A 115343-nucleotide genomic window follows, 5' to 3' on the forward strand; every position below is an offset into this window, starting at 1 on the left:
TGAAAGCGGCCGCGAAGCTTGCCGTCGCATTGGTCGCCAGAACCGTCTCGTCCACCGTCAGCGACACGCCCGTGCCGCTCGGCACGATCGAGGGTGCGTCGTCCGTGATATTGATCGTGATGGTCGACGTGGACGTATTGCCAAGACCATCGGTCACCGTGAACGTGAACACATCCTGCCCGAGTTGCACATTGGCGCCGTCGTCACCCGCCGGGACATTCGCCTCCGGCGACGTCAGCGTATAGGTGTAGGTGCCATCCGCGTTGATATGCAGGATGCCGTACGTGCCATTGATGTTCGTGCCGACATTGCCGCTTACATCGCTGCCGATATCGCCGGCCTGTACACCGGTCACGGTCGGGCCGTCGGGATCCGAGAAGGTCAGCTTGCCTGTGGTCGTCTCCGAGCCGTCGCCCGCATGCGAGCCGTCCACCGTCCCGGGGCCAAGGTCGCCGGCCGGCGGCGTCGTGTCGATGCCCGCCTCGTTCACCGCCGCAATCTCCGCCACCACACGCGGTTGGCTGCCGGTTACGTCGATTGTCAGCGTCGCCGGCGAAGTGTCGCCGTCGCCGTCAGTGATCGTGTAGTTGAAGACGTCAGTGCCGGTCGGCGTGTTCGGGGCGACCTGGTAGCTGTAATCGCCATTGGCGAAGACCGTCAGCACGCCATGCGCGCCCGTCACCGTCGTCACGCCGTTGTTCGTCATCGAACCGATCCAGGCGATCGATGCGATCCCGTCCGCTCCGGCCGTATCCGCCGCGCCGGTACCATGGGTGCTCGCGCCGGTCTCGACATTGCCCGTCACCTTCTCGCCGGACTGCGCTGCGTCCGTGTCGTCATGCGCCGTCGGCACATCGTTGACGATGTCGATGGTCAGCGTGGTAGAGGCAGGGTCGCCGTCGGAATCGACCACCTTCACGGCGAAGTCGTCGTGCGTGCCGTTACCCGTGGTGCTGTCCAGCAGCGTGTAGGAATAGCTGTAGCCGGTCGCCGGCGTGCCGGTGATGGTCAGGTCGCCATACTGGCCGTGCACCAGAATGCCGCCGGCCGCGTTGGTCACCTCGATCTGGCTGTTGTCCTTGTCGGTCACGTAGAGGTGGCCGATCGCATCATTGCCGGTGGTGATCGCCAGCGCGCCCGTGGTGGTTTCGCTGGTGTCGCTGTTGTTGTTGGGGTTGTCGTCCGCGGTTTCGCCCGAGCCCGCCGGCAGGCCGTCATGCGGCGGAAGGCCGGCTTCGCTGGCCGCGCTGTGCCCGGACGCATCGGGATTCTCAGGCGTCACACCGATGGTCGGGATGGAATCCGGCTTCAGGTTGATCGTCACCGTCGCCACCGACGCGTCGCCGTCGCCGTCCACGATCTGGTACTGGAAGCCCACGGTTCCTTCTTCGCCAGCGGTAGGCGTGTAGGTGAAGGTGCCGTCATTGTTGTAGACAACCGTGCCGGTGCCGCCGTTGAGCGAGTTCACCACATAGCTGACCTTCGACGGATCGGCGACGTTGACGCCATCCGCGCCGGGCACGTCGTTGGCGATCACGTTCACCGTTACCGGTGCGTTCTCGGTCGCCTGCGTGGCAACGTCGTCATGCGCGGTCGGCACGTCGTCCACAATCTTGACGGACAGCGTGCCGGGAGCCGAGGTGTCGCCATCGGTGTCGGTCACCGTCACCGTCATGTTGTCGAAAACGAAATCGGTCCCCGGGTCAGGGTGAACAGCACTATGGGCGAGCGTGTAGCTGTAGCTCACCTGGCCGGTGGCGGCGTCGTAGCCGCTGATGGTCAGCGTGCCAAGCGTGGTGGTGATCTCGATCGGCGTCGATCCGCTGTTAGCAAGCGCAGCGCCCGAAATAACCTGGCCGGCGATGGTCAGCGAGCCGACACCGTCGGGAGAGGTGATGGTGAACGTGCCGGTGTTGTGTTCGGAGATGTCGCCGTCAACGCCTGGCGCCGACGCCTCGCCCGAGCCTTCCGGCCCAGGGCTTTCCGGCAGGCCCTTTTCATTGACGATGGTGTCGCCGCCCTCGACGGAAGGCGTCAGGTCGATGATCGACGGTGTGGAATCCGGCCGCAGGCTCGGAAACAGCTCGCGATGATCCGGCTGGCCGAACGCCAGATCCGTGGGCGGCAACAGCGCCGAAAGGCCGAACCCGTCGCCGATGCCACCTGGGGGAACCGAGAAGTCTGCGCCCGCGCTTGGGTTCGAACCGCCCGGGCCGGCCGATATGGAACCATCGGCACCGAAGGCGACATCGACATGGCTTGCTTCAAGCGCCGCCAGCAAGGCAACGCGCGGCACTTCGACGTCGCCGATGATGAAGGTCGGCACGTTGAGCGCGCCATCCTTGATGACGATCACCGAGCCATCAGCCTGTTCGAGCACGAGGTTGTGGCCGTCGACCTTGATGCTGTCGATCGAGACGTCGGCCGGAAGTTTCACCACGTTGCTGGCGTCGGCCACGTATTCGTGAGGCGCAGCTGTCGCCGGGGCCTTCGCCTCCGCAGGTGCATCTTGCTTGACGGGCGCGCCGCTGCCGACATCGACCGGCACGGGCTCGGCAGGCGCCGCCTGAGCTACCTGCGTCCCTGCCTGCGACGGCGAGCCGCCATGTTCATCGGGAGAATGCTGGTCCCAAGAATTTGAGACGGTGTCCAATTCGTTACTGTTCGCCATAACCAAACCCCTTCGGTATTTCCCGGAAAGAGACAGTGACGGCCTCTGCTTTGCAACTATCCCGCAACTGTTTTCATATATTCGGGTATGCCTGTCTCAGCATTTTTTAGACGTAGTAAATCCAAAACATATATCCTGATATACATTGGTCTCGCCGTGGTCGGTTTGATGTCAGCCAGTGGGATGGATTGGTAAACATAAGTATAAATTTAGATAAGATTTTATGCAAAACAGATGTCCATGTTTGCCGAAAACTTATCCACCTTCATTTCCAGTAATTTGAGACAAGATTGGTAGCGTCCGCAGTCAAAAGGTGGGCGTTATGAAAAAAGAAAAATCTGCCTCGGGGATAACCGGGCTCAAGCTGCTCCTGCTGGCAATGGGCATTGCAAGCCTGCCGCAGCCATCCTCCGCAAGCGCCGTTGCCGTGGATCACCGCGCTGTCGCTGCAATGCAGGCGACGGTCGAAACCCCGTCCAGTCTCGGCGGCGTTTCCCTGGCTCGGCCGCAACCCTGGCAGCCCGTTTCAGCCTACAGGGTCGGCATGGTTTTCGGCAGCTATGGTCCTGTTGCCGTTGATGAAAAGCGTGGTTCTTCGATCGCGCCGCCCGCCGCCGGGATCGACCCGATCCAGACGGCGGCGATCATTCCCGGCGTGTTCGGTTCTGTTGCCCTGTCGATGCGCAATTTCCCGGTTTCGGCGCGCTGGGCGCCGGTCTACAAGGCAATTGTCGACTGTACCGCGAGCAGCGCGTGCGAACGCAAGAACAGCGCCTTTGCCGAGATCGTCAAGGCAGCCGGGAACAAGCGCTTCATCGATAAGTTGTCCTTCGTCAACTCAAGTATAAATCGCGCCATCGCCTACAAGAAGGACAGCGTGGTTTACGGCAAGCTCGACTACTGGGCCAAGCCCCGGGAAATCCTTGAGCGGCGGGCAGGGGACTGCGAGGATTTCGCCATCCTCAAGATGGCCGCGCTGCTGCATGCAGGCATCCCGGCGCAGAGCATGTCGCTGGTCGTCTTGCAGGATCGCAAGCGCGGTTTCTTTCATGCCGTGCTGTCGGTCAGCACCGGCAGCGGCGTCTTCATTCTCGACAGTTTGAGCAATGTAGTTTCCCGCGACACAGACCTGCCGACCTACGTGCCGCTGTATTCGTTCAGCACCGATCGCGCGTGGATCCATGGCGCGAAGACCGGTTCTGCTCAAATAGCCGATATCAAGGGCGGCCTTTCGACGGTCGCGCCTGGTGAAGGTGTGCAGCCGTAAGCTCCCATCAGAGAGTCTTGAGCGCTCTATCTCTTGTTTGACGCAATTTTCCACGGAAACCGCTCACACTTTTCCCGGAATTGCTCTAGCCGCCGAAGACGAACGCCATCAGCAGTTCCGGCTCGACCACCGGCGCCCGCACCGCGCTCAGTTGACCGCGGTAGCGGCGGTCGCCGGCGCCTATGACGAAACCGGTCGCGACCGGCGTCTCGCCATTGGCGTCGAGCCTGGCGAATATGTCGGCGACATTGAGGTCCAGCGCCAGCTTGAGATCCTGGCGCGCGTCCTCGTTCGGCGTCACCGGCAATTGCCGCCGCACCAGCTGCTGGAACGGCGCATTGAAGGTCAGGATCTTCTTCGACGATGCCAGGGCAAAGGCCGGCGAGGGACAGGCGACGAGAATGGCGTTGATGGTCTTGATCGACGCGAGCCTCTGCAAGGTGACGTTCTGGTCGGCCAGTCCACGCATGCAGGCTACGCGGATTGCCGATGTCAGGTTTCCGGCGTTGGCGTGGCTCTCTGCAATTTCCTCGATCAGTGTGCCGATCGTGCATTTGCGGCTTTCCGCCATCTGCTTCAGCGAAGTCCAGAACGCCCTCTCCAGACGAATGCCGCGGCGCGTGCCGCCACGCGCCACAACCCGGAACTCGAGACCGAAATCCTCACTCGCCAGCGGTGGCAGCAGCCGGTCGCGATCGACCGGGCGGGAGATCGCACTATCGCTCACTCATTGCCTCCTCCCGCGCCTTGTTGATCGGCTTCATAAGGTAGGTGAGAATCGTTTTGCGTCCGGTCTTGATGTCGACCGAACAGATCATGCCGGGGATGATCGAATAGGTCTTGCCGTCGCGTGTCAGCGTCGATTTGTCGGTGGCGACACGGACCTGATAATAGGGTTCGCCGGTCTTCTGGTCGACCAGGCTGTCGGCAGTGATGTTCGAGACCTTGCCTTCGATGCCGCCGAAAATCGAGAAGTCATAGGCGGTCACCTTGATCAGGGCATCCTGGCCCGGCCGGATGAAGGCGACGTCCCGCGGTGAGACCCGGGCTTCGACCAGCAGGGTCTCGGACGTCGGCACGATACCCGCGACGACCGCGCCGGGCTGGACGAAGGCGCCGACCGTGTTGATGTCAAGCGTGTTGACGATACCATCGACAGGCGAACGGATATCGGTACGCGCCACCTTGTCGGTGGCACCGCGTATCGTCTCGTCCACCACCGAGAGATCGGCCAGCGCCTGCGTCAGATCGCTGAGCGCTTCCTGTTGCAGCTGGAGGCCAAGTTCGTCGACCTGAAGCTTGGCTTCCGTGATGGCAGACCTGGCTTTCTTGATGGTCTCTCCGGCAAGCGTCAGCTGACCATTGAGCTCGGTCTGCTCGCGCTCGACGCGGAGCTGCTCGGTTCGCGCCATCAGGCCCTTCTTGACCATCGCTTCGACCAGCTTCGCCTCCTGGTCGCTGACGGCCAGGTTCTTGGTGAGGCGATCGGCATTGGCGTTGGCTTCGTCGAGTTCCTTCTCACGCTGATCGAGGCGCGACTTGAGAACCGACAGTTTGACTTCGAAGTTGTCGCGCCGCGCGATTAGCAGCTTCTGCTCGTTGTCGCAGATTTCCGGCGCCACCTTCTGAATCTCGGGCGGGCAGGGAAACGCGCCCTCTAGACTTCCGGTCTGTTCGAATTTGAGCCGTGCAATGCGCGTCTGCAATGCCCGCGCCTTGGCCTGCTGCTCGCCAAGGCTGGAAGTGTTGAAGGTGTTGTCGAGACGAATGATGAGGTCATTCTTCTTGACGACCTGACCGATCGTCACGGCGATTTCCTGAACCACGCCCGGCTCGCTGGCCTGGATGATCTGGGTCTTCGACGCCGGTATGATCTTGCCGTCGCCGCGTGCGATTTCATCGACCTCGGCGAAGGATGCCCAGGCTACCGAACTCGCAAAAAGCGCTCCGATAATGAATATCGAAGCCGACGCAAAAAGCGGCGGACGGTCTTCCCTGGCTAGCATTTCCAACGCCCCAAAGTGTTGAATTAACTCAGTAATTCTGTTCGGTCAGGCGCTTGTTTTCTGCAGCGCCTGTATCACCTGGTCTTTCGGTCCATCGGCAACGATCTTGCCCTGCTCGATGACAATGAGGCGGTCGGCCAGCTCGAGCATGCTGAAGCGGTGCGTCGAAACGATCAGCGTCGTGTTGCGATCGAAAGCCACTTTGAGCTGCTTGATCAGCTGGCGCTCGGAAGCCAGATCCATCGAGCCGGACGGCTCGTCCAGGAACACGATTTTCGGTTTGGTCAGCAGCAGGCGGGCAATTGCCATTGTCTGCCTCTGACCGCCCGAGAGATTGGTGCCGCGCTCGCCGACATTCATGTCGTAACCTCGCGGATGGCGGGAGACGAAGTCGTCGACGCCGGCAGCCTTGGCCGCGTCGACGATCTGCTCATCGGTCGCCTCCGGGCACGCCATCAGGAGATTTTCCTTGATGGTGCCGGAAAACAGATCGTTGGCTTGCGCGACGATCCCGACCGCGGCGCGAACCTCCGACGGGTGGTATTGACGGATGTCGATCCCGTCCAGCAGCAACTCGCCGGAGGTCGGCAGGAAAAGCCTGCCGATCAGCCGCCCCATGGTCGTCTTTCCCGAGCCTATGCGGCCGATGATGCCGATCCGCTCACCGGGCTTCACCGAGAAATTCAGGCCGGTCAGCACTTCGTTTTCGGAACCCGGGTAGACAAAGCCGACATTCCTGAATGCCATTGCACCGTTGCGAATGGGGCGGTTGACGAAACCAACCGTGTCCGGCCGATCCTCAGGCTGCGCCATGATCGAATTCACCATTCGCAGGGACAGCATCGCCTGGCGAAGTCTGGACAAGGTGATCGCAATCTGCCCAAGCGGGGCCACCGCCCGGCCTGCCAGCATGACGGTGCCGATGATGGCGCCGGTCGAGACATGCCCTTCCGAAAAGGCATAGGCGCCGGCCACGATCAAAGCGACGGTGACCATCTGCTGGATGGCTTGGGTTATGTTGCCGGCGGCAGCCGAAAGCTGTTTGATCTTCTCGGACGTGTTGGATGCGTTCTTGGAATGCTCCGCCCATTTTCGCAGAAGGTACGCCTCTGCGCGTAGCGATTTGATCGTTTCCAGCGTGGAGATGGATTCCACCAGCAGGGCCTGGCGCTGCGAAGCCTCGTTCATGGAAGCGGCAACGCGTTTGCCGATGCGCCGTTGCGTGATCAGCCCGACGATCACCGAGGCGACAAAAGCAATGGCCGGTATGACGACCAGCCAACCGCCTATCGCATAGATGACAAGAAGAAAGACGAAGACGAATGCTGTGTCGATGAAGACGCTGATGGTGTTCGACGTGAAAAACTCGCGCACGAACTCGTACTGGGTCACCCGATTTGCATATTCGCCGGTTGAGCCGGGCCTTGCCGACAAGGACGAGTTCAGCACCTTCTCGAATAGCATATAGGAGATGCGAAGATCGGCCTTGCGCCCGGCATAGTCGATCAGTGACGCTCTGGCGGTCTTCAAGAGCAGGTCGAACAGAATGACCGCGCCGATCCCGATCGACAGCACCCAGAGCGTCGATATCGCCTTGTTCGGCAAGATCCTGTCGTAGACGTTCATGGTGAAGATCGGTGAGGCAAGAGCCAGCAGATTGATGAATACCGCCGACAGGATGACCTTCGAATAGGTGCGCCAGAACGGCCCCATCGTGCCGGTCAGCCAATGTCGCCGCTCGATCTTGGCCGCCGAACCGACGCTCATCGCCTCTACTGCGTTGGCATAGGTTATCGAGAACGAAACGCCGCCACTAATATAACTTCCGGAAAACTCGGATTTGCTGATTGTCGTGCGGCCGTCTTCCTGGGGAGCGGTCGTAAATCCACCGTCCTCGGTCTGGGCAAGCAGCGCTACAGGCAACTGGCTGACGCGAAACAGAATGGCGGGAAGGTCGATGCGTCCGCGAAGAAAGTCGCGATGGCTGAATTCCGTGATTTCAAGACCGATGCGTTCGGCAAGATGCCGGATGGCGTCGATATCGATGCGGGTGTCTGACAGCGGCACGCCGGCAAACAGCACGGTCTCGGAACTCGGCCTGCCGAGGTACCCGGCAACAGCGGAGAAGCAGGCCTTGAACGCCTCTTTTGGGGAGAGGATTTTGGGTTGTGGGTTCACGATCGGCCCGCAGGACTATCGTTCGTCCTTGACCTTCCTACTTCTTTCTTACCGGTGCGAGGATGTCGAAAGGCAGATCGTTCGTCTGCTCCGACGGCGTGCGCGCATAGGTTTCGGTGTCGGCCGTTTCAGGCGCATTGAACTCGGCCTTGGCATAGGCGGTGGCCTGTTTTGCCGGCTGAAGATTCATGGTCTTCAGCAACTGCCCGGTTGCCGCCAGCAGCCGGTACTGCGCGAAAAGCGACGCGTAGGATGCGGTGTCGGCAAGCGTAGCTGTGTTGAACCGCGTGTTCTGCGCGTCGAGCACGTCGAGCAGCGAGCGCTGTCCGACCTTGAACTGCTCGCGATAGGACGCCACCAGCCTTTCGTTGGCGGCAGCCTGAAGCTTCAATGTCTTTGCCAGATCGGCCTGCCGGAAGCGGCGATCCCATGACGTACGGACGGCTTCCTCGATCTCGCGCAGAACCTGGTGCAGCACAAGGCGCTGCTCGCTGGTGCGGCGGACCTGCTCTTGCTCGTTGGCTTTGTCGATGCCGCCGCGATAGAGGTTCCAGCGCAGCACCAGCCGCGCCTGCAGGTCGCTAGCGTCGCCATCGTCGCCGTCGATGTCATAGCCGCCGCGGGCGCGGCCTTCGGCGATGACGGAGGGCCCGAATTTCGCCCGCGCCGCATCCACCAGGGAGGCGGCGGCGTCGATATCGCTGTTGGCCATGTGGACGCGCGGATTGTTCTGTCGCGCCAGCCCTAGCGCGTCGTCGAGCGACCTTGGCAGCGCGCTCGAGACATCGCCTGGCCTTGACGCGTTGGTCAGCGGCTTACCGACCGTCTTGAAGAACCGTATCTTGGAAGCCTCCAGTTCTTCGGTCGCCTCCTGCATACGTGCCTTGGCAGCGAACAGCCGCTCCTCGGCCTGCTGGCGATCAGCCTCGTTCAACGCGCCGCCTGCAATACCTTGCCGGATGTCGCCGAGGATTGCCTGGTGAAAGCCCAGATTCTTCTTCGCTTCCGAAACGATCGAAGCCTGCAGCATGTATTCGAGATAGTCCTGGACGACAGACAGTCCAATGAATTCAGACCGTTCCAGCACCCGGAACGATGCGCCGTCGACCCGCGACGCCTGACGGTTCAGTTCCGCCCGCCTTGCGCCGCTGTCATAAAGCGTCTGCGTGACAACGACATCGGCTTCCGACGGATAGAGCGCGTCATCCTCTATGGACAGCGAACGCCGGGAGGAATTGTCGAGACGACGAACCCCCGCCGACGCCTCGACATCGACGCTGGGAAGATAAAGTCCCTTCGCTTGGCGTAGCTCGAATTCGATTGCTTCGCGGTTTTCGATCGCTTGGCCAATTTCGGGGTTGGACTCCACCGCAACCGCCATCGCCTCCTGGAGAGTGAGCGCGTGAGCATTCCCACAACTCAATATGGCGACCGTCGTCAGCAGGCCGAGGCGCTTGCCTATCGCCGACATAGATGTCGTATTCATTTCACCCCACCCCAACGTTCCCCTGCGCCATTATTGCCAGGCGTTACAACTCAACCGTGATTGTTCACAAATTTGCAAAATATGGGAGCACTTATTGATTTAGTGACCGCTAAAACGCTAAATTCAAGCAAAATTCTATAGAATGTCGCAAAAATGGCACATAAAATACCCACTGCGGTTTTTGAGTAACAGCCGTCCGAGTTTGAACAGGCAAGCGAAACCGCTCCGGGAAGGAGGACCGCAAGGCCACCTTATGACCTATTTGCTCCTGATGGCTTGACTATTTCTGGGTGTACTTTTTCAGCGAGGTGACCGACAACATCTTGGTTGGCAGCTACAATCGGCAGGATAATCTTAGCCCGCTTGCCAAGAGCCTGGAACGGACACCCCTGCCTTTCTTCGACCTGAAGCGTGGCATAAATCCCTGAGCCGACCAACAAACGCCGACGACTGCTTCACTGGCCAGCGTGCCAGCATAGGGCTCGTATGACGGCCGATCAACGACTGGGTCAACCGAAGAGGTGACGGTACTTTTTGAGGCGGTTCTGTAGGCCATCGAATGCCGCAAGGTCCAAAAATCGCTCCATTGAACCCGATAGCTGGTGAAACCTCAAAATATTTCTTGCGGCGATTTTCCGTTAAAATCAAAAGTGCAATTTTTTTGACGGTTAGTGTCCGCCTTTTCGCAGTTCAGAAAAAAATCTGACTGGAATTGAGTCATACGCTGTTTAAACAATGCGGAACGAAGTGGTCGGTTGCGCCACCACTTTGCGGGACGACATACGAGAGTTGCAGGACGAGCGGTCAAACATCGAGGGCCGCCGGCTCGTTAGATACCACTACTCGTTCCTCCGCGCCATTCCAACAGGCTGAACTTCGAGGCAAGTGAGCCCGTCCTGGTCCGGCGCCTCGACTCATAAATCCATTCCACCGATCACAACTGCCTGCAAGCTGCCGCTTGTTTGTTACTTCCCAAGTCCCGTCGGCCATATCGAGGCGCTAGACCGTCAGCTGGTCGCGCGCTGTTGCCACAGCTGCCGATCTGCAACCGCCCCCATTTCCGCCGTTCTGGACCCTGTCTCCCAACGTTTGCAAAACGAGGTCAGCTATGGTCGGCAGTTTGGGGTCGCGGGAGCATACGGAATGATACGGGAACCTTTCAGATTTTGGCCCACCAAAAATTCAGCAACATCAACGATTTCCGTTCGCCCTCCGGGCCCACCAATAACTCACGGCTTACGCCGAACTCTTTGTTTTGTGATCGCATCCGCGAAAAAGCACTCTACCGTCAAAGCTTTTCCCCACCTCTCGATAATTTCGCAAGCTGCCGCTGGCTATCGGCGGATCGTTGATGCGCAACTGTGACGGCGGTCGTTACCGTGGCTCGAGTGTCAGCAGATGTGGTAAGGCTGATTGTCGACGAGTAGCAGAGGGGTCCAGCAACAATGACTTTGAGACGAACCAGAGCTTACGGCGGATCCGGCTTGGTTCTGGCGGTTTGCACTGTATTGGCTTGGCAAAACGCCACCGCCGCTCAGGATTGCTACGCAGCCGCGACGCCTGGCGTCAATTGGCAGGAGTGTGACAAAAAGCTTCTCATCCTGGAAGGACAGGACCTGAGCGGGGCAAACCTGTTCGGTGTTGATTTCACTTCGACCGACCTCAGGAACAGCAATCTCCTTGCGGCAAATTTTGAGAAGGCAACGCTTGTGCGCGCTTCCCTGGCCGGCTCGACCGCCAAAGGCGCCCGGTTCGACAAAATCGAGGCGTACAGGACCGACTTCAGCCAGATGGACGCGCAGGGCGCTGTGTTTACGGGCGCGGAAGTGCAGCGCTCGAATTTCCAGAACGCCAATCTGGTCAATGTTGATTTCACAAAGGCGGAATTGGGGCGTGCACAGTTCCATGACGCCGATATCAGCGGCAGCCACTTTTCGTTTGCCAATCTCGCGCGGGCGGATTTCCGAGGAGCGAAGTTCACCGCACCGATAGACTTTGACGGCGCTTTTTTCTTTCTGACCCGTATCGAGGGCCTCGATCTATCCAATTCGGCGGGTCTGTCCCAGTGGCAGCTCAACATGGCTTGTGGAGACGCCCGGACCGAGTTGCCTTCTGGCATGACGAGGCCAGAAGATTGGCCCTGTCAATTCCAGCAGGAATAGCCCGCCCGTCCGCTTCCCGCCCAAAGGCTGCCGGGCGGCAAAGCGCCTCAATTCAGTCCTCGGCCGCGGGTCAAAGCACGACACTGCGGGACATTTCCGGCAATCTCATTTACCGGCGAACGACAACGACCAAATGGAGGACGGATGCCCAAGGTCAAAGGTGATACCGCTCTGGACAAGGAGCGCGCCAAAACAGAGAAGCTCCTCAAAAAGGTTGGATACACAGCCTTGAAGGAGGCCGGTGTGGTATCCAAGCGACCCGACCTCCCAAATCTAAAGATTGAAAAGCGAGGGAAGTAGCGCGGACACTCCCATGCTGACCTGACCGAAGGCACGCCCAAAATGTAGACGTCTGCTTTGCCTTCTCAAGCTAGGAGTGTGCAGGCGGCGCTTGCGACAACCACAAGGCGGACTGCTGGGGCCGGAAGAAGCTGTCGTATTTCCGCCCCGGTGCGATCCGATACTTCACAACTTTTTCACTTTCCAATTGGGGGGCCATAGCAAATGAACGAAGAGACCGGCGTTCAGAAGTTGGTGCGCACGCTGCGTGCTCGAGCACCTGATGACGCAGCTGAATTGCTCGCTAGAGAGTCTCCCGAGTTCATCCGCGACACACTAAAGCTGTTGCCGGACGGGCACGCCCGTAAGGTGGCCGAGCATTTGCCACTGCATATGCGGCCCATCAGCTCTCATGACGGTGAGATGGGTTTCGCGATCCCCGAGTCGCTCGTCGACGTGATGGACCCGATCCCCGCCAGCGTTCCTGTCGGGACGACGGTTGCTGCCGCGGTGGAAGCTGTCAGAGGCGCCCAGGTGCCGACCGAGCTCACTTATCTCTACGTCACGGACGAGGGCAATAGACTGGTTGGCCTAGCGGTCCTGCGCGATCTGATGCTGAGCGAACCCGACGCGATTGTCGATCACATCATGCTGCCCAGGCCGTTCGCTCTTGATGTCGGTCTCTCTTTGAGTAACGCATGCAAGGCGGCGGTACGGCGTCACTATCCTGTCTATCCGGTGGTGGATGCGGAGAACCGGCTGCTCGGGCAGGTTCGCGGCTGGCGATTGTTCGAGCAGCAAATCATCGAGATTTCCGCCCAGTCTGGCCAGATGGTAGGCCTCCAGAAGGAGGAGCGCTCTTTTACGCCGCTGTTTTCAGCCTTCCTGAAGCGTCATCCGTGGCTGCAGTTGAATCTCCTGACGGCCTTCATGGCCGCATTCGTGGTCAGTTCGTTCACAGGCACGATCGAGAAGATCGTCGCTCTGGCGGCGTTCCTCCCGGTCTTGGCCGGGCAGAGCGGAAACACCGGCTGCCAGGCACTGGCTATGACGCTGCGTGGCCTTGCCCTGGGGGATGTGGACAAACGACCGAAGCTGCACTTGGTGATGAGAGAGGGCGCGCTCGCGGCCGCCAACGGCGTGCTCGTCGGCGTTGTTGCGGCTGCGGCGATGTGGTTCTATGCCTCGAGGCAACCGGCGTCGGCGGCGCAGGCGCCGATGCTGGCACTTGTGATCCTGCTTGCCATGTCCGGATCGTGCCTCATGTCCGGCATCTCCGGCGTGCTGATCCCGTTGGGCCTGCGCCGGGTAGGCGCCGATCCGGCGGTCGCCTCGGCGATCTTCCTCACCACCGTGACCGATATTGTAGGCATGGGCCTGATGCTGGGGCTGGCCACCATGCTCGTGCTGTAGCAAGCTGCGTGCGGTGACGCGTCCCTGCGCGTTGAGGCAATGAGCTGACCTCGCGTTCAAAGAAATTGCAAGACCCGGGCCGAATCGCACACGCCTCGTGAGAAGCACCTCCGGCAGCTCTCCGTCCCTTGCGAAACGCGACGGAAGGCCTTTGGAGAAGCCGTGGGTGACCTTGAAGCCTGGTGACCAGATACGCAGGATCGCCCACCCAATATTAATCTTGTCGGCTGTGCGATCCACTACTGATGAGATTTGATTTTGTTAAGCCTTGGGCCAAATACTTCAATCACATGCAGCAATGTTGAGAAGAGTTTTTGACAATCAGCGCAGCCGAAATAGGAATAAACCCGATATCTTGTTGCGCAGCTGCAACAGCTGCTGAGGACTCGCATAAGTCCGGCGACCGTTCAGTCGCCTTTTTCTTGCAGTCGTGCTAAATCCCTCGCACTAGTCGGGTTTGGGGTGGGTTCTCGGCATGCAATCTTCGTTTCGAACGATCTTCGGCTTCGCCGCAGCGCTGCTTTGTGCCGGCGTGTTGCCGGCCGGCGCACAAGGTCTTTTTGGGGCCTATGACGATGCGTTTGCGGCCCGCATCGCCAGTCCGGCCGACAATGGAACGCTCGCCCAATTCGTCACGGTTGCGGTCAACGCTGGGCAATACGATCAGGCGATCTCCTCGATCGAGCAGTATCTGATCCAGTACCCCCGCGATGCGCGCGCCCGGCTTGCGGCCAGCCGGTTGTATTACCATGTCGGGTCCTATGAATTGGCCCGGCGGCAGGTGCAGTACGGCATCGAAGTCGGGGGTCTGACCGCAAGTGAGCAACAGGAAGCTGTTCGCCTGCTCGCCCGCATCGAGCGCGCGTTGCGTGGCGTCACCTGGGAACTCGCCCTGACCGGCGGCGTATTCAGCGCATTCACCGATTTTGAGCCAGGCGGGGCGCAGGACGACGACAGCTTCGTCTCGCCTTACGGGCAGGCGGAAGGTTTTGTGCGGTGGGACCTCGGCACGCCAAGTGCCGACGCGCTCGTTCTTTCGGGGTCGTTGACCGCGACTGAGCGTCTTTTCACGGAAGACCTGTCGGTTCCGGGTGGCGAGAAGACTTTTATCCACGGCAACGCAGCGATAACCTGGGACAAGGGACTGCCCAACAGCGGGATCGATTCGCTGCGCCTGCTGCTTTCCGCGTTCACCGTTACGGATCGTTTCGACAGCGACATTTACGAAACCGGTATCGGCCTCAGTGGACGTTTCGTCGTTCGCCCGACGGTCGAGACGACGCTCTTCGCCGGTGGCGGCTACATCGATCTAAGCGCCTCGCAAGGCATTTTCGCGGATAGCAGGGTCTTCTACGAGGCAGGCGGCAGCTACCGCTTCCGCAATGGCCAGGCGCTCGGCTTGCGCTTTGTCGGCTCGAATGACTTCGCTTCCGGATCGGGCGAAATCAGCCGCAGCTATACGGGCGAGGTCCGCTATGGCGGCCTGTTGATGAACGTACCGGATTTTTTCGCATGGTCGCACCAGATCGCCTTATCGGCCGGCCACAGCGACACTCCCGATCTGTCCGTCGGCATCGGCACAAATATCAAGAGCGACTTCTGGCGCATTGCCTCGGAAAGCGATTTTCAGCTGACGGAAGCGCAGAAGATCAGCGTCGATCTCGCCTACCGCAAAACCAACTTCGCCCTCGCCAACCGCGACCGAAAATCGTTCGAAATGCTCATGAGCTATACGTTGACGCTCAATTGAAAGAGGCCGCGATGAGGTATCATCAGATCGTCATTTTTATCGCCTGCCTCGCCTTCGCGGCACCATCCGCTGCTGAGACGGTCGGGTCGATGACGGCCTATCAGACCATCATCGTCCGCAATAACGGCGGGACGATGAACGTTGGCGCCGGCGTCGAACTCGGCGACCAGTTGCGCAGCAATCCCACCGGTCTCGGAATGCTGGTGTTCCGGGATGAATCGAGCGCCAAAATTGGTCCAAACACCAGCCTGACGATCGATGAGTTCGTCTACAATCCGGGCTCCGGGTCGGGAAAGATCGACATCGGGATGAACAGCGGCCTGGCACGTTTTTATGGCGGCCAGGTTTCGAAAGGGGGCGTCATGCAGGTTGCGACGCCGCACATGGTGCTCGGAGCGAGAGGCGGCATCATCGAAGTGCTGGTGGCAGCCGGCCAGACCGTCGGCATATTGCGCGCCGGCCGCATGACCTGCACGATCAATGGCAAACGGCTGGTCATCACGAACCCGGGCTACGCCTGCACGTCGGACGATGGCAAGCTTCTGGCCGGCTACGGCGGCATCGACGCCTTCCCGATCTTGGACAGTATCGACCGGATAGCGGGAACCGGCCTGCCGGGCGCACCGGGTCCTGGGTTGGACGTAAGCGCAATTTGTACGTCGGCTCTAGGCTCCTCGCTCAAAGTCTGCGGGTCCAGGGACGGCGCACTGCCAGGAGTGGTCATGGAATTCCCTGACAGCCCAACGCCACCTGCGGGCAGCGGGGGGCGGCGGGGCGAGTGTGAGGGTGAGGGTTGCTGCTACTACTACAACTGCGATTAGGCCTGGCTGCACGAGATGAGCCACTCGGTTGGTAGGCGCTGGGCTGATTGGCGGCAAGCCGGCAGGCGCAAAATATCCGGCCTTGTGGTCGTGCTCCTGCTGCTCGCTTGCCATTTGGCTTTTGACGGGCCGTTGTCGCGCCTGCGTGAGCGGACGTACGACTTTTATCAGTTTCTCGCCCCACGCCAGGCGACGAGCAATCCTGTCGTGATCGTCTCGATAGACGACGACAGCCTCAAGGCACATGGGCGATGGCCCTGGAACCGTGGCCTCCTGGCCGATCTGGTCGATGGCATCACGCAATCCGGCGCGGCGGTGGTCGGGCTTGCGCTGGTACTCCCCGAGGCTGACACCTCGCCTGAGGGCATCGCCGGAGACAAGCGCCTGGCAGCGGCGCTGTCCAAAAATCGAACGGCGCTTGCCGTCAGCCTGGGCAATGAAGCGACGGTTTCAGAAGCAGAACCCAAAGCCGGCTGGTCGATCGTCGGGCAAGTACCCGATACACTTCCCGGCTTCACCGGTCTTACCGGCTCGCTTGCCGAATTCTCGAACGCCGCCGCAGGCCTCGGCGTGATTCGCACCTTGCCCGATCCCGACGGCGTACTGCGCCATGTGCCGCTGCTCTGGCTTCGCAATACCCCTCAACGCGCGCAGCTGTGGCCGTCTTTCGCACTCGAGCTCCTGCGCCTTTACGCTGGACAGGACGGTTACACAGCCCGGATGAATGCAGCCGGGTTCGACGCACTCAGGATGGCAGGCGCCATTGTGCCGCTCGAGCCGGAGGGGAGCATCCGCCTCTGGGAAACCGCCACGGACACGCCTCGCCTGTCTGCCAGCACTATCCTTTCGGGCCATGGCGATCCGCGGCTGCGGGACGCCATCGCCATTGTCGACTTGTCGGCTGTGGGCCTGACGCAGTACCTGCCCACGCCGACGAGTCCAGCGCGACCAGGAGCGGAGATCCACGCCGATGCGATCGGCCAGATGCTTGCCGGGCGCTTCCTGGCAGAGCCAGCGCACGCGCGTATGCTCGAGCGGCTCTGGTTTCTCCTCAGTGCCGTCGTTTTCATCGGGCTTTCTGGAGTGCTCGCCGGGCGTGTCGTGCTTGGCGCCATCTCCCTGGCGCTGCTGGCCCTCACGCCGTTCGTGTTCGGCGCTCTCGAGTACAGCCTGCAGGGTGCACTCTATGACCCGCTGCAGCCGGCGCTTGCAACCATCATGGTTGCGGGCTTCGAAGGCTATGTCCTCTACAGGCGCAGCGAGCAGCGCCGGTCCACCCTGACGCGACAGTTCTCCCAATATCTGTCGCCCTCCGTGGTGCAGCGCCTCGCAAGCTCGGACACCGAGGCAATCCTGTCCGGCGAGAAGCGCGAGATCACAATTTTGATCAGCGACATACGTGGCTTCACGACCATGAGCGAACAGCTCGACACCCAAGAGATCGCCAAGGTGGTCAACCATTTCCTCGGCATTGCGACCGATGAGATCCTCAAGCGCGACGGCACCATCGACAAGTTCATGGGCGATGCGGTGCTGGCCTTCTGGAACGCACCGCTAGATCAACCCGATCATCGTGAGCGTGCGCTCGACGCGGGCCTGGCCCTTATCGAGCGGGTGAGGCGCGAAGACGCCGCCTTCACCGCGGATGGCCATCGCTCCATCGAAATCGGCGTCGCCATCGAGACCGGCATCTGCTCGGTAGGCAATTTCGGCTCCGAACGGCGCTTCGATTACACCGCGATCGGCTCCCCCGTGAACCGCGCGGCACGGCTCGAATCGACGACCAAGAAGCTGGGCATCCCCCTGGTGCTTGGACCCGGCTTTGCGGCAGCAGCATCGATGCCGGTCGTCCAGGCGGGCGCCTTTGAGCTCCAGGGTTTCAAGGGCGAGGTGCCGGTTTTCACCGTTCCGGAGATGCAAGCTGCTCAACAAGGTATGAGCCGCGAAGTAGAGAGCCAACGTGGTGAGAAATCTGGCGCCCCCGCCATGGTGGTTGGTTCGCCGCCATCCGTGCAAATGGCGCCGCTTGACCTGACACCCCGAACCCGGAGCATCCGCTGATCGGATCCAGCGGATCGCAAGATGCAATTGTCACGGGCACAGACGGACATCTTGTTTCGGCGACCATCGAGGGATGCGACGGCTTGCGTCACTCGTCCTTGAAAGTCACCTTCATATGTTTTTGGACCATCGAGGCGAGGTCCTCGGCATCCCAGTTCGTGAGCCTGATGCAGCCGTGAGAGAAGGTCTTCCCGATCTTGCCGGGTTCGGGCGTGCCGTGAATGCCGTAGCTTTCGATGGAGAGGTCGATCCAGATTGATCCCACGGGATTGTTAGGGCCGGCAGCAATGGTGAAGGGCCGCTTGGTTTTGACTCCCTTGAATGCAAAATCGGGATCGTAGTGATAGGTCGGGTTGTGCACCACCCTTTGGATCTCTGCCTGCCCACTTGGTGCCGGCTTCTCGTCGCTCCCGATCGAGGCAGGGTAGACGGCAAGCGCTTTATTGGAGGGGTCGAGCACGCGCACCTGATGAGCGCCTTTGTCGACTTCCACGCCGGCAATGGTGGCGGGAGGTTCACCCCGGCCAACATCTGGTACCAGCAGCGTGGTTCCAGCTTTCCTGAATCCGGTGCCTGGGTTTAGCCTCCTGAGCAATGGTTCGCTCACATGGAAGCGCTCCGCCAGCTTCTCGATCGAGTCGTGATAGCCAAGCCTTCTCAGGCGAGCCATCCTCTCCATGCGCCCCGGAATGCGTTTGGTGAAGGGGCCGCGTACATCTTTGCGGGTCAGTTCATAGGTGACCAGAGCTGGGCTGGTGGAGGTTGCCATCAGCTTGTCCCAAGTCGCCTGGGTGAGCTTGCCATCTGGCGCCAGTCCGTTCGACGCCTGGAAGGCCTTGACCGCCTTGGCGAAGTTCTCTCCAAGGCGGCCGTCGATGAGCCCCGGTGAGAAGCGCGCACGATCCAAAAAAATTTGCGCCTTCAGCACGGCAGGATCGAGCCCTTTCGGACCGCCGGCGGAGAATTGCGCCTGATTTACCGCGGCTAGATCCAGCTTGGCCGCCTCCGTCCCGCCGCATGCGAAGGCGAGTGCAATGGCGAGGAGGAGAAGGAGCCTGATCATCGATGTCACTCCTTACGTTAAATCGCACCTGATCTGTCTCTATGACGCGCTGTGGCAGATCTGGTTCCATTCGCCGGTAGGAGGATCATAGGCAACCAGCCTTACGCCGCCGACCGGTCCGCGACGTTCGATGCCCATGCCTTGCCCCTCACGAGAGGCGTTGCTGGCCGCGCAGATCGGCAGTGTAAAAATGGTCTGGCCATCTTGACGTGAGCTTCTACCTTCAAAACTGCCCAATTACCTGGACCGGCAGTCAAATGGTCTCAGGGCAGCAATGAGGAGATGCGCTGAGAACCCGGCTCGTCGGGCGGGTATTCTATTGATCTTCGGTATCGACAGATCCATGTTCCGTCGTCACTGTGATCGCGTTGTCGCCCGCGATTGCCCTAGCGTATTCGAAGCGCTCCAACTTCTGTTCTGCCGACAGGCCTTTGAACATCGCGGTGGCCGAGTTCGTGATTTTGAAGTCGCCGCAACTCGGACAGCGAAACTCCCGGATGTCGCCAACTGTCTCCGAATTAACGAGTGCCTGCTCATCTGTGATAGGGCAAATTGCGGCCATCCAAGCCATCGTGGTCCTCCGTCCTAAGGCCGTCCTCGATTACCCAAAAGGCATCGTCGAGTGCAAAATCCATTTCTGCCGACGCTCACCCCACCTGGAGTACTCCACTGAGTAGATTGCGCTCTCCACTCTCCAACCCGGAATGTGGATTAAAGCCAGTTCCTCGGCGAGCGATTTGCTGGTGAGCGGTAGGCGCTCTCGCTCTGGAGCCTCTCCCAAACGATCGGAGATGTTCATGTAGCGTCGGGCAGGACCGAAGGGCCGGAACGTGGCGTTTTCATCTCTTCGGCAATCACCAGTAGCGCCTCCAGAGCGACGGCGATCCCCGACATCACCGTACTTATGTCTGCGCTGCCGCCGAGCGTCGAAAGTTCGGCCGCTCGCGTTTGCATGCTTTGGCTCAGCTCTTGTAACTTCAGGCGCAGCTCGTCATCCATGTATGTTCTCCAAGCTTGACGCTGGAGGAACGCGCCTGCTTACAACCCGTTCCGCCGGTGGCCGCAGAGAACCAGAGACACCGCAGATGCTACAACTCGCGCTGTGGCGGCGCTTAGGATGGGCGGTGGATTGAGCCTCAGCGACTGACCGTCGGCAAATAGCGGATGCTTCAGTCTCGAAAAGGTGCTGGACGGCTCGATATGCACCGCCCCTTGGCCCTGGGTGCTGGTCCCATGCACAGTAAGGCCGTGCAAGTGCGCGCGGCCTCTGGGCTCAACATTCCAGTCGTCATGGTCCAAAGTTGTCCCAAGGCGGGTTCTCACCAAAGTGGGCGGCGAGAAGCGTTACGAAGCTTTGAACTTTGGCGGAAAGATGCCTTCTTGACGGGTACATCGCGTATATCGACCGGCTTACCGGCTTGAACTGGGGCATCACTGTCTCCAGCTGGCCCGAACGAATGGCTTCTCCAACAAGGAAAGTGGGGCAAAGTACTATGCCTGCTCCACCCAGCGCCGCATCGCGCAGGAGCTGCCCGTTCGTTGCCGTCATCCGTGCGTGATTTTTACCGCCACTTCCCCCTTTGGTCCGTCGAACCGCCATTTTCCGCGGCTGGCGCGCAACGCGTAGTCCAGACAATCATGGTCGTGGAGATCCGACGGCTTTGTGGGACGCCCGCGTCTGTCCAGATAGTCGCGCGAAGCGCAGACCACCTCGCGTGAGGGCGCGATTCGGCGAGCAACCAGATTGGAAACCGTGAGTGGAGCGATGCGTACCGCGACATCCAAGCCCTCTTCCACGATATCAACCACACGGTCGTCCAACACCAACTCAACCGACACCTCCGGATAGACCGCGAGATATTCTGCAACGACTCTCCCAAGGTGCATCGCGCCGAAGGAGATCGGCGCGCTGACACGCAGTGAGCCGGTCGGACGTGTCTTGCTCTCGGCCGCGCTCGTACGAACTTCCTCGACATCCTCGATTATGCGCAGACTGCGCTCGTAGACGGAGGCGCCGACCTCTGTCAGGCTGATGCGCCGGGTCGTCCGGTTGAGAAGGCGTGCGCCAAGCCACTCTTCCAGCATTTGGACATGCTTGCTCACGGCCGCTGGCGATAGTCGCATCCGCTTGGCCGCTCCAGCGAAGCTGCCTTCACCGACGACGTTGGCAAACACGGTCATGCTGGTCAGCCGGTCCAACTGCAATCACCTCTTTCATTCACGTTTCGTGAATTCACCATCCATATTTCCCTCCATTATCAATCCACGGTGGACAGATTATCTGAAGCCAGGCCGGGATCAATTGCCCGATCCGTCTCTCTAACATTTGCCCGAAACGTCGGCGTCGAGTGCCTTCTTGCGGGCTGGAGGTGATCATGTCTCTGACCAAAGCAGCCCTTCAGGAGAAACAGGGAGCCACTGTTCGCATGTGGCTCTCCGTGCTCACCGTATCGCTGGGTATTTTTTCGATGATCACTGCGGAGCAACTCCCTGTGGGGCTGATTCCGGCAATTTCTTCCGAGTTGAATGTCTCTATTGGGAGTGGCGGTCTCACGGTGACGATACCCGGCGTAATTGCGGCGTTCGCTTCTATCGGTTTGCCGTTGGCAGTGGGGAGGCTCGACCGGCGTATTCTGATGGCGGGCCTGCTCGCGGCAATGGCTGCGGCGAGCGTGATTTCAGCGCTTGCAACGAACTTTCCCGTTCTGCTCGCGTCCAGGCTGCTCGTCGGGATCACCATCGGTGGCTTTTGGGCGATAGCCGGGAGCATCGCAGTACGCCTTGTTCCTGGACCGTCCGTGCCGCGCGCCATGACTATTGTCTTCGGCGGTGTAAGTGCCGCTGCGGTGCTGGGCGTGCCGGCCGGCACGATCATCGGTGATCTAGTCGGCTGGCGCGGCGCGTTCTGGTCTCTCGCCGGTCTGAGCTTTGCCATACTGCTCGCCGCCCTGCTTGTGCTTCCGAAGCTGGAGGCGGCGCAGCCTGTGGAGGTGAAAGCCCTGCGTGCGCAATTGCGCAATCCCGCCCTTCTGGCGGGCGTGGTTGCGACCGCACTGCTGGTGGCTGCTCACTACGGTGCCTACACCTTCGTGAGCCCGGTGTTGCTGGAGGTCTCGGGCGTCACTGCAGGGAGCATAGGCTGGCTACTGTTGGGGTATGGCATTCTCGGAATGATTGGCAACGCCGTCGCAGGCGTCTGGGCCGCCAAATCCGTCGGTCGCACATTGGCCTGCATCGTCATTGGGCTCGGCGCCACGCTGGCTCTCTTCCCTTTGCTCGGGGTCACGCCGCTCACAGGAACCATCCTGCTGCTGGTGTGGGGCTTCGCGTATGGCGCGGCGCCCATCACGCTGCAGACGTGGGTGCTGAGTGCAGCACCAGAAAGCGCGGAGACCGCGACGGCCATCTACTGCTTCACTTTCAATCTTGCCATCTCCGTGGGTACCCTAGCGACCAGTCAGATCGTCGACACGATGGGCGTGAACAGGGTCCTCTGGGTCGACTCCGCCATCATCCTGCTGGTGCTGCTGCCGGTGTGCCGCGCACCCATGCTTAACCGGAACATCGGAAACTCGTAGACAGCAAGCCATCCTGTGCCGCCATCTGTCTATGATGCTGTGTAGGTTGAAGTAGACCTTCGTTCCTCTGTCTTGAAAGTCACGCGCGTCACATCAAACGCGGTTCCGCCGCACCGTGCGGGTGCCGATGCTTTGCGCCCCCGGAGGACAACTGGCTACTTGAAAAAGGACTTGATCCCCTCGTCGATATGTGTGCTGATATGAGATCGATCTCATGCCGCGCTCTCAATTGCTGTTTCTCTACGGGAGCGCGCTCTGGGAAGCATATGTCTGAATGACGATGAAGAGGGAGGTTCAAGTGAGGAAATTGATCGCGTGGCTGGCCTTGGCCACTACCACGCTCGCGTTCGCGTCTGCGGCGTCGGCGGGTGAAACCATCGACCGGGTTACCTCGAAGAAGGCAATGGTGGTCGCCACAAACAGCGGTTGGCCGCCGCAGAGTTTCCTCGACGACAGTAATCAGTTGGTCGGCTTCGATATCGACGTCTCGAAGGAGATCGCAAGGCGCCTCGGTGTGGAGGTCAGTTTCGACACGCCGGACTGGGCGACGATGACGGGCGGCCATTGGCAGGGACGCTACGATCTGGGTGTCGGCTCGGTGACGCCGACCAAAGCGCGGGCCAAGGTGATCGATTTCGAAGGCATCTATTATTATAGCCCCTACGTTTACGTGGTTCACAAGGACAGCCCGGCCAAATCGGTCGCCGACCTGAACGGTAAGATCATCGGCGTCGAGACCGCCACCACGTCGGAGGATTTCATCCGCAGACAACTCGAGATCGATGCTCCCGGCCTGCCGCCCATCGAATACAAGCTGGAGCCAGGTGAGATCAGGACTTTCGCCGACTCAATGCTGCCGTTCGACGATTTGAGGCTTGGCGACGGCGTGCGCCTCAACGCGGTCATCGCACCAGAACAGACGGCTCAGAACGCGATAAAGAACGGCTACCCGTTGCGTGTCCTGGAAGGCGGCTATGCCTTCCGTGAGCCGCTGGTGGTGATCGCGGAAAAAGGTGATGCCGAGTGGAATGCCAAGATCGGCGGCATTCTCGACGAGATGAAGAAGGACGGTACCCTCGCGAAACTGACCACCAAGTGGTACGGCAAGGATTACAGCGCCGACTGAGGAGCGTCGTGGATAAAGCTTGAGCGGGATGCATTCAATTGAACATCCCGCTCCATCTGTTTTGTTTCAGCCGCATTTCCACGACACCGGGCGGCTCCGCCTGCCTGCAAAATGCTCTAGTGCCGCCACCTCATCATATTGATCATGACATGTCCTGACACCTATTACCGACGCACGCTTGCCGACAACACCATCAGACCGCCGCTGAGCGGCGTTTCCGAGTGCGAGACAGTCGTTGTCGGCGGCGGACTGGCCGGCCTGACAACGGCGTTGCAGCTGGCTCGCGCCGGCCAGCAGGTCGTCGTGCTTGAGGCGCAGCGGATAGGATTCGGCGCTTCCGGTCGCAATGGCGGCTTCGTCAATCCCGGTTTCGCCACCGGCACCGACAACATCGCCGCGATGGCCGGCGTCGACGCGGCACAAAAACTGCACCGCCTGTCCATCGAAGGCGTCGACTTCGTGCGGCAGACGATCCGCGATCTCGACATCAAGGCGGCAGAGCCGCGCTCCGGTATATTGAGCGTGCTTCGCCACGATGGTGGCGCCGCGCTCAAGGCATATGCCGAGCAACTGGCGCGGGATTTCGACTATCGGCTCGACTATCTCGATCGCGACCAGGTGCGAGCGGTGCTGCATTCGGATCGCTACCACCAAGGCCTGCGCGATCCCAGCGCCTTCCACATGCATCCGCTTAACTATCTGCGCGCCGTTGCTGGCGAGATCGAGCGGCTGGGCGGCAGGATATACGAGAGAACGGCTGCCGTTGAAGCCAACCTTGACGGCGCCGAAAAGATCTTGCGTACCGACAGCGGCGAAGTGCGCGCCCGCCAGGCCGTAGTTGCCACCGGCGGATATACGGGGCCACTGGTCGGTCGGCTGCAGCGGGCATTCCTGCCGATCGCCACTTACGTTATGGTGAGCGAGGAGGCGCCTGACCTCATCGCCAAGTCGATTACGACGACCGACGCCGTCGGCGATAACCGTCGCGCAGGCGATTATTACCGTGTTGTCGAAGACGGCAGGCGGCTGCTCTGGGGAGGGCGCATCACCACCCGGGCAGCCTCATCGGGCGTGTTGGCGAGGCAATTGCGCCGTGAGATGGTCACCACTTATCCGCAGCTCGAACACCTCAAGACCGAACTCGCCTGGTCCGGGCTCATGTCTTATGCCCGGCACATGATGCCCCAGATAGGCCCGTTGCAGCCGGGCGTCTGGTACCTCACGGCTTTTGGTGGCCATGGCATCAACACCACGGCGATCGCCGGCAAGTTGATCGCCGAAGCCATACTGGGACAATCGGACCGCTACCGGCTGTTCACACCCTTCGGCCTTGCCTGGGCGGGCGGCCCGGCTGGACTTGCGGTTGCGCAACTCACCTACTGGAAGCTGCAGGCGCAGGATTGGTGGCGCGAGCGGGCCCGCTGACCGCAGGGAGATCGAAGACGTGATCGGCCGACTATTGCTCAACCACCCGGACGCGGCGCGCCGCGTTGGCGTGTTCTTCGTGCTCGCCGCCATCGCCGCCGGCCTGTATGGGCTCGGCATCAAAGCCAGTTGGCTCGGCAAGCTCGTTCCGTGGTCCGTCGAGTGGCTCGCCGCCAACCCGGACGTCGGGCGGGCGGTCTCGGCGGTGCTGATCGCATTGATCTTGGTGGCGAACTGGAACGCGCTGCGGTATCTCAGCCGCAAACAGCAGATTGTGGCAGTCTGGATAGAGCTGTTCGTGTTGCTAATGTTGTTTTTCTATTCCTTCGACTTGTCCTTCGCGTTCATCGCCAAGAAGATCGGCTTCCTCGTCTCGAAGGGTGTGGTGACGACCCTCTACATTTCGGCCATTTCGATCGCCATTGCCACCCTCATCGCCTTCGTTGGCGCCATCGCCAAACTTTCCCGCAACGGCGTGGTCTATGGCTTGGCGACCTTCTATACCTCTCTGTTTCGTGGCTTGCCGTTGCTGATGCAGATCTACATCATCTATCTCGGCCTGCCGCAGATTGGCTATGTGATCGGCGCCGTGCCGGCCGGTATCATGGCGCTGTCGCTCTGCTACGGCGCGTACATGACCGAGATCTTCCGGGCCGGCATCGAAAGCATCTCGCGCGGCCAGACCGAGGGTGCTACGGCACTCGGCCTTAGCGCTAACCAGACGATGTTCCTGGTGATCCTGCCGCAGGCGATGCGGGTCATCGTGCCGCCAACCGGCAACCAGTTCATTGCGATGCTGAAGGATTCTTCGCTGGTCTCGGTGGTCGGGGTCTGGGAGATCATGTATCTCGCACGCACGCAGGGCCAGACCGAGTTCCGCCACATCGAGATGCTCATCACCGCCTCGATGATCTATTGGCTGCTCTCGATGGGGCTCGAGTTCCTGCAGTCGCGGATCGAGGACCGGTTCGGGCGCTCACTCAAGCGCTGATCGTCATCCGTGATTTTCGCCAAAGCGAGTTGCACAGCACCGCAACAGCCAGCTTCGGAGAGCAGCTGCAGATTGTACGCCACAGCACGCCGTTCGGCGACGCCGTCAAGGGTGAATCAACCCGGTATTTCATCGGCTTAGCCCGATCGGAGGGCAGAATAGAGCAAGTGCTGGACGAGCATGGTCGTTGGCCGACTGCCCGGCAACTTCGACCGATTGCTGGATTTCACCCGCGCCGACAAATCGATAAAATCAACGACTTTAACATGTCCTCCGGGCCAACCATTATCGCTATGTATCGATGGTAGCCGAGTTCGCCACGTGGTTCGCCAATAGGTTTGTCAGGCAGTGGTTTGCGCGTTACCAGCCGCACGACTCGGTCCATGCCCTGCACAGCCAAACGCACCGGCGAGGTTCCCGGGAATGAAGCTCGGCATGGTGTTTCGTTCCTTTGAAGTGGGCGTGTTTGGGGGAAGACCGTAGTCGGCGTGTTCGCGCCCGGTGGAATTTTCGAAGAGTTGTTTCCAACGGCGGGAACGAACCAAACTTCCATGCATTTAGCTCTGGCTTCGTTCATTCACTCTTTCTTCTGGGAGCTGGACCATTGTCATCCGGAGGCTATCTCTTGGCCGACCAACAAACCAATGACGTTTCCATCGTTGATCTGATACCTGCCCTGCGGGCTTTCGCGCGCACCTTCTGCCGCGTTCCAGACGATGCCGACGATCTGGTGCAGGAAACGTTGACCAAAGGGCTCGCCAACATCGACAAGTTCGAACCCGGTACACGCATGAAGTCGTGGCTCTTCACCATCATGCGCAACACCTACTACACGCGGATCAAGATCGCTGCACGGGAAGCGCCAGGCCTTCTCGACTGCGCGTCTTCGAGACCGATTTCGGAAGCTACCCAGGAATGGACCGTTCAGAGCAAGGAAGTTCACGGCGCCATCCAAAAGCTGCCCGAACATCAGCGCGAGGTGCTGATGCTGATCGGCGTTTTAGGAGTGGGCTACGAGGAAACCGCCGAAATCTGCGGCTGCGCGGTAGGGACGGTCAAGAGCCGGCTGAACCGTGCCCGCGCCAACATCCTTGAGCTACTCGGGGAGAGCTCGTTGCAGACATTGATAGAAAGGCGAAATCAGCTGTCGGATGGTCAGCTCGATATAGAGGTCGACAGCCGCAGATAATCAGCTCTTCACGTCTCGCCGATGCTTCCCGACGAGAGCATTTTGCAATTCGATCGCCAGCTTGGATAGGCGGTCTGGTATCTTTTCCTGCTCTATGGCGGCCAGCAGGGAAGCAATCTCCCGATCCACTGCCATCTCGACAAGCAGATCCGTGGTATCGTCGCTCGAATGAGACATCACGTTCTCTTGATAGCATCCCTAGATCCAAGTCTGGTGGATGAGCGCTCGGCACTACAAGGCGTTGTCGGCCGCTGAGAGGCTCACCGGCGGCCCTTGCACAGTTTTTCCTCCGTGCCGCGGCAAGACGCGGCGCGGTGGCGTCAGTCCTTCAGCAACCGGTTTGCGGCGTGATCCTGAAATTGATCGGACTTGGTTCGATTGCCGTCCAGCCCGCGCTCTCGGCCATGCTGCTTCCTGTCGCGGTTGGACAAAACCGCGTTTTCCTCGATCTTGTCCTTGTCCAAGGTGGTCATTGCGCCGGCGCCGGCACCTTTGCCTTGGCTGCCTTGGCCGAAATGCTTTTTGCCGCCGGATGCCATGATCTCCTCCTTCGAATCCAGGACACCGATCGGTGCCGACGCCCGAACCGGCATCGCGCTGTAATGTTCCGTCTCACCCAGCAAGCAGGAAGGCGTCGCCATCCCATGACCGAAACGGCTTCTCGCCGTCGATGACGACCCGCAATTGGTGAGCTTGCGCAAGACGGCCGATGTCGGCCCGGTCCAAAGAAAGCGATCCGCGATAAGAATAGTTCAGCAATGCGAGCCGGCCCGGCCGTTTGAGAACGCGCGCAATTTCATCGAAAAGCCGCTCAGCCATGCCGGCCAGGACCAGGTAGGGAAAGCTGTCGACCGCCAACACGCAATCGAAACTGTCGTCGTCGAAGTCGGCCAGATCGAGACCGGAGGTTTGGCGCAGTTCGACATTGCCGAGCGTTGCGCATTGCTCGGAGGCGATAGAGATCATCCGCGACGATATGTCGATGCCGACCATCCGCTTGAAGGAATTGAACAGCGCGCGCTCGAAACGTCCGATGCCGCAACCGATGTCGAGAATGTCTCGTTCAATTCCGGTGAATTCTCGCGCCTCGAGCCATTCAACGATTTCGTCGGTCATGGCTGTCAGCCGCTCGTCATCGCCAAGGGATCCTAACTGGACACTTGCGGCTGTCGAAATTGCTGCCGCGGCATCAAAACTCGAGGCCAGCCGCGTGACGACGGCGATATCCGTCTCGCCGTTACCGCGTTCATGCCGAACGGCGCCGCCTGTCGCTCGCAAAGTGGCAAGGACGCCCGGTTTGTGGCGCAGCAGTCCAGCGACCTTTCGCAGTCTTTCAGCATCGCCGGTATCCGCCGGACGGACTTTCAGCACGACCTCCGCCAATTCCGCCGCTTCAATTGTGGGCGGCAGGTGAAGCGCCAGCCTGACGAGAACAGCTTCGGCGCAGGCACCATCGGCCATGCAATCTTCGACCGCCCGTCTGACCGATGTCCGGCGCTGCGCGTGCACACTCATGACATCAACTCCGCGTCCAGATCCTCCGCATCGTCCACCTGTCAACGGCGCCCCAGCCGTATTTGTAGGGCTCCTGGCCGCGCAGGAAGTCGAACTCGCGCGCATCCTCGCGGATCGACTCCGCGATCGCGTGGCCGATCAGGATCGCCCCTGGGCTCTCCTCGGCATAAGCAGGATCGAGGCCGCCGAGATAGGCATAGGCGCGGCCGCGGTGGTGAAATCCGTAATAGGCGGCGACAGTCGTGCCATCGATCGCGAGCAACCAGCATCGGACCAGACCGTGAGCATCGAGCAAGGGAAGTGAAAGCTCATGGAAGTGCTGCACGGCGGGGTCGGCCAATACACCACCTCCATGTCCAACCCAGCGTGCATGGTGCAGGCGGATCAATTGATTCAGGAAGTTCTGGTGATCACCCCGAGCTGACGCCAACGCGAGCCGGCCGCGTCTGGACGCCGCTTGGCGCGCCCGGCGCAACTGGCGCCTGCGCCGAGCGGGAACGCAGCCGGCCAACGTTTCGTCGCCGGCAACAGCAAGCACGGGGCAGGCTGCATGAATTACCGGCCTCTCGACCGTTAAACCGGGATGCGCGATCGTAAGACCGGCACTGTTTTGCGGCAGATCAGACAAGATCCATTGTGACCACCCGACCGAGCAGATCGTTTCGGCAATTGTGGACACGACCGCCGCCTCGATATCCTGGACAGCCAGGATGTCCAGATAATCGCTGAGCGAAATGCCGACCGGAAGCAGCTTCGAACCGGCCGTTCCATGCTCGAGATAGAGTGGCGCCAGCCCGACCAGATCGCCGCCACGCCAGACCGCGACTGTCGCCAGTTCACCGGGTGCGAATGCGCGCCACCATGGCACCAGCCAGGCGGGGGATTGGAACGGCGTCGCAGAGGAACTCTGCTCCCACAGTTTCCACCAGTGCGGCGTCAAGGCATCGAATTTTACGGGGTCATCGATGATTTCGCTGCGCAACACTGCTTTTCTCACGGTGCCGCAGCGAAGCGCCGGCAATCTGTGCCAAGTTGTGCCAGCGCCTGATAGGCAGCCATATACGACGAGATCATCCGTTCCAGCGAAAACCGCCGTCGCGCCTCCACCCGGCACGCCTCGGCGTCCAGGCTGGGCGCCGCAAGAATGGCTTGGGCCATCTCGTCGACTGTGTTGACGAGAAAGCCCGTCCTGCCGTGCTCGATGACATCCGCAAGCGCACCATTCGGGAATGCGACCACCGGGGTACCGCAGGCGAGGGCCTCCATGGCGACAAGCGAGCTTGTCTCGGCGGCGAGGCTTGGAATGACCAGACAGCGGGCTGCGTTGAGAAAGCGCCTCTTGGCGTTAAAACCGAGCGGGCCCAGGAAGCGGCGGCGAGCATCAAGACGGGATTGGACCTCGTCGCGAAAGTAGCGCGTATGTGTTTCGTAGGGATAGACCTTGCCGCCGATGACCAGGGGCACGCGCGCCTGTTTGGCCGCGTCCAGGGCCAGGTGAATGCCCTTTTCCGGGCAGACCCGGCTGAGAACCAGGGCAAAGTCTCGCTTCGGCTGCACCAGGCTCAGTGCTTCGATGTCAACGCCGTTGGGAATCGGCGCCACCAGTCTGGCCCCTGGTGGCGCCGTTTGCTGCTGGGTGGGCGAGACCGCATGGAGCCACAGGTCGTCGCGCGTCGGTCGCAGAGCCTCGGCCGGATACCAGTCCAAGGGCAGGTGGAGGCTCACCAGGGTCGGACCATCGTCGGGCAGATAGGCATGAAAATCGATGCCGTGCAGATGAACCACATCGATCGGCCATCGGGCGCGGGCAGCGGCGATCGCTTTGCGATGAGCCTGCTGCGCGCGGCTCTTCGCCGCCTCGTCGAGCACGCCGTTTTCAGCCGGTATTTCCACAAGGGTACCGCTCGCGCTGGAGCCGCGGCAGCCAATGACGATAGAGCGGTGGCCGGCGCGAACCAGCTCCCGATCGAGCATCGACAGAACCTGTTCGGCACCGCCGACAGCATCGGGTCCGACGGGTGCGAGAGGGTAGGCGACATTGAGGACAGTGAGCGCCGCGGCTGGTTGCGCCTCGGTCCCGTATGCCGCACCACCTGCCGATGATGCCGCTAATTCGTCCAATGTGTCAGGCGTCTGATGCATTGGCAGCATGACACTTTCACGCTGCCGAGGCCCGCCGCGTCGGGAGCGAAGCGGACGTCATGCCGGGCGCATAGCGGCGGATCATGGTTGCGCAGAATTCCGCGAACTCCTCCGGCGCCAGTGGCGGGCTGGTGTGGTGGGGCATCATTCCGCGATGCTGCGGTGTAAAGCAAAAGGTGACCGTCACGTCGAAATCGGCGAGTGCCTCCATCTGCCGGTCGAACCAGTCCAGCGCGTTCGGCCGGAAGCTGTCTGCCCAGGAAAGCCCCGTGCGCATATTGGTGACGCCCAGCCGCTTCATCCAGGCGACGGCATCGTCCAGCCGGGGGTCCTCGAAATGAAACCACTGCACCAGCCCCATTGCGGGCGTGTAGCGCAGGAACTCCTCCAGCGCAGGTTTTGGCGTACCGTCCTGGCGCAGCAGCCCCATGTGGAAATGTCGATAGTAAGAAGAGCCCTCCGCCTCGCGATGCCGCGTCGTTGCTTCCCATTCGCGCGGAAGATCGTAGAGGCTGTACCACTGGATGCGTGGTGCGTTGCCAATCAGCAACTCGGCGGTGCGCTTGAGCCCCCAAACCTGGATTTCTTCCGCGCCGAAGGTCGATACGCCGACTTCGCTGACCCAGATGGGAAGGTTGGTGACGGTCGCGATCTCGCCGATCTTCTGTGGCCATTCGTGGATCTGCCACAGGTTCCAGTCGAGCGGAAAGCCGTGCACGGCGACGGCATCGACATGGTCCAGCACGCTGAATTCCTTCATGCGGGTGATAAAGCCCGGATCTATCGGCGAGATGCCACCGAGTACTTTCGTCAAAGACGGGTTCTCCGACGCGATTGCGTCAGCCGACAAGATCGCCATCCTGGCAAAGCGGCTCCAATCGGGATCGAGCTCTGGGTCCCAATGCGATTTGTTGTTGGGCTCGTTCCAGATCATGGCGGCTTCAATCATGGAGCTGTCCTTTCGAGGGGTAGATGGCGCCGCCGCCGGCCGGGTCCCCGGCTGCGCGGCAGAAATAGACCTCCTGCTCGGGGTGCAGAACGATCTCGAAACCGGCGCTGCGCAGCATCGCTTCGGTGCAGGCGCGGTTTGGAATCCACCAGTTGGTGGGATCGTCGGCATAGCGGTGCTCGATAAAATGCAGCTTGGGAAACTGCGGCTGGTCGAACAGGTCATGCGTCCAGAAATGATAGTTTTCTTCCAACTCGGGCAGATCCGCGCTGCCGCGCTGCATGGACTGGAAGATCATCAGGTCACGGGCGACATGTTCGCGGATCAGGTCGAGCGCGAGCAAGGGGTGGCGCAAATGGTAAAGCACCCCCATGAACAGCACGACATCGAACGTCTCGCGCAGCGAACCGACGTCGTAGACCGAAAGCTTCTGGAATTCGATCTCGCAATCGGCAACCTCGGCCGCAAAGCGAGCTTGGGCCAGATAGGCGTCATCGAAATCGATGCCGAGGACACGGTCAGCACCTCGCCGTTTCATCTCGATGGAGTAAAATCCTGCATTGCAGCCGATATCGAGTACCGCCTTGCCCGTCAGATCAGCGGGAATGGCATTGGCAAATTTGCGCCATTTGATCAGCGGGTAGTTGCCCAGAAAATGGTTGGGAGCGGTTTCGACGCCGGCAAGTTCCATGTTGTGGAACCATGGGCCGAGCGCATCGATGCGGCGGCGGATTTCGGCATGGGAATGCAGCATGGCTCAGGCTCCTTCGCCAGGAACGACGGGTACATGCGACTGCGCGCCGGGCATGATCATGGTGGGCCGGCGGTGCGCGGATGGGGCGTCGTTTTCAAGCAACCGCAGAGCTGTTCGATAGCCGTTGAAAGTGCCGACATCGACATAGTCCGACCCAGCCCTGACACCAAAAGCTGTACCGCCGGCCGCAATATAGGCGTTGACCAAAGTGCCGATATATTCGTCACTGCGCTCGCGCTCACGCCAGAGTGCCGCAAGCTGATGCAGGATATGGCCCGGCATCTTGAACGCACCCCAAACCCAGTTCGTGGCGGCATCCTGTCGTTTGACCTGGATTTCGATCACGCGCTCGTGGACGTCGGTGACGACGGCGTCGAAGAATTCCGGCTGATCCACCGGGAAAAGCAGAAATGAGAGCTGATCGTCGGGCAAATGGCGGAAACCGTCCTCGGGAAACCAGATCGTATCGGGAAGGCCGACCAGGACGACCTCGTCGGGCGCGACGAGGGGCGCCGCCCGGAAGATCGCATCGCACAGACCGACGGGGTTCGGCTGCACCACGAAGAGAGCCGCCGCGTCACCGTAGCCGGCGGCGTAGTATTCAAGGATGTCGGATTTGCCCGATCCGATGATGAAGCAAATCTTGTCGACGCCGGCCTGCACCATGCGCCGTACCAGATACTCGCTCACGGCGCAGGGACGCTCGGTCTGTCCATCGATCCGGCTACCGACCGGCAGCAGCTCTTTCGAGAAGCCGAGCGGCTGAATGCGGCTGCCGCGCCCGGCAGCGGGTACGATGCCCAACATCAGACCGCTTCCCTCATCGGTTCGCCGGGAGATCTTTGAAAGGCATCGTTCAGGATGCGATCCAGTTCCGCCGCGCGCCGTGCGGAAGTGTGTTCGCCCAAGACCCGGTCGCGGGCACGCCTTCGAATGCCGTCGAGCTCGCGCTCCGGCAATCGCAATGCGGCGACCACATCATCGGTGTCATGCGCCAACAAGATTTCGCGGCCGGGTTCGAAAAATTCGGCCAGGCCCGGCCATGCATCGGTGACGATGGCAGCCCCACACGCGGCCGCTTCGAAGAGCCGTCCCGACGGGCACCAGCCCTTTTGCGCCATCGCCTCCCGGGTGACGTTCAATGTAAGGCGAGATGATGAGAAGAAAGCCGGATGATCGGCGGGCGGAAGATGCCTGACAAAGAAGATATTGTCGCTCCATGGGAATTCCTGCGGATATTGCGCGCCGCCAATGATGAAGCGGTGGTCAGGCAGGCGCGCGGCCGGGCGGACCAGCAGCTTTTCGACGCCGGCCTGGCGATCCGCCGCGTAGGTTCCGAGATAGGACAGATCACCGGCGAATTCCGCCCGCTTCTCTGCCGGCCGGTGTTGGTCGGGATCGACATGCCCATAGAGCGGCACCACGTGACGCGCGCCCAAAACCGACTTAAGCGCCTCGATCGCAGAGCCGCCGGTGTAACTCAAAACGAGGTCGAAATCGGCGAGACCCTCAGGTCCGAAATAGGGCGGACGCTCGCCTTGCTCGATGCGGGCAAGCGTGACCGGAGTGTCGAGATCGTAGAAGACACGCAATCCGCGACCTGTCTGCTGCGCCAGCCGCGAGGCCTCCACGGCGTCGGCACAGTAGGAGGTGACGACGACGACATCCGCTTGCTTCATTGCCCGCTCCGCAACGCGACGGATGTCCTCCCAGTCCGGATAAATGACGACGTTGCCGCCATCGAGCCGATCGAGATCACGCGTCCCGGCATAGTAGGGGGTATCGCGTTCGAAGAAGGTGATGGACCATCCCAGCCGACCCAGGGCGCGGATCAGTCCCCGCCAGAGCGTGGCATGGCCGTTGCCCCATGATGATGTAACGGTGAGACCGAAAATGACCATCTGCATCCGGAAAGTCCTCGTCAGGCAGCTTCGTTCATTCGCAGGAGCTTGGAGCCCCAGTCACCCGACACGATCGTCGTAATCGAGGCTGGATCGATGTCGAAGCGGAAGCAGTCGCCGACCGGCAAGCCAAGCACCTTGCAGACGGCGGCTTTGATCACGTCGGCGTGGCTGACCAGGGCGACACACTGATTCGGATGCCGCTCGCGCACTGCGTACATCAGTGCGACGATCCGCTCCTGGACATCCAGCATGGTCTCGCCGCTCGGTGTCCTGGCCTCCTGCCGCTGGTCGTTCCACGCCCGCCAACCGGCATCGCCATTCAACTCGTCGAAGGTCTTTCCCGACCAATCGCCGAAATCGATCTCGTCGAGTTCGGCGCAGATCGCGATTTCACCGACGCCGCAGGCAAGCGCGATCGGCACGGCCGTCTCTTGCGTACGCTCACGCGGGCTGCACAAGATGGCTTCAATCGGCTCCCGGGCCATGCGGCCACCAAGATGCGCGGCCTGCGCCTTCCCAGCCTCGCCAAGGCAAACGCCATCCATCCGTCCTGCAAGATAGGAGCCGACATTGTCGTGCGCTGCATGACGGATCAAAAAGAACGTTGTCGTCATTCCGCGGCATCCAGCAAAGGCTCGTCCTTGCCGGCGATGAAAGCGAGCGTGCGCTGCCGCGCTTCGGCGTCGGTGAACTGTTCGGGAGGCGACTTCATGAAATAGCTGCAGGGACCGGTCAGTGCTCCCGCTATGCCGCGATCGAGCGCAAGCTTGGCGCAGCGTATCGCATCGATCACCACGCCGGCTGAATTTGGAGAATCCCAGACTTCCAGCTTGAGCTCGGCGTTGAGCGGCAAGCCGCCGAAGGTCGTCCCTTCCACTCGGATATAGGCCCATTTGCGATCAGTCAGCCACGGTACGTGGTCGCTGGGTCCGACATGAATATTGCCCGGCTCCAGGGGAACATCGAACTGGCTGGCCACGGACTGGGTCTTGGAAATTTTCTTTGATTCCAGCCGCTCGCGTTCCAGCATGTTGAGGAAGTCGGTGTTGCCGCCGAAATTCAGCTGATAAGTGCGATCGATGCGCACGCCGCGCTCGCGGAAGAGATTGGCCAGCAGGCGGTGAACGATGGTCGCCCCGACCTGGCTCTTGATATCATCGCCGACCAGCGGCAGCCCTCGCTGCTCGAAGCGCCGGCGCCATTCCGGACGTGAGGCGATGAAAACGGGTATGCAGTTGACGAAGGCGCAGCCGGCCTCAAGCGCGCATTCGGCGTAGAAGCGCGTCGCCTCCTCGGAGCCCACCGGCAGGTAAGAGACCAGCACGTCGGCGCCGCTGTTGCGCAGGATTTCGCTGACGTCGGCAACCGGCTCCGGCGCCTCCTCGATTTCGTCGCGCAAGTATTTTCCGATGCCGTCAAGTGTCGGTCCGCGCTCGACGCGAACGCCGTTTGCCGCCGCATCGGCAAAGCGGAACGTGTTGTTCGGGGCGGCGTAGATTGCTTCAGCGACGTCGAGGCCAACCTTGCTCCTGGCGACGTCGAATGCGCAGACAATCTCGATGTCGTCGACATGGTAACCGCCGAGGTCGGCATGCATCAGCCCTGGGATTGGTTCGTTGCTTTTTGCGTGACGATAATAGGAGAGGCCCTGCACCAGGGAGGATGCGCAATTGCCGACCCCGACGATACCGACACGAACCTTTTTCGATCCCACGAAACTGCCGCCCTATGCTGTTCAAAGGTAAGTTCCTGCCGCCGAACCACCAGCGTGCCGGAATGTTCCTTGGCCTGCCGAAAAATTGCGCAAGACAGCATGGATCGAAGCAGCGCTCGCTGCGTTGCCGCAAGGCAAAGCATTGGAAAACCGATCGATGATCGTTTACGGCGACCAGAAGCGGAGGCAGAGCGCAGAACGGCTTCGCGATGCTGCGAGCGAAATTGCTCAAAGTCTGGACCGCATGGCTCATGGCGTCCGACGCCATGCCGCGTTGGTCGGCCTATTCATCAGCGTATCGGAACTGGTTCGCGCGCTTGCCGATGTCGATTTCGAGAACAGGGGCATCGACATCTTTTCGCCGCGGCAACAGCAAGGCGCCAGATTGCTGGTTGGTCTTGCGGCAGAGGTGGCGAAGTCGTGGCGAAGCGGTTTCGCCGTGGGCGGTGGCATCGAGCCGGGACTTCTCCAACTGCTGGACGGGTTGGATTGCGAGGCTGAGGTTCTGACCGGTTCTGCCGAGGGTTACGCGCATTACGCGCTTTATCCCGAAAGCTATTTGGGAGCGGCGCAGGAGTCAGGTCTCGATGCGAACACATGCGTGATCGGCATCCGCAGCATCGGCCTGGGGCTTGCCGCCATAGTGGCTGCCGCGATTGGCGCGCCGGCGCCGTTCAGCGTTCGTCCGGTCGGCCATCCTTTCCGCAGGCACATCAATGCCGATCCGCGCTCGATCGCTTCCTGGAAGAACAATCCATCGGCACGCTTCGCCGTTGTAGACGAAGGTCCCGGTCTGTCCGGCAGTTCGATGCACGCCGTCGTCGCGTGGCTGCGGGAACTGGGTATTGGTATGGACCGCATTCACCTGTTTCCCAGCCATCCTGGCAACCCGGGCACCGAAGCGTCACGGGAGGCCAGGGAGACATGGTCGCGCTGTCCGAAACATGTGGCGACGGCGCTCGAATGCACCTTCACCGAAAGCTCGAACATTCCCACGCTTAGCGAATGGGTGGCCGAGGCGGTCGGCAGCCCCGAATTACGCCTGACCGAACTGTCTGGTGGCGAATGGAGGAGCGTCCACTACGTCGACGAAAAGCATTGGCCGCCGAGCCCGCGCGGCATCGAGCGGCGTAAATTCCTGGCGTCCGCGGGGTGTGGTCGCTGGCTCGTCAAATTCGCCGGCCTCGGCGAAACCGGACGGCGTAAGAGACGAGCCGCGGAAATGTTGGGGAAAGCCGGGTTCGGATCGCAAGTGGTCGGGCTTTGCCACGGCTTTCTGGTCGAACGGTGGATTGACGGCACCACGATGGACCAGGCGCCGCTGCCAAGAGGAAGGCTGGTCGCGGAGTTGGCGCGCTATCTAACCTGGCGGGCGCTCAATCTCCGAACCTGCGAACCGGGTGCATCATTGCTCGCACTCGCGGAAATGGCTGTTTCCAATACATCTGAAGCCCTGGGCGAGAACCGAGCGGCGACGTTGCGCGGCTGGCTCTCGAAAAAAACCCCTGCGCATGTTCTGCAGCCGGTGGAAATCGACGGAAAGCTTCACGCGTGGGAGTTTCTCGTTTGTGCCGACGGCTCGGTGGTCAAGACAGATGCCGTCGACCATTGCCGGGCACACGATTTGATTGGCTGCCAGCCGATAGAGTGGGACATTGCCGGCGCCCGTGTCGAATATGGACTGTCCGACAGCGATGTGACGACATTGGTCGAGGGGATGGGGCTCGATATTGACAATGGCCACATCGATTTTTTCGAACCCTGCTATTTGGCGTTCCAAATCGGGCTCTGGAGCACGGCTGCGCAATCCGAAAATGGCCAGGAAAAAGCAAGGCTGGCCGCGACCGCAGACCGATACAGGGCGGGGCTGATACGATTCCTGGACGAATCTCAGGTGTAGCGTTTCGATCAATCCAGCCTTCGTAGCATGTCTGCTTCCTGCTCGAGAATAGCGGCCACTTCCTCGCGCTGCAGATGCGTCATCATCAGGCTGACGCAGCACTCGAGATAGGTGATCGAGGAGCGCCGCAGATAGGCAGCCGCCTCGCGTTCGGCAATCTTGTCGACATCCTTCGCGGGTCGCTTGGGTTGCATGAGGATGATCCTCCGTATCGGGTCCCTCCCGCCAAACTACAAGGTTGGATGGATGTTCCGCACGATCTCCGGGCAGGTCCGGCCGCGGCTCACGTCATGCAGGAAGGTTCTGCAGCCCGCCTGCGGGTCTCCTTTTGGCAAGGCCTGTCATCTGATCGCCGATGCCGGTGCCTTCGAGCGCCGCGAAATAATCGATCGTCAGCTTGAGCCCTTCGTTGAGCGGCACTCTCGGCGACCAGCCGAGCAGCGTTTTCGCACGCGAAATATCAGGCTGCCTGCGCCGAGGATCGTCTTGCGGCAGGGGCAGAAATTTCAGATCCGACTTGGTGCCGGTCATCGCCTTCACCAATGCCGCCAGTCGCACGATGGTGAATTCTCCGGGATTGCCCAGATTGACCGGCTTGCCCGGATTGGGGTCGATGTTCATCAGGCGCATCAATCCATCAATCAAGTCGGAGACATAGCAGAAGGATCGCGTTTGCTGGCCGTCGCCGAATATCGTCAGCGGACGCTTCTCGAGCGCCTGCATGATCAAATTCGAGACGATGCGACCGTCGGCCGGATCCATTCTCGGACCGTAGGTGTTGAAGATGCGCGCGACGCGGACGTCGGCCTTGCCGGCCCTTAGATAGTCGAAGCAAAGCGTTTCGGCGGTGCGCTTGCCCTCGTCGTAGCAGGCGCGTGGGCCGGTGCAGTTCACATGACCGACGTAATCCTCCCTTTGCGGGTGTTGTTCCGGATCGCCATACACTTCGCTCGTCGAGGCCTGCAGCAGTCGCGCGTCATTGCGGACAGCGAGTTCGAGCAGGTTGAGGGTTCCGATCACGCAGGTACGCGTGGTGTGTATCGGGTCGGCCTGATAACGCGGCGGTGAGGCGGCGCAGGCCAGGTTGAAGATGTGATCCACGGGCTCGCCGAGATCCAGTGGCCGGCAGATGTCCTGCTCGATCAACCGGAAACCCGGCCGGTCCATGATCGAGATGATGTTTTCCATGCGCCCGGTCAGAAAATTGTCGACGCAGATCACGCGCCAGCCGTTGCGGAGCAATACTTCGCAAAGATGCGAACCGAGGAAACCCGCGCCGCCGGCAACAAGCACCGTCTTTGCCCTGTGCGCCTTTCTTGTCTGTCGCATCGCTGTTTTCTCCTGTCTGCCGTTCATGCTGCACTTCCAATGTCGAGATCGAGGGCCGTCGCCCTTGGTTGGGTCAGCGCCGCCACGAATTCGCGAGCCCTGGCCGCACCGGTGTGGGAAGCGAGGACGAGTTTGCGAGCCCGGCCGGCCATGGCCAGGCGTGCGCGCTCGGACTCGCCAACGAGGATATCTATGACATCGTCCGTCTCCGCGGCGGTGTGGATCGCCGACGCGGGAAAGAAGCTGTCGAGCCCTGGCCAGCGGTCGCTGACGATGGGCGTGCCGCAAGCCGCCGCTTCGAACAGGCGCACGCTGGGCGACCATCCTGCGGTGATCATGGAACTGCGTGTGACATTCAGCGTGTAGCGCTGACGGCTATAGAACGCGGCGTGATCGGCTGGCGGCAAATGTTCGATGCGTTCGACATTGTCCGGCCAGATGATGTCGGATGGATATTGGGAGCCGGCCACGACGAAACGGAGGTTCGGCATATGCCGTGCGGGCTCGAGCAGCAGAGCGTTCAGCGTTGTCTGCCGGTCCATGCTGTAGGTGCCGAGATAGCCGAGATCCCAGCGGATCGGATCTCCTGTCGGGTGATGCCGTTCTGGATCGACCGAACAATAGAGAGGTTCGGCATGGCGCGCGCCGAAGTCTTGCGCCAGATGGTTGAGCGTTGGTCCGCCAGTGAAGGAGAAATAGACATCGAAATACGGAATTTGCCGCGAACTCAGATAATCGCAATCGTCGGCTGAAAGCTTGGCCAGGGTCACCGGGGTGTCGATGTCGTAAAAGCAGAGCTGCCCCTTGCAAAGCGAGGCGACGATGTCGATGACCTGGCGTCCTTCTGGAACAAAGGATCCGATGACGATGATGTCGGCCTGCTCCAGGCACTGTGCGTAGTCGCGTTGCAGCTCCGCAGTGGTTTCGTAGTAGCGCAAGGCGCAGAACTCCGGATCGCGCAGATCGCGGTGATTGGCGTACCAGGGCACGTTGCGCTCCAGAAAGGTCACCCGGTGACCGAGTCCGTGCAAGCCTTTCAAAAGACCCCGGAAAGTCGTGGCGTGGCCGTTTCCCCAGGATGAGGACAGCGACAGGCCGAGAAAGACGATGTCCAGTTTCTTGGTCATTCCGCTGCCTCCACGGCCCCGTGCTCGAAATGACGTTTGAAGACGGCATCCGCCACATCCGCCCGAAGCGCGTAGGTATGGTCCGCCAGCACGCGGTGAAGTGCGGCTTGGCCGATTGCCTTGGCCCGCCCGGGGGTCAGCGAGCGCATTATTTCGGCGACATCGCCGCCGTCACGCGCGACCAGGATCTCCTCGCCTGGTTTCAGGAACAGTTCCACGCCCAGCCATGCATCCGTGATGAGACAGGCGCCCGCGCCGGCCGCCTCGAACACTCGCGTGGCCGGTGAAAAACCGTTGGCGGCCATGCTATCGCGGCTGATGTTCAACACGGCTTTTGGAGTGACATTGAAGGCGTTGTGATCGCGGGTGCCGACATGGCCGAGCCAGCCTACATTGGTGGGGAGCGGCTTGTCGCCCCAACCCGAGCCTCCGAGCAGGAAACGCTGTTTCGGCAGCTGGCTGGCGGGATCGAGGAAAAACGATTCGACACGCGCTTCACGGTCCGGCAGCCGGTTTCCGAGGAACGCCAGGTCGCAGGCAAAACGCGCTTTGCTGGCGACCGGATGGTGCGTTTCGGGATCGAGCGCATTGTAGATGGGCACGCACTCCTTGGCGCCCATGGCACGGTAGGCCCAGACAACGGGATCGCCGCCACCATAGGTCAGCACGAGGTCGATCTCCTGCAGTGCACGATGGAGCGGGTGGTCCGGCTCGTCGCGCAACTGGGCAAGCGTGGCTGGCGCATCCACGTCCCAGAATACGACAAGCGCGTCGCTGCGGGCGTGGTCGAGAACGGCGCGAAGCAGCGCCTCGTCTTCGAAACCGACGCCACTCGCCTTGACGACGATGTCGGCGCCGGCGGCACGTGCCGCGACCTGCATCAGCGCATGCTGGGTCGCCTCGTAAACGACGACAGTGCACCAGTCGGGAGCTTCGATGTCGCGGTTCTTCTGCCGGTCGTAGACATCGGGTTCGTAGAACGTGATCTCGTAACCCAATTGCGAAAGTGCCTTGAGCAAACCGCGATAGTACGTCGCGGCACCGTTCCAGTAGGACGACAAAAGGCTCGATCCATAGAATGCGATCTTCATGCGACGGCTTCCTTTGCGGCTGTCGGGACGGCGGTGTGTCTGCTCGCGCATTGCGTGAGCACGCCGAGCAACTCGTCGACGCGGTGGCGGCAGGTGTGCCGCGAGCGGATGGTCTCGAGACCCGAGGTCACCAGGGAGGCCGCAAAGTCCTCGTCGGACAACACCGTCCGAAGCTGTTGCCGCATTTGCGAGCCATTCTCGGCAAACAGGAAGTCGACACCGGGCCTGAAAAGCTGCTCGACATCGGACCATGGCGCTGAAATCAGCGGAATGCCGCAGGCGAGTGCCTCGAACATGCGGATCGTCGGGATTCCGGGCAACCTCTCGCGATAGGGGCGCCGTGGGATGTGAAGTGTGACACGATGCGCGGCGAAGGCCTTCGGCACGTCGGCATTGGCGATCCACCCCTCATAGCGCAGTCCTGCGGTGGCCAGATCCGCAAGTGCGGTCTTGGGGTAGCGTACGCCGTGAACAGCGGCATCAAGGCCGAGATCGTGCACCGGCTCGATCAGAAACTCCTTGAGTTCGGCGGTCCGCTCATCATCGCCCCAGTTGCCGATCCAGACCAGATCGGAGGTGGGGTGGATCTCCGGGTGCGGCTTGAACAGGCGATCGTCCGCCGCTTCATGCCAAGTGAAGACGCGCTTGCCCCAGCCGGCGCGCAGATAGCTCTCGCGCAAGGTTTCGCCAAAGGCGAGAACGCCGTCATAGTGCTCCAGCCGGAGCGCCGAGAGTGCCTCGGTCGCAGACACGGCCCGGTGGTGGGTGTCGTGAAAAAAAAGGATGAAATTGCCGCCGGCGGCCCGGGCACGGCCAATACGTGCGACAAGCTCCGGATCCGTCCACTCATGAACGATCACAACGTCGGCCTCGGCAATCCAGGCTTCGTGATCAAATCCGGCATCGTAGGTCACCGGCATCAGTTCGGGAAAATCCTTGCGGAAGCGTTCGATGGCGAACGACCCCTTCTCAGCCAGCAGATTCGACCGGCTCCAGCCATTCGCCGGCTCCAGCGCAATCGCCTGATGCCGGCGCTGGACCAGCTCTCGCATGACGCCGCGCAGGAAATGGGCATTGCCATGGTTCCAGTCGGAAACGACCGAGTGGGTGTAGAACACAAAGCGCATGATCAGCGCTCCGCCATCGCTAAGACCGCTTTGTCGTAGACGCCGCGCATAGCCGCTGTCTGCTTTGTCAGCCTAAACCTGCGGCTGCGTCGGATGGCTGCCTGGCCAAGCTCTCGCCGGAGCTCGGCATCGCTGGAGAGACGGTTGAGGCAGGCAGCGAGATCGTGCGGATCGCGCGCGTCAAAGAATATCGCGGCCCCGTCCCATAGTTCGCGATAGGTGGCGATATCGGAAAGCACCAGGGGCGTAGCCGACATGGCGGCTTCCAGCGCGGCCAGGCCGAATGGCTCGTAGAGCGATGGCGATACGAAAATACCCGCGCGAGCCATCAACGAACGCACCTCATCGGACGGCACTGCTCCCAGAGGAACAGCATGGCTGAAGCTGACATGCTCGCCGTTTGGACCGTTCGTCGACCCGGCGGCAAACAGAGGCCATCGCGTCAGGGACGCCGCCTGATCGACCACCGCCGCATTTTTGCCCTCGTCCCACCAGCGGGCAGCGGCGAAGACGAGCGGTTGGCGCTTTTCGGTCTTCGGCAGAGGACGGGCACCATTTCTGACCACACTCAAGCGCGCGATCGGGCCGTAGCAGGTCTCAAGCATGTCGGCATGGCTGCGGCTCGGCGCGATGACCGCGTCGGCCCGATCCATGCCGCGTCTGTTACGCTCCTTCTGCCAGGCCCATGCGCCATCCGCCGCCTGTCCTCTGACCGCATGGAACCAGGTCGTCACGCAGGAATGGGAGACCACCACGACCGGGCATGGCGCGTCGAATCCCGCCGCCTGCGAAGGCGCGTTGAAATGGACAAGGTCGATGGCGTGGTCGCGCATGGGCGCATGCAACTCCCGCGGCAGCGCGTCGAGATCACCGCCGTTGCGGGTCATCCAATCCGGCGGCGTGTTCAGCCAGATCAGCTTCGCGAAAGCCTCCGCCTCGTCGGCCTGCTGCCTGGACGGTGGCGGACCGAGACCGGCAAGCACTACGCTATCGCCGCCGTTGACAAGTTCCCTGGCCAGGTCGAGCGCATAGCGCCACACGCCGCCCACGGCATCGACCGTCATCAGGATGCGCCGCGAGCGCGGCGTCAGTGTCCGCAACATGTCGCCTCCAGTTCCGCCAGCGGACGCGGGCGCCTTTCCTGGATGTCGCTGAACTTCTGGAATGATGCGAGATAGTGATCATGGGCGCGCTCCCAGGCGAGGTCGTCGGGTTCGCCCCAAAGCTCGCGATAGCTTGGCGAACTCGGATATGGATAAAGCGGTACGGGTTCATTGGCCCACACGCCGTTGTCGATGAGGTGCGTTCGCCAGTAGTCGACAAGGGCAGGGTCATCCTCGACGACGCCGATCAGATTGGCCTGTACGAACGGAACGTGACGCCTGGCATTGACGAGCAGCGCGGCGAGTTCCTCGGTACCCAGCCGGCAGCGCTTTGCCAGCATCGCACGACCTTCCACGGTCAGGCTTTCGAGACCGGCCTCGATGGAGACGCAGCCGGCCGCACCAAGCAGTTCCAGCAGCTCGGGTTTCCAAAGGTCGATGCGGGTCTGCACACCGAACTTCACGTCGCGATCGATCAACGCTTCCAACAGCGCTTTTTGCGGCAGGAAGATTTCATCGATGAAATAAATGTAGCCGACGCCCTGGGCAATCAGCCCATCGATTTCCGCTATGACCGCCTCGTGGTTTCGACGGCGATAGGAATCGCGGAAATCGATCTTGGCGCAGAAGCTGCAATTGTAGGGACAGCCGCGCGATGCTTCGACCTCCGCGCCGAACCCAACCTGCTTGTCATCGAACCTGTGATGGTGGTGCGAATGGGCTGCAATCCAGTCTGATGGCCATTGGAGTGGCGGATGATCGACAAACGAGCTGGCGTGGACGCCGCCGTTCAAAACCACCTTGGCGTCGCGCAGGTAAGCGGTCGAGGGGACCGCGCTCCAGTCGTCGCGCCGGGCAAGTTCCGCGACGATCTCCTCGCATTCGCCGCGCACAACAATGTCGACGCCAAGCTTGCGCAAGGTTGGCGCGGGCGTAGCCGAGCCATGCGGCCCGACCGCGACTGTGCGTCCACCGCGCCCGGCGAGACGGTTGAGGAAATCGGCCGGCACGCGCAACTCGGGTGGTGCGCAGCGCCAGAACAGATAAGTCGGGGCGGTACTGACGACCGTCATTGCCGGCGCGAAATCAGCCACACGCTCGGAGAGGTCCGAGTTTTCGAGCTCCTGCAATTGCCCATCCAGCATCAGCACCTCATGGCCGGCTGTTTCGAGCAGGGATTTCGAATAGCCGAGTTCCAGCGGGAGATGTGGTTGGCGGCAGCCGAAATAAATGCTGTCGTCATAGGTCCAGAACGGGTTTACCAGGGCGATTTTCATGCGACGTACCTCACGACTTCGGGGCGAGGCTGGAGCCGGTGTTTTTGCAGCCAGTCTGCGAGATCGCGAATGCCTTCGCGCCATGAAACACGAGCTTTCCAGCCAAGCATCGCTTTGATCTTGCGGGTGTCGGCGACGAAGAAGGGCTGATCGCCGGTGCGTTCGCCATCATGGCGGATCGAAAGCTCATGGCCGGTCAAGCTACGGATCTCGCTCAACAGCATGCGCAGGCTGATCGCATTATCGGGGCCGCCGCCAAGATTGAATGCCTGGCCTTTGGTCGTCTCGATACGATCGAGCGTGGCCCTGTAGGCGGCGACCGCATCGGAGACATGCAGTATATCGCGCACTTGTCTGCCGTCGCCGTAAATGGTGATTGGACGTCCCGTCAGCGCACTTAGCAGGAAGTGCGCGACCCAGCCTTGATCCTCGGTTCCGAACTGGCGCGGCCCGTAAATGCAGCTCATCCGCAGCACCGCCGTCGGCATGCCGTAGGATTTGGCATAGTCGAGCACATATTGGTCCGCCGCGCCTTTGGAACAACCATAGGGCGTGCAGAAATCCAGGCCGTGGGTCTCGTCGATGCCATTCGCTTGGATGATGCCGTCGCAAGGCAGGTAACGATCGCCGTCCTCGCGCACCGCGACGTCGGGCAGACTGCCATAGACCTTGTTGGTGCTGGCGAAGACCACCGGAACAAACTCACTGCTCAGCCGCGCCGCTTCGAGGACATTGAACGTTCCTCGAAGGTTGATGTCGAAATCCTCGTCCGGTTGGACCAGGCTCGTTGTGACGGCGGTTTGGGCGGCCAGATGGAAGATCGCCTTGGAACTCTTCAGAACGGGCGCAAGCGCATAGGCGTCGCGCACGTCAATGGTTTCGACCGCGAGGCGGCTGCCGTGCTTTTGCGCCAGCCATTCAAGGTTCTGTTCGACGCCGGGGCGGCTGAGATTGTCGATCACCAGCACCGGCTCGCCATCCGACAACAGGCTGTCGGCCAGGTTCGATCCTATGAAGCCGCTGCCGCCGACAATGGCGACGGGCGCGTCGCGTCGATTGCGCGTATTCATGACACCAGCCCACGTTCTTCAAGCTCGCGTTTCATGTCGGCGCCGCGGTCGATGGCGGACGAGTTGCGCACCCAGGAAACGAAATCGGCGAGCGAATTCTCCAGTTGTTGCCTCGGCTCGAAACCGAGCAGCTCACGGGCCTTGGAAATATCGGCGAAGCAGTTGCGGATATCCCCGGAGCGCGCCTTGCCGAGCAACTCTGGCGAGCGGTCCGGCGTTCCCATGGCCTCGGCAAGTACCCGCGCGACGTCGCTGATAGCATAGGCTCGGCCGCTGCCGATGTTGATGACGTGACCCCTTGCCTGGCGTTGCTGCAGCGCAAGACGAAAGGCGCGGGCGACGTCATCCACATGGACGAAATCGCGTTTCTGTTCGCCATCCTCGAAGATCATTGGACGTTGGCCGTTGGCGAGACGCGAAGCAAAATTGGCCAACACGCCGGTATAGGGGTTCGATAACGCCTGGCCGGCGCCGAAGACGTTGAACAGGCGCAGCGCGACCGCATCGATGCCATAGGCTTCGCCGAAGATCAGCACGGCGCGTTCCTGGGCGTATTTCGTCAGCGCATAGATAGAGGCGAGGTCGACCGGCTTTTCCTCGTCCGTCGGCAGGGGGGAGAGGGGCTCGCCTTCCGGCGACAGCGGATTCCACTGCCCGTTTTTGATGTCGCTCGCCTTGCGCCGGGCATTGTCGATGCGCCGGCCGTCCGATGTAGCATAGAGGCCCTCGCCATAGACACTCATCGATGAGGCGACGACAATGCGCTCGACCGGGTGTTTGATCAGCGCCTCAAGCAGCGTCGCGGTGCCGAGATCGTTTGTGCCGACATAGCGCGCGATCTCGTACATCGACTGTCCGACGCCGACTTCCGCGGCCAGATGAATGACCGCGTCAACGCCTTCCAGCGCCTTGGCGACCGCCTCCCGGTCCCGAATGTCGCCCTTGATCAGCTCGGCCCCGGCGGGAAGGGCGACTGTTTCGCCTGCGTGCACCTGCTCCAGCAGCACATCCAAAATGCGAACCGAATAATCCTGCTCGATGAGTTCCTGGGCGACATGCCGGCCAATGAAGCCGCAGCCCCCTGTAACCAATATCCGTTCCACGACCACTCCTCAGACAGGTAATCTTGGCGACCCGAACTTTTCGGCAAAAGGTTTGTTCCCTTGGCTTCAACAAAGTTCCTTTGGCCGGCTTCGTTCGGAAGCAGCCACATCGCGCTCGCCGCGCCGTGCCGGAACATTGCCGCCCTTGTGCTGTTAGGACGCCGGCAGCCCCGACGATGCCCGATGTTGGCAACGCCGATGATCAAAGGAGATTTCAATGTCCCAGTCGCAAACGACCACCAATCACGACGAAATCCGCAAATGGGCCGAGGAGCGGGATGGACGGCCGGCAGTGGTTCGCACCAAAGGCGCGGGCGGCATCCTGCGGATCGACTTCGGCAAACCCGAGGAAGCATTCGAGCCGGTCGAATGGGACGAGTTCTTCCGCATATTCGACGAGAACGATCTGGCCTTTCTTTACCAGTCCAAGACTGGTGACGGACAAACCAGCCGTTTCAACAAGTTCGTCGAGCGCAACCAGAAAGGCGAATGACGCACTTCGAGCCGGCCGATTTGCCTGACCTGGTTCTCGGGCAAATTTTTCTGGATCAGTGGAACAATAGAGGGCTCCGATCCTTCGGTCGCTGAACCACAGGCGCAGCAAGGATCGAAGGCCTGGGCCTGAGCGCAGGAGGCGGCGGGGCTGGATAGGCGTCAAAAGCTGGAAACCCGCTACTCGTCCTGCCGTGAAACCAAAACGCCGCTCATCAGTCGTCCTGCTGCTTGCGGTGGCGGTGTTTCTCGATTTCCTCGGGCTCTTCATCGTCGATCCGTGTGATGTTCGAAGCATTGTGGTCTGATCGCAGGATCTCATCCAGTTTGGCGTGAATGGCCTGAGTGTCGCGGTGCTCGGCACGCTGGATGAACAGCGTCATGGCCCACGTAAACAAGGTAGCCGCTCCATGCCAGTCCAGGGTCTGACGCTCGAAGATCATCCAAAGGATTGCGTAGACCAACAGGATCAGGAATGCCGCGGGGCGGGAGGTTAATGTGCCGATTGAGGTAAGCACGCCGGTGACGGGATGATTGGCCATGCGAAAGAACTCGCGGCAGTGACCGTGGTTCCCGACCGCAGTGCATCGCGCCGGCACGAGCCAGCTAGGCGCGACGGATGAATTCACGGCGCAGTGCTTGCCGATCGCAGCTACAACGATGACCACTCGATTGCCGGGCGCGCAATCATCAGCCAGAAAATGGCGAGCACGGCGCCGAAAGCTGGGAAACCGAAGACAAACCAGCGTCTGAACAGCTGATGGTAGCGCTCGGGAGGAGGTTGGTTGGAGAGTGCGGCCTGTGTGGCTAGATTTCGCATCTCGATCTGCATCCACACGACAGGCAGCCAGAACAGGCCCGTTAAGATGTAGAGCAGGATCGAGAGAACGATCCATCCTTCGGACAGCGAATACCCCGCAACCCTAGCGAGGCCCAGTCCGGTCAAAGGTTGTGCGACAACGGCCGTAGCCGTGAACAGGAAATCAGCCAGCACGACAATGCGGGCGACGGCTGCGATCGTCGCGGCATTCCCGGTCCGGTGTGCCAAAAGCATGAAAAAAGCAATGCCGGCACCAGTTCCGAGCAGCACAGCAGCGCCGATCACGTGCAGGTATTTAAGCACGAAGTAAATCATCAGCGTTCCTCCAGAATGGCCAGCGCTGCAAAATGCAGAACGAGGATCGGGAGGATTTTGATCAACGGCCCGAGTGGCTCAAGCCAAAGATCCGGCCGCAGAATGCTCCCAGCGATCGCATAGAAAAGCGATACCGCGATTGCGCCGAAAAGACCAAGCCGGCTGGTTGGGCGCCAGGCGATAAGCGCCCCGACTGCGATGTCAGCCAGCGCGCCGGCGACTACCGCCGGTTCGGCCAAGGGGCCGGCGGCAGTGCCAATCAGCAAGTCAACTCCGCTGCGCCAGCCGGCGGTGAGGGAAATGATGCCGGTCATGATCCAGAAGAGCGGCAAGATGACAAAGAGCGCCGGCTTGACAAAGTAAAGACCGGCGAACCATCGCTCCTGCACCGTCGCAGGATTTAAACGCAGTGCAGATGTAAGACTTGATGGTTGAATGCCGGTCGCCGTCATCCACGGCTGGGGATCGCCGACAGCGCCACGGGCAATCTCTTTTGCTGCATTGCTGCGCATCGGCGGGCGCCAGCCCAGCTGAGCCGCGGCATCCCCGAACCTGTACAAGATAGCTGCGGCCCAATTGGGCAAGATGAACTCCCGAGCACTGCTCCATCCGAACCAGCGGCGATAGCGACCCACGACCTCGCTCATCGGAAGTGCCTCTGGCCCAGCGAGGTCCAGCGTGAGGTGCGATGGGCTACCGGGTTTGAGGAAGAACAGGACGGTGGAGATGACGTCATCGAGTTGGACGACTTGGAGACGGCCCGTGTCGGGCATCAACGGCAAGAGCGGCAACGCCGCGAGGCCGCGAAAAAGTGCACTTGCGCCGAAGGCCGGCCTTCCCAGCACTACGGAGGGGCGCAGGATGACCCAGTCAAGGCTACGTGCCATCAGTGCTTCATCGCCGGCGACCTTGCTGGCGGAAAAGGCGGACGGCTGCTGGCGATCGACCCCGATGGCAGAAAAGTGGATCACCTTATTCACACCTGCGTGCTCACACGCGGTGAAGAGAGCCGAGGCGCCGGTAGAATGGACATGCCGGGTGTTTTCCCGGGCACTATCCTGCAGGACGCCGGCACAGTTTACGACGGCGTCCACACCGGCGAGATAGGGGGTCCAGTCCTGAGGTCGCAAGGCCCGCGCCATATCCAGGGAAACGGTTTGGATCTCCGGGTGGACGCCAGTGTCTGCGTGGTGAAGCACGCGAACCACTTCATGACTCTCGCCGGCCAGGCGCGCGCAAAGCGCGGCTCCAATCAGACCTGACGCGCCGGTGACGAGAATTTTCATTCCTTCCTCCAGCCGTTCGCCAGCGCGTGCCCGTCCATCAACCCAGCGGCTGCGCCTGGGAGAACTCTAGCAAAGCCGAAGCCGGTAGTCTCACGCCGGGTGGAACAGGTTCCGGGCATCAACGCAGCCAAAGGTGAGCCGGTACGGTGCGTTCGCATCTGCAGGTCAACTTCGCCGGAAGTTCGTCGCCGGCTCGGCGCAATCGCGGAGGTCGTTATGAATGTGAGTTGCAGCCTTGGCGGCGTCTCCGAACGCAACAGCAATTTGATTGAGCCCCTCGGCCACGTCGCCAATGGCATAGAGTCCTGGCGTTGAAGTCTCAAGGTGTCGGTTGACCAGGACATAGCCTTCTGCGTCACAGTTAGCCCCCAGAGCAACCGCGAGTTCGGAGCGTACGTCGCTGCCCATTGAAGGGTACACCACATCGATGTTGCGCATCGGGGCGCCCTCGGCCATGACGACATCGAACCCGGTTCGTCGAGGGATCAGGTCATCGACAGCGTCCCAGATTTCAACTCCGCCTGCCAAGGCGGCGCCGCGGGCAGCTTCGGAAACATCATCCTGGTTATTGGCGAGCAAGGCGACCTGACTGCCATATCCCTTCAGGAACAGAGCCTCCCTGACGGCGAGATGCTCCGGACCAACAACGCCGATGCGGCTACCCCGGGCCTCATATGCATCGCAAACCGGGCACAGTCTGACAATGCCGGTTGCGATCGCCTCCTCCAGTCTTTCGATGGGAGGTGCCTTGTCCACAATGCCCGTTGCCAGAATCACGCGCCTTGCTTGGACAATCCCGCAGGTGGTCGTCAGAACAAAAAACCCCTCGCGTTTTTCGGCGTGGCCTACGCAACCATGGACAAGGCTCGCGCCGTATAGCTGTGCCTGGGCTCGTAGGCGGCCGAGCAGTTCTTCCCCGCTGATGCCGTCGGGGAAGCCGGGACAGTTACGGGATTTTGGGATGAGCTTGGCACGCGCATGCCCCGCGTCGAGCAAGATCACCGAACGCAGAAACCTGGCTAAATACATGGCTGCAGCGAGCCCCGCGGGGCCGCCGCCGACGATGGCAACGTCAAAAACTTGTGCGCCCGAAAAGCTTGGTTCGCCCGAAAAGCTTGGCATCGGGCCTAACTTCAACTCAACGAGCTTGTTCCACAGGGTCGAAATGGACGCAATCAGGATGCACACTGCGCAATAAGAGTGAACTCCAACCAGTCGTGAAGAGAAAGGCCACTGCCTCATCAAGCCTGCAAAAACCTCGTGGCTCCCAACGCTGCGAGTACAGCGCCACTGGGAAAGTGAACGCATCATGGAACTTCGGCTCACCGTCGCGCTTAGTTTGGCGAAAGGGTGGTCTGAGATGAGCGCGACCAGAGAGTTTTTTCAAAACTGGCTACAGGAGAATGTCGGCACACTTCCTGGTCGAGAGGAAGTCAGCGTCGCGGTGCTCGCTCAGCAATTCGAGCAAGATGCCGAGGTGGCTGGTTATGGGCGTGAAGTAAGGGAGGACGAACTCGGAAACATCGAAGATGCTATCGTGCAAGCGATCAAGAACGCCGGGTCCGGGGTGCAGAGCCCGAGCTCCGAAAAGAGCGATCGGGCACCTGTAATGGACGCGTTGGAGGTCGATGATGCCAAGAGCGGACCGTAGCCCCTGACACCTTCTTCTGTTCGCCTGAACAAGACCCCGGACTGCCATACGAGCTGAAAAACGGACCTTAGGTGCTTTCCCGTTGGTTCCATGCACCATCGAGGAACATTCCTGCCGCCACGGCGTTAGGAAAGTTCCTTCACACCCGGTGCGCCCGTGCTGACTGCTACCCTTCCAGGCGAATGGCTGACCCGGCATGATCAGGGTCACATCTCACGGCGGGCCGCTCTTGCGGGTATTTGTTGCTGGCTATTGGGTGCTCCCGCAGAAGCCGCGCCACAGCCATCGCCGCTCGTGCGATTTGGCGTGCTGGGATTTGGCACCGCCGCGTGGGAAGTTGACGTCATGCGGCGACATGCGTTGGACACCGTGCACGGCGTATCAATCGAGGCTCAGCGGCTTGCCGGTACCGAAGCCGGTAAGACCGCATTGCTGGCGGGCAGCGTCGACGTCATCGTTTCGGATTGGGTTTGGGTCATGCGCCAGCGCAGCGAAGGCGCCGATCTGGTCTTCTATCCCTATTCTCGTGCCGTCGGCGCGCTGGAACTGCCGCAAGGCTCGCCCATTCGAACTCTTGCGGACCTCAAGGGCAAAAGGCTGGGGATCGCAGGTGGTCCGCTGGACAAAAGCTGGATCCTGTTGCGCGCGCTCGGCCTCCGTCAGGTGAAGCGCGATCTTGCTGAAGAGGTGGAGCCAGTGTTCGGCGCGCCGCCCTTGTTGGAGCAGGAATTTCTGGCGGGGCGACTGGATGCACTGCTGACGTTCTGGAATTTCGCCGCCCGTCTCGAGTCAGAGGGGGCAAGGCCTCTGCTCAGTGTCGCTCAAATCCTGCAGGGGCTTGGCGTTTCCGTGGACTTGCCGATGCTCGGCTACGTCTTCCATGAAAGCTGGGCGCGGGCCAACCCGATCGCCCTCGAGCGATTCACGAGCGCCACTGCGGCAGCGAAGTCGCTGCTCGAGTCTTCGGACGACGAATGGCGGGTGCTCGCGCCTCAATTGGGCACGGACGATCCTCACCTCCAGGCGGCGCTACGCGCCGCCTATCGTGCCGGAATCCCTCGTCGGTTCGGCAAAGACGAACGTGATGGCGCGGCCCGGTTGTTTGCAATCCTGGCCGAATTGGGCGGCGAGGATCTGGTCGGCAAGGCGACGAGCCTCGATCCTGGTGTCTTCCGGGCCATACCGGCTTGAGCTCGCGCCAATGACCGATGTCCCAGCGTTCCCCATCACAATGCAGCGTTGGCAATCGACTGCGGCATTGCTGACCATGGTGCTCGTCTGGCAGATTGCATCATCGATCGCCGCCGATCGCCTGTTTCCTGGTCCGGTCCAGGTTGTTTCGGTTCTCCTGCACGAAGTGGTTCGGGGCGAGCTGCCATACCATTTGGGCATCTCGCTTGCGCGCGTCGTGGCAAGCCTCGGGTCGGCAATCGTCATCGGCGCGGCCCTTGGCTACGCGGCAGGCCGCTCGCACAGAGCCGACATATGGATGAGGCCTTGGATCGTGTTACTCCTCAACATGCCGGCGCTGATCACGGTCATTGTAATTTATATCTGGCTTGGTCTTGCCGAGACTGCGCTTGTCCTTGCGGTCGCGCTCAACAAGATCCCCAATGTCGTGGTGACTATTCGTGAAGGCGCCAGCCGGCTGGACAAGGACTTTGCCGAAATGGCTGAGCTCTATCGCTTCGGGCGTGCTGCAAAGCTGCGGCATGTCGTGCTGCCGCAATTGGCGCCGTTCTTTCTCGTCACCCTGCGCAGCGGGCTGGCATTGACGTGGAAGATCGTGTTGCTCGCCGAACTGCTCGGCCGCTCCAACGGCGTCGGGTTCCAGCTACAGGTCTATTTTCAGAACTTCGACGTCACCCACATCCTTGCCTATGCGATCAGCTTCGGCGTTGTGATGCTTGCCATAGAGTATGGACTGCTTGTGCCGTTGGAACGTCGTCTGTTCGCCTGGCGACGCTGATGCTGAGGATCAGGATCGAGGACAAGACTTTCCCCGGTGACGACGGACAGCGCCGGACGATCTTTCGCGCGCTGTCGCTTGATATAGCCGACGGACAGGTCTGCGTCCTGACCGGCCCTTCCGGTGTCGGCAAGTCGACGCTGCTGTCGATCGTTTCGGGCGTCGACCGCGAATTTCGCGGCAGCGTGAGCGGACGACCGCTTCCGATAGGCATGCTGTTCCAGACACCGAGGCTGCTGCCCTGGCTCACCGCCTTGCGCAATGTAGAGATGGCCATCCCGGATCGCGCGCCCGATGCGGCCCGGTGGCTTGCCGCTGTCGGCCTGAAAGGCAATGAGAAGAGCTATCCGCAGCGACTCTCGGGCGGCATGGCGCGGCGCGTAGCGCTTGCCCGGGCGCTCGCCGTAGAGCCTGCGCTCCTGCTCCTCGACGAGCCATTCGCTTCACTCGACGAGGCGACCGCGCAAGCCATGCGCCGCCTGCTGCAGGATTGTTTCGCCAGTCGGCGGACTACCACGCTGCTGGTTACGCATGATCTCGCCTATGCCTCGTCGCTGGGTGATCGGGTTATTGTTCTGGAGGGACCGCCGGCGCGCATCGTGCGCGATGTCGCAATCTCTGGTGGCCATGAAGCGGGATCGTCGCGCTTTGGGCTGGGGGCGACACAATGAGACTGTTGCTTGGCCTTCTCTTTCTTTTGCTGATCACCGGCCCTGGCGCCACCGAGCAACAGACGATGGTGATCGGGTATATCGGCCAGGAGCGCAAAACGGCTCTGCCCCTGGGACCCCTTGATGAAACCGTCACTGACGGCGGCCTGCAAGGCGCTCGGCTGGGCATTGCCGACGACGAAAGCACCGGCCGGTTTCTTGGGCAGAAATTTCGGCTGGAGGAAAGAATATTGAAACCAACCGAAACGCCGGACGACGCGGTAAGACAATTCGCCGATGCCGGCATCGCCTTTGTCGTCGCCGATCTCGACGCCAGTCAGCTTCTACAGGCCAGTGCGGCGCCCGGTGCCGAGCAGATGACGTTGCTCAACAGCCGGGCGCCGGACGACGTGCTTCGCCAACAGGACTGCCGTCGGAACGTCCTGCACACGATCCCGAGCCGCGCCATGCTCGCCGACGGGCTGGCGCAATATCTCGCCTGGAAGCGCTGGCAGCGTTGGTTCCTGCTTGTGGGGCCGCATTCGCAGGATCAGGCGATGGCTGCGGCCTTTCGACGGGCGGCGGCTCGCTTCGGAGCCGAGATCACGATCGACCAGCCGTGGACATTCAGGCCCGCCAACGGACGTGCCGATACAGGGCATGTCACGCTGCAGACCGAAATACCGGCGGTCACGCAGGTCAGCGACTATGATGTGCTCGTGGTCGCCGACGAGGCGGATGAATTCGGCGCCTATCTGGAGGGCCGCACTGCGCTGCCGAGAATCGTCGCCGGCACGCAAGGGCTTGTCGCCATAGGCTGGAGCGCTGTCAGCGAGGAATGGGGCGCCACGCAACTGCAGGACCGTTTCCACAGGCAGGCAGGGCGCTGGATGTTGCCCAGCGACTACGCGGCCTGGCTCGCTGTGCGCAGTATCGGCGAAGCGGCGACGCGCCTGCACAGTCTCGATCCCGCGGCAATCGGCAGATATATACGCGGCGACGCGTTTCTTCTCGCTGGCTTCAAGGGGCAGGGGCTTAGTTTCCGTCCCTGGGACGGACAGATGCGCCAGCCCATTTTGATCGCCGGGCCTCGCCTCTTGATTTCCAGCTCACCGCAACCGGGTTTCCTGCATCAGCGCACGCCGCTCGACACGCTGGGCATCGACCTGGAGGAGAGCACATGCAAGTTCGGATGACGCTGTTGTTGGCGGCGTTCGCTCTTGCTGCTCCCGCCGCCGCCGAGACCATCTACGTTTCCAATGAGCAGGATAATACGGTCGCGGTCGTCGACGGCGTGACGATGACTTTGCTGGCGACGATCGATGTCGGCCGCCGCCCGCGCGGGCTGGCGCTGTCGACCGACAACAAGATGCTTTTCGTCGCGGAAGGCGACGACAACCGCATCGACGTGGTCGACGTCGCGAAGCGGCGGGTCGTCGGCGAATTGCCTTCGGGAGCCGATCCGGAATTCTTCGCAGTCCATCCCGATGGCAAGCGGCTGTTCGTCGCCAACGAGAATGACAATCTGGTGTCGGTGGTGGACATCGCCGCGGCCAAGGTCATCGGCACCGTGGATGTCGGCGTCGAACCGGAAGGAATGGCGGCCAGCGCCGACGGCCGCTATGTCGCCTGCACTTCGGAGACCACCAGCATGGTGCATCTGATCGACGCAGGCACGCTTGAACTCGTCGACAATCTGCTGGTCGATACCCGGCCGCGCGCGGCTTTATTCTCGCCGGACGGTAAGCAATTCTGGGTGTCCTCGGAGATCCGGGGCACTGTCACCGTCTTCGACACGGCAACGCGCGCGCAGACCGGCAAAGTCGAGTTCGAGGTGCCGGGTATACGACGCGAGGGTGTGCAGGCGGTCGGCATGGCGACGTCTCGCGATGGCACGACCGTCTATGTGGCGCTCGGCCCCGCCAACAGGATTGCGGAAGTCGATGTGAAAACGCTGGCGGTCCGTCGGCTCTACCTTGTTGGTCAACGACCCTGGCACGTTGCGCTCTCCGGCGACGAGAAGCGCCTGGTCAGCGCAAACGGGAATTCCGGCGATATTTCGCTTATCGATCTGGAAAACCAGGAGGTGGTGAAATCGCTGCCGGTAGGGCGGGGGCCGTGGGGCGTCGTGATCGGGCCATGAACGCCTTATCGGTCGAGAATCTGGGCCATAGTTTCGGAAGCCGGCGGGTTCTCGACGGCGTCTCCTTCTCTGTGGCCCAAGGCAGGATGTGCATCTTGCTAGGCCGCAACGGCGCCGGCAAGACGACGCTGTTCTCGCTGATCACCGGTCTTTATCACGCCCGCTCCGGCTCGGTGCATGTCTTCGACCAGGCGATGGATGTCAACCCGTCCGCCGCGTTGGCGCAGATGGGCGTCGTCTTCCAGTTGCCGACCCTCGACCTCGATCTGACGGCCGGCGAGAACCTGCGTTACCACGCGGCCTTGCATGGGCTTAGCCAGGCCTTGAGCAAGGAGCGCTCCATCCACGAACTCGGCCGGCTGGACGTGCTGGACAGGATCGACGATCCTGCCCGAGCGCTTTCCGGGGGGCAGCGTCGCCGTGTCGAGATCGCACGTGCTCTGATGCATAGCCCACGCCTTTTGCTGCTGGATGAGCCGACCACCGGGCTCGACGTGCCGGGCCGCCGCGCGCTCGAGCGGCACGTGCGGGAGCTTTGCCGCCAGCGCGGCATTGCCGTTCTGTGGGCAACACATTTTCTGGAAGAACTAACGGCGGATGACGATGTGGTGGTGCTGCATCGAGGCACAATGCGGTGGGCCGGCCGCGCCGATCGCCTGGCTACCGATCTCGGTGTAGCGAGCACGGGCGAGGCCTTCGCGTCGCTGACGGAGTCCGAATGAAAACGTCTCACGCGGTGCGCGCGCTCAACGGCATCCTGCGCAGGGAGATGCTGCGCACGTTGCGGCAACGCGGCCGGCTGCTCTCGGCGATGGTACGGCCGCTGGTCTGGCTGGCAATCTTTGCCGCTGGCTTCCGCTCCGTTCTCGGTCTGTCGATAACGCCACCCTACCAGACCTATGTTCTCTATGACGTATATGTGGTGCCTGGGCTAGCGGCCATGATGCTGCTCTTCCATGCCATGGCGAGTTCGCTGGCCATGGTCTACGATCGCGAGATGGGCAGCATGCGCCTGTTGCTGACCGCACCATTGCCGCGCTGGTACCTGCTTGCGGCGCGCCTGCTGGCCAGCGTGATCGTTGGCGTGCCGCTGGTCTACTTGTTTCTGTTGATCGCGCGTTTCTGGGATGTGCGGCCGCCCGTTCTCGGCTACGTCGCGGTATTTCCGGCGCTCGTGCTGGCGGGCCTCATGCTTGGCGCGTTCGGACTGCTTGTCTCCTCGGTTTCGACACAGATGGAGAACTTTGCCGGTGTCATGAATTTCGTCATCTTTCCGGTGTTCTTTGCCTCGACGGCGCTCTATCCGCTGTGGCGGCTTGCCGAGGCGGGACCGGTGCTGGCAACAATCGCCGCCTGGAACCCGTTCAGCTCGGCGGTCGAGCTGATACGCTTCGCGCTCTATCTGCGGTTCGATCCTGTCGCGGCGATTGTGGTCCTTGGCTGCCTCATCGCCTTCTTCCTCGCGGCGGTCATCGGCTATGACCCCGGCCGGGGCTTGTGGTCCCGGCGCGGCGGCGAGGGCTGATTTACCTCAAAGCATAGAGATAAGCGGCGATGTCCCGCGCCTGTTGCTCGGTGATCCTCGTCGACGGCATGGCCGTGTGCGGATTGACTTCCCTCGCCGAGCGTATCCAGCGGATCATGTTCTCCGGATTGTTTGCCAGCAGGCCACCGATAAAGACCCTGTCGGCAAGGCCACCGTCCAGGCGGGGTCCGACCTGGCCTTGCGCACCCGGTACGCCGGGTATCGTATGGCAGCCGGAGCAGCCATTCGCCGTCATGATCGGAATGGCGCGAGCGCCTACGCCCCCGGTCGCCGCATCCGACTCGTGCCGGACACGGTCGCGCCGGTCGGACCACAAGGTCGCCGCTGCTACAGCCGCGGTCAGCAGCAGGATTGCGGCAAGGGCGCCCCCGATCAGCCTACCCAGGTCGGAGCGCATGTGTTGCCTCCCTGGTTGCGCTGCTGCTTATCCACAGGCCGGCGAGCAGCAGGGCGGCGCCGCCATAGATCAAGCCGGCCGGAACCCACATTACCAATCCGGCAAGTTGCTGGTCCTCGATCGCGGTCAGGCCCCACAACGCGGCGCCGGCGCCATTCTCCGGATACCAGAGTTTGGGCGACATCAGCAGCAGGACACCGAGCAGGCCGGTATGAAGCGAGGTGAAGAAAAGATGCATGACGGAGCTGCCATAGGTCTGCTGTCGACCGGGGCGCGGAAGGAGCGCCCACCAGAACAGCAAGGCTGTGCCGAGGAAGCTCGCATGCTGGGCATAATGAAGAAAGCCCTGCTGGAGCGCTGCCTGGAACAACGCCGGAATGTGCCAGATCCAGATGGCGACGCCGTGAATGATCGTCGCGTTGAGGGGGCGGATCACCAGGGCCCAAACCGATTGCAGCGTCTTTGCGCGCGTGAGCTTGCCCGTTCCGCGGCGAAGTGAGGCCGGCAAGGACCAGAGCAGGACTGCGCCTGGGCACGCGGCGACAAGGAGGGGCGCCGTCACCGCCATCAGCAGTTCATGCTCGATCATATGGGCGGCAAACACCCGCTCGCCGAGCGCGTGGATGGGGCTGACCAGTGCTGCCGTCAGCACGCCCCAACCGGCGGCGAAAAACAACGCCTGCCGCATCCGCTCGGGACGGCCTCGGCTGCTGCGGCGCCACAACCGAGTCGCTCCGATGGAATAAAGGAAGGCAATCGCGGCCAGCGGAAACGTGATGGGAAATGCGAGCGTCCATCCGGCCTCGGGCGCGCCGGCGCCGTAGCAGATCGAGGTCGAGAAGAACGCGTCGAAGCTCATCGCAGGCACTCGTCGAGAATGAGAGCCGCGCTGCCTTGCATGATGATGACGAGGGCAAACAGCAATGCCGCAAGCATGCCGAGATCGGCGACGAACTGCTCGGTGCTGCGCGTGCGCTCAGGCTTGAAGGCGGCGCCGCCCTGCCGCTTCGCCCGCCATGACAAGGCACCGCCGAGCAGCGAAAGCACGGCGAGCACCAGTGCCACGGGAAGCACCACCGGCACCTGGCGGTTGCACTGCCATGGTACGAGTGCGTAGTTCAGCTGCGTCGAGATTGCCCAAGCCATCGGCCCCGACAGAAGACCAGCCCAGGACGTTCCCATTTTCAACGCACGCATCAGCCTAGCCTCGGCATCCAGTAGATGAGCAGATAGATCGGGATCCAGGTCAGCACCACGAAATCCCAATAGAAGACATTGTCGCCGACATCGCCGAAGCGCCGGCCGCTATAGCCATGGCGTGTGAACATCAGCACCGTCAAAACGATGGTGTCGCCGACATCGGTGATCAGGTGTGTGGTGTGCAGCCCGAGCAGCACCCAGAGCATCGAGCCATAGGCGTTCGTGTCCCAGTAGATGTTCAGCGCCGGGAATTCGAACCAGCGCACGACAAGCGGGGCCAGACCGAGCAGCGACATCACCACCAGCCCGATCCGCACCGGCACGATCGCGCATTGCTTGGCGTAGCCGTGGAGGATGTGGTTCGGCACCACGCTGATGATAAACAGGATGGTGACGATCGTCCCGGGCCAATGGTTGGGTTCCGGGGCGCTTAGACGCCAATTGGGCCACAAGGTCGCGAGATAGAGATAAGCGCCGGCGGCCAACGCAAAGCCCATGCCTTCCAGCGCCATGAAGCCGAGCGTTCCCCACCAGGTCGGGCTGCGCGGACCATGTCCAAAGGTTGGGAGGTCCGAAAGATCCAAGCTGGGACGCTCACTCATCCCTCATCCTCCGGGTCGTCCTTGGGCCAGAACCAGCCGATCAAGGTGATGGTGATCGGCGCGGCGCCCCAGACGATCGCCCAGGGCGTGAAGATCGAATAGACAAACGTACCGCCGACAGCGATTGCCGCCAGCAGCGGCCAGATCGACGGTGTCGCCGATTTCTCGCGAATGTCGGGGTGGGCTTCCGCCACGGTTGAGATCAACAGCTCACGGACATCGACGCGGAGTCCGGTCGCCACAGGCGGCGCCTCCCGTTCGGCCCAGAGCGGCTCGACGTGTGTGACAATCGGTATCCGCGCGAAATTATAGCTTGGCGGCGGCGAAGACGTCGCCCATTCGAGCGTACCGGCATCCCAGGGATTGTTTCCGGCCAGTGCGCCCTTCAACGCGCCGTGTACAAGATTGAACGTGAACAGTACGAAGCTGAGGAAAAAGAGCACCGCGCCGGCGCTGATGAACAGGTTGATGTTGCCCCAGCCAAGCTCGGCCGGATAGGTGTAGACCCTTCGTGGCATGCCCCAGAGCCCGACGAGATGCATTGGGAAAAAAGCCGCGTTGAAGCCGATGAAAGCCAGCCAGAAATGCCAGCGCCCGAGACGCTCGCTCATCATGCGGCCGCTGATCTTGGGGAACCAGAAATAGGCGGCGCCCAGCAGCGGGAAGACCGAACCGCCGATCAGCACGTAATGGAAATGGGCGACGACGAAATAGGTGTCGTGCACCTGGAGGTCCAGCGGCACCGAAGCGAGCATGACGCCGGTGAGGCCGCCGATGACGAAGATGAAAAAGAAGCCGAACACGAACAGCAGCGGCGTGCGGATCACCGGCCTGCCGTCCCACAAGGTTGCCAGCCAGCAGAAGATCTGAACGCCATTGGGGATGGCGATCAGCATGCTCGACGCGGTGAAGAAGCTGGCGCCGAGCTTGGGTAGCCCCGTCGCGAACATGTGATGGACCCAGAGGCCGAACGAAAGGAAACCGACGGCAATCAGCGACAAGACCAGCCCGAGATGCCCGAACACGGGACGCCGGGCGAAGACCGGGATGATCGCGGAGACCATGCCCGTCGCCGGCAGGAAGATGATGTAGACCTCGGGATGGCCAAAGAACCAGAACAGATGCTGGAAGAGCAGTGCGTCGCCGCCCTCGGCGGGGTTGAAGATATGTGTGCCGACCAGCCGGTCGAGGATCAGGAAGGTCGAGGTGATCATCACCGCGGGCATGGCGAAGACGACGACGAAGGAGGTAACCAGCATTGCCCAGACGTAGAGCGGAATCCTGTCCAGCGACATGCCGGGGGCTCGCTGCTTGAACACGGTGACGATGGTTGCCACCGCGACGGCCAGTGAGGATACTTCTGTATAAGTGATCATCTGGGCCCAGACGTCGGCCCGCTTGCCCGGCGCGAATTCGGGGCCTGACAGCGGCACATAAGCAAACCAGCCGACGTCGGGCGCCATGTTGAGCGCGAAAGACACCCAGGCGAATATGCCGCCCGAAACATAGATCCAGTAGCTGAACGCGTTCAGGCGGGGAAAGGCGATGTTGCGGCTGCCGACCATCAGCGGGACGAGATAGATGCCTGTCGCCTGCACGATGGGCACGGCGAACAGGAACATCATGGTCACACCATGCATCGTGAACAGCTGGTTGTAGAGGTCCGGGCCGATCAGACCGCGCTGCGGCCCTGAGAGCTGGATGCGCATGGCGACAGCGTTGAGCCCGCCCAGGCACAGAAACACGAAGGCGGTGATCAGATAGCGCCGTGCGACGACCTTGTGGTCGACGCTCGACAGCGCGCCGATGATGCCGGGGGGCGTGCGCCATGTCCGCGCCAGCCAGCGATCCAGGCTGGCATCGTCCATGCCGGTGTCGCGCGGTCCGTCATGCTCGGGTGCGACGTCGCCCTCGGTAGAGGTTTCACGCGCCGGCGGCAGGTCGCGTTCGCTTGTGAGGTCCGCGCTGCTCATTTAAGCGCCTCGAGGTAGGCGACCATGGCGTTGAGTTCGTCGCCGCTGAGCTCCACCACCGGCATGTGGGATCCGGGCTTGATGCCCTGTGGGTCGGCTATCCAGGCGGCGAGATTGCCGCGGCTCATTGTCAATGTCCCGGCGGCAAGCGTCTGCCGGCTGGCTATATGGGTGAGGTCAGGGGCGACCGTTCCTCCGGCAGGCGTGCCGCCTATTCTGTGACACATCACGCAAGGGCGCTTCAGAAACAGATCCTGGCCGGCCTTGGCCTCGTCCCCCGTCGGAGTAGCGGCCGGCTGCAACTGGTCGTTCCACCAGGCGTCGAACTTCGCACGCGGCTCGGCGATGATGAAGGTGCCCATGTTTGCGTGCTGCGCCCCGCAGAACTCGGCGCATTGACCTCGGTAAACACCAGGCTTGTCTGCCTTGAGGTCGAGCACGTTCATGTGGCCGGGAATGAGGTCGAGCTTGCCCGAAAGGCTCGGGATCCAGAAGGAATGGATGACGTCGGTCGAGGTCAGAAGAAGCCGCACCGGCTCCCCGGCTGGGATATGGATCTCGTTCGCCGTGGTCAGGATGCGGCTTGGCGTGGCATCCTCATAGCGCACCTCCCACCACCATTGATGGCCGGTGACCCGAATGGTCAGTGCGGCATCCGAGCCGATCGCGGCGAGCGTCCTGTTGGCGAAGAAGCTCAGCAAGGTCAGTCCGATCAGGACAATGGCGGTCAACCCGACGGCGGTCACCACCGCGCGCAGCTTCCGGTCGTCGGCGCCGGCCTCGATCGCGAGCGGCTCCGCCTGCGCGCGCGACCGCATCATCAAGGGCACGACGAGGGCGATCATCACCAGCACCCACACCACGGCGCAGAGCGCGGTGAAGAACCAGATCAGCCACGCCAGTTCGCTCGCCGCGGGACCTTTCGGGTCGAGGGCGGATTGCCAGCCCGCGCTTCCCTGCAGCAACAGCGCCCCGGCGGTGGCGAACGCCATCGAGACGAGACGTTTCACGGCGACTTCCCCAGCGTGGCCGCGTCGGGCATGCGGTTTTCCGAAGGATGCGCCATCATGTCGTCATTGCGTTGCGGCGCGGCGGAAGACGGCGCGTTGCCGCTCAGCGAGCGCACGAAAGCCGCAAGCTCCCAGATCTGGTCGTCGGGAATCTTGTCGCGGAAGCTCGGCATGCCGTTTGGCCGACCGTCGCGGATCGTGGCATGGATGCTTTCGATCGAGCTGCCATAGAGCCACTTCTGGTCCATCAGGGCCGGCCCCATGCCGCCGCCGCCATTGGCGTGGCATCCCGAACAGTTGAACCAGCCGAAAAGCCGTTTCCCTTCGCTCATGTGGAAGGCGTTGGCCTCGAAGCTCGCCGCCTTGTTGTCGCTGGCGGGGGGCCGCTGTCCGCCGGGCTCCAGCGTGGTCACAGGCGTCAGCTGCTCGCCCGATCCGAGCGCCGATTGCGGGCGCGTGTCACGTTCCTCGCGCTGGCAGGCAGCGAGCGCCAGGACTGGAAACAGGAGCATGGCCACAACGGCTCTCATCGCACCGGGCTCCCCGAGGCATCGAGGCGCGGCACGCCATACTGTGACAGCAAGGCATCTATCTCGACCTTGTGCCTGGACAGGGCGCCATTGACATCGCCGCGCAGCGCATCGTCTTCGCGGCGGACGCCCATCGAGATGTCGTAGATCATCGGCAGTTGCGGTCCGTCGATGCGGGGCACAACCGGCGTGATGCGGAGCGGCACCTTCTGCCTGGCGGCGAAGTAGCCGGCGAGGGGGCCCCAGACCACGGCAAGGTCGATCTCGCCACTCGCCACCGCTTCGACGATGCGCGCCGGCGGGTTGGGGGCGGAATAATCGCCATACACCGGATAGCCGACGAGGTGCCCGACGATACCGCGGCGGCCAAGCGCCTGGACCGGAGGCGAATTGGCGCCATCGTCGCCGATGAGCTGAACACCGATCCGCATGTCGCGCAGCCGCGGATCATTGAACGATGCTACGTCGGGGCCGTCCCTGCGGGTGACGAAGACATAGGACGATCGGTAGTAGGGCGTGGTGGTGCGCAGCATTTCGAGGTTGCTCGGCGTGCCCGGCACGAGATCGCATAGACCGGCCTTCAGCGTGTTTCGGATGAAGCCGCGGCGCTGCGCCCACCAGGTATAGGTCAGCTTCGCGCCGAGATCGGACGCAACGATTTCGGCGATCCTGTTCTCGAAGCCCTGACCGGCCGCGTTGGAGAACGGCATGTTGTTCGGATCGGCGCAGACCCTCAGCTCACGTGCGTCGGCTGTGGCCGTCAAGAACACGAAGGCGATGGCGGCCATGCCGATCGCCAGTCGTTGACACGCCTTTCGCGCCGGACCTACGGTCAAGTACAATTCATCAAGGCAGCCGGAACACATAAAGCGTGCCTCCCGAGGTTGTCGCGTTCTTCAGATCCTTCATGGCATTGACGAAACCGAGCGCGGCGGTGGCGTCACGCGGATCAAGATCGCCCGATACAATTGCGCCGGCCCAGCCGCCGACGCCTGAGAGGATGGCGACATATTGGTGCCCGTCGGGACCGCGATAGGTGATAGGCTGGCCGATGATCCCGGACGAGGTCTTGAACTGCCAAAGCAGGTCTCCGGTCTTGGCGCTGACCGCCTTGAACCAGCCTTCCATCGTGCCATAGAAGACAACGTCGCCGGCGGTCACCACCGCGCCGCTCCACACCGGGAAATTCTCCTTGAGGCTCCAGGCGGGTTTCTCCGCGGCGATGTCCCAGGCGGTGAAGGCGCCGCGATTACCGCCGGGCCCTGGTATCATGCGGACGTTCATGCCCACATAGGGCGTGCCGGCGATGTAGTTCACCTCGACGCCTTCTTCATCCATGCACAGATTGTTGTGCGGGATGTAGAGCAGGCCGGTCTTCGGCGAGAACGCGGAAGGCTGCCAGTCCTTGAGGCCCGACGCCGTCGGACAGATATCGCGAACGACCTTGCCGGTGCCGGTCTTCTTGTCCGGGTTTACGATCAGCCGACCGGTTTTCAGATCCACACCTTTGCTGGAGTTGACCGGACCAAACGGTTTTGCCGACAGCACCTCGCCGGTTGTCCGGTCGAGGATGTAGAGATAGCCGTTGCGCTCCGGCCGGATCAGCACCTTGCGCGGCTTGCCCTGCCAGGTCATGTCGAGCAGGATCTGCTCGTTGATGCCGTCATAATCGTGGAGGTCATGCGGGCTCCACTGATAGAACCATTTCGCCGCGCCGGTGTCGGGATCGCGCGCGAAAATGCCAGACGTCCACTTGTTGTCGCCAGGCCGCAAATCCGGATTCCATGGTCCGGGATTGCCGGTGCCGTGGAAGATCAGGTTCAGATCGGGATCATAGGAAATCCAGCCCCACATGTTGCCGCCGCCGATCTTCCAGGCTTCCGGCGGCCACGTCGTGACGCCAAGATCCTTGCCTTTGTCCATGTCGTAGTGCGGCTTGAAGTCCGGTCCGATCAGCACGTCCTTGTCCGGCCCGGTGCTATAGGCGATCCAGACGACATGACCGTCGCCGGCGTCGAGCGCCTTTACCCAGCCGCGAACGCCCATCTCGCCGCCGGAATTGCCGACCAGCACTTTGCCCTTCACCACAAGCGGCGCCATGGTGATGGTCTCGCCGATGTTGATGTTGCCGACATGAGTGTTCCAGATCGGCTTGCCCGTGTTCGCATCAAGGGCAATCGTGTGGCCGTCCAGCGTATTGAAAAAGATGCGCCCGTCGGCGAATGCCACCCCTCGGTTGACGACGTCGCAGCAGGCCACCCCCTGTGCCGCCGGCTCGGGATTGGGTTCGTACTTCCACTTCATCGGGGCGCCGGGCTTGGAGAGATCGAGCGCATAGACGAAGTTGGGAAAGGGCGTCACGATATACATGGTGTTGCCGACGACCAGCGGCGCTGCTTCCTGGCCCTTGTTCACGCCTGTCGAGAACGTGAACGCGACCTGCAGGTTCTTGACGTTGCCTTCATTGATCTCGGAGAGTTCGCTGAAGCGCGTCGACGCGTAGTTCTTGGCCGGCATCGTCCATTGGCCGTCATCGGGTGGCGAAGCTGCGGCTGGCGGTACGATCGCTGGTGTTTTAGGAGGCTCGGACGCAGCGCCCAGAAGCAGCAGGCAGGCGAGCAGCGTCACCAGAAGGATAGCGCCAAAGGAATTCCCGGCTGCCAATTTGCGGGTACGTCGTTCTACGTCAACGCGCGTTAATGCCAATTGCGGCATAGCTTTCATTTATTGATCGAGCCTCCCACGCCGGCGCCGAGTTCGGCGGCGATGTCGGCCTCCGTTCCGGCACAAAGCGGATGGCCCCAGCCCGAAGCGCTTTTGCCGCCGGGGTCCAGATCGTAGACAATGGCATCCTTGCGATTTGGATTGACGCCTGCCGGGACCTTGTCGAAGCCGAGCGCCGCGCGGATACGCCAGGCGACATTGTGATCGGCGCATGAGGAGTCGCCTGAAACGCCGAGGCCGCCGACAATGCTCTTGCCGTCGTAGAGGGCAAGCCCGCCGCCAAACACCACGACGCCTCCGATCGGCTTGCCGACGAGCGGGTCGCCGGCGCTTCCGAACGTTTTGGGATCGCCCGTATAGGCCGCGGCCTGGTTGACGGGATTGGTCTCCTGCAGGCCAAATAGCGGCCCGCCCGGCTGCACCCCCGCATAGAGATTGGCCGTAGAGAGGGCCATCTGAGCCAGGCTGAGACCGTTGGCCGTGTTGGCTTTCTCCGCTGCTATGAGCCGACTTCCCGGCCATTGCGAGTCGGGGGTGGGGCCGCTGAACGCAATCGCGCAGACAGTGCCGTCACGGGCAACGATGGCTGCCCATTCGTTGGTTTCAAAGCCGCCATTGGCTGGTCCGCCGCTTGCCTTCACGTTGGCTTTGAGGGCTGCAAGCAGCTTATCGTGATCGGCCGGACAGGGCTCCTGCGCCATGGCATCGTGCCCGTGGAACAGGCCACCCATCAGCAACAGCAGGCCAAAAAGAGGTACGAAAAGCTGCGAGCGATACATTGTCCTGGCATTCGTTTACATAACAAGGACCACCCCGGCAGACCGCAGAATGCGAGGATACGTCCAGTGCGTCAGTGCCTAACTCGCGTAATGCTTCTATGTTCCTGCTTTGCATAAAATTCGTGCAGTTGGATTTGGGTGCAGGTGTTCAATCAAAGCATGGGACCTGGATACCCGTGGCCACAGGCCAAGCAATGAGGCAACGCGGCTGATCCAGGAAAATGCGATCGGGATGGCGCAGACGCACCCGCCCTGACAAACGCTGTTGCCTTGTCACGGCGTTCGACGATGGATGATCTCTTCAATAAGTTTCGCGTCGGCTTCGTACTCCGCGGCCCGCGCAGCCATTTGGCTGGCCAGGCTGTGTCTTTCCCGCGCGGCTTCGCGTTTTGCCGTACGTTTCGCCAACTCAGCCCGCTGCTGGTGCGCTCTTAAAAGGCTCCAAAGAGCCTGTTCCGCATCGTCAGCCTGGGCCTGCATCAAAACGTCTGCCCCGAACGCATGTCCGGTGTGGCAGCGGTAACGGGTAATCGGCCCGTCTTCTATCTCCCATAGGGGGCCATGACATTCGGGGCAGACAAATGTCGAGGGGGTGCCAAGCTGGCCTTCGGTCAATTCCATTGTGCTGTGCTCCTGAGCTGCAATCGCTGCCTCAAGGCGGATGCCGGACGGGATTTCTGGTGTCGGTCCTGCGATTTCGGAAGCAAGCCTGTGCAACAGGCCAGCCATTTCGGACAGAGGGACGCAATGGTCGATTTCCACATTCTGCAAGGCGCTCAGCGGCATGTCGGGTACTGCGGCGTCGCCGGGGTCCTGGACTACGCTGACGCCTCCGCACATCTTGATTGCGTGCAGGCCGGCGGTGCCGTCGGAGAGGCTGCCTGTGAGCACGACGCCGATCACGCTGCCGCCAAAGCTGCAGGCCGCCGATCGAAACAGGGGGTCGATGGCGGGGCGCGCCAGGTTCTCGCGCGGCCCGCGCCGCAGCAGCATATGATCGTCGTGTAACAGAAGGTGAGCTCCCGGCGGTGCAACGAAGATGTGCCCGTTTTTAACCTTCATGCCGTTGGAGGCATTTGCAACGGGCATGTTGGCAGCGCGACCGAGAATGTCGCCGAGGTAACTCGTGGGACCAACGTGCTGTACGACGAGGAGAGCCGCCGGGATGTCCGGCGAAAGATCGCGGACAAGTCTCTTCAGCGCGTCAACGCCGCCGGCCGATGCTCCGATTGTCACGATGCACCGGTTCTCGCAACCGTCGGGACGGACCTTGTCCGGCTGGCCCGCACGCTCCGAATCTGATCGTGGTGCGGCGGTGGCCATGGTTGCTTCACCCACATTCAGCACAGATGTCGATGCGAGCGCTCCGGCCAGTCCGTTGCTGGTCGGGCGCCCTGCCTTCGTCGGTGTTAGCTTCCGGCCGCATCGCGGAACATAGATGCCCGCGTCGGCTCTGTACTAACGCCTACGTGCGCGTTTGACAGCAGCCTCTGCCACGGCCGGGGCCTCCTGAATGCTTGCCGCGCCGCCGAAATCGGCGTTCTTGGTACGGCCAGCTCCCGGGCCTGCTCCTAGATCAGCTCCTGTTGTCGGATCGGAAGCCGGATCGGAAAGCGTACGGTCGGCCATCCTGGCCACCACCTTCATGTCTTTGGCCCCCAGCTTGACAGTTGCCAGGCCGTCTCCGCCGTCGACGGGCATCACCTCTTCAAGGTCATCGATCCGATCCCACTCTTCGCCGGAATTCCATGGGCCAGCGACATCGCCGTCGCCTTGAGAGGTGTTGACATACATGCTGGCGTACTTCTCTACGCCTGGGAGCTTGCCGGAAGGGAAATTGTTTTCGATCGCGTAGAGTGCTTTCTCAAACGACTTCTGGTGCGCGATCTCGCGGGTCATCAGGAAGCCGAGCGCGTCCTTGATTCCCGGGTCGTCGGTGATGTTGATGAGGCGTTCGTAAACGATCTTGGCGCGAGCTTCGGCCGCGATATTCGATCGCAAATCCACCGTAGGTTCACCGCGCGAATCGACATAGGCCGCGGTCCAGGGAACGCCGGCTGAGTCGCACAGCGCGGGAGCGCCGCCGAACAGAATTGATTCCTTGGCTGTTGTGCCGCTGGCGCCGATCATCAGGTAAAGGTCGGCTTCCTTCATTTGGCCCTCGGCCAGCTGTGCCTTAAGCCCCTTGTTGAGCATGGTGACGATTGATCCCACCACTTCGAGATGGCTGAGTTCTTCGGTCGCAATATCGAGCAACATGTCGCGACGGCCAAGATCGTCCTCGCCAAGCCCTTGCGTGAAATAGCGCATGGCCGCTGCAAGCTCGCCATCGGCGCCGCCGAACTGTTCCATGATCATGCAGGCCAGGCGAGGATTCGGCTCCGAGACGCGAACGGTGTATTGCAGGCGCTTGTTGTGCATGAACATGGACATCTCTCCGGTTAGATCATCCGAACATCCCGGCAAGTTGATTGTTCCATCCGGCCATCGGCCAGCGAGCATTTTTACGGTAACTTCAGTGTTGAGCATCGCAGCGAGCCAGAGGCGGCATTTATTTCTCCGACCGGTGACCGGCGGCAACGAGATTTCGATCGTGCTGCGCCATCACAGCAATGAGCAAGGCCGCGGATGGGCAAGAGGTAGACAAAATCTGGAGGGATACTGGCTCGGAAAAGTGAAGCCGGGCCATGTCAATATGATGTCGGTGTCCGGCCCTTTCGCTGCACACCTTACGCGGCAAACGCCGGGTTCGGTCACACGGCCAGCGTCGCGGGCTGTTGCCCGTTCACTTTCGATCCAGCACCTTCCGGACTTTCTCTGCCAATTCGTCGATCGTGTAGGGCTTGGTCAAAAGTTCGGTTCCGAAATCGAGCGTGCCGTTGTGGACAATCGCATTTCGTGTGTAGCCGGTGGTGTAGAGCACTTTTAGCGACGGGTGCATTGTCTTGACCTGATCCACCAGCTCCCGGCCCGACATCTCCGGCATCACCACGTCGGTGAACAAAAGCGACGGCACTTGCCCGCTTTCGACGGCCACCAGCGCGTCGCGTGGGCCTTGCATTTCCAGCACGGAGTAGCCCAGTTCCCGCAGCGCTTCCGCCGCCATCAGCCGGACGCGATCTTCATCCTCGACAACCATGATGATCTCGTCTGCACAGCCGGGGTGCTCGCCTGCCACGACGTCGATTTGGCTGTCGAGCACGCCGTGGTGCGAGCGCGGCAAATATATTTTCAAGGTGGTTCCGATGCCCTGCTCGGAATAGATCTTCACACTGCCGCCGGACTGGCGAACAAACCCATAGACTTGACTGAGTCCCAGCCCGGTGCCTTTGCCGACCCCCTTGGTGGTGAAGAACGGATCGAAGGCTCTTGCGACAACATCAGCAGTCATGCCCGTTCCTGTATCGGTGACCGCTATCATCACATACTGGCCGGAGGGGATCGCGTTCTCCCTGGCATAGCGATCGTCGACGTGGGCGTTTGATGTCTCGATCGTCAGCTTGCCGCCAGCAGGCATGGCATCCCTTGCGTTGACGCAAAGGTTGAGCAGCGCGCTTTCCAATTGCCCTGCGTCGGCCTCGACATGCCATAGCCCCGCGGCGAGCACGGTCTCGATCTGGATGGTCTCGCCAAGCGTCCGGTTCAGCAATTCGCTCATACCGGAGACGAGGCGATTTGGATTCAGCCGCTTCGGCGCCAGTGGTTGCTGGCGGGAAAAGGCGAGCAGTCGCCTGGTAAGTTCTGCGGCACGTTGTGCTCCATCGATCGCGCCGGTTACGAATTGGTGGACGTTGGTATCGCCGTTTCTGAGCTTGCGCTGCACAAGGTTCAGGCCGCCGATGATGACGGCCAGCATATTGTTGAAGTCATGCGCGATGCCACCGGTGAGCTGTCCGACAGCTTCCATCTTCTGGGCTTGGCGCAGGTGCTCTTCTGCTCTGGTACGTTCGGCAACTTCGTCTCTGACACGTTGTTCGAGCGTGCCGTTGAGTGTCTGCAGCGCCTTGAACAGTCGGGAGTTGTCGATGGCCGTCGCGGCATGGCCGGCAAGCCCCAGCAAGGCCGCTTCTTGCTGTTCGGCGAACACGCCGGTCTCTGAATGACCAAGGAAGAGGCCGCCCAGGACCTCGCCCGAACGCGAGACGACCGGCACGGCGAGATAGGAACGCACCGGTAGATGGCCCTCCGGCATTCCCTTGCGGGGCCAGTTCTTGCCGTAGCGCGGATCGGTGAGGATATCGTCGGAACGCACCACGCTTGTTCCGCGGAAAGTGGGCTCGAACACCGCGGTGTTGCGCGGCATCGGAAAGTTTTCGAAAGCAGAACGAGGTGCCCCCGACAGGGCGTAGAGCACATAGCTGTCGCCCTTGTCGTCGATCACATTGTAGAAGAAAGCTCCGAATTGTGCGCCCGACAGCACCACGCCGGCATCGGTTACCGTCTGGACAATTCGCTCCACGTCAAGCTCGGCCGCCACGGCTGCCGCCGTAGCGTTCATCAACTGAAGCTGATGCTCCACCCGCTTTCGCGCGGTGACATCAACCACGGTGCCGATGAAGCGGATCGCACGGCCGGACTGGAAAAGCGCTTCCCCCGTTGCGGCAATCCAGCGCTCCTTGCCATCCCGAAGGCCGATCGTCCGGTATTCGATGTCGTAGCGGGAGGGGGTGCCCGGCGCGAGCGACTGGCGTACGGCCTCGTCGGCCCGTGCGCGATCTTCCGGGTGGAGGCCCGCCAGGAAGGCGCTTTCATATGTCACCTCGGCGTCCGGCGGCAAACCAAAAAGGGCTTTGCACCGGTCGTCCCAACGCAGCACTCCGCTGATGGGATCGTAATCCCAGGTGCCAATAGCGGCCGCGTCGGTGGCAAGCCTCAGCCGCTCCTCGCTCGCCCGTGCCGCCTGTTCCGAGCGAACGCGCTCGATGTGAGCCCAGGACCGCTCCGTCACCTCGGTCAGCAAGGACAATTCGCGTTGCGACCAGACGCGGCGCTGCTTGTCGTGGATGGCCATCAGGGCAGTCAGTCGGCCTTGTTTGACCAAAGGCATACAGATGGTTGCCGTTATCCCGATATCCTGAAAGGTCTTCGCTTCCTCGGGAGCGATTTCCTCAAGGTTGTTGTTGATGATAAGCGGCTTGTTGGCCCTGAGGTTGGTGACAGCCAGGCGACCGAAATCGGCAAGACTGTAATATCCCCTGATGCTGGGCGAGCCAGGTGCGCTCCAATCGCCGCGGATGGTGAAATGGTCTTGGTCCTGCTCCATGTCGGCATAGGCGCAAATCGAGACGCCAAGATGTTCGCCGAGGAGCCGAGTGGTGATCTGCATGACAGCATCGGCGTCGGCCGCGAGGGCTATCTCCCTGCCGAGGCGGTCGAGAAAAGCAAGGCGTTCGGCGTTCTCACGCAGGGCCAGTTCGGCGCGAAGGCGTTCTATCGCCGTACGCGTCCGGTCCGCGACTGCCGAAATGAGGGCTACTTCCTCCGTCGCCCAGCGTCTGGGCGCGGAGTGGTTCAGGTATAACAGCGCCACCAGCCCGCCATGCTCGGTAACGGGCATGTTGATGACGGATTGGGCGCTGATGGCTTTGAGTGCCTCCGCATGGCTGCTGGTTCGCGGATCTGTCTCGGCGTTTTCAAAGACAACGGTTTCGCCTCGCTTCAAATCCTCGATATACGAGCCGTAGTTCCTGAAATTCAGCGTCCCAGCCAGGCTTTTGATGCCTGGCGCGTTCCAGTCCCTGTCAATGGTGATCGTTTCTTTCTCTAGATCGATCGTGCCGTATCCGGCTCGGCTGATGCCAAAATGGTTCCCCAGCAGTTCCGCGGCTGCGTAGGCCAGTTCTGCGGGATCCGTAATCTCGCGAATACGGTCGCCCAGCGCTGCCAAAAGCTCGAAGCGCTGCAGTTCAGATCGCGGATTGCTTGAAGTGGCCCCCATTTCGCCCCCGTTTTGCCCGGACTTAAATGCAGTCTGCGGCCAAGAGTTCCCCGCAGGACGGCAGTTTGTTTGGCGGGCCGGTCAGCCGAACACGCCGCACCGCGGTCATAGGTTAATGACAGCTTGGCGCGCTGTGGCGGATAAAGGGGAAACCAGCGGGCACTTGACGAGCTCCCGCTGGCTGGGTGCCCGAACCGCACTTCACTCGTTTGGAGACGTTTTGATGCTTGACCGACCCATTCTTACGAATACGGACGCTCTCTATCCAGACGACCTGAAAACGCTTCGGTCGGTTTTCGACGCGCTGTGTGAGGAATTTGAGATTTCGTCGGACACTACCGCGGCAGAATCCATCGCGAGAGAGCTGGTCAGACTTTTCCAGACCGGGATGACGGAAGCGGCCATGCTGATGATTGCCGTGCGCACACGTTGGCAGGGTGATTGGAAAATGGGAGGCAGCAGCGCTGCCCAGGCTTAACGGTCCCAACTCCATGGAGAAGGCCTACTTTAGCCGCTTGAGCCGGTTGTACAGCGTTGTCTTGTCTGGCGGAACAAGCTTTCGCCCCGAGAGTTGGGGTCGGCAGATGGTTTCCAACAGGCACGGGCATGGCGTTCGACAGAGATGGACCGAAACTTGCGACCGGGTTGCTCGCGGCCTCGTTGGCGGCGCTGGCGGCATACAATGCCATCCGCGCCAAACGTGCGATTGCCGGCCGGGCATGCGGACGTGTGATGGAGATCGATGGTGTGCGCCTGCATTTTATCGAAGCCGGAACCGGCATGCCGCTGCTTCTCCTGCATGGCAATGGATCCATGGCGGAGGATTTCAAGTCGAGCGGCATCTTCGATGAGGCGGCAAAGACCTATCGGGTGCTTGCATTTGATCGTCCCGGTTTTGGGCGAAGCTCACGGCCGCGCGGCCGGCGTTGGTCCGCTCGCGACCAAGCCGACCTTATACATGCCGCCGCCTGCGGGCTGGGTATAGAGAAATACCTCGTGCTTGGACATTCCTGGGGAGCTTGGATCGCCCTCGAATTGGCGCGCAGGCATTCTCAATCGGTCGCCGGCATCGTGCTGGTCTCGGGCTATTACTATCCGCCGCCGCGGCTGGATCTTGCACTGGCCGCACTCCCTGCACTGCCTGTGATCGGCACCGCGTTTCGTCACACCTTGCTGCCGCCGCTTGTAAGGCTTGCTTGGCATTGGGCAATGGAGAAGATCTTTAAACCCGCCATCGTCGCCGGCGAGTTCGCCGCACTTGCCAAAGATGTCGCCAGCCGCCCTTCCCAACTGCGGGCGGTTTCTCTGGAGACAGCATCGATGCTGGCCGCGTCCCTGTTGGGAAAAGCCAACTATAGGGACATTGCCGTGCCCACCGGCATCATGGCGGGATCCGGGGATCGTTTGTTCGACGCGCAACGCGATGCACGACGCTTGCACGCGGAAGTCGGTGGGTCTCTCCTTGAGGTGGTTCCGGGCGCCGGCCACATGGTTCATCAGAGCGCCCCGCAGGCAGTGGTCGGCATGGTGCACACTATTGCAGGAGGGCACGCCTTGTCCCAAGGGGGCCGTCGGCAGCGACCCAAGTCTCGTGCCGTCGAGTTCAAGGCAGATCCGGCCTCGTGGGAGCCACCGGCGATAAGCGACGCCGCTTGCACGGAATGATCTCCAAGCGGGGCTTTCAAATGAGCGACCAACGTCCAGCCGACATGCAGTCGGTGCTCCACCAGAACATACAGGCCCTGGTCGAGCACAGGCGACAGCAAGAGGAGCACCAAGGTGTCCAAGCGTGGGTCGCCGGCGTTGTTTCGCGCTTCGCGGGAAGCATGACTTTCGTCTATTTGCACCTTGCAATTCTTGTCGTCTGGGTCCTCGCGAACCTTGGCGCGATACCAGCCGTCCCAGCCTGGGACCCGACTTTCGTGATCCTGGCCATGGTCGCCTCGGTTGAGGCAATCTTCCTGTCTACTTTCGTGCTGATCAATCAGAACAGAATGGCCGCACACAGCGAGCGGCGAGCCGAACTGGATTTGCAGATCAGCCTTCTAAACGAACATGAAACCACGCGGCTGATCGAGATGGTGGCTGCCTTGACGGCGCGTCTGAATATCTCGACCCCGGCCGACAAAGAGCTGCCGGAACTCGCCGAGAATGTCGATCCCCAAAAGGTGATGACGCAAATCCAGCAAGCTTCTGAAGATCAGGAGAACGCTTGATCAAAGCGACCTCGTCGGCGACGGTTCAGCGTCGGCTACAACCTGTAATTCAGCCTCATTGTCCAAGGCTGTCGAAGCAGCTAAGCCGGTGTCGGCCTTTTCCAGGGTGGCTTCCCGACGTCACAAGTCCGCCGCGCAATCGAGGCAGCGTAGAGCTTCGATAGCCAAAGGCTGCTGCGCGTCAGATGGAACCAAGTTGACGCCGAAATCGTATTAGCGGTAGCGGCTTGGGGAGATTCCGGGTGATCGAAGGTGCTGTTCTGATCGTCGAAGATGAGACAATGATCCTGCTCGACCTCGAGTCAGCTTTGGAGGAGGCCGGCTTCCAGGTGGTCGGCACTCGGAGTGCCGCCGAGGCGCTGGCGGCTTTCGACCCCGATCCGACCAAGTTCAAGGCCGTGCTCACGGACATCCGTCTGGGAGCAGGACAGTCGGGGTGGGAGGTCGCTCGGCACTTGCGAAGGTCCAACTCGACCATCCCGGTTGTCTATATCAGTGGCGACAGCGCGGTACACTGGGGAGCGGAAGGTGTGCCCAACAGCATAATGATCACCAAGCCCTTTTTTCTGCCGCAGATCATAACTGCCGTTTCTCAACTTCTAAACGCGCAGCAAGGTGCAGAAACTCACCTCTAGGAATCGGACCGCGGCTCCACGAAACCACCGAACATTCTTTCTTCGGCCGATCGGCGCCGTCCGGCGTAAAGCGTTCGCGTCTGCTTGGGTCAAATGTCGGCGGCCTCAACCAGATGTCGACCTCAGCTCCTTTCCCTCGCCACCGGCTCGCATCCACTCGGAAGCCCTCCCGAAAGCAGAGGCGCTCATTGGTTGAGCTTTCGGTCGAGTTCGTCAAGCAATGACCGATGCTCGCTGGGCATGTCCGCGTCTGTCGGCAGATCCAGCAACTGGCGAAGCTGGCGACGATTGGCGTCCGATGAAATCCACTCCCGTATGAGGCGGGCTATGACCTTTTGTTGTGCCTTGCCGATTTCTTCCATGTTAGATTCCGAGCTTGTCCGTTGGACGAACTCGGCGGCTCTTTGATGGTTCCCCGTCCTGTACACAAATCGAGGCACAATCTATGGGTTAATGCATGTCGCTCAAAAGTGGCCCTGGTTTTGAGACACGACATGCCAGTGGATGTTTGCAGTCCCAGTCCGCTCGCCTAACGCGCGCGTAGAGTGCAAATTTATACGTTCGATTTTACCCGAAGCGAGAGGCTCAGCCGCAAAATCTTGGCGCCATTTTCATCGCGCACTTCGATAAACAATTGCTGCCCGTCGACGCTCTTCAGTGACTCTCTCGTGAGGTCGACAAGGCCCTCGAATCCCGCGCGGCGGACCTCCTCGAGGCCAGCGCATTCGACACCTATTTCGTCCTCGAAGATGAGATCGCCATCGCCGCTGTCGAAGAAAAATCGTGCCATCGGAGAGCTTCCGTCACTGCTAATCTGCGGGGTTCCTTTGGTGCAGGTAGGTCGTGTCGAAATCTCCTGCGTGAGTGAGGCCAGCCCAGTCCAGTGCGTGAACTTTTGATCCCGAGGTGGCAATGAGGCCTCTGCGTCGTAGTTCCTGGAGCATCCGGTTGACGTGGACCGTGGACAAACCCAGTGCATCGCCAAGGGCCGCCTGTGTAATGGGGATATCCGCCACGTGATCCTCAATGCGCCCCATGGAGCGCAAACGAAAAATCAGTTCGCACAGGATGTGAGCCATGCGGGTGTATGCCTCTCGTCTTCCCACATTGATGACCCACTCCCTGTAAATCGCGGCATCTATCAACGTCGACCGCCAAAAAGCGGTGGCGATGCGAGGGTGCTGGTCGCAAACGGCACGCAGGGTGTCATGCCGCATGAAACCTATTCGCGCCGGCGTAAGGGTCGAGAAGTTACAATCCATGACCGACAGATGCAGCCCATGCAGATCAGGAATGTCGCCGGCGACGAAGAATGATGTGATTTGTCGCTTTCCTTCGCCCGTATGTTTGGTGGAACCGACCAAGCCATCAAGAACGACAAACGAGTAAACAGGACGGTCGCCCTCACGCACCAGATCGTGGTTGGCCAAATATTCCTTCTCCTGGATCGGAATGCCTTTCAGAACGCCGATGTCGGCCTCTCGAAGATCCGAGATGGTCTGAAGCTTGCGAATGAGTACATCCGAGGATGAGGTGGGGAACAAATTGACTACCTGGCTGATGTTGGTGATCGAACTATTATCCGCGCCAAAAGTTCCGACTGGCATGGGGACATATGCGCGGCGGCAGAAGGCGCCGCCGTGCGGCATGGTCCCATGCCTGGAGCGTTTTGCCAGCGTCGAGCGTGGTTGAAGATCCCGGAATGATCGAAGCACCAGTTTTTAGGACAGCCATAGGTGAGCAAGGCAGCAATGCATTAACCTATGACATAGGCTCGGTTAGAAATTTTCCCGCTGGGCAGCCAGCCCCAGGAGTTCGCCGATCACGGCGCAGCTTTGACCCTGTCGCTCCGCCCATTTCAAGGGCTGCACCCGCAGCCCGTCCTGGAACTCTTTGATGCGCCGCCAGGAACGGGGTGGCTCCGCTGACGTTGTCTCAGTGGCAAGGTGAGATTTCAGTGAACAGGCATATTTCGCGGACGGATGTCGAACAAATCGATCACACGGATGACAGCGGGTCTGCGATAGGGCACGGCGGACCGCCATCCTCAGCAATCGCGGTAGCGCTGGCCCGTGGCCTGGAGACCAGTCGGGACAAGCACATCATCCATATAGCTCCCTCGGAACGCAGTGCCGAGGAGATCGCCGGCGCCTTGCGTCAGTTCCTGCCTGACGCGGATATCATCTTGCTGCCGTCCTGGGATTGCCTGCCCTACGACAGGGTGTGGCCCACACGCGCCAATATGGGGCGAAGGCTTCGTGCGTTGCGTGAGATCGCAACGAAGCCGGATCGCCCGCGCATCGCTGTGATGTCGCTCGAAGCCATTCTGCAGCGGGTGCCGCCTGCTCCGGTCATCGCTGGCGGTTTCACAATTCTGGAGGTGGGACAAAAGCTCGACCGTGACGATTTCAGAACCAGGTCCGAAGCCATTGGCTATGTCGTCGACGAGAGGGTCGACGAACCGGGTGAGATAGCCTTTCGGGGCGATCTCATCGATATTTTCCCTGCTGGCGCGGATGGCCCCGTTCGCGTCATCGTTGGTCCCGATGCCTGCATCCGCCAGCTCAAGACCTACGACCCGCTCAGTCAGCTCAGCGATCAGGTTCGAGACTCGGTTACGGTCGGACCGGCATCCGAGCTGATCTTTAAAGCTGGTGAGCATCCTGAGCTGACAGCGATGCGCGCGACGTCGATGGAAGAGCGCCTGGTCGCATCGTATGGCGCTATGCCGTCCGTCTTCGATGCGGCTTCCAGCGCCTCGATCTCCTTCCTTGAAGGGACCGACGGGCAGCCGCTCGGCAGAGTTCTGGATCTGGTCGAGGATGCACGTCGTGCCAGGCAGGAGGCAGCCGGAACGAAAAAACCTTTGCCGGGACGATTTTACCTATCCCGTGAAGAGTGGGACGCTGCTCTGCTTAACCGCTGCTGCGTGAGACTTGCCGTTTCTGCCGTGGGAGTTCCCAAATTCTTCCGCCAGGCCCGACCCGGGCATGATTTCGCGGAATTCGTCACAAGGCAGACGAGCGCCGGAGTCAGAGTAGTGTTCACCGGCGATGCCTCTGAATTGCAGCGAGCAGATCGCCTGCTCGATAGGAGACTAGGCCGGCGGGCAGAGGAAGCGGCCGACTTGCCGCAAATCCTTTCGGCCGCAAGGGGCTCTCTTCTCAAGGCTGAATTCGTCCTCGACGAAGGGTTTGTCGACGCGCAATCCAATATCGCCGTGGTGGCCGCATCCGACCTGTTTGGTCCCGCGTTGAAGGCGAACGGGAGCGCGACCACGGGCATACTCGAACCCGAGTTGCGCATTGGCGATGTCGTCGTCCATGAAGACCATGGCCTGGGCGTGCTCGCCGCGGTCGAACAGGTCGAGTTGGCTGGCCAGCAACAGGATGTCGTCAGACTGGAATATCATGGCGGGGCTTCCTTGCTGGTTCCGGTCGACGACTTTGGACGAATATGGCGCTACGGCTCGGAACCGGAGGCAGTGTCCCTTGATCGCCTCAACGGCGAGGGCTGGCCGAAGCGACGCGAAGCTGCGTTGCGCGAGATCGACAGGCTGGCCAAACGCCTCTTGAGCCTTGCCAAAATCAGGTCCAGCCAGCCTGCCGAGATCATAAAGCCCTCCCGCACGGACTTGGCCCGTTTTGCGGCGAGATTTCCCTATACGGAGACGCCCGACCAAGCGGCCGCCATCCGCGCTGTGCTCGATGACCTTTCGTCGGGAAGAACAATGAACCGGCTCGTCTGCGGCGATGTCGGCTTCGGCAAGACAGAGGTCGCCCTGCGTGCTTGCGCCGCCGCCGCTCTCTGCGGGAAACAGGTTGCTATCATAGCACCGACAACAGTGTTGGCACGACAGCACTATGAGACGTTCAGCCGCCGCTTCGCGGGAACCGGCCTGCAGGTCGCCCACCTTTCTAGGATGGTCGGGGCAGCGGAGGCGAGAGCGGCAAAAGCGGGTCTACGGAGCGGCCAGGTTACGGTCGTTGTGGGTACTCAGGCCCTGGCGTCCAAGAGCGTCACCTTCGCCAATCTTGGACTGCTGGTGATCGACGAGGAGCACCGGTTCGGGGTCAAGTTGAAGCGGGCCCTGCGGACCATGACGCCTCGCCTCCATACGCTGAGCATGAGCGCCACACCGATACCCCGGACGCTGCAATCGGCGTTGTCGGGCATCCAGGACGTCAGCGTTCTAAACTCTCCGCCCGCCAAAAGACGTCCCGTTCGCACGATCTTGGCAGCGTTCGATCCAGCATCGGTGCGCGCGGCCCTTCTGCGTGAATTCCACCGGGGTGGACAGAGCTTTTTCGTGGTCCCGCGGATCGAGGATATTGCCCCGGCCTGTGACCAACTGAACAGACTGGTGCCGGAACTCGGGGTCAAGACGGCGCATGGTGAAATGAAGGGGAGACAGCTGGACGAAGTCATGGTCGGATTCGCCGACGGTGATGGCGACATTTTGTTGAGCACCGACATCATCGAGAGCGGCCTCGATGTGCCGCGGGCCAACACCATCATCGTTTGGCGCCCCGACCGGTTCGGTCTGGCGCAGTTGCACCAGCTGCGGGGCCGGGTCGGAAGGGGGGCGGTGCAGGCCGTAGCGTTTCTTCTGACCCAACCTGGCGTTGAACTGGCCGAAGGCACCAAGGCCCGGCTTTCGACGATGCTTGCGCTCGATCGGCTCGGCTCCGGCCTGGCAATCAGTCAAAGAGACCTCGACCTGCGTGGCGCCGGCGATCTTTTCGGCGAAGACCAGGCCGGGCATATGAAGCTGATCGGAGTGGGCTTGTACGAGCACTTGCTGGAGCGGGCGGTCTCGGCGGCTGGCGGAGGGGCCGACTTCGGCAAGCAACTTGCCGAGATCAATGGCTCGGGAAAGGGGGCTTTTCCCGAGAGCTATGTCGACGAGCCTACGGTGCGCGTTGGCCTCTATGCGCGGCTCTCCCGCATCCGTTCGGAGCCGGACCTCGATACATTCAGCGAAGAGCTCGAGGACCGCTTTGGAGACATGCCTGGCGAAGTAGCCCTTTTGCTGGAATTTACCAGGTTGCGAATAGCAGCGTCGGAATTGGGCGTCGGCAAAGTCGATGTGGGTCCCGAGGCTATCGCGATCACCCCTCGGTACAAGCCGTCGGCGTCCCAATGGCGGAACAGCAAGGCGTTGGGCCTGGACTACCGGAAGGGCCGCCTGATTTTCAGGCCGATCCAGCCCAGCGTCTCAGGCATCGATGCGGTTCGCTTAGCGCTTGATGCCCTACGCGCAGCCCAGCCAAAGCACGAGATCTGACGAGCCTTTTGTCTCCTGGGGCCATCGGTGCGAATGGTGCACTGTGGGCGGCCGTGCGTTCGCAGGGCAGCGTTCAAGGCATGGTTCCGGTTTGATGGGGTGTCATGGCAGCCATGTTTTCATTCAGGTGGGCCATGATCCAGATAGAGCCCAGAACCACCAGCGCGACGATCAGCACGCCGAAGGCCAGGGCCAGGATGTTGTTGGTGTTGTCCGGCCCGGTGGTCAGGTGCAGAAAGAAGACAAGATGCACGCCCATCTGCGCAACAGCGAGCACCACCAGGGCCGAGATGACCGCGGGCTGGTAAATCAGATCGGTTCGCGCCGCCAGGAATGACGCGATCGTGAGCAGGATGGCCAGCCCGAAGCCGAGCACATAGCCCGAGAGGCCCCCAGCCGTTTCGTGCTCGCTTATGTGTTCCTCGCCCGGCGCTGAATCGCGGCGGTCCTGCAACTCGTCGGTCTTGCTCTCGAACTCGGTCATGACGATGCTCCCAGCAGATAGACCAGGGTGAAGATGGCAACCCAGATGATGTCGAGGGCGTGCCAGAAGAGCCCGAAGCAGTGGAGCCGCCGCAAGATGTCGGGCCGAAAGCCCTTGACCCACAGCTGCGCCATCATCGTTCCCAGCCAGAGCAGGCCGAGACCGACGTGGGCACCGTGGCAGCCAACGAGCGCAAAGAAGGCAGAAAGAAATGCGCTGCGCGAGGGGCCTGCCTGCTCGCCGATCATTGCCGCGAACTCCTGTAGTTCCAGGAACAGGAACGCTGCCCCGAGCAACCCCGTGACGAGAAGCCAGAACTGCGTGGCAGCCATTGATCTGCGACGGGTGGCGAGTGTTGCCACGCCGCCGGTGAAGCTCGAAGTGAGCAGAAGGCCCGTCTGGACCGCAACCCGTGTCGGTTCGAACAGATCCTTGCCTGTCGGTCCGCCGGCGGTTGCCTTGGCGAGCACGGCGTAGGCGGCGAAAAATGCCGAGAACATGATGATGTCGGACAGGAGAAAGATCCAGAAGCCGTAGGTCACCGTGACGAACTTTGAGGCCGGGCCGCCTTCTCCGTGGCCCGTCGCAGAGCGCACCGCATGCCGACCGGTGTGATTAAGCCGATACGGGTCCCGTGCCTGGGTGCCGGCGCTGATGTCGCCGGAGAATGCGTGATCGCTCATGCCGGGCGCTCCCACCCGCGCAGCCAGGCAAACTGGGCTGCCTTGTGGTCATGGTCGATGCGGGCGACCTCGTCGACAGGGATCTCGTAGTCTCCATGATCGCGCCAGGCGAATACGACGAAGGTTGCGTAGGCGCCGATGAAGCCGACGATCGCCAGCCACCATATATGCCAGATCAGCGCGAAGCCGATCAGTGTGCTGAAGAAGGCGGTGACGAAGCCAGTCGGGCTGTTGCGAGGCATCTCGATCGGCTCATATGCCTTTTCCTCGTCCGAGCTCTGTTCGATCCCTCGTTGCTTGATGCTCCAGTAGGGCTCTTCGTCTTCCACGTGAGGCAGCCGTGCATAATTGAAGACAGGAGGAGGAGAAGATGTCGACCACTCCAGCGAACGCCCGTCCCACGGGTCGCCGGTTTCGTCGCGAAACTTGTCGCGATACCGGATCGAAACGAAAAGCTGTGTGATCTGCAGCGCCGCGCCGGCGATCATCACCACCACGCCGAAAGCGGCCACCACCAGCCACGGTGCCCAAAGGTCCATATCGATATGTTGCAGGCGCCGCGTCATGCCGAGCAGACCGACAATATAGAGCGGTACGAAGACCAGCATGTAGCCGGCCAAGGTGACCCAAAATGCCGCCTTTCCCCAGCCTTCGTGCAAACGGAAGCCGAACGCCTTGGGGAACCAGTAGCTGAAGCCGGCGAATGCTCCAAACAACACGCCCGAGATGATGACGTTATGGAAATGCGCGACGAGGAAAAGGGAATTGTGTAGCACGAAGTCGGCCGGCGGGACGGCAAGCAGGACGCCAGTCATGCCGCCGACGGTGAAGGTGGTCACGAAAGCCAGTGCCCAAAGCATCGGCGTGTCGAAACGAACGCGCCCGCCATACATGGTGAAGAGCCAGTTGTAGATTTTCACACCGGTTCCCACGGCAATGACCGACGTGGCGATGCCGAAGGCGGCATTAACGTCCGCTCCGGCACCCATGGTGAAGAAGTGATGCAGCCAGACCATGAACGAGACGATGCAGATGAACATCGTGGCCGCGACCATCGAACGGTATCCGAACAGCGGCTTCGATGAAAAAGTCGAGAAAATCTCGGAAAAGATTCCGAAGGCGGGAAGCACCAGGATGTATACTTCGGGATGGCCCCACGCCCAGATCAGGTTGACGAACATCATCTGATTTCCACCAGCTTCGTTGGTGAAGAAGTGGAAGCCGAGATACCGGTCCAGCGTCAGCATTGCGAGCGTGGCGGTAAGGATCGGGAAGGCTGCGACAATGAGCAGGTTGGACGCGAGCGAGGTCCAGCAGAACATCGGCATTCGCAGATAGCCCATTCCCGGCGCCCGCATCTTGAGGATGGTCGTCACCAGGTTGACGCCGGTGAGCAGCGTGCCGACGCCGGAGATCTGGATCGCCCACAGATAATAATCGACACCGACGCCCGGCGAGTAGGCGGTTTCCGACAAAGGGGCATAGGGCAGCCAGCCGGTGCGCGCGAACTCGCCGACCACAAGCGAGATGTTGACCAGCAGGGCTCCGGAAGCCGTCAGCCAGAAGCTGACGGAATTGAGCGTCGGAAAAGCGACATCGCGTACGCCAAGCTGCAGCGGCACGACGAAATTCATCAGGCCGATCATGAACGGCATCGCGGCGAAGAAGATCATGATCGTGCCGTGCGCGGAAAAGATCTGGTCGTAATGCTCCGGCGGGAGGTAGCCCGGCCCGTGAATCGCCAGCACCTGTTGTGTGCGCATCATGATAGCATCGATAAAACCACGAAGAAGCATGAGCATCGCCAGCACAATGTACATCACGCCGATGCGCTTGTGGTCGACCGAGCTTATCCACTCGCTCCACAGATATGGCCAGTAGCCCTTCACCGTTATCCAGCCAAGCACGGCGGCTGCTGCCAGAAAGACGCCAAGGGCTGCGCCGAGGGGGATAGGTTGATCGAAAGGAACGGCCGACCAGTCGAGCTTGCCCAGCATCGTCATTCTGCGCCTTGTGGATGATGGGTCATCGTTGCCGCCGCCGCGGGTAATGCCCTTGGGCTCACCTGTGGCTCGCCGCTGGCTGCGCTCTCAGCAGGCCCCGGACCCGGTGGGAGCGTCTGCTGAACGACCGCTTCGAACAGCCCAGGCTGGACATGACCGAAGGAAGCCGGCGCCACATTTGTGCTTTGCCGGGCGAGTTCGCGATAGGCGTTGGCGTTGAGCACGCCGCCCCCGCCACGCAGCGATGACGCCCAGCGGGTGAAGGCATCGGCTGAAACCGCGCTCACACTGAAATTCATATCCGAGAAGCCGTCGCCGCTGAAGTGCGCCGACTGGCCGAAAAAGCTGCCCTCGCGGTCGGCCTGCAGATGCAATTCGGTCTGCATGCCGTTCATGACGTAGACCATGCTGCCAAGCTGGGGCACGAAGAACGTGTTCATCACGCTGGCCGAGGTCAACTTGAAACGCACTGGAACACCGGCGGGGATAACCAGTTGATTGACAGCGCCCACGCCCTGCTCGGGATAGAGGAACAGCCATTTCCAGTCGAGCGCCACCACCTGAATGTCGAGCGGCGGCTGGCTAGAAGGGATCGGTTTGCGCGGATCGAGCTGATACGATCCGTAGTAGATCAGACCGCCAATGAACAGGATGGTGAGCGTCGGGATCGACCAGACGATCAACTCCACGCGTCCCGAATAGGTGAACTCCGGGTTATAGCGGGCGTTGCTGTTCGAGGCGCGGAACTTCCAGGCGAATGCCAGAAGTGCAACAAGCGTGGGAACAACGATCACCAGCATCACCGCCAGCGAGTTCAAAAGGATCGTGCGATTGCCGACGCCAATTGGTCCTTGGGGATCGAGCACTCCCCCCGCGCAACCGGGCAAGAATGCGCCTCCGAGGATCCAGAGCAGTTGGCGTGTCAACTTAGGGCTGGATGGCAACAACACCGGTTCTGCAATCTCTCTTTGCGGGAACGCGTGCTAGGGGCATGCGTTCATCGGGTTTCCATCTGAGCCTCCCCATGGCGCGGAACCTCGCGGCACTTCGCAGGGTGTCGCCCCCTGAGCGAGTGCCCCAACTGTCGCCGGCCGGGTTTGTTCCGCTGGACCGAGTTACTCTGTCCGATGGTCCCGCGTTGGCCAATCCGACCATAATTTCAGAACGATGGCGGCTCGATTGGCCTAGCTATCGGCGACGCTGGCTCGCGCACGAATTTCAATTTCGGCGGGACGGCGAATACCCTGAATCGCTCAGCCAGGTTATCGAGAGCCTGCCGCATGCCCACTCCCGCAGCAGCCGCACCGTGTCCACTGATGACCATCTGGGGACCCAAGGCAGCCAGATGCTTCACGGACCTTTCCGCTGCATCCCAGTCTGGCGTGAAATAGCGCGGCGGACCGTGCATCTCGAGATCCTGAATGGCGACTTCATAGACCGACTCCTGACCGGTGGTGATGAAAGCGTCTCCTACAATGAGCGAGCGGTCTTGCTCGCGCCAGAGCGAGATATGCCCAGGGGCATGTCCGGGTGTGTGCAGCCATTGCCATCCGGGCATTCCGGGGATCGATCCATCGGCGGGCAAGGGTTGCAAACGGCTGCCAAGATCGATTGGCCCGCGTGGAAAAAGCGGTGAAAGCAGCGCCATCAGTCCACCCCCAACCCAGGGATCCGGTGGCGGATAGGATGTGGTTCCGTCCAAATAGGGGTGCTCGAGTGGATGGGCGAAGACAGGCACGTCCCAGCCATTTGCGAGTTCTAGAACCGTTCCCACATGGTCGAAATGGCCATGGGTCAGGATGATTGCAGCCGGCCGTGCGTTAACGCCGAACCGCTTTTCCGCGACCGCTAGAATGCTGCTGCGAGACGTCGGCAACCCGGTATCGATCAGCACCCAGTTCCGATCTCCGCTGCCCGGTGCGCCGAAGAACACGACATTGACGATTGCTAGCCGCAAGTAACCCAGGTCCGGTGCGATGCTCCAAGCGCCGTCGCCACGATCCTCGCGCCTGGCGTGGTCGATCTCGGAAAGTCGAATCTGAACGGTCATGTGATCCCATGCCTCTGTTGTTGCCGAGCAGCCGCTCGAGTGGATGACGGCGGCTGTACATCGCCCCGAACTTGGGACGGGCCTCCTTGTTCCTCATTTGCACGCGGCGCCCGGACAGTTCACCACCGGAACAAAGGCTCTACCAATGGGTTCGGCACTACCCGGCCACGCAAGGACGAGCTGGACTGAGCAACGAACATGGGGCGCGCCCGACTGAATTCGGTATTTCGCCAACGCGGTTCCCGGTCCGGACAAGGCGGCCGAGTTCGAAGCCGATTGCCCAAAGGAGACTTCGAAAAATGAGCGAAGTGGGACGCCAGACGGAGGCCTCGGTTCCGGAAGCTTCGCGCTTCGCCAGTTTTTTCATGGCAGGCTTTGAATGCTCCTCGCACCGGCGCAAGGACGGCGTTCGCCTCGATCTTATTCGTGCGACCTCGCATAATTTGCATGCCCTGGGCGACTACCGCGGCTGCGCCGAACTCGGCCTTCGCACCATCCGCGACGGCCTGCGTTGGCATTTGATCGAAACCGCTCCCGGAACCTATGACTGGTCAAGTTGGGCGCCAATGGTGGAGGCAGCCCGATCGGCAGGTGTTCAGGTAATCTGGGACATCTTTCACTACGGATCTCCGGACCATGTCGATCAGGGCTCGCTGCATTTCATCGACGCCTATGCCTCGTTCGCGGCAGAAGCCGTCAAGGTACACCGTTCGATCACCGGAACATCGCCTCTGTTGTGTCCCATCAACGAAATCTCCTTTTTCGCATGGGCTGTTGAGGTCGGCTATTTCCCGCGCGTGGGGCCGAACAAACGTGGATGGTTCAAGCGGCACCTCGTGAAGGCCGCCATCGCGGGTGTTCGTGCAATGCGGGAGATCGACCCCGCCTGCAGATTTGTCTGGGCCGAGCCGCTTATCCATATCGCCCCTCGCGACCGAACCCGCAGCGAACGGCGCCGGGCCGAAAACGCCCGACAGGGGCAGTTCGAAGCTTACGACATGTTGCTGGGCCGCGTCGAACCTGAGTTGGGCGGGAGCGAAGATGTTGTCGATGTCGTGGGCTTGAATTTTTATCCGCACAATCAATGGTACGTAAACGGGCCGACGATTCCGATGGGACACCACGAGTACCGCGCCCTGTCGGAAATGTTGCTAGAAGTTGCTCATCGATACGGCAAGCCGATGTTCATTGCGGAGACCGGCTCCGAGGGATCCGGCGGGCCGGCTTGGCTCCATTATGTCTGCGACGAGGTGCGTTCCGCAATCAGTCTCGGAGCGCCGATCGAGGGTATTTGCCTGTACCCGATAACGGCCTACCCGGGCTGGGACAATTCGCGACATGCCGAGGTCGGTTTGTTTTCCGTCATCCAGGCTGACGGCAGGCGACACCTGCGCAAACCCACAGCAGATGAACTGGCCCGTCAGCAAGGTCTTCTCGTGGCGGACACGACACCTTGAAGAGGCCTAAAACGAGGGAGGGGCGGGCGAGCGTCTGTCTCGAAACGCCGCCCGCGCCGGTGCGGTGCATCAGCTTTTTGCAGTCGCCCCAGCCTCGCGCAGCCTGGCATATCGCATGGTAACGTCGCTCAGATTTTCCTTGAGCCAGTTGGCCATGGCTTCCTCTTCGTTCAGGTTCTGCTTGAGGGCCCTTTCAGCATCCTGGAAGCCCCCGGCGTCGGCCAGTACCAGCAGCGAATTGTAGGCAGCGATCTCGTAGTTCTCGAATGCGAAATTCGCCAGGCTGTTCTTGATGATCTCGTCGCCGGCCATCGAATGTCCAATGGCGGCCACGCTGCCAACCATCGACAAGGCAGTGTCCTTGAGGGTGGAGTGCTCCTCGCCAAGGCCCTCCAGGACGGACTCGAGTCTCGTGATCTGGCCTTCGGTTTCCTGAATGTGCCGGCGCAAGCGATCGGCCACCTCCGGATAGTTCTCTATACGCTCGACCTGAGGCTTCATGATCGACAGCGCTTGATTTTCCATGGCGTGCGCGTTGCGCAAGCCGACGATAAATATCTCACGGCTTTCCGAGTTGAAGTTTGTATCCATCGAGTTTCTCCTTCTGATACCCGCCCGATCTTCCGTCTTGAAAGAAACTATCTTCTCGGCTCGGCCAACAACGGCTCGTCCGTGCGCGCCCAGGCCGGGAGGCTTTTTTGGATGCGCGAGAAAGTGGCCAGAGCCTGTCCGACTACCTGGTCCATGTTGTAATAGCGGTAAGTTGCAAGCCGACCGACAAACCACACGTCTGGGCAGCTTGCCGCGAGCGCTTCATAGCGCTTGTAGAGCACTTCGTTTTCGGGCCGGGGCACGGGATAGTACGGGTCCCCGATGTCCGTGGGGTATTCGTAGGTCAGGCTGGTCCGCGAACTCTGCTGGCCGGTCAGATGTTTGTACTCGGTAATGCGCGTGTAATCTTCCGTCTGGGGATAATTGACCACGGCAACCGGCTGAAATTGCTCGCAATCCAGTGTAACGTGCTCGAAACGAAGCGAACGGTACGGAAGGTGCCCGAGCTGCCAGCCGAAATATTCATCGATCGGGCCGGTATAAACCATGCGCCTGAACGGTATCTTCTCACGAATTTCACGGAAGTCGGTCTGCAGCATGATCTTGATGTTCGGATGATCGAGCATGCGTTCGAACATCCGCGTGTACCCGCCGGCCGGCATTTTCTGGAAGCTGTCGCTGAAATAGCGGTCGTCACGGTTGGTCCTGGTCGGCACTCGTGCCGTCACGGATTTGCTCAGCTGACTGGGATCGACGCCCCATTGCTTTCTTGTGTAGCCGCGGAAGAATTTTTCATAGAGCTCGCGCCCCACGGTGCTGACGACGACGTCCTCAGCCGTTCGGACATCCTCCACCGTTTCGCGTCGCGACGCGAAGAAATCCTCCAGCTGTGCCGAGGTCAGGTCTAGCCCGTAAAGCCGGTTGATGGTGTCGAGATTGATCGGGATGGGAACCAGTTGCCCGTCCACGGCCGCCAACACCCTGTGCTCGTACGGCCGCCATTGCGTGAACTGCGAAAGGTGGTCCACGATCGTTTGGCTGTTGGTGTGGAAGATGTGCGGGCCGTAGCGATGGATGAGGATGCCGGCTTCATTGTAGCAGTCGTAGGCGTTGCCTCCCACATGGCTGCGGCGATCGATCAGCAAAACGCTTTCCTGACGCTGCGACGCTATCCGTTCGGCAAGCACACTGCCGGCGAAACCCGCGCCGACGATCAGCCAATCGAACATGGCTATGCACTCCTGCGAAGGGGCACGACCTTCTTGCGTTGGTAGGCGCGCTCAATGTGAGCTGCCATGGCATTCCATGTCCGTTCCCAGGACATGTCCGCAAGATAGGCATCGACTTGCTGCAGGAGCATCTGACGCGGTCGCGAAAGGACGGAGCGCAGCTTGATTTCCAGATCGTCACAGTCGGCGATTTCCACCAGCCCGGCAGCACCGTAACTGCGCACCACGTCGACGATTGCCGTCGAGATCACCGGCAGACCCGCCGCGAGAAATTCCGGCGTCTTGGTCGGGCTGATGAAACGCGTCGCCTCGTTGAGGGCAAACGGCATCCATCCGGCGTCCCAATGGCGCAAATAGTCGGGCAGATCGCAGTAGGCTTTCGGGCCAAGCCAATGCAGGTTTTCGGCTTGCGGCAGGCTTGCAGGGTCGATCTTGACAACCGGACCGAGCATGACGAAATGCACGTCCGGCATTGTCTTTGCCGCTAGCGCCACGAGATCGACGTCCAGCCGCTCGTCGATGACGCCGAAATATCCAACCCTCGGGGAAGGAATGCCCGCCTGGTCGGCTGGGTCCCTTCCTGGCCGTCTTGCGGTGTGAAAGTGCCTCACATCGATGCTGCTCGGAAATGGAAAGATGGCGGGATGGAGGTGACGCTTGGTCTCGAACAAGCTTAGACCACCGGTGAAAACCAGATCCGCGCGGCGCAGAAGCGCCTTTTCCATCTGGCCCAGCTCGGGGGGCGCATTCCTGAACGCAGAGAGTTCGTCCATGCAGTCATAGACGCATATGTCTGGGTCGAGGAATTCCGTAAAGCGAAGAGCCATTGGGGTGTAGTACCAGGCGATCAGCCGGCTATGCGGCATAGAAGCGATGGTCTGCTGCACAAATCTCCGCTGGACGGCATCTGCTTTCGCGGCCGACGTGCCAAGCGGCAGCACTGGTGTGACAATCAGAATGTTTTCCGATGCCACGCTCGTCCGCATCAGCGGCTGCGGCAATTCTTCGAAAACGGGTTCTTCAAAGTAGACCACTCGCTGCTGAGCGGATGCGAGAGTGAGGAGATGCTGCGGACGCTGGTGAACAAAATTCCATCGTAAGTGGGAGAAGCAAACCAGTATATTTTCGCGACGAACATATTGACTGCCGGTTACCCCGCCAAAGGCCGCTTCCATTGACATACTCCCTCTGTGACACTATTTATGTTACGATTAACATTTGTTAATCGCGAATGGAGAGAACTACTTAGTTCCAGCTCCTAACTTTCGATCAGGTGAGTTGTTCCAACTGAAATGAAGAAGGCCCGGTCGCCCGCTTGGTCCACGCACGAAGCGGGATCTGGTTGCGTAGGCGAGGGCGGCTGTCGGGACCCGGCCGCCACTGAAAGCGTGGTTGAACGACGAATGCTGGTGGACAGCGGCATTGCCGTATTTGCGTTCAACTCGTTGGCTATAGAATGTGCCTAACATCAATGATTCGCCTGTATCTCTGCGCGTCTCCGACTGCCGAGGCGAATTCCGGGGCTGACATGAACATCAACTTTGAAACCAACGTTTTTCCACTGTTTCATCCGCAAAGCGTGGATGATCTCAAGGACCCGTGTCCTGTCTTCGATGGCCGTGTCTGGCACGTCTTCGGGTCAAGCGGCACGGTCACCACCGAGACGTGGAGAATCTTGCATGCCACGGCGCCCGATCTTTATGGGCCGTGGGCCGAGCATGATCCGATCGAACTTCCAATCAACGGCACTGGTGTTGCGGCTCCCGGTGTGACCCACGAGTGCGGCGTCTTCCACATGTTCATTCAGACGGAATTCATGAAGTCGGGTGGCCGTTGCGAGCATGCGGTTTCCAACGACGGGTTCCATTGGGTAGTCCTCAGTCCGGCCATTCTGGCCATCCCGGACACGGAAGAGGACGGCATTTACGATCCGCATCCAGCAGTCATTGGCGGTGGGCGCTACCTGGTTTATTCGGCGATGCCAAAATTCACCAGGGTGCCTCAGCCCGACATCTATCTGGCACGTAGCCAGTCCGACTCGTGGTTCGGTCCGTGGAAGCGGATCGGCAAAATCCTCGACCACAACGATGTTCCCCACCATAACACCAGAGATGATCCCGACTACGAATGGGGCATTGAGGGCGCGCAACTGATCGAGCTGCCGGACGGCCGGGTGCTTCTCAACGCCACTTGCTTTCTTCCGAATGGCCTTCGGGGAAACCGGCAACGGGTGTTTTTTGCCATCGCCGACGAGGTCAGCGGGCCTTACGTTTCGATCGGCCCGGTGCTGGAGCCAGGTCAACCGGGCGAGAACGGCCACTCGACAGTGATGATCGATGGCAGTCAGCTTTCACTGTTCTACCAGAGCCGGGTTGCCACAACCGATCACCGATGGCGCTATGGTTTAGCCAGATGCGACGTCGCTCTCTTTTCAAAGGTCGCGTAATTTCCAGGCTGCCATTAGCGCCTTCAGGCGGATGCGCGTCATGCGGCCATGAAACTCCTGAGGGTTGAAGGTGATCCGTGTCGGTGACGGCAAGTAAAGTGTCATCCGACGCAGTAGGAGACACGACATGGCCGATGCGGATTGACGATTGCCGCGATCGCACTTGGCGGGCGGCAAGTCGGGAAGGCCGGCCCTAACTCTGTCGCTCTTAGCGAAATGACTTGAGCCGTTCGTCAATTTTCTCCGTGGCATTGATGACACCGCCAGATGCCCTGCCAATGAGCTCATAGCTATTTCTTCGGTCCCTTGACAGGGAATGTCGCGTCGCCGTCTTTTTTGCCGGAGATCACCCGCGGATCGGCGCTGGCGACGCCATCGCTTCCGCCGCCCTTGTGGTCCTTTTCCGACTGACCCTTTGCGTCCTGCTCGGGTGTCCGTTTTGATGTTCGAAGCGTCTTGTCCGCCATCATGGCCTCGCGTTTGCCATCCAAACTTCCGGCAATTTCGAAAGTTCCACCGCCGCTTAGCAGGTCGAAGGAACCAGTGAGTTGGAACGTCGTGGCGGGACGTGAGTTGTCAGCAAGGATATTCACCCGCAGGAGGACATCTTATGGCTAACCGCCGAGAGCAGCAGACGGACCTCACGCCCGCCGAGGCAACAGACCGCATCTGGGAACTCGCCGAAAACATCGACGTCTGCTTGTTCGTTACCTGGGACGGCGAGTACAATCGAGCCCGTCCGCTATCTGCGCGTGTGGTCCGTGAGGAAAACGCCATATACTTCCTCGTCAATGACGACAGCGCCAAGAGCAAGCAGCTGTCGACCTATCCAAAGGTCACATTGGCCTGGAGTGACAACAGCCACTACAAATACGTCACGATGTCAGGCCCGGCCACAGTGACAAATGACAGGGAAAAGATCGCCGAGCTCTGGGAGAAAACTGACTCAGCCTGGTGGGATAATGCCGATGATCCCGAGATTCGTCTGATAACGGTGAAACCCGAGGAAGGCGAATTGTGGGACAGCCCGGGGCTAATGATGGCTACCGCAACGATGGTGTTTGCGGCCGTTACCGGCGCCAAGCCGAATGTGGGCGACAACGCAAAGGTCGAGCTCTGAGCGAGCGGCTAAACTAACCTCTGCTTTAGAGGCAGCGTCGATGAGCATTTTGGAAACCAGCAAGAAAGTGATCGAGAACGTCACCGGTTTCGCAAGACCGCGCAAGCAAGCTGTCGCCGGATTTGTGAGGCAGCGAAAGTCGAATGAGTTCTGGTTCAAGGATGATGGACTTGTACCCAATAATCCAGCATGGCCGCTCGTCGTTTATCGAGGCGCCGTCGAATTGCCCGAAGGACTTGATCCAGCAGCCGTCATGGAGGTGCTTTTCGATGCAAACGGATGGGGCGATAGCTGGCGAAACGGCATCTATGATTACGTTCACTATCATTCGCAAATACACGAGGTTCTGGGCATTGCCCGCGGAAATGCTGAAGTCCGGTTTGGGGGCAAGAAAGGACGAACGCTGTCGCTGAAGGCTGGCGACGTCGCGGTCCTCCCGGCAGGCACCGGGCACCAATGCCTCTCGGCATCCGATGATTTTTTGGTTGTCGGCGCGTATCCTCCGTTTGGGACTTATGACGAATGTAGGAGCAAGGATCAGCATAGCGATGCGCTCGCAACCATCCCCAGCGTGGGGCGTCCGCGCAAGGATCCTGCATATGGCAGCCAAGGTCCGCTGCTGAAAAGTTGGAAGCGTTAATTTAGTCGTCGGGGTCGAAAGCCTTGGCAACTGCATCTTTCTCAGCCTGCGGCAGGACTGTCATTGTGAGAATGAACGCTGACAGCAGGAGACAAACGCCATTCGTGATTATGATCGGCCACTCTGCCTTCATGATGCCGAAGGCCAGCCACAAGGCGAACCCCAACACAGTGATGGCATACGTCGGTGCGGAGATGCCGCTTGTCTCTCGTGTCCTGATGATTTTCCAGGCTTGCGGGGTGAAACTGCTCATCGAGCAGACGGTCGCGAGATAGCCGATGAGCGTGACTGTCTGCATGGAAGCGGCCTGCCCTACGTCGCAAATACGCGCTTGAGATCAGATACGCGGACCACGCCGTGCTGGCTGACAAAGGTCAGGGTGGAGTCCGTGCTCTGGCTCTGCGAAACACCGGATATGCGATGGTCGCCTGTGTCATAAATCTCCATCTTTCCATGATCGTCGATGACCAGGCGGCTTCGCTCAGGAAACGCTGCGTAGCGCATATTGTTTTGAGAACCAGCGGCAGACGGGCTCCCAAACTCCTCAGGCCACCATGAGCCGGCGTGGGCCATAGCTGCAGAACGATAGCTCGTGTCGTCGCGTTGTGGCTTGGCGGGATGATCGCGCAGGTAGGCCGAGAGCTCCGCCGCGATAGCGTTGAGCTTCGCCTTGAGGCTGTCATTGAACATGTCGCCGACCATCGTCATGCCGGAGGACCATTGTGACATTCCTCCGAAGTCGACGTGGCTGAACTGGGCCATGGTTCCACCACCACGCCGCAACGCCTACATGCGGCCAAATCTAATCACGAAGGAGCGCCACCAGGTCTTCAGGCTCCTTGCCGAGGAAGCTCAATCAAGTTCTATCCAGGCTGGCGCATGATCGCTCGGCTTGTCCCATGCACGCGTTTCGGCATCTACTCCGGCATTCTTCAGGCGATCCAATAGGGATGAACTCAGCAAGAGATGGTCCATCCGGAGCCCGGAACTCCGATCGTACCCGCCGCGGTAGGAGAAGTTCCAATAGGTGTAAATTCCCTTTTCTGGATGAATGCGACGGACGGCATCGATCCAGCCCTGAGCAAGCATTTCGGCGTACGCGCTCCGGCTCTCGGGGAAGTAAACGGCATCGCCAACCCAGCGCCCCGGCACCGCCGCGTCGATCGAGCCTGGAACGACGTTATAGTCGCCGCACAGGATGGTCGGTGAGCTATCGCCGAGCAGCACCTGGCCATAGGTGATCAAACGTTGGAACCAGCGAAGTTTGTAGTCGAACTTCGGCCCCGGCGCTGGATTGCCATTGGGCAAATACAGGCAGCCGACAACAAGCCCATTCACATCTGCCTCGATGTAGCGGCTGTGCGAATCGTCGGGATCGCCCGGCAGACCTCGACGACGTTCCAGCGGCTCAATCCCGCGAGCGAGGATTGCCACGCCATTGTAGGACTTCTGTCCGTGCCAGATTGCGCCATAGCCGGCGTTTCTAATCGCATCGACGGGATATTTTTCGTCAGAGGTCTTCAGTTCTTGAAGGCAGACGATGTCATAGCCGGTTTCGCCAAGCCACTTGAGAAGCACTGGCAGTCGGCCGTTGACGCCATTGACGTTGAAGGTTGCGATGCGGGTCATCTCGACGATTTAACGTCTTTGCGCCGCTTCGATGCGACATAGGGTCGGTAGCCAAATCTTGCCTTTTGTCATCGTCCATCTGCATTTTTGCTCGAAGCATTGGTGCTTTGACCGGAAGCAGCGGATGTCTTTGCATCTTTGGAATGCGCGGCAATCGCCGGACCCGCGCCGGTAGCTTTACGCATATCGCCGCTCCCCTTGCCGTCAGTCGATTTCTTGCTCAACAGTCCTGAGAAATATTTTCCAAAGAAGCCCATCCGACTCTCCATCTTGGCGCTCATTCGGCGCCTTTGCGGGCCCTGAACTCATCTCTGCGCTGTTCTCGCAACTGCCGAGGATCGCTGCGCGAACCACCAAGGGCGCGGCGCCTGACCAGCGCGGCCGAACATTCAAGCAGGAAACATTCCAGTCCTTTGTAGATATGCGTGATCATGTCCTTCATCTCCCGGGACCGCCTCGGCACATAGGTCGCCGAGGCGGTTGGGTAGGCGATCAATCAAGCCGCTTTCCGTTCTGCCGCTCGTTCGTTGACGCCGGCTTCACCGAGGGCAGTCAGCGCCTCGTCGGTGGCCTTCTCCTCCTCAAGTGTCGCATTGAGGAGCGCAACCACGTCATCCTTGCCGAGCGTCGTAGCCCAGGCAATCAGGGTTCCATACCTGGCAATCTCATAGTGCTCCACGGCTTGCGCGGCACCGACGAGCCCTGCATCGAGCGAAGTCGAACCCTTGTACTCCTGAAGGATTTCAGATCCTTCCTCCAGGATGCCGTCGATCGCCGGGCAGGTTTTGCCGCGCGCGGCCGCGCCGAGAATCTCGAAGACCTCCTCCAGACGTTCGACCTGCCCCTCGGTTTCAGCGAGGTGCTTCTCGAATGCTGCCGAAACTTGCTCTTCGGATGCGCCTTTGGCCATCTTCGGCAAGGCTTTCAGAATTTTCTTCTCGGCATAGTAGATGTCTTTGAGGCCATCGAGGAAAAGGTCCTCCAGGTCCTTGTTGTTGCCATTGGCTTTCTTGGCAGTGGGCATTGTGCCGTCTCCTCTGTTGAAAATTGCCCGTCGCGAGCATTTTCTTAACTCGGAAACCCGAACCCGGTTCCGGGATAATGGAGATATCTAAATTTAAAGGGTCCTGCGCTTCACTGAGAACAACGACCACGTCATTCTCGTCGAAGAGCCGCGGCGGGGCGCACGCCATCGGGCTCCCGCCAACGGTCGTGCGGTCTGACTGCAGGAGACGCAAGTTCCGCGGCGGCAGCAGAGCAGTCGGGGCAACGCCTCTCAAGCCTCCTGACCGCTCTGCAGCCGCTTGATTGCTGGCCCTGCTTGCATCCAGCAATTGGGTGATTGGACAATGCGTATGCAACCAGAATACCTCAGAATGGTTCTAGCTATGATTTGAGCGGGATGGCAGCGAGCACCGTCCAAAGGTGGCAATTTTTATGGACGTATCACTTTCGCGAACCGCAGACGACAACATCAAAACCGGCAAGAGCGGCTTGCTGCTTGTCTCGGACAATTATGACGCTTTCGCTGTGCGCGTGCTGGCGGCAAGGAGCGCTGAGCGCAGCCTCGACCTGATGTATTACCTTTGGCATGATGACCACACCGGCCGCTTGCTGCTTCGCGAGGTTTTTCGAGCTGCTGAGCGCGGTGTTCGGGTGCGCATGCTCCTTGACGACGTCAATCCGCGTAAAAATGATGCGGCATATCTGGCGCTGAACAACCATCCAAACATCGAATTGAAGTTGTTCAATCCGAGCGGTATCAGGCGCGGCCGGATCATGCGTGGTGTGGAAGTGCTGTTGCGGCTCTTTGCATTGACGCGACGGATGCACAACAAGGCTTGGATCGTTGACGACAAATTTGCCATTGTCGGCGGTCGGAATGTTGGCGATGCCTATTTCGATGCGGCAGAAACCAATTTCCGGGACCTCGATCTGCTGCTCCTGGGGCCTGCGGTACGGCAAACCGCGGCGATATTCGATGCCTTCTGGGCTTGCAATGAAGCCAAGCCAATCAAAACCTTGGGATCAGTGGCTGAGCATGAGCATGCCAAATGGCTTGAAGGAAGCGATACCGGCCCCGATCCCAAATTCTTGAACGGCATCGGCAACCGGGGCTCGATCACGGAGTTTATTGCGGCCAGCAACGACGTTCATTGGGTGGATGGCGTGCGGGTCATTTCCGATCCGCCGGAGAAGGTTCGTGGTTGGAGACGTCGCAGCTGGCTTATGAAAGAGCTGCGTCCGATCATCCAATCCACGCGCGGGTGTCTGGAAATTGTGTCGCCCTATTTCATCCCCGGCAAAAGGGGCACAGCGATCTTGCTGGACCTTGTCGGCGCCGGTGTTGACGTTTCGGTTCTGACCAATTCCCTGGCCGCCACGGACGTCGCCGCAGTCCATGGCGCTTACGCAAATTATCGCAAGCGGCTGCTGAGGAATGGCGTCAATATTTTCGAGCTTCAGCCGTTCAACCGGCGCTCCGCAATCTCGGTGTTTGGCTCGAAGGGCGCCAGTCTGCATACGAAAGCTTTCACCGTCGACGACAATATCGGCTTCGTCGGTTCCTTCAATTTCGATCCACGGTCAGTGTCCTTGAACTCGGAAATGGGCGTGCTGTTTGAGGATCCGAAATTGGTCGCCGAGCTGCGGCATCGATTCCAATCGGAAATATCTCCGGAAACAAGCTATCGGCTCGAACTGAAGCACAATGTTCTGCATTGGCATGGATGCGGCGAAGGCAAGATTCAGGACTATACGCATGAACCAGAAGCCGGATTTTTTCGCCGTATCCTGGCGGTCTTCGTCCGTCACCTCCCGATCGAATCTCAGCTCTAGCATCCGACGATGGCCGAGGACCTCGCGATCTCAGCAAATTGCCCTGCCGGGGATCGCGTGAGCGAAACGTGAAACCCTGATCTACCACGGGTCAGCCAGACCGCATCACACCCGGTTCTTCGACAACCGCGTCGCCAGTCCCATGCTGTCCGGCGTCCGGATCACTCGGCAACACGTCGGAAAAATTGACTGTGGCGACCAGATATCCGGCTTCATCGTAGACCTTGATAGTCGATCCCGATTGCTTGGTTCCTGACCCAGGTTCCGCCGCCACCGCTACGCGCGCCATCTCTATTGCTCTTGGACTGGCCATCTCCGCACTCGCTAGCTCTTCCTGGAAAGCAGTAGTCTGGCCGGATACTGTCGTCTCAAAGCGAAATTTTGGCATGGGCAACCTCCTGTTCCTATGCAATTCCGGTGTCCGGGTTGCGTTCCAAAGAAACAGAATTGGTGGGAAGCAGCTAAGATCGCCGCGATGGCCAGACCCGTGTCGCCACGAAGGTCAGCAAACCCGTGATCACAATCCAGGCTTGCACCTCGCGTTGGATAGTTGGCCCAGGGTTCGATGTCTGTCGCGACGGGCTCTCTGCCTCCACTATCGGTTGAAGGTCGGACCGACTGCCGAGACGGACGGAATAGGCCCGCGTGAACTCGGCGCCGAGCAGGAAGATCTCAGACGAATAGTAAACCCAAAGCAGCACGACCAGCAGTGCACCCGCCGCGCCATAGGAGGATGCGATCGCGCTGGTTCCGATATACCAGCCAATCAGCGACTTGCCGATGGTGAAGAGCAAAGCGGTCACTGCCGCGCCAATTGCGACATCGCGCCAAGCGAGCGACCGGTCCGGCAGGATCTTGAAGATCGCGGCAAACAGAGCGGAAATCAGCACGAATGATACAATGCCGTTTATCGACGCGAGAATGATCGTGCCGAACGGCAGATGGGCGTTGATGACAGCGCCAAGCGCGGAAATGGCGGCACTCGCCGCCAACGACACAAGCAGTAGAAATCCCAACGCTGCAACCAGACCCAGGCTGGCCGCCCGCGCCCGCACCAATCGCGACACAGACATGGGTGGTGGGTCAATCTTCCAGATTGTGTTGAGCGAAAGCTGCATTTCGCCAAACACCCCGGAGGCTGTCACGAAGAGGGTGACGATGCCCACCAAGGTGGCAACAGTGCCGGCGGTTCTGTGAGAAGCGCTTTCGATGGTGCTGCGCAGAAGGTCGCCGGTTTGCGATCCCATCACGCCTGCGATTTCGGCCGACAGAGCGAGTTGAGCTGCTTCATGCCCAAAGACAAGTCCAGCAATCGCAACAACGATCAACAAGATCGGGGCCAGGGACGTAACGGCATAGAATGCCATCGCCGCACCGTGGCTGAGGGCATTGTCGTTGATGAATCCGAGGATGCTCTCCTTGCCAAGAACCCAGGCTTCGCGTGCCACCCGCATGGGGAATTCCTTTTGCCTCAACGAGGAACCTAGTGCTGTGGGCAACGAAAGCGAGACCTGCCGCCAGTGCGCGAGGCGTGACTGCCGAGACACGCCCGCTTGTCTCTGCACCACGCCCAGAAATGTTCCATGCGGCGCCGGAACTCGCCGGGCTCGTAATGGTTATCGGTCATCCGATTGGAGTGATCAAAAATGCCTGATAATGAAAACCGTCGCGAGACCGGCGCAACGAAGTACCCGGCTAGAACAGGTCCTGATCCTTCGGATGCGTTCTCTCAGGATGCGGCCGGCAACAAGAAACCCAAAAGTGGGGTCGGTCTGACGCGGCCAGTCAATGAGGTGGATGACAAGACGCACCAATCCGATGGCCAGAACGCCCCGGCGAGGCCGGGCGGCGGAAACACGGTCAAGCCATGAACGTTGCCAATCTTCAGCTTGAAGGGTTGATGATGGCGGTCGCGTCAATCAACAACCTGCTCGTTCACAAAGGCCTGCTGTCAATTGACGAGATCGATACCGCCCTGCGAAAGGCAGAGGCGTCCATGACAGGTGACGAGCGGACCTACGAAGACATGTCACCGGCCAACCGTGACGCGATCTGCTTCCCGATCCGGCTTCTGCAGATCGCAAACAACGCGCAAGGCGAACTGGACATCCCACCATTTTCAGAGCTTGCAAAAATGGTTGGGCAAACCAAGGAACCTTAACGTCAGCGGTGACGACACCTGTAGTATCCTTGAAGGCCTCATTTGACGCCGATGCCGCTCTGAAGCGGAAAAGCAGCATCGGCGTCGTCTCAGCTATGAACCGAACCAAATCTCACCCACTGCGTTGAGTCCCGGCGTTGCGTCATTAGTCGGGGCACTTCCATGAAAACGGGCGAGCTTTCCACCTATCGGGCCAAAAGGGATTTCGCGAAGACGAAAGAGCCCAGCGGCGAAAGCTCGATTGCGGGTTCGAATCGACTTCGGTTTGTCATCCAAAAACACGCGGCCACGCGGCTGCACTATGATCTTCGCCTCGAGCTTGGCGGGGTCTTCAAATCATGGGCTGTGACCAAAGGTCCATCACTGGATCCTCACGACAAACGACTTGCCGTGGAGGTTGAGGATCACCCGCTGGAGTACGGCGACTTCGAAGGCACGATTCCCAAAGGACAATATGGTGGCGGCACGGTGCAGTTGTGGGATCGCGGATATTGGGAACCGGAAGGCGCCATGTCTCCCGAAAAGGCGTTGGAAAAAGGCGACCTGAAATTCACGCTGCAGGGCAAGCGCCTGCATGGAAGTTTCGTCCTCGTGCGCATGAAGCATGACCGCAATGGCGGGAAGCGGACCAACTGGCTGCTGATAAAACACCGCGACAAATACGCGACAGAGGGCAATGGCGATGCGGTGCTGGCTCAGGATCGATCCGTCGCCTCGGGTCGGAGCATGGAGAGGATTGCAGCGGGGAAGGGGGCAGGTCCGAAGCCGTTCATGATGAAAGGTTCATCGTTGGCCGATGCGGATGCCGTTTGGGACAGCAAGCGCGGCCATGCCGACAAGCGCGCCGCCAAGTCGGCAAAGCCTGCTCCGCGGCCGAAGCGAGCCGCTGGTGCCTCAGCGGCGAAGATGCCCGACTTCATCCCACCACAGCTTTGCGCAACGCTTTCCCGGCCGCCGGCCGGGACGAACTGGGTTCACGAAATCAAGTTTGACGGTTATCGCGTCCAGTTGCGCGTGGAAGACAAGGACATCGCGCTTAGGACCCGCAAGGGTCTTGACTGGACGGAGAAATTTGGCGCCGTCGCAAAGGAGGCCGCCAGTCTTCCCAACGTCATCATCGACGGCGAGATCGTAGCGCTTGGCGAGAACGGCGCGCCCGATTTTGCCGCACTGCAGGCGGCGCTGTCGGAGCGCCGGACGAAGGACCTGATCTACTTTGCTTTTGACCTGCTCTTCGCAAATGGCGTCGATCTGCGAAAGATGCCTCTCTCACAACGGAAGGAACGTCTGAGCGAGATGCTCGGCGAAGTCGATCGCGGCGCGCAAAATCTCATCCGCTATGTCGAGCACTTCAGCAATGGCGGCGACGCGGTGCTGCGTTCTGCCTGTCGCCTGTCGCTTGAGGGGATTGTCTCCAAGAGGGCCGATGCAACCTATGTTTCGGGGAGGACCGACACCTGGGCCAAATCGAAATGCCGCGCCGGGCATGAGGTGGTCATCGGCGGCTGGTCGACGACCAACGGCAAATTCCGGTCATTGCTCGTCGGCGTCAATCGCGGTGAACATTTCGCCTATATCGGCCGTGTGGGGACCGGATTCAGCGAGGCAAAGGTCAAGCAGCTGATGCCCAGGCTGCAGGAGATGAAAGCCGCGACGTCGCCGTTTACCGGCGATGGCGCACCGAAAAGGAATTCAACCGTCTTCTGGACGAAGCCGGAATTGGTCGCGGAAATCGAGTTCGCCGGCTGGACCGGGGGTGGCAATATCCGGCAGGCCGCCTTCAAAGGCCTGCGTGAAGACAAGCCCGCAAAAGACGTCGAGGCCGAGCGTCCAGCTGATCCTCAAGAGACGCCGATTGCCGACCCTGCCAAGGTGACTGGCAAGACAGGAAAAAGCCCGGTTGTCATGGGCGTCATCATTTCCAAGCCGGACAAGCCGCTTTGGCCGAATGCCGGCGACGGTCAGCCCGTCGACAAGCTCGATCTTGCAGAATATTTCGAGACCGTTGGCCCCTGGATGATCAGACATATCAAAGGTCGTCCCTGTTCACTCGTGCGCGCGCCGGATGGCTACGCCGGCGAGCAGTTTTTCCAGCGCCACGCAATGCCAGGCACATCCAATCTGCTGGAACTGGTAAAAGTCTTCGGCGATCACAAACCGTATCTGCAAATCGACCGCGTCGAGGGTCTGGCCGCGATCGCCCAGATAGGCGGCCTTGAGCTTCACCCCTGGAATTGCCAGCCGGGTCATCCCGAAATACCTGGCCGACTTGTCTTCGACCTTGACCCCGGTCCGGAAGTCCCTTTTGCGAAGGTGGTCGCGGCAGCCAAGGAAATGCGCGATCGTCTCGAAGATCTGGGCCTGGTGAGCTTCTGCAAAACCACGGGGGGCAAAGGCTTGCATGTCGTGACGCCATTGGCGGCCGAACGCAGCAAGACGACATGGGCCGAGGCCAAGGCCTTCGCAAAGGCCGTCTGCATCCAGATGGCGGCAGATAGCCCGGATCTCTACCTCGTCAACATGGCCAAGAAGCTGCGGACATCCCGGATTTTTCTCGACTATCTCAGGAATGATCGCATGGCGACAGCCGTCGCCCCTCTCTCCCCTCGCGCCAGGGAAGGCGCGACTGTATCCATGCCGCTGACCTGGAGTCAGGTGAAGGCGGATCTCGATCCGAAAAAATACACCGTTCGCACGGTTCCGGGCCACCTGAAAAAGACCGTCGCCTGGGCCGACTACGACGATGGCGAACGGTCGATCAGCATCGCCATCAAACGGATCGGTTCAGCAAAGCTCGCCGCATGACGACGTCGGTTCGCGCAAGAACGCCATGACAGCTGCGGCTACCGCCTCGGCTGCTTCTTCGGCCATATGATGTCCGCTTTCGATCGGTTGGCCCTTCAGTTCGGTGGTCCAGGGTCGCCAAACATCGAGCACGTTGCCGTAGAGTGCCTCAAGGTCATCGCGGGCGGACCAGAGCGCCAAGGTCGGGCACGCGACCCGGCGACCAGCTTTCCTGTCATCGATATCGTGCAATTGATCGATGGCCAGACCTGCCCGATAGTCTTCAAGCATGCCGTGAACAACATTCGGATCGTGGATTGCGTCCTTGTAGTCGACATAGGCCTCAGCCCCCATGGACTCGGCTGAGCCGCCATACCACGCGTCAGGATCGGCCATGATTGCGCGTTCGGGCTTGTCCGGCTGTGCAAAAAAGAACCAGTGCCACCAGAGCTTCGCAAAGCGGGCGTCGCAGCGTTCGAGGGCTTCCAGGATAGGGACGCTATCCATGACGATCAGATGGCTGATCGCTGACGGGTGATCCATCGCTGCTCGGAACGCTGTGTAGCTGCCGCGGTCATGGCCTGCGATCGCAAACCGGCCAAAGCCGAGATGTCGCATGAGAGCGATGCAGTCCCTGGCCTTGGCACGCTTGGAGGATCCAGCATGGTCTACGGCGTCCGCCGGTACCGAGGACCGGCCAAAGCCCCTCAGATCGGGGCAGACAACTGTGTGGTCGGCGGCGAGAAGTGGGGCTACCCGGTGCCAGGTAACGTGCGTCCGAGGATGGCCATGCAGCAAAAGAAGCGGCGGGCCTGAACCTCCATACCTGACTCTCAGTGAGGACTCGGGCAGATCCACGGTCTCTAGCTTGAATCCTTCAAACATCCGCTTCTTTGTCGTCAGACTGTGAAAACAAGTCCCGCATGTCCATCTTCAACCCACCCCGGTGAAATTGGTTTCGGGCATTTGTCCGTTTGGACATTTCTCTCATTCCAATGGTTCGGCCGCCGTTCAGGATCCGCCAGCCCTGGCGCTGACGCCCGGATCCAGCCTCCTGCCTCACCGGTCTCTGGGATTGCCCTGGGTGGGGTCGCGCGCCCGGGTGTAGCCCTCGACGCGAGGCAAACCGTCATCCATCCTGATAAACGGCAGCCGCATTTCCCAATAGGCTTGAGCTTGGGGATGGAACTTCTCGGGCGCGTCCATGAATCCGATCGAGATGTAGAACTCGTTTGGCAAGCCTTCATCGGTGTACCCAATCGAGGTGCCACATTCCGAACAGAAGGAGCGCACGACGCCCCTGGTTTTCGAGAATGTTTTTGGTTTTGGGCCGAGCCAATGGACCTGATCTGGACGATAGCCAATCCAGATCGTCAGTGGGCTGCCGATCGCTCGTCGGCAGTCATCGTCGTGGTCGAAACAAATCCAAAAGGGATCGCCACTGAATTCAGCTGTGATGGCTCCGCAAAAGCAATGCCCTCGATCAATCCGGGCCGGTTTTCTGATCGTCGTTCGTGGTTTGTCGTCCATGGTAGTCTTCCGGCCAGCTTGGTGGCGTAACGCCGCGAACGGCAAGCAGTTCCTTTGGACGTCACAGAGCCGCAGATGCGCGCAACTTGCACGTTGCTCGTCAATATCATTTGAGGCAGATCAGGCCTTAGTTTGTTGGGAACATTTTTTCAGGTCCGCACTTTGTTCGCCGTCTGACCAAAGGAGGCGACCTTGAAAACACGACGCATCGACAGGGAAAAGATCGAGAGGGCGGATCGAGAAGCCAAGTTGCTGTTGGAAGCGGAGCGGCATGCCAGGGAAGCCAAGACGGCGCGGCTTAGAGAACAGCGACAGTTGTTGGAGGCATCGATAGCGCAGACCCCGCCGGCGCCCGTAGCCGCAAAGCAGCCGCCCCGCCAACGAAAGCCGACGCGCAAGGTAATCGAGGTGGACTGACCGTTTGGTCAGTTGGGGCTTTTGCCAAGGTGGGGAGTTGATATGACAGGGCAGGGGATCCGGCAGCATGAATACCAAAGCGGTAAGTCCGGCCGTCGCCAAAGCGGCTGCTCGGCGTGCTGGATCGGGGTCTCATCACCGGTGCGTCCGACGACGATCCTGCGAGAGCCGCTGAAAAAGGCGCCGAGCGGGCCGAGAATGTGATCCAGCGAGTCCGGCTGGACACTTACGTCGGGAACAATCGCACGCGCGGACCGTTCCCCAAGCGATCTTCACGCTCAGGATTTGCTCTTGTTGCAGCGACCGGATGAAATTTTCAACGAGGCCTCGCAAACGGTTGGTGATCCCCTTGAGCGCGACGCCTTAGGTGGGGAGGCTGAGCTAACTGGCGATCGCGCCATCCCGCGTCGTCTGGTTGTCGTCTCGAACAGGCTGGGGAACATTCGCGATCTGTCGCAAGCCGGCGGACTTGCTGTAGGCATCGGGGATGCGTTGGCCGAGCGTGGAGGCCTGTGGCTAGGAGCAAGCGCTGAGTATCAGGACTACGCCGCGAGCGACGAACCGCTGATCCGCTTGGAACGCGTGGGAAAGATCGAGACGGCTGCGCTTACCCTGCCCTATGAGGAGTATTCGCTCTATTACAATGGCTATGCCAACAGCACGCTGTGGCCGCTTTTTCATTACCGACTCGACCTGGTGAACCACCGGGCAGAGTTTCTACACGCCTACCGGCAGATCAATGCGCGGTTCGCGAAGGCGCTCGCAGGACTGCTGTCGGGCAACGACGACCTGGTGTGGGTTCACGACTACCACCTTATCCCCTTGGCCGCCCAGTTGCGGCGGCTGGGAGTCCGGAATCGGATCGGTTTCTTTCTTCACATACCGTTCCCGCCGCCTGACCTGTTTGTAGCCACGCCCGACCATGAAGAACTCATCGATGACCTGCTTCAATATGAGGTCGTGGGGTTCCAGACCGAAACGGACGTGGGGAATTTCCGGCGCTCAGTGCAGGCGGCCAACTCCATTACTTTTGATATCAATGGTTCGGCTGAGATGAACGGCCGCACGGTGTTGTCGAGGTGTTTTCCGATCGGCATCGACGTCGATTCAATCGCACGCATGGCCAATGAGGCGGCGGAGGATGTGCAGATCGATTCCATGCGCCGCCAGATTCTGGGTCTCAAGCAAATCATCGGCGTCGATCGACTGGACTACTCCAAGGGTCTTCCCGGCCGCATGCAGGCTTTCGCGCGTCTTTTGGAAAGGCATCCGGAACACGAGCGGGCGGCAACCTATTTGCAGATTGCGTCGCCGACGCGCGAGGAGGTCAGCGCCTATGCCGACATCAGGGCCCAGCTTGAAGCAACCGCCGGCGCGGTCAACGGAAGATACGCGGATTTGGCTTGGACCCCGATCCGCTACATCCACCGTGCCGTATCACGCTCTCGGCTTGCTGGCCTGTTGCGCGCTAGCCAGGTCGGATTGGTCACACCCCTGCGTGACGGAATGAACCTCGTAGCCAAGGAATACATAGCCGCGCAGGACGAAGCCGACCCCGGAGTGCTGATTTTGTCGCGTTTTGCAGGTGCGGCCGAAGAACTTGCCGAATCCTTGATCGTGAACCCGTATGCGGTCGACGAGGTTGCCGATGCGATCGCAAAAGCGCTCGCGATGCCGCTTGAGGAAAGAATTGCAAGGCATAGTGCACTGCTCAAGCGCATCAGGCGCAATGACGCAGCAGAATGGCGGCGGTCATTTCTCGCCACGCTCGCGGGCGAGAACTAGCGCCTGGCATCGATGCCTGAATCCGTCCGTGTGTCACGCGTCCCACACGGTCATAGCCCGGCCATAACCCGGCTTGCCTAGCAGTTCGAAGGCCTTGAAGCTGATCATGTACCTTGTCAGCCCGCATCAGAAACTTTTCGCTCGTTGCCGGAAGCGCGATAGCCCGCCTCAATCGGTGGACTATCGAAGGTTCCACGGAACACACCGCCGGTCCGGTCGTTTGGGCTCTGATAGGAGATCTGCGATGACAAGGAACCCCACGCGAAAGGACAGTGATCTCTCTGAAAAAGAGGCAATCAAGTTGGCCGAAGTCACCGACGTGTCACCCGGGCAGGCCAAAGAGCTTGCAGCCGAGCACGGCAAAGACGGCGCCAAGAAGGAAGCAAGAAATTACAAGGCGGAGGGCTGACTATGGCGGCCAGTGGATCCGCAAACGACAGAGACGCACGAGCCACCCTCTACGCACAAGGAGTAATGGAAGCCGAGCGTAAAGCGCGGGAAGAGAAAACGGCGCGATTGCGCAAAGCCCGTTTGGCGCATGAGGCGGTCAATCCGCCTGCACCCGAGCGGAAACCGGCAGTGCCGGAAACGCCAAAGCGGGTCGCCAAACCAGGCAGCCGAAAAGCTGGAGAAGATTAGCTTCAGCTTTCTTCAGCTGTGCCGGTGGCCGGCGCCGGGGAAGAGCAGACCGTGCGGTCGATCTGCACGATAAATTTGTACTTCATCGAATGACACAAAGGAGTCCAGTGATGACGGAGCATGTGTCCCGGAAGGAAGAACAGCGTGGCACCCGAAATGTACTCGGGTGGGGCGTCGTCATTGCGGCTGTGATCTTCGTCGCCCTGCTAGCCTTCTTTGTGTTCATACCCCTTTCAGGCGGATCGTGGCAGACATCGCCAGTAAAGCGCACCCCGGAACAGAACCAAGGCGGCAATGCCCCCGCCGAGACATCACCCGCGCCCGGCGTTAAAAAGAACCCGCAAGAAAATACCGAGATGCCAGGGCAGCAGTGATCGACCTTGGGCTGCGACCCAAGTCGGCTCTGATTTTCCAGGTCGTCTCATCGGCGCCATGATGGGATCAGGGCTTCTGGGGGCAGAACGGCTGAGCTATTGAGACTGGGCTTTCGCCCACATCGAGCGCTGAAAGATTACCGCAGCAGGGGTCTGGCGAACGAGGCGATGACGCCATCGTGGAGCTCGAGGCAAATCAAGATGCCTAGCTGCAGGCCGTTCAGTTGGGATTTTTCAGCTGCTTTGACAACAGCAGTTGCTGCTGCAGCTCAAGGGCGAGTTTCAACAGCCGTTCAGGTGTTTCCTCTTCCGCGATTTCGTCGAGCAGCGCTGCGAGTGCGTCGCCCTCAACAGGATCGCGAAATGAGTCAGGTTTGGTTTGCGGAGGTTTGGCCACGAGGATTTCTAGCAGGAATGCGGCCGTATTTGCAAGACGAAGCGAAGCGCTCTTGGGGAAGGGTACCGTGGCGGGGGCGGTCGACAGGGCGGCCTGCGGCAAACTATCGGACAATCTTAATTCATGATTCCAGACCTGTCGTTGCGGAGCACCTCCTCCATGAGTGTATTGAGCCATTCGCTCAAGGGAAGGTCATGCCGCGTCGACAACCGCTCCTCCAGCGCCGCCTTCAATGTCCGTTCGACGAGGCGATCGGCCGCTTGTGGGTCGCCTAACAACAGCCGGGCGGACAGCCTCAGTTTTGGAAGAGCGCGGAAAACATTGTCTTCACCAAGCGCTGTTGACTGCGCGGCGAGGATCCCGGCAACCGTCCTGAACCCGGCCGGCTTGGAGAGGTTTTGGGTGTACCGGAACCGCTCCGGTAGGGTGATCTGATCGTTTCCGGAGAAGAATACGAACGGGATGCCTCTGTCCGTCAGCTCATCGGCGAGGGGAAAAACAGTCTCACCGTTGAGGTCGATGTCCAGCACCGCCCCATCCGCTGAATCGATATATCGTCGAGCCCGGCTGACTGACGACACCGGCCCCAAAACGGTCGCCCCACAATCGCTGAAATAGGAGGCAAGTTCGCTTGCCAGCAAGAATTCGTCCTCGACGAGCAGAATTCGCATGCCTAATAACATAGCAGCCCTCCGGGCTTTAAACGGCGGTCGCGTCCATCGGTTCCGTGGCTATCGGCGGTGCGGGATGGGAATTCGACCAGGAACGGTTTACACATTGGATCGAAATCAGCGCTGCCGCGTTGCATTTCACTGAAGCAGGACAATTGATGCAAAAGCTGCCGAGGTTCCCCATAGTCGGTATTGGCGCCTCTGCGGGCGGCATTGCCGCCATGGAGGGATTTTTTCGCGGGATGCCGTCTTCGAGCGGGATGGCGTTCGTGATCGTCACGCATCTCAGCCCCGAACGGGAAAGTCTGCTGCACGAAGTGATTGCGCTTTACACCGGAATTCCGGTTCGTGTCGCTGAAGATGGAATGGGTATCCATCCTGACACCGTCTACGTGATGCCGCACAACGCGATCCTCACCATCGAAAATTCCAGCCTAAAGCTGCGCCAACCGAATTCCGTGTCCAGGGAGCGCAAGCCCATCGATATCTTTTTCAGCGCGCTGGCCGAGGATCAGGGCGAATACGCCGTCGGCGTCGTCCTGTCGGGCGGCGATTCCGACGGTACGTTGGGCATCAAGGCAATCAAGGAGAATGGCGGCCTGACGCTGGCGCAACTCTCCGACGAGTCGGGTCCGAGCAATCCCGACATGCCGCGCAGCGCGATCAGTTCCGGTCTGATCGATATCGCCATCCCAGCCGATGAGATGGGTGCGAAACTCATGGAATTTGCCCACAGCTTTGAACTGCTCGACGAGCTTGAAGCTGACGATGGCAAGGCCAGTGCTTTGAAACTCCGCAAGGGCCAGGAGGAAATCTACGCGATCCTGCGCAGCCATTCGGGACATGATTTCTCGGGCTACAAGGCCAAGACGTTCTTGCGTCGCGTCAGGCGACGCATGCAAATAACGCAGAACACCGCGATCGATGCCTATATAGAGTTGCTTCGTTCAAATGCGGAGGAAGTGCGGTCGCTGTTTCGCGACCTGCTGATCAACGTGACAAATTTCTTCCGCGACACGGACGCTTTCAAGACCCTGGAAGAAACCGTCATCCCCAAACTTTTCGAAGGCAAGGACGCCAACGATACGATCCGCGTCTGGGTGCCCGGCTGCGCAACCGGCGAGGAAGTCTTCTCGATCGGAATGCTGATGCGCGAGCATATGGATACACTTTCGGCTGTGCCGCGCATCCAGATTTTCGCCACGGACATCGATGACGCGGCGCTGGGCATCGCACGTTCGGCGCGCTATCCGGAGTCATTGCTTGCGGGCGTTTCGCCTGGACGTCGCGAACGCTTCTTCAGCAATGACGGCACAAGTTTCATCTTGAGCAAGAGCGTACGTGATCTCTGCATCTTCTCGGCGCACAGCGTCATCCGCGATCCACCCTTCTCGCGCATGGACATGGTGTCGTGCCGGAACCTCCTGATCTATTTCGGCCCCGATGTGCAAAAGCAGGTTATTCCGACCTTCCACTATTCGCTGAAGCCCGGTGGCTATCTGTTCCTTGGCACCTCCGAAAGCATAAGCCAGCATGCCGACCTGTTTGCACCGGTCGACAAGAAACAACGGATCTTCAAGGCACGAGAACATTCGGCGCCGCCGCGGCTGCCGATCTTGTTGAATGCTGCGCCTGCAACCAACTTTTCCAGCGCCAATGACACACATGCCCGCCGCGGCTTGTCTTATTCCCTAAGGCAAACCGTTGAAGCGCAGGTTCTCGAACGCTTCGCTCCGGCTCACGTCGTCGTCAATGGTGATGGAGATGTCGTCTATTACTCGGTCCGAACCGGCAAATATCTCGAGCCGCCGCAAGGGGTGCCGAGCAGACAATTGCTCACAATGGCACGCAGCGGCCTGCGTCTGGAATTGCGCGGCGCTTTGCGGGAAGCCGCCGAGGGCCGGCGCACGGTTGTGCGCGAAGCGATAGCCATTGAAGAAGATGAAGATCGTGTCCAATTCGTCACATTGACGATCGAGCCCTTGACTGATCGCGGCAGCGGCGAGCCGCTGTTTCTCGTCCTGTTCGAGCCGGTGGGCCAGCCGCAGCCGCGGCTGGAGGCTCTAAAGGTTCGACAGCCGGTGGCATCTGGGATTGCTGATTTCGAACGCGAGCTCCGCGATACGCGCGAGCGCCTGCAATCGACGATCGAAGAATATGAGACCGCGTTGGAGGAGTTGAAATCTTCCAATGAGGAACTCGTCTCGGTCAACGAAGAAGCCCAGTCCTCCAATGAGGAGCTCGAGGCCTCCAAGGAAGAAATGCAGTCCCTCAATGAGGAATTGAACACCATCAATGCCGAACTGGTTTCCAAGATCGAGGATCTCGATCGTGCCAACAGCGATCTGAAGAACCTGTTCGAGAGCACACAGATCGCGACTGTTTTTCTCGATACCAAGCTGGTTATCCGCAGCTTCACGCCGGCGGCGTCTTCGTTCTTCAACTTGCTGCCGACCGACATCGGAAGACCGCTGACCGATCTTGCCAGCCGGCTCGATTATCCGCACCTGCGCGACCATATCGCGCAGGTTTTCAGGGCCGGCGAGATGATCGAGCACCAGCTACCGCGCGATAGCAACGGCATCCACTATCTCGTGCGGCTGATCCCCTACCGCGACAGCGCGCGGAAAATCCAGGGCGTGGTGGTGACCTTTGTCGATGTGACGACCATGGCTGAAGCCGAAGCCCACCAGCGGGTATTGATCTCGGAACTCAACCATCGGGTCAAGAACATGCTGGCTGTTACGGTCAGCATTGCCAGTCAGACCCTGAAAAATGCTCCCTCTTCGGAGGCTTTCGCCGAAGCGCTCATCGGTCGCCTGCGCGCCATGGCGCGGGCCTACGGAGTGCTCTCGCGCGAAAGCTGGAAAGAGGTCTCGGTCGAGGAAATCGTGCGGCAGGAAGTCGAGCCGTTCGGGCTGGAACGCATCAACACCACAGGCGAGGACATTCGGCTCAAGCCTCAGCAGGGCCTGTCGCTTGGCATGGTGATCCATGAACTTGCCACCAATGCTGGAAAATATGGCGCCTTGTCCGTGCCAAACGGCGTGGTGTCCGTGACTTGGTCGGCGTCGGATCACGGTTTTCAGCTCGAATGGTTAGAAAGCGGCGGTCCCGCTGTCAGTCCGCCTGAGAAGACGGGATTTGGTCTTTCGCTGGTGAAAGGCGAAATTGAGTATCGGCTTGGCGGAAATTTTGAAACATCTTTCGGTTCCGATGGTTTGAGCTTGCGGATTGAGTTTCCGTTCGATCATCGGGAGAGCGAAACGTGACTGCATCTCGTATCCTTGTCGTCGAAGATGAATGGCTGGTCGCGGAGGAGCACCGCGCAATTCTGGAAGAGGCCGGCTTCGCCATCGCCGGGCCAGTGCCGTCCGTTGCTCGCGCGAAAAAGCTGATCGAGAGTGAAGTCATATCTGCCGCGGTCCTGGACATTGGTCTCGGCGGCGAGACCAGCGCTGCCCTTGTCCCTCTTCTAGCGCAACGCGGAATTCCGTTTGTTTTCGTCAGTGGGTACACGGCATCCGACATCCCGCAGGATTTGCGTCATCACAAGATGCTGTCAAAACCCGTGTGGGCTGCCGCGCTGGTCGAGGCCGTGCGAAATATGCTCGGTGTTCAACCGACAGCTTTGGCAAGACACCAGGACAGCGGAACGGTGCCAACCCAACGAGAAGCCCGATAACTGCACAAAGACACTGGTTTTTCACCAGATATGAGACGACATTCGGGTCCAGGCCCGAGCCGGCGTCGCCGGCAAGTGCCTGCGATCCGGCCGGCACGATTGGCATGCTCGCGGTCTGGCGTACTCCAGCGCTGGGCGAAAGTTCGCCACCGCGCGACGATTGGTCAGCCGTGTGAGCCTATCAAACAACGGGCAGTTCGCCCTCGGTTTTCCTCGCGTCGAATAGGACGCCAAGGCCGTAAGTGACGGCGCCAGCGGCAATCATCTCTGCCAACGCTGCGCTCGACACCGGGCAATGCGGCATGACAGCCTTGATCGCGAGTTCGGCATTCGCGATCGACACGAAATCGTGCCGTCGCTTACGGGTCTCCAGATATTGTTCGATCAACATCTGCAGTCGCCTTCTTTCTATTTCATCGCCGGCCATTGGTTCCTCCTGTAGACGGTCTGAAAGCCCACCACGCCTAAGGAGCGGTGGCCTTGGCGCCCCTTTTTGAGGACCGTGGACTCTAGTGAGGCGGGCAGCGTTGCTGACCAGGATGTCGAGACCGCCGAGGGGCGTTGCTGCTTCATCGACCAGCTTTCTGCAAAAGGCCTCATTGCGGATATCGCCGGCAAGCCTTTTGACCTGCCGCTTTTATTAGGTCCACCAGTTCGTCGGCGTCTTCCTGTTCTTCGGGGAGGTAGCCGAAAGCAACGTCCGCACGCTCGCGCGCGAATGCAATCGCCGCCGCACGACCGGTTCCGGAATCGCCGCCGGTTATCAGCGCTTTGCGACCGGCAAGCCTGCCTGATCCCTTGTAGGTCGTTTCGCCGTGATCCGGGCGCGGCACCATCTTGCTGGCCAAACCCGGCCACTTCTGTTCCTGTGGCTTGAACGGCGGCTGGTGATATTGCGTCACCGGATTCTGTTTGAGCATCGGGCTCGCAGGGCCTGCTTTAGCAGGCACTGTTCCCGTATCGGCTGACGCCGTGGAAGCATAAGCGGCGAGAATTCCTCCCGCCATGCTTCCAGCGACAAGTCTACGCGCTGCGTCTGGTACATTGTCATGCTGGTCATGGTTCATCATGGGCTCGCTTTGACGGCAGGTGACCATTACGGAAGTGGCACCTAACCGGCCGTCGACGCGAATGTTCCCTTGTGATTGCAGTGAGGTGTGGTCGCCTTGCCCGTCTCGGCCGTGAGGCCGCATCACCACTTTGACACAACCTCCTGATTGTCGCGAAACGTCTTGTAGAGATCCGGCCCTGCTTTCAGATCGGTCCGGTGGGTAATCACAAGGAGCGGTCGATTGCGCCGTTCTGGACCATGGCCAATAAAGGTTCCAGGTAGCGTTGCGTATGCGTCTGGCCCATCCGGAAAGCCGGTCCCTTATTCATTGCCGCCAAACGGGATGTGATCGACCAGACCAACATAGACGCCGGGAACCGAGATGGTGCCGCCCCTGCGGCAGCGATAGATTGCCTCGCGCAGCACATGCGGCCTTGGGAATGCCAGCCCTTTTGATGACGCGAATATTGGCTCAGTCGCTGGACGCCGACCCCGGCTCGGCCATCCTACGGTGCTGTTCGGCCAAGGTGCCTGCCGGCGTGACATGCGCGGCGGCGACCTGCAGCTTGTTTTTCCAACCGCTGACGACCTGTTCATCACCGGCCATCATCGCCTCGTAACCCGTCTTGGCGACATCGGCCGGATTGTCCTTTTCATCGGAGCCGACCTTGGTATCCATCATTTCAGCGCGCTCGAAGAATCGCGTCTGCGTGGGGCCAGGCATCAGCACGGTGACCGTCACGCCGCTATCTTTCAGCTCATGGCGGAGCGCGATCGAGAAGGAATCGATGAACGCCTTCGTGCCGTTGTAGACGGCCTGGAATGTTCCGGGCATGAAGCCGGCGATCGACCCGGTGAACAGGATGCGTCCGCGACCTCGCCGGGCCATCTTGGCGCCGAGTTCATGCGCCAGATAGACCGTTCCGGTGACATTGGTGTCGATGATCCGGCGGACTTTTCGCCAGTCCTGGTCGACGAAGCCGT

At 60.6% G+C, this 115343-nt stretch carries 110 protein-coding genes and 3 pseudogenes (1 of these 113 running past the window's edge); 39 read left to right on the forward strand and 74 right to left on the reverse strand.

All coding sequences use genetic code 11. The features are described 5' to 3' along the window. Positions 1-2671 (reverse strand): beta strand repeat-containing protein (locus NKH54_RS15915; RefSeq protein WP_353028547.1); only part of this gene is annotated, 2671 nt, incomplete at its 3' end. Positions 2672-2993: 322 nt separating this feature from the next. Here NKH54_RS15915 and NKH54_RS15920 point away from each other — a divergent pair. Then, positions 2994-3938, forward strand: coding sequence for a transglutaminase-like cysteine peptidase (locus tag NKH54_RS15920; RefSeq protein WP_353028548.1), 945 nt, complete (start codon positions 2994-2996; stop codon positions 3936-3938). A gap of 85 nt (positions 3939-4023) precedes the next feature. Here the strand turns inward: NKH54_RS15920 and NKH54_RS15925 are convergent, their stop codons facing one another. The 4 genes from NKH54_RS15925 to NKH54_RS15940 are packed head-to-tail and all read right to left on the reverse strand — an operon-like array spanning position 4024 to position 9608. Then, positions 4024-4665 (reverse strand): ribbon-helix-helix domain-containing protein, encoded by a 642-nt coding sequence (locus tag NKH54_RS15925; RefSeq protein WP_353028549.1) that lies wholly within the window; start codon positions 4663-4665, stop codon positions 4024-4026. Next, entirely contained in the window at positions 4655-5944 is a 1290-nt protein-coding gene (locus NKH54_RS15930) for an HlyD family type I secretion periplasmic adaptor subunit (protein ID WP_023744453.1), read from the reverse strand. The genes NKH54_RS15925 and NKH54_RS15930 overlap by 11 nt, the downstream gene beginning before the upstream one ends. Positions 5945-5989: 45 nt before the next feature. Next, entirely contained in the window at positions 5990-8122 is a 2133-nt protein-coding gene (locus tag NKH54_RS15935; RefSeq protein WP_023687775.1) for a type I secretion system permease/ATPase, read from the reverse strand. A 37-nt stretch (positions 8123-8159) separates the two neighbouring features. Beyond that, positions 8160-9608, reverse strand: a complete 1449-nt coding sequence (locus NKH54_RS15940) for a TolC family protein (RefSeq protein ID WP_023687776.1) — start codon at positions 9606-9608, stop codon at positions 8160-8162. Positions 9609-11053: 1445 nt separating this feature from the next. Here NKH54_RS15940 and NKH54_RS15945 point away from each other — a divergent pair. From NKH54_RS15945 to NKH54_RS15965, 5 genes are all read left to right on the forward strand, one after another. Next, positions 11054-11770, forward strand: coding sequence for a pentapeptide repeat-containing protein (locus tag NKH54_RS15945; protein WP_023687777.1), 717 nt, complete (start codon positions 11054-11056; stop codon positions 11768-11770). Between the two features lie 504 nt (positions 11771-12274). After that, on the forward strand, positions 12275-13462 hold the full coding sequence (locus NKH54_RS15950; protein ID WP_023736095.1) for a magnesium transporter: 1188 nt from the start codon (positions 12275-12277) through the stop codon (positions 13460-13462). Between the two features lie 532 nt (positions 13463-13994). Continuing rightward, the gene (locus NKH54_RS15955) at positions 13995-15212 is read left to right on the forward strand and encodes a tetratricopeptide repeat protein (RefSeq protein WP_197031261.1); all 1218 of its coding nucleotides are present in this window, start codon (positions 13995-13997) and stop codon (positions 15210-15212) included. An 11-nt stretch (positions 15213-15223) separates the two neighbouring features. After that, positions 15224-16033 (forward strand): FecR family protein, encoded by an 810-nt coding sequence (locus NKH54_RS15960; protein WP_023817785.1) that lies wholly within the window; start codon positions 15224-15226, stop codon positions 16031-16033. Between the two features lie 90 nt (positions 16034-16123). Beyond that, a complete protein-coding gene (locus NKH54_RS15965; protein WP_352518780.1) occupies positions 16124-18094 on the forward strand; it encodes a CHASE2 domain-containing protein in 1971 nt (656 codons plus the stop codon). An 88-nt stretch (positions 18095-18182) separates the two neighbouring features. Here NKH54_RS15965 and NKH54_RS15970 read toward each other — a convergent pair whose 3' ends face one another. From NKH54_RS15970 to NKH54_RS15985, 4 genes and pseudogenes are all read right to left on the reverse strand, one after another. Beyond that, positions 18183-19157 (reverse strand): L,D-transpeptidase family protein, encoded by a 975-nt coding sequence (locus NKH54_RS15970; RefSeq protein ID WP_023712243.1) that lies wholly within the window; start codon positions 19155-19157, stop codon positions 18183-18185. Positions 19158-19473: 316 nt separating this feature from the next. Then, complete coding sequence (locus tag NKH54_RS15975) at positions 19474-19728, reverse strand: hypothetical protein (protein ID WP_023712242.1); 255 nt, start codon at positions 19726-19728, stop codon at positions 19474-19476. A gap of 224 nt (positions 19729-19952) precedes the next feature. After that, positions 19953-20156, reverse strand: coding sequence for a hypothetical protein (locus tag NKH54_RS15980; protein ID WP_023667962.1), 204 nt, complete (start codon positions 20154-20156; stop codon positions 19953-19955). A gap of 289 nt (positions 20157-20445) precedes the next feature. Further along, positions 20446-21338, reverse strand: a pseudogene (locus NKH54_RS15985) (LysR family transcriptional regulator). 194 nt (positions 21339-21532) lie between these two features. Here NKH54_RS15985 and NKH54_RS15990 point away from each other — a divergent pair. From NKH54_RS15990 to NKH54_RS16010, 5 genes are all read left to right on the forward strand, one after another. Next, entirely contained in the window at positions 21533-22735 is a 1203-nt protein-coding gene (locus tag NKH54_RS15990; RefSeq protein WP_023712240.1) for an MFS transporter, read from the forward strand. A 298-nt stretch (positions 22736-23033) separates the two neighbouring features. Beyond that, the gene (locus NKH54_RS15995; RefSeq protein WP_023736090.1) at positions 23034-23861 is read left to right on the forward strand and encodes a transporter substrate-binding domain-containing protein; all 828 of its coding nucleotides are present in this window, start codon (positions 23034-23036) and stop codon (positions 23859-23861) included. Positions 23862-24005: 144 nt separating this feature from the next. Then, on the forward strand, positions 24006-25286 hold the full coding sequence (locus NKH54_RS16000; RefSeq protein ID WP_023667966.1) for an NAD(P)/FAD-dependent oxidoreductase: 1281 nt from the start codon (positions 24006-24008) through the stop codon (positions 25284-25286). Between the two features lie 19 nt (positions 25287-25305). Continuing rightward, positions 25306-26277 carry an amino acid ABC transporter permease gene (locus NKH54_RS16005; RefSeq protein WP_023712239.1) on the forward strand — a complete coding sequence of 324 codons (972 nt, stop codon included), beginning with the start codon at positions 25306-25308 and terminating at the stop codon, positions 26275-26277. A gap of 625 nt (positions 26278-26902) precedes the next feature. Then, positions 26903-27466 carry a sigma-70 family RNA polymerase sigma factor gene (locus NKH54_RS16010; RefSeq protein WP_023667968.1) on the forward strand — a complete coding sequence of 188 codons (564 nt, stop codon included), beginning with the start codon at positions 26903-26905 and terminating at the stop codon, positions 27464-27466. On the opposite strand, the gene NKH54_RS16015 is transcribed toward NKH54_RS16010, so the two are convergent. From NKH54_RS16015 to NKH54_RS16065, 11 genes are all read right to left on the reverse strand, one after another. Then, entirely contained in the window at positions 27467-27643 is a 177-nt protein-coding gene (locus NKH54_RS16015) for a hypothetical protein (RefSeq protein WP_023712238.1), read from the reverse strand. Positions 27644-27786: 143 nt separating this feature from the next. After that, on the reverse strand, positions 27787-28005 hold the full coding sequence (locus NKH54_RS16020; RefSeq protein WP_023741848.1) for a hypothetical protein: 219 nt from the start codon (positions 28003-28005) through the stop codon (positions 27787-27789). Positions 28006-28078: 73 nt separating this feature from the next. Then, positions 28079-28981 carry a class I SAM-dependent methyltransferase gene (locus NKH54_RS16025; protein WP_023744463.1) on the reverse strand — a complete coding sequence of 301 codons (903 nt, stop codon included), beginning with the start codon at positions 28979-28981 and terminating at the stop codon, positions 28079-28081. A 4-nt stretch (positions 28982-28985) separates the two neighbouring features. Continuing rightward, positions 28986-29966 carry a GNAT family N-acetyltransferase gene (locus NKH54_RS16030; RefSeq protein ID WP_023696375.1) on the reverse strand — a complete coding sequence of 327 codons (981 nt, stop codon included), beginning with the start codon at positions 29964-29966 and terminating at the stop codon, positions 28986-28988. 8 nt (positions 29967-29974) lie between these two features. Next, a complete protein-coding gene (locus tag NKH54_RS16035; RefSeq protein WP_023744465.1) occupies positions 29975-31132 on the reverse strand; it encodes a glycosyltransferase in 1158 nt (385 codons plus the stop codon). Positions 31133-31139: 7 nt separating this feature from the next. After that, on the reverse strand, positions 31140-32072 hold the full coding sequence (locus NKH54_RS16040) for a glycoside hydrolase 5 family protein (protein WP_352513842.1): 933 nt from the start codon (positions 32070-32072) through the stop codon (positions 31140-31142). Further along, positions 32065-32826, reverse strand: a complete 762-nt coding sequence (locus NKH54_RS16045; RefSeq protein WP_023687791.1) for a TIGR04290 family methyltransferase — start codon at positions 32824-32826, stop codon at positions 32065-32067. Before NKH54_RS16045 ends, NKH54_RS16040 begins: the two co-directional genes overlap by 8 nt. Positions 32827-32829: 3 nt before the next feature. Next, positions 32830-33633 (reverse strand): sugar phosphate nucleotidyltransferase, encoded by an 804-nt coding sequence (locus NKH54_RS16050; protein WP_023725532.1) that lies wholly within the window; start codon positions 33631-33633, stop codon positions 32830-32832. Further along, the gene (locus NKH54_RS16055) at positions 33633-34733 is read right to left on the reverse strand and encodes a CgeB family protein (protein WP_023714676.1); all 1101 of its coding nucleotides are present in this window, start codon (positions 34731-34733) and stop codon (positions 33633-33635) included. The genes NKH54_RS16050 and NKH54_RS16055 overlap by 1 nt, the downstream gene beginning before the upstream one ends. A 14-nt stretch (positions 34734-34747) precedes the next feature. Next, positions 34748-35344 (reverse strand): histidine phosphatase family protein, encoded by a 597-nt coding sequence (locus tag NKH54_RS16060; protein ID WP_353028550.1) that lies wholly within the window; start codon positions 35342-35344, stop codon positions 34748-34750. Then, positions 35341-36444 (reverse strand): inositol-3-phosphate synthase, encoded by a 1104-nt coding sequence (locus NKH54_RS16065; RefSeq protein WP_353028551.1) that lies wholly within the window; start codon positions 36442-36444, stop codon positions 35341-35343. The genes NKH54_RS16060 and NKH54_RS16065 overlap by 4 nt, the downstream gene beginning before the upstream one ends. 85 nt (positions 36445-36529) lie before the next feature. Between NKH54_RS16065 and NKH54_RS16070 the strand changes: the two genes are divergently transcribed. Next, positions 36530-38344 (forward strand): hypothetical protein, encoded by a 1815-nt coding sequence (locus NKH54_RS16070; RefSeq protein WP_353028552.1) that lies wholly within the window; start codon positions 36530-36532, stop codon positions 38342-38344. Between the two features lie 8 nt (positions 38345-38352). Here the strand turns inward: NKH54_RS16070 and NKH54_RS16075 are convergent, their stop codons facing one another. The 9 genes from NKH54_RS16075 to NKH54_RS16115 form a co-directional block, all read right to left on the reverse strand. Then, positions 38353-38538, reverse strand: coding sequence for a hypothetical protein (locus NKH54_RS16075; RefSeq protein ID WP_023667982.1), 186 nt, complete (start codon positions 38536-38538; stop codon positions 38353-38355). A gap of 94 nt (positions 38539-38632) precedes the next feature. Then, complete coding sequence (locus NKH54_RS16080; RefSeq protein WP_023681096.1) at positions 38633-39673, reverse strand: UDP-glucuronic acid decarboxylase family protein; 1041 nt, start codon at positions 39671-39673, stop codon at positions 38633-38635. A gap of 23 nt (positions 39674-39696) precedes the next feature. Continuing rightward, positions 39697-40800, reverse strand: a complete 1104-nt coding sequence (locus NKH54_RS16085; RefSeq protein ID WP_023714673.1) for a CgeB family protein — start codon at positions 40798-40800, stop codon at positions 39697-39699. Then, the gene (locus NKH54_RS16090; RefSeq protein ID WP_023667985.1) at positions 40797-41891 is read right to left on the reverse strand and encodes a CgeB family protein; all 1095 of its coding nucleotides are present in this window, start codon (positions 41889-41891) and stop codon (positions 40797-40799) included. Before NKH54_RS16090 ends, NKH54_RS16085 begins: the two co-directional genes overlap by 4 nt. Beyond that, positions 41888-43018 (reverse strand): CgeB family protein, encoded by a 1131-nt coding sequence (locus tag NKH54_RS16095; protein WP_353028553.1) that lies wholly within the window; start codon positions 43016-43018, stop codon positions 41888-41890. The genes NKH54_RS16090 and NKH54_RS16095 overlap by 4 nt, the downstream gene beginning before the upstream one ends. 2 nt (positions 43019-43020) lie before the next feature. Beyond that, on the reverse strand, positions 43021-44121 hold the full coding sequence (locus NKH54_RS16100; protein WP_353028554.1) for a glycosyltransferase family 4 protein: 1101 nt from the start codon (positions 44119-44121) through the stop codon (positions 43021-43023). Next, the gene (locus NKH54_RS16105; protein WP_352656605.1) at positions 44106-45398 is read right to left on the reverse strand and encodes a TIGR04295 family B12-binding domain-containing radical SAM protein; all 1293 of its coding nucleotides are present in this window, start codon (positions 45396-45398) and stop codon (positions 44106-44108) included. Before NKH54_RS16105 ends, NKH54_RS16100 begins: the two co-directional genes overlap by 16 nt. Further along, a complete protein-coding gene (locus NKH54_RS16110) occupies positions 45395-46468 on the reverse strand; it encodes a GDP-mannose 4,6-dehydratase (RefSeq protein ID WP_352913947.1) in 1074 nt (357 codons plus the stop codon). Before NKH54_RS16110 ends, NKH54_RS16105 begins: the two co-directional genes overlap by 4 nt. After that, positions 46465-47571 (reverse strand): NAD-dependent epimerase/dehydratase family protein, encoded by a 1107-nt coding sequence (locus NKH54_RS16115; protein WP_031244122.1) that lies wholly within the window; start codon positions 47569-47571, stop codon positions 46465-46467. Before NKH54_RS16115 ends, NKH54_RS16110 begins: the two co-directional genes overlap by 4 nt. Positions 47572-47788: 217 nt before the next feature. Between NKH54_RS16115 and NKH54_RS16120 the strand changes: the two genes are divergently transcribed. Beyond that, the gene (locus NKH54_RS16120) at positions 47789-48064 is read left to right on the forward strand and encodes a hypothetical protein (RefSeq protein ID WP_023667991.1); all 276 of its coding nucleotides are present in this window, start codon (positions 47789-47791) and stop codon (positions 48062-48064) included. A 214-nt stretch (positions 48065-48278) separates the two neighbouring features. Here NKH54_RS16120 and NKH54_RS16125 read toward each other — a convergent pair whose 3' ends face one another. From NKH54_RS16125 to NKH54_RS16140, 4 genes are all read right to left on the reverse strand, one after another. Further along, a complete protein-coding gene (locus NKH54_RS16125; RefSeq protein ID WP_023687797.1) occupies positions 48279-48605 on the reverse strand; it encodes a low affinity iron permease family protein in 327 nt (108 codons plus the stop codon). Positions 48606-48715: 110 nt separating this feature from the next. After that, a complete protein-coding gene (locus NKH54_RS16130; protein ID WP_023736079.1) occupies positions 48716-49198 on the reverse strand; it encodes a DUF2269 family protein in 483 nt (160 codons plus the stop codon). Further along, positions 49198-50484: an SDR family oxidoreductase gene (locus NKH54_RS16135; protein WP_023736078.1), complete on the reverse strand. Its 1287-nt coding sequence runs from the start codon at positions 50482-50484 to the stop codon at positions 49198-49200. Before NKH54_RS16135 ends, NKH54_RS16130 begins: the two co-directional genes overlap by 1 nt. A gap of 165 nt (positions 50485-50649) precedes the next feature. Beyond that, complete coding sequence (locus NKH54_RS16140) at positions 50650-51795, reverse strand: NAD(P)/FAD-dependent oxidoreductase (RefSeq protein ID WP_245260257.1); 1146 nt, start codon at positions 51793-51795, stop codon at positions 50650-50652. On the opposite strand from NKH54_RS16140, the gene NKH54_RS16145 reads away from it, so the two are divergent. The 8 genes from NKH54_RS16145 (at position 51794) to NKH54_RS16180 (ending at position 58422) form a co-directional block, all read left to right on the forward strand. Continuing rightward, a complete protein-coding gene (locus NKH54_RS16145) occupies positions 51794-52135 on the forward strand; it encodes a hypothetical protein (protein WP_245260256.1) in 342 nt (113 codons plus the stop codon). The two genes, NKH54_RS16140 and NKH54_RS16145, sit on opposite strands and share 2 nt — an antisense overlap. A 369-nt stretch (positions 52136-52504) precedes the next feature. Beyond that, positions 52505-53326, forward strand: coding sequence for an ABC transporter substrate-binding protein (locus tag NKH54_RS16150; protein WP_245260264.1), 822 nt, complete (start codon positions 52505-52507; stop codon positions 53324-53326). 10 nt (positions 53327-53336) lie between these two features. Next, positions 53337-54104, forward strand: coding sequence for an ABC transporter permease (locus NKH54_RS16155; protein WP_023704600.1), 768 nt, complete (start codon positions 53337-53339; stop codon positions 54102-54104). Then, positions 54104-54775 (forward strand): ABC transporter ATP-binding protein, encoded by a 672-nt coding sequence (locus NKH54_RS16160; RefSeq protein WP_050591104.1) that lies wholly within the window; start codon positions 54104-54106, stop codon positions 54773-54775. The genes NKH54_RS16155 and NKH54_RS16160 overlap by 1 nt, the downstream gene beginning before the upstream one ends. Continuing rightward, on the forward strand, positions 54772-55950 hold the full coding sequence (locus tag NKH54_RS16165) for a lanthanide ABC transporter ABC transporter substrate-binding protein PedA1 (protein WP_023754474.1): 1179 nt from the start codon (positions 54772-54774) through the stop codon (positions 55948-55950). The genes NKH54_RS16160 and NKH54_RS16165 overlap by 4 nt, the downstream gene beginning before the upstream one ends. Continuing rightward, the gene (locus tag NKH54_RS16170; protein WP_023754473.1) at positions 55935-56897 is read left to right on the forward strand and encodes a PQQ-dependent catabolism-associated beta-propeller protein; all 963 of its coding nucleotides are present in this window, start codon (positions 55935-55937) and stop codon (positions 56895-56897) included. The genes NKH54_RS16165 and NKH54_RS16170 overlap by 16 nt, the downstream gene beginning before the upstream one ends. Then, positions 56894-57619: a lanthanide ABC transporter ATP-binding protein PedB/LutE gene (locus tag NKH54_RS16175; protein ID WP_353028555.1), complete on the forward strand. Its 726-nt coding sequence runs from the start codon at positions 56894-56896 to the stop codon at positions 57617-57619. Before NKH54_RS16170 ends, NKH54_RS16175 begins: the two co-directional genes overlap by 4 nt. Further along, on the forward strand, positions 57616-58422 hold the full coding sequence (locus NKH54_RS16180; protein ID WP_023681112.1) for a lanthanide ABC transporter permease protein PedC: 807 nt from the start codon (positions 57616-57618) through the stop codon (positions 58420-58422). Before NKH54_RS16175 ends, NKH54_RS16180 begins: the two co-directional genes overlap by 4 nt. A 1-nt stretch (position 58423) precedes the next feature. Here the strand turns inward: NKH54_RS16180 and NKH54_RS16185 are convergent, their stop codons facing one another. From NKH54_RS16185 to NKH54_RS16245, 13 genes are all read right to left on the reverse strand, one after another. Next, complete coding sequence (locus NKH54_RS16185; protein ID WP_023712217.1) at positions 58424-58840, reverse strand: c-type cytochrome; 417 nt, start codon at positions 58838-58840, stop codon at positions 58424-58426. Further along, positions 58821-59699: a cytochrome c oxidase assembly protein gene (locus tag NKH54_RS16190; RefSeq protein WP_353028556.1), complete on the reverse strand. Its 879-nt coding sequence runs from the start codon at positions 59697-59699 to the stop codon at positions 58821-58823. Before NKH54_RS16190 ends, NKH54_RS16185 begins: the two co-directional genes overlap by 20 nt. Continuing rightward, entirely contained in the window at positions 59696-60037 is a 342-nt protein-coding gene (locus tag NKH54_RS16195) for a hypothetical protein (RefSeq protein WP_023687807.1), read from the reverse strand. The genes NKH54_RS16190 and NKH54_RS16195 overlap by 4 nt, the downstream gene beginning before the upstream one ends. Then, positions 60037-60642: a cytochrome c oxidase subunit 3 gene (locus NKH54_RS16200; RefSeq protein WP_023704607.1), complete on the reverse strand. Its 606-nt coding sequence runs from the start codon at positions 60640-60642 to the stop codon at positions 60037-60039. The genes NKH54_RS16195 and NKH54_RS16200 overlap by 1 nt, the downstream gene beginning before the upstream one ends. Next, on the reverse strand, positions 60639-62615 hold the full coding sequence (gene ctaD / locus NKH54_RS16205; RefSeq protein ID WP_353028557.1) for a cytochrome c oxidase subunit I: 1977 nt from the start codon (positions 62613-62615) through the stop codon (positions 60639-60641). Before ctaD ends, NKH54_RS16200 begins: the two co-directional genes overlap by 4 nt. Beyond that, a complete protein-coding gene (gene coxB / locus NKH54_RS16210; RefSeq protein ID WP_353028558.1) occupies positions 62612-63625 on the reverse strand; it encodes a cytochrome c oxidase subunit II in 1014 nt (337 codons plus the stop codon). Before coxB ends, ctaD begins: the two co-directional genes overlap by 4 nt. Continuing rightward, positions 63622-64155, reverse strand: coding sequence for a c-type cytochrome (locus tag NKH54_RS16215; RefSeq protein ID WP_353028559.1), 534 nt, complete (start codon positions 64153-64155; stop codon positions 63622-63624). The genes coxB and NKH54_RS16215 overlap by 4 nt, the downstream gene beginning before the upstream one ends. After that, positions 64152-64943 (reverse strand): substrate-binding domain-containing protein, encoded by a 792-nt coding sequence (locus NKH54_RS16220; protein WP_353028560.1) that lies wholly within the window; start codon positions 64941-64943, stop codon positions 64152-64154. Before NKH54_RS16220 ends, NKH54_RS16215 begins: the two co-directional genes overlap by 4 nt. Positions 64944-65001: 58 nt before the next feature. Next, a complete protein-coding gene (locus NKH54_RS16225; RefSeq protein ID WP_023748051.1) occupies positions 65002-66879 on the reverse strand; it encodes a methanol/ethanol family PQQ-dependent dehydrogenase in 1878 nt (625 codons plus the stop codon). Then, positions 66876-67658, reverse strand: a complete 783-nt coding sequence (locus NKH54_RS16230) for a heme-binding protein (RefSeq protein WP_023826387.1) — start codon at positions 67656-67658, stop codon at positions 66876-66878. The genes NKH54_RS16225 and NKH54_RS16230 overlap by 4 nt, the downstream gene beginning before the upstream one ends. A 273-nt stretch (positions 67659-67931) precedes the next feature. Beyond that, positions 67932-68981, reverse strand: coding sequence for a chemotaxis protein CheB (locus tag NKH54_RS16235; protein ID WP_023815899.1), 1050 nt, complete (start codon positions 68979-68981; stop codon positions 67932-67934). Positions 68982-69116: 135 nt separating this feature from the next. Beyond that, positions 69117-70085: a manganese catalase family protein gene (locus NKH54_RS16240; RefSeq protein WP_023681124.1), complete on the reverse strand. Its 969-nt coding sequence runs from the start codon at positions 70083-70085 to the stop codon at positions 69117-69119. A 358-nt stretch (positions 70086-70443) separates the two neighbouring features. After that, entirely contained in the window at positions 70444-73596 is a 3153-nt protein-coding gene (locus NKH54_RS16245; protein WP_353028561.1) for a GAF domain-containing protein, read from the reverse strand. A 223-nt stretch (positions 73597-73819) separates the two neighbouring features. Between NKH54_RS16245 and NKH54_RS16250 the strand changes: the two genes are divergently transcribed. The 4 genes from NKH54_RS16250 (at position 73820) to NKH54_RS16265 (ending at position 76447) form a co-directional block, all read left to right on the forward strand. Further along, entirely contained in the window at positions 73820-74074 is a 255-nt protein-coding gene (locus NKH54_RS16250) for a hypothetical protein (protein ID WP_353028562.1), read from the forward strand. Between the two features lie 128 nt (positions 74075-74202). Next, entirely contained in the window at positions 74203-75261 is a 1059-nt protein-coding gene (locus NKH54_RS16255; RefSeq protein ID WP_353028563.1) for an alpha/beta fold hydrolase, read from the forward strand. Between the two features lie 20 nt (positions 75262-75281). Beyond that, positions 75282-75812 (forward strand): DUF1003 domain-containing protein, encoded by a 531-nt coding sequence (locus NKH54_RS16260; protein ID WP_023739561.1) that lies wholly within the window; start codon positions 75282-75284, stop codon positions 75810-75812. 242 nt (positions 75813-76054) lie between these two features. Continuing rightward, positions 76055-76447: a response regulator gene (locus tag NKH54_RS16265; RefSeq protein ID WP_353028564.1), complete on the forward strand. Its 393-nt coding sequence runs from the start codon at positions 76055-76057 to the stop codon at positions 76445-76447. Positions 76448-76632: 185 nt separating this feature from the next. Here NKH54_RS16265 and NKH54_RS16270 read toward each other — a convergent pair whose 3' ends face one another. The 3 genes from NKH54_RS16270 to NKH54_RS16280 form a co-directional block, all read right to left on the reverse strand. Next, entirely contained in the window at positions 76633-76809 is a 177-nt protein-coding gene (locus tag NKH54_RS16270) for a hypothetical protein (protein ID WP_023687819.1), read from the reverse strand. 191 nt (positions 76810-77000) lie between these two features. Then, positions 77001-77237, reverse strand: a complete 237-nt coding sequence (locus NKH54_RS16275) for a DUF6894 family protein (protein ID WP_023668023.1) — start codon at positions 77235-77237, stop codon at positions 77001-77003. Positions 77238-77256: 19 nt separating this feature from the next. After that, a complete protein-coding gene (locus tag NKH54_RS16280; RefSeq protein WP_023714650.1) occupies positions 77257-78096 on the reverse strand; it encodes a Crp/Fnr family transcriptional regulator in 840 nt (279 codons plus the stop codon). Between the two features lie 308 nt (positions 78097-78404). On the opposite strand from NKH54_RS16280, the gene NKH54_RS16285 reads away from it, so the two are divergent. Further along, positions 78405-81734 carry a DEAD/DEAH box helicase gene (locus tag NKH54_RS16285; protein WP_353028565.1) on the forward strand — a complete coding sequence of 1110 codons (3330 nt, stop codon included), beginning with the start codon at positions 78405-78407 and terminating at the stop codon, positions 81732-81734. A 73-nt stretch (positions 81735-81807) separates the two neighbouring features. On the opposite strand, the gene cyoD is transcribed toward NKH54_RS16285, so the two are convergent. The 5 genes from cyoD to NKH54_RS16310 form a co-directional block, all read right to left on the reverse strand. Beyond that, positions 81808-82218, reverse strand: coding sequence for a cytochrome o ubiquinol oxidase subunit IV (gene cyoD, locus NKH54_RS16290; RefSeq protein ID WP_353028566.1), 411 nt, complete (start codon positions 82216-82218; stop codon positions 81808-81810). Beyond that, a complete protein-coding gene (locus tag NKH54_RS16295) occupies positions 82215-82901 on the reverse strand; it encodes a cytochrome (ubi)quinol oxidase subunit III (RefSeq protein ID WP_023681134.1) in 687 nt (228 codons plus the stop codon). Before NKH54_RS16295 ends, cyoD begins: the two co-directional genes overlap by 4 nt. After that, a complete protein-coding gene (gene cyoB, locus NKH54_RS16300) occupies positions 82898-84898 on the reverse strand; it encodes a cytochrome o ubiquinol oxidase subunit I (protein WP_353028608.1) in 2001 nt (666 codons plus the stop codon). Before cyoB ends, NKH54_RS16295 begins: the two co-directional genes overlap by 4 nt. A 2-nt stretch (positions 84899-84900) precedes the next feature. Next, entirely contained in the window at positions 84901-85830 is a 930-nt protein-coding gene (gene cyoA, locus NKH54_RS16305; protein WP_245263729.1) for a ubiquinol oxidase subunit II, read from the reverse strand. 233 nt (positions 85831-86063) lie between these two features. Further along, positions 86064-86954, reverse strand: coding sequence for an MBL fold metallo-hydrolase (locus tag NKH54_RS16310; RefSeq protein WP_023668030.1), 891 nt, complete (start codon positions 86952-86954; stop codon positions 86064-86066). A 299-nt stretch (positions 86955-87253) separates the two neighbouring features. Here NKH54_RS16310 and NKH54_RS16315 point away from each other — a divergent pair, with 299 nt between their 5' ends. Then, positions 87254-88411 (forward strand): hypothetical protein, encoded by a 1158-nt coding sequence (locus tag NKH54_RS16315; RefSeq protein WP_023668031.1) that lies wholly within the window; start codon positions 87254-87256, stop codon positions 88409-88411. A gap of 69 nt (positions 88412-88480) precedes the next feature. Here NKH54_RS16315 and NKH54_RS16320 read toward each other — a convergent pair whose 3' ends face one another. Genes NKH54_RS16320 through NKH54_RS16330 form a run of 3 tightly spaced genes read right to left on the reverse strand, consistent with a single transcriptional unit; the run spans position 88481 to position 91367 of the window. Next, a complete protein-coding gene (locus tag NKH54_RS16320; protein WP_023687824.1) occupies positions 88481-89002 on the reverse strand; it encodes a ferritin-like domain-containing protein in 522 nt (173 codons plus the stop codon). Between the two features lie 47 nt (positions 89003-89049). Continuing rightward, positions 89050-90192, reverse strand: coding sequence for a UDP-galactopyranose mutase (glf, locus tag NKH54_RS16325; protein WP_023668033.1), 1143 nt, complete (start codon positions 90190-90192; stop codon positions 89050-89052). A gap of 2 nt (positions 90193-90194) precedes the next feature. Beyond that, on the reverse strand, positions 90195-91367 hold the full coding sequence (locus NKH54_RS16330; protein ID WP_023704621.1) for a glycosyltransferase family protein: 1173 nt from the start codon (positions 91365-91367) through the stop codon (positions 90195-90197). Positions 91368-91720: 353 nt separating this feature from the next. On the opposite strand from NKH54_RS16330, the gene NKH54_RS16335 reads away from it, so the two are divergent. Beyond that, positions 91721-92638, forward strand: coding sequence for a glycoside hydrolase family protein (locus tag NKH54_RS16335; RefSeq protein WP_023668035.1), 918 nt, complete (start codon positions 91721-91723; stop codon positions 92636-92638). A gap of 290 nt (positions 92639-92928) precedes the next feature. Here the strand turns inward: NKH54_RS16335 and NKH54_RS16340 are convergent, their stop codons facing one another. Further along, on the reverse strand, positions 92929-93231 hold the full coding sequence (locus NKH54_RS16340; RefSeq protein WP_155929678.1) for a hypothetical protein: 303 nt from the start codon (positions 93229-93231) through the stop codon (positions 92929-92931). A gap of 17 nt (positions 93232-93248) precedes the next feature. On the opposite strand from NKH54_RS16340, the gene NKH54_RS16345 reads away from it, so the two are divergent. Together NKH54_RS16345 and NKH54_RS16350 are read left to right on the forward strand one after the other, a co-directional pair. Further along, positions 93249-93758: a pyridoxamine 5'-phosphate oxidase family protein gene (locus NKH54_RS16345; protein ID WP_353028567.1), complete on the forward strand. Its 510-nt coding sequence runs from the start codon at positions 93249-93251 to the stop codon at positions 93756-93758. Between the two features lie 40 nt (positions 93759-93798). Then, entirely contained in the window at positions 93799-94398 is a 600-nt protein-coding gene (locus tag NKH54_RS16350) for a cupin (protein ID WP_353028568.1), read from the forward strand. A gap of 1 nt (position 94399) precedes the next feature. On the opposite strand, the gene NKH54_RS16355 is transcribed toward NKH54_RS16350, so the two are convergent. The 6 genes from NKH54_RS16355 to NKH54_RS16380 form a co-directional block, all read right to left on the reverse strand. Continuing rightward, positions 94400-94696, reverse strand: a complete 297-nt coding sequence (locus NKH54_RS16355) for a SemiSWEET family sugar transporter (RefSeq protein ID WP_023681146.1) — start codon at positions 94694-94696, stop codon at positions 94400-94402. 14 nt (positions 94697-94710) lie between these two features. Beyond that, a complete protein-coding gene (locus NKH54_RS16360; RefSeq protein ID WP_353028569.1) occupies positions 94711-95160 on the reverse strand; it encodes a hypothetical protein in 450 nt (149 codons plus the stop codon). Positions 95161-95250: 90 nt separating this feature from the next. Further along, on the reverse strand, positions 95251-96027 hold the full coding sequence (gene xth, locus NKH54_RS16365) for an exodeoxyribonuclease III (RefSeq protein ID WP_023700027.1): 777 nt from the start codon (positions 96025-96027) through the stop codon (positions 95251-95253). Positions 96028-96095: 68 nt separating this feature from the next. Beyond that, entirely contained in the window at positions 96096-96308 is a 213-nt protein-coding gene (locus NKH54_RS16370; protein ID WP_245259911.1) for a hypothetical protein, read from the reverse strand. Continuing rightward, positions 96305-96460 carry a hypothetical protein gene (locus NKH54_RS16375; RefSeq protein WP_155929676.1) on the reverse strand — a complete coding sequence of 52 codons (156 nt, stop codon included), beginning with the start codon at positions 96458-96460 and terminating at the stop codon, positions 96305-96307. Before NKH54_RS16375 ends, NKH54_RS16370 begins: the two co-directional genes overlap by 4 nt. A gap of 63 nt (positions 96461-96523) precedes the next feature. After that, complete coding sequence (locus tag NKH54_RS16380) at positions 96524-97051, reverse strand: YciE/YciF ferroxidase family protein (protein WP_023681150.1); 528 nt, start codon at positions 97049-97051, stop codon at positions 96524-96526. Between the two features lie 413 nt (positions 97052-97464). Between NKH54_RS16380 and NKH54_RS16385 the strand changes: the two genes are divergently transcribed. Then, the gene (locus NKH54_RS16385; RefSeq protein WP_023700029.1) at positions 97465-98865 is read left to right on the forward strand and encodes a phospholipase D family protein; all 1401 of its coding nucleotides are present in this window, start codon (positions 97465-97467) and stop codon (positions 98863-98865) included. A 91-nt stretch (positions 98866-98956) separates the two neighbouring features. Here the strand turns inward: NKH54_RS16385 and NKH54_RS16390 are convergent, their stop codons facing one another. Continuing rightward, positions 98957-99253, reverse strand: coding sequence for a hypothetical protein (locus tag NKH54_RS16390; RefSeq protein WP_023752158.1), 297 nt, complete (start codon positions 99251-99253; stop codon positions 98957-98959). Positions 99254-99326: 73 nt separating this feature from the next. Next, the gene (locus NKH54_RS16395; protein WP_023748070.1) at positions 99327-100319 is read right to left on the reverse strand and encodes a YihY/virulence factor BrkB family protein; all 993 of its coding nucleotides are present in this window, start codon (positions 100317-100319) and stop codon (positions 99327-99329) included. Between the two features lie 192 nt (positions 100320-100511). On the opposite strand from NKH54_RS16395, the gene NKH54_RS16400 reads away from it, so the two are divergent. The 3 genes from NKH54_RS16400 (at position 100512) to ligD (ending at position 103831) form a co-directional block, all read left to right on the forward strand. After that, entirely contained in the window at positions 100512-100736 is a 225-nt protein-coding gene (locus tag NKH54_RS16400; RefSeq protein ID WP_155921617.1) for a hypothetical protein, read from the forward strand. Continuing rightward, complete coding sequence (locus NKH54_RS16405; protein ID WP_023687836.1) at positions 100733-101026, forward strand: hypothetical protein; 294 nt, start codon at positions 100733-100735, stop codon at positions 101024-101026. The genes NKH54_RS16400 and NKH54_RS16405 overlap by 4 nt, the downstream gene beginning before the upstream one ends. A gap of 162 nt (positions 101027-101188) precedes the next feature. Then, on the forward strand, positions 101189-103831 hold the full coding sequence (gene ligD / locus NKH54_RS16410) for a DNA ligase D (RefSeq protein ID WP_353028570.1): 2643 nt from the start codon (positions 101189-101191) through the stop codon (positions 103829-103831). Here the strand turns inward: ligD and NKH54_RS16415 are convergent. Together NKH54_RS16415 and NKH54_RS16420 are read right to left on the reverse strand one after the other, a co-directional pair. Further along, positions 103811-104695, reverse strand: a complete 885-nt coding sequence (locus NKH54_RS16415; protein WP_023736055.1) for an alpha/beta fold hydrolase — start codon at positions 104693-104695, stop codon at positions 103811-103813. The two genes, ligD and NKH54_RS16415, sit on opposite strands and share 21 nt — an antisense overlap. A gap of 174 nt (positions 104696-104869) precedes the next feature. Further along, complete coding sequence (locus NKH54_RS16420; protein WP_023691407.1) at positions 104870-105340, reverse strand: GFA family protein; 471 nt, start codon at positions 105338-105340, stop codon at positions 104870-104872. Between the two features lie 192 nt (positions 105341-105532). On the opposite strand from NKH54_RS16420, the gene NKH54_RS16425 reads away from it, so the two are divergent. From NKH54_RS16425 to NKH54_RS16435, 3 genes are all read left to right on the forward strand, one after another. After that, the gene (locus NKH54_RS16425; protein WP_023668054.1) at positions 105533-105757 is read left to right on the forward strand and encodes a hypothetical protein; all 225 of its coding nucleotides are present in this window, start codon (positions 105533-105535) and stop codon (positions 105755-105757) included. 291 nt (positions 105758-106048) lie between these two features. After that, complete coding sequence (locus NKH54_RS16430) at positions 106049-107542, forward strand: alpha,alpha-trehalose-phosphate synthase (UDP-forming) (RefSeq protein WP_353028571.1); 1494 nt, start codon at positions 106049-106051, stop codon at positions 107540-107542. A gap of 749 nt (positions 107543-108291) precedes the next feature. Continuing rightward, positions 108292-108555: a hypothetical protein gene (locus tag NKH54_RS16435; protein ID WP_023681159.1), complete on the forward strand. Its 264-nt coding sequence runs from the start codon at positions 108292-108294 to the stop codon at positions 108553-108555. A gap of 220 nt (positions 108556-108775) precedes the next feature. On the opposite strand, the gene NKH54_RS16440 is transcribed toward NKH54_RS16435, so the two are convergent. Both NKH54_RS16440 and NKH54_RS16445 read right to left on the reverse strand, forming a co-directional pair. Beyond that, on the reverse strand, positions 108776-109066 hold the full coding sequence (locus NKH54_RS16440; protein WP_031247054.1) for a hypothetical protein: 291 nt from the start codon (positions 109064-109066) through the stop codon (positions 108776-108778). A gap of 2 nt (positions 109067-109068) precedes the next feature. After that, positions 109069-109623 carry a response regulator gene (locus NKH54_RS16445; RefSeq protein ID WP_050588792.1) on the reverse strand — a complete coding sequence of 185 codons (555 nt, stop codon included), beginning with the start codon at positions 109621-109623 and terminating at the stop codon, positions 109069-109071. Between the two features lie 158 nt (positions 109624-109781). Between NKH54_RS16445 and NKH54_RS16450 the strand changes: the two genes are divergently transcribed. After that, complete coding sequence (locus NKH54_RS16450; protein WP_023729494.1) at positions 109782-112895, forward strand: CheR family methyltransferase; 3114 nt, start codon at positions 109782-109784, stop codon at positions 112893-112895. After that, positions 112892-113308, forward strand: coding sequence for a response regulator (locus NKH54_RS16455; RefSeq protein ID WP_023700039.1), 417 nt, complete (start codon positions 112892-112894; stop codon positions 113306-113308). Before NKH54_RS16450 ends, NKH54_RS16455 begins: the two co-directional genes overlap by 4 nt. Positions 113309-113489: 181 nt before the next feature. Here NKH54_RS16455 and NKH54_RS16460 read toward each other — a convergent pair whose 3' ends face one another. The 4 genes and pseudogenes from NKH54_RS16460 to NKH54_RS16475 all read right to left on the reverse strand — a co-directional run. Then, the gene (locus NKH54_RS16460; protein ID WP_023712187.1) at positions 113490-113735 is read right to left on the reverse strand and encodes a hypothetical protein; all 246 of its coding nucleotides are present in this window, start codon (positions 113733-113735) and stop codon (positions 113490-113492) included. 90 nt (positions 113736-113825) lie between these two features. Continuing rightward, positions 113826-114228, reverse strand: a pseudogene (locus NKH54_RS16465) (SDR family NAD(P)-dependent oxidoreductase); the annotation flags it as partial. Between the two features lie 264 nt (positions 114229-114492). Continuing rightward, positions 114493-114794, reverse strand: a pseudogene (locus NKH54_RS16470) (glutathione-dependent formaldehyde dehydrogenase); the annotation flags it as partial. A 37-nt stretch (positions 114795-114831) separates the two neighbouring features. After that, positions 114832-115343, reverse strand: partial view of an SDR family NAD(P)-dependent oxidoreductase gene (locus NKH54_RS16475; RefSeq protein WP_023696321.1) — the 3' portion only. Its footprint extends 286 nt past the window's final position; the window shows 512 of its 798 coding nt (coding positions 287-798); its start codon lies beyond the right edge, outside the window; it ends in the stop codon at positions 114832-114834.

Source organism: Mesorhizobium sp. M1004, assembly GCF_040318795.1.
In the GTDB taxonomy this organism is placed as follows: Bacteria; Pseudomonadota; Alphaproteobacteria; order Rhizobiales; family Rhizobiaceae; genus Mesorhizobium.

Coding starts and splice junctions, on each gene's coding strand:
- NKH54_RS16370 (WP_245259911.1), bottom strand. CDS start 96,308: ATGAGCGCCAAGATGGAGAGTCGGATGGGCTTCTTTGGAAAATATTTC.
- NKH54_RS16235 (WP_023815899.1), bottom strand. CDS start 68,981: ATGGCCACCGCCGCACCACGATCAGATTCGGAGCGTGCGGGCCAGCCG.
- NKH54_RS16240 (WP_023681124.1), bottom strand. CDS start 70,085: ATGTTCATGCACAACAAGCGCCTGCAATACACCGTTCGCGTCTCGGAG.
- NKH54_RS15970 (WP_023712243.1), bottom strand. CDS start 19,157: ATGATCAGGCTCCTTCTCCTCCTCGCCATTGCACTCGCCTTCGCATGC.
- NKH54_RS16390 (WP_023752158.1), bottom strand. CDS start 99,253: ATGCCAAAATTTCGCTTTGAGACGACAGTATCCGGCCAGACTACTGCT.
- NKH54_RS16400 (WP_155921617.1), top strand. CDS start 100,512: ATGCCTGATAATGAAAACCGTCGCGAGACCGGCGCAACGAAGTACCCG.
- NKH54_RS16055 (WP_023714676.1), bottom strand. CDS start 34,733: ATGCAGATGGTCATTTTCGGTCTCACCGTTACATCATCATGGGGCAAC.
- NKH54_RS16160 (WP_050591104.1), top strand. CDS start 54,104: ATGCTGAGGATCAGGATCGAGGACAAGACTTTCCCCGGTGACGACGGA.
- NKH54_RS15945 (WP_023687777.1), top strand. CDS start 11,054: ATGACTTTGAGACGAACCAGAGCTTACGGCGGATCCGGCTTGGTTCTG.
- NKH54_RS16105 (WP_352656605.1), bottom strand. CDS start 45,398: ATGAAAATCGCCCTGGTAAACCCGTTCTGGACCTATGACGACAGCATT.
- NKH54_RS16015 (WP_023712238.1), bottom strand. CDS start 27,643: ATGTCTCATTCGAGCGACGATACCACGGATCTGCTTGTCGAGATGGCA.
- NKH54_RS15940 (WP_023687776.1), bottom strand. CDS start 9,608: ATGAATACGACATCTATGTCGGCGATAGGCAAGCGCCTCGGCCTGCTG.
- NKH54_RS16120 (WP_023667991.1), top strand. CDS start 47,789: ATGTCCCAGTCGCAAACGACCACCAATCACGACGAAATCCGCAAATGG.
- NKH54_RS16345 (WP_353028567.1), top strand. CDS start 93,249: ATGGCTAACCGCCGAGAGCAGCAGACGGACCTCACGCCCGCCGAGGCA.
- NKH54_RS15960 (WP_023817785.1), top strand. CDS start 15,224: ATGAGGTATCATCAGATCGTCATTTTTATCGCCTGCCTCGCCTTCGCG.
- NKH54_RS15950 (WP_023736095.1), top strand. CDS start 12,275: ATGAACGAAGAGACCGGCGTTCAGAAGTTGGTGCGCACGCTGCGTGCT.
- NKH54_RS16020 (WP_023741848.1), bottom strand. CDS start 28,005: ATGGCATCCGGCGGCAAAAAGCATTTCGGCCAAGGCAGCCAAGGCAAA.
- NKH54_RS16435 (WP_023681159.1), top strand. CDS start 108,292: ATGACGGAGCATGTGTCCCGGAAGGAAGAACAGCGTGGCACCCGAAAT.
- NKH54_RS16220 (WP_353028560.1), bottom strand. CDS start 64,943: ATGGCCGCCATCGCCTTCGTGTTCTTGACGGCCACAGCCGACGCACGT.
- NKH54_RS16130 (WP_023736079.1), bottom strand. CDS start 49,198: ATGATTTACTTCGTGCTTAAATACCTGCACGTGATCGGCGCTGCTGTG.
- glf (WP_023668033.1), bottom strand. CDS start 90,192: ATGTTCGATTGGCTGATCGTCGGCGCGGGTTTCGCCGGCAGTGTGCTT.
- NKH54_RS16310 (WP_023668030.1), bottom strand. CDS start 86,954: ATGACCGTTCAGATTCGACTTTCCGAGATCGACCACGCCAGGCGCGAG.
- NKH54_RS16195 (WP_023687807.1), bottom strand. CDS start 60,037: ATGCGTGCGTTGAAAATGGGAACGTCCTGGGCTGGTCTTCTGTCGGGG.
- NKH54_RS15930 (WP_023744453.1), bottom strand. CDS start 5,944: ATGCTAGCCAGGGAAGACCGTCCGCCGCTTTTTGCGTCGGCTTCGATA.
- NKH54_RS16040 (WP_352513842.1), bottom strand. CDS start 32,072: ATGATTGAAGCCGCCATGATCTGGAACGAGCCCAACAACAAATCGCAT.
- ligD (WP_353028570.1), top strand. CDS start 101,189: ATGAAAACGGGCGAGCTTTCCACCTATCGGGCCAAAAGGGATTTCGCG.
- NKH54_RS16110 (WP_352913947.1), bottom strand. CDS start 46,468: ATGAATACGCGCAATCGACGCGACGCGCCCGTCGCCATTGTCGGCGGC.
- NKH54_RS16450 (WP_023729494.1), top strand. CDS start 109,782: ATGCAAAAGCTGCCGAGGTTCCCCATAGTCGGTATTGGCGCCTCTGCG.
- NKH54_RS16050 (WP_023725532.1), bottom strand. CDS start 33,633: ATGTTGGGCATCGTACCCGCTGCCGGGCGCGGCAGCCGCATTCAGCCG.
- NKH54_RS15990 (WP_023712240.1), top strand. CDS start 21,533: ATGTCTCTGACCAAAGCAGCCCTTCAGGAGAAACAGGGAGCCACTGTT.
- NKH54_RS16190 (WP_353028556.1), bottom strand. CDS start 59,699: ATGAGCTTCGACGCGTTCTTCTCGACCTCGATCTGCTACGGCGCCGGC.
- NKH54_RS16395 (WP_023748070.1), bottom strand. CDS start 100,319: ATGCGGGTGGCACGCGAAGCCTGGGTTCTTGGCAAGGAGAGCATCCTC.
- NKH54_RS16245 (WP_353028561.1), bottom strand. CDS start 73,596: ATGGGGGCCACTTCAAGCAATCCGCGATCTGAACTGCAGCGCTTCGAG.
- NKH54_RS16255 (WP_353028563.1), top strand. CDS start 74,203: ATGGCGTTCGACAGAGATGGACCGAAACTTGCGACCGGGTTGCTCGCG.
- NKH54_RS16375 (WP_155929676.1), bottom strand. CDS start 96,460: ATGATCACGCATATCTACAAAGGACTGGAATGTTTCCTGCTTGAATGT.
- NKH54_RS15920 (WP_353028548.1), top strand. CDS start 2,994: ATGAAAAAAGAAAAATCTGCCTCGGGGATAACCGGGCTCAAGCTGCTC.
- NKH54_RS16155 (WP_023704600.1), top strand. CDS start 53,337: ATGACCGATGTCCCAGCGTTCCCCATCACAATGCAGCGTTGGCAATCG.
- NKH54_RS16145 (WP_245260256.1), top strand. CDS start 51,794: ATGGAACTTCGGCTCACCGTCGCGCTTAGTTTGGCGAAAGGGTGGTCT.
- NKH54_RS16045 (WP_023687791.1), bottom strand. CDS start 32,826: ATGCTGCATTCCCATGCCGAAATCCGCCGCCGCATCGATGCGCTCGGC.
- NKH54_RS16330 (WP_023704621.1), bottom strand. CDS start 91,367: ATGGAAGCGGCCTTTGGCGGGGTAACCGGCAGTCAATATGTTCGTCGC.
- NKH54_RS16460 (WP_023712187.1), bottom strand. CDS start 113,735: ATGGCCGGCGATGAAATAGAAAGAAGGCGACTGCAGATGTTGATCGAA.
- NKH54_RS16380 (WP_023681150.1), bottom strand. CDS start 97,051: ATGCCCACTGCCAAGAAAGCCAATGGCAACAACAAGGACCTGGAGGAC.
- NKH54_RS16080 (WP_023681096.1), bottom strand. CDS start 39,673: ATGCGACAGACAAGAAAGGCGCACAGGGCAAAGACGGTGCTTGTTGCC.
- NKH54_RS16025 (WP_023744463.1), bottom strand. CDS start 28,981: ATGAGTGTGCACGCGCAGCGCCGGACATCGGTCAGACGGGCGGTCGAA.
- NKH54_RS16090 (WP_023667985.1), bottom strand. CDS start 41,891: ATGAAGATCGCATTCTATGGATCGAGCCTTTTGTCGTCCTACTGGAAC.
- NKH54_RS15980 (WP_023667962.1), bottom strand. CDS start 20,156: ATGGATGACGAGCTGCGCCTGAAGTTACAAGAGCTGAGCCAAAGCATG.
- NKH54_RS16320 (WP_023687824.1), bottom strand. CDS start 89,002: ATGGATACAAACTTCAACTCGGAAAGCCGTGAGATATTTATCGTCGGC.
- NKH54_RS16200 (WP_023704607.1), bottom strand. CDS start 60,642: ATGAGTGAGCGTCCCAGCTTGGATCTTTCGGACCTCCCAACCTTTGGA.
- NKH54_RS16360 (WP_353028569.1), bottom strand. CDS start 95,160: ATGGCCCAGTTCAGCCACGTCGACTTCGGAGGAATGTCACAATGGTCC.
- NKH54_RS16035 (WP_023744465.1), bottom strand. CDS start 31,132: ATGCTGCCAATGCATCAGACGCCTGACACATTGGACGAATTAGCGGCA.
- NKH54_RS16085 (WP_023714673.1), bottom strand. CDS start 40,800: ATGACCAAGAAACTGGACATCGTCTTTCTCGGCCTGTCGCTGTCCTCA.
- NKH54_RS16100 (WP_353028554.1), bottom strand. CDS start 44,121: ATGTTGCGGACACTGACGCCGCGCTCGCGGCGCATCCTGATGACGGTC.
- NKH54_RS16140 (WP_245260257.1), bottom strand. CDS start 51,795: ATGATGCGTTCACTTTCCCAGTGGCGCTGTACTCGCAGCGTTGGGAGC.
- NKH54_RS16170 (WP_023754473.1), top strand. CDS start 55,935: ATGCAAGTTCGGATGACGCTGTTGTTGGCGGCGTTCGCTCTTGCTGCT.
- NKH54_RS16350 (WP_353028568.1), top strand. CDS start 93,799: ATGAGCATTTTGGAAACCAGCAAGAAAGTGATCGAGAACGTCACCGGT.
- NKH54_RS16295 (WP_023681134.1), bottom strand. CDS start 82,901: ATGAGCGATCACGCATTCTCCGGCGACATCAGCGCCGGCACCCAGGCA.
- NKH54_RS16175 (WP_353028555.1), top strand. CDS start 56,894: ATGAACGCCTTATCGGTCGAGAATCTGGGCCATAGTTTCGGAAGCCGG.
- NKH54_RS16000 (WP_023667966.1), top strand. CDS start 24,006: ATGACATGTCCTGACACCTATTACCGACGCACGCTTGCCGACAACACC.
- NKH54_RS16180 (WP_023681112.1), top strand. CDS start 57,616: ATGAAAACGTCTCACGCGGTGCGCGCGCTCAACGGCATCCTGCGCAGG.
- NKH54_RS16250 (WP_353028562.1), top strand. CDS start 73,820: ATGCTTGACCGACCCATTCTTACGAATACGGACGCTCTCTATCCAGAC.
- NKH54_RS16445 (WP_050588792.1), bottom strand. CDS start 109,623: ATGCGAATTCTGCTCGTCGAGGACGAATTCTTGCTGGCAAGCGAACTT.
- ctaD (WP_353028557.1), bottom strand. CDS start 62,615: ATGAGCAGCGCGGACCTCACAAGCGAACGCGACCTGCCGCCGGCGCGT.
- NKH54_RS16095 (WP_353028553.1), bottom strand. CDS start 43,018: ATGCGCTTTGTGTTCTACACCCACTCGGTCGTTTCCGACTGGAACCAT.
- NKH54_RS16385 (WP_023700029.1), top strand. CDS start 97,465: ATGGACGTATCACTTTCGCGAACCGCAGACGACAACATCAAAACCGGC.
- NKH54_RS16355 (WP_023681146.1), bottom strand. CDS start 94,696: ATGCAGACAGTCACGCTCATCGGCTATCTCGCGACCGTCTGCTCGATG.
- NKH54_RS16275 (WP_023668023.1), bottom strand. CDS start 77,237: ATGGCACGATTTTTCTTCGACAGCGGCGATGGCGATCTCATCTTCGAG.
- NKH54_RS16415 (WP_023736055.1), bottom strand. CDS start 104,695: ATGTTTGAAGGATTCAAGCTAGAGACCGTGGATCTGCCCGAGTCCTCA.
- NKH54_RS16335 (WP_023668035.1), top strand. CDS start 91,721: ATGAACATCAACTTTGAAACCAACGTTTTTCCACTGTTTCATCCGCAA.
- cyoD (WP_353028566.1), bottom strand. CDS start 82,218: ATGACCGAGTTCGAGAGCAAGACCGACGAGTTGCAGGACCGCCGCGAT.
- NKH54_RS16215 (WP_353028559.1), bottom strand. CDS start 64,155: ATGAGAGCCGTTGTGGCCATGCTCCTGTTTCCAGTCCTGGCGCTCGCT.
- NKH54_RS16230 (WP_023826387.1), bottom strand. CDS start 67,658: ATGTATCGCTCGCAGCTTTTCGTACCTCTTTTTGGCCTGCTGTTGCTG.
- NKH54_RS16315 (WP_023668031.1), top strand. CDS start 87,254: ATGAGCGAAGTGGGACGCCAGACGGAGGCCTCGGTTCCGGAAGCTTCG.
- NKH54_RS16135 (WP_023736078.1), bottom strand. CDS start 50,484: ATGAAAATTCTCGTCACCGGCGCGTCAGGTCTGATTGGAGCCGCGCTT.
- NKH54_RS16420 (WP_023691407.1), bottom strand. CDS start 105,340: ATGGACGACAAACCACGAACGACGATCAGAAAACCGGCCCGGATTGAT.
- xth (WP_023700027.1), bottom strand. CDS start 96,027: ATGACCCGCATCGCAACCTTCAACGTCAATGGCGTCAACGGCCGACTG.
- NKH54_RS16270 (WP_023687819.1), bottom strand. CDS start 76,809: ATGGAAGAAATCGGCAAGGCACAACAAAAGGTCATAGCCCGCCTCATA.
- NKH54_RS16075 (WP_023667982.1), bottom strand. CDS start 38,538: ATGCAACCCAAGCGACCCGCGAAGGATGTCGACAAGATTGCCGAACGC.
- NKH54_RS15975 (WP_023712242.1), bottom strand. CDS start 19,728: ATGGCTTGGATGGCCGCAATTTGCCCTATCACAGATGAGCAGGCACTC.
- NKH54_RS16225 (WP_023748051.1), bottom strand. CDS start 66,879: ATGAAAGCTATGCCGCAATTGGCATTAACGCGCGTTGACGTAGAACGA.
- NKH54_RS16165 (WP_023754474.1), top strand. CDS start 54,772: ATGAGACTGTTGCTTGGCCTTCTCTTTCTTTTGCTGATCACCGGCCCT.
- NKH54_RS16260 (WP_023739561.1), top strand. CDS start 75,282: ATGAGCGACCAACGTCCAGCCGACATGCAGTCGGTGCTCCACCAGAAC.
- NKH54_RS16185 (WP_023712217.1), bottom strand. CDS start 58,840: ATGCGCTCCGACCTGGGTAGGCTGATCGGGGGCGCCCTTGCCGCAATC.
- NKH54_RS16060 (WP_353028550.1), bottom strand. CDS start 35,344: ATGACGACAACGTTCTTTTTGATCCGTCATGCAGCGCACGACAATGTC.
- NKH54_RS16280 (WP_023714650.1), bottom strand. CDS start 78,096: ATGCCGCACGGCGGCGCCTTCTGCCGCCGCGCATATGTCCCCATGCCA.
- cyoB (WP_353028608.1), bottom strand. CDS start 84,898: ATGCTGGGCAAGCTCGACTGGTCGGCCGTTCCTTTCGATCAACCTATC.
- NKH54_RS16405 (WP_023687836.1), top strand. CDS start 100,733: ATGAACGTTGCCAATCTTCAGCTTGAAGGGTTGATGATGGCGGTCGCG.
- NKH54_RS16125 (WP_023687797.1), bottom strand. CDS start 48,605: ATGGCCAATCATCCCGTCACCGGCGTGCTTACCTCAATCGGCACATTA.